The organism is Shewanella holmiensis (assembly GCF_025370255.1).
GTDB lineage: Bacteria > Pseudomonadota > Gammaproteobacteria > Enterobacterales > Shewanellaceae > Shewanella > Shewanella holmiensis.
The window spans coordinates 115,343-211,375 of sequence record NZ_JAMTCD010000005.1 but is presented as its reverse complement, the minus strand read 5'-3'; the positions used below and the strand labels follow the sequence as shown (position 1 = coordinate 211,375).

Genomic DNA, 96,033 nt, shown 5'->3' with positions numbered 1-96,033 from the left:
AAAGAGCACGTCTCCTAGCCATGACACGCTAGCGACGATAAAAGAATTTAGTATTTTGCGTAAGCAACTTACTAAAGGAGCGGTAGTTCAGTTGGTTAGAATACCGGCCTGTCACGCCGGGGGTCGCGGGTTCGAGTCCCGTCCGCTCCGCCAACTTAAGATGAAAGCCCTAGCAGCAATGCTAGGGCTTTTTTCGTTTTGCTGATTTAGCGAAATATAGATTCTTATTTAGTTTATTAGCATGCTAACGATCTGATCTTTTTCCCATCTTTACTCCACTACAATAAAGTCCATTATGTAGCGCTATATTCACTGTTTTTCAAAAAGGTTATTGGTTTAATGTGGAAAGCATTCTGATTAATCGAACTATTTTCTTGCTATTGCCATATTGGTTGCCATAACTTATGGGGCAATTACTGCATTAAAGGATTTAGCAATGAAGCTAGAGATGATTTGTACTGGTGAAGAAGTATTATCTGGCCAGATTATTGATACCAATGCCGCTTGGGTAGCTAACGAGCTGATGTCCCTTGGAATTGAAATGCAACAACGGACAACGGTAGGTGATCGTTTAGATGACCTAGTTACTGTTTTTCAGGAGCGAAGCAAACATGCAGATGTGATATTGGTTAATGGCGGTTTAGGACCCACTAGCGATGACATGTCTGCACTGGCTATGGCAGTCGCCAAAGGGGAAGCCTTAGTTGAAAACGTCCAATGGCGAGAACATTTAGTTGATTGGTTTACTAAAAGTGGCCGAGTGATGGCTAAGAGTAATTTGAAGCAGGCAATGTTACCCGAATCTGCAGTTATGGTTGATAACCCTGTTGGTACAGCTTGTGGCTTTAGAGTTAAGTTAAATAATGCGTGGTTGTTTTTTACCCCTGGTGTGCCTTTTGAACTAAAGCATATGTTTACAGAGCAGTTTGTGCCGTTTATTACACAAGAGTTCGGTTTGGCTGACAATACACAATTGCATAAGTTGCTCACTATAGGTTATGGCGAATCAGCATTAGCGGATATGTTAACAGAACTTTCACTACCTGATGGTGTTGAATTAGGTTACCGCTCTTCAATGCCACACATTGAAATTAAAATCTTTGCCAGAGGCGATAAAGCGATCCGAGCGCTTCCTGAGGTGACTAAAGCGGTTAAACAATGTTTAGGTACCGCGGTTGTTGCTGAAAATAAAGCAACGTTAGCCGAAGAGATCCATGGTCGTTTATTTCAATCGGGTTTTAGCCTCAGTGTTGCAGAGTCTTGCACTGGTGGCATGATCACTAGTCAGCTGATTGCTTTTGCTGGCAGTTCCTCATACTTACATCATGGATTAGTTACTTATAGTAATGAGTCTAAGGTGAAAGTGTTGGGCGTTAGCCCACAGATTTTGGACGATCATGGTGCCGTTTCCATTGCGACAGTTGAGGCGATGGCAGATGGTGCTCGTAAGATTTTGGATAGTGATTTTGCTTTGGCTACCAGTGGTATCGCAGGCCCTGATGGAGGCACTGATGATAAACCTGTCGGAACAGTCGCTATTGCATTGGCAACCAAGCAGGGCGTGTATAGCCAAATGGTTAAATTGCCTAGACGTTCTCGTCAGTTAGTGAGAAGTTTAAGTGCTGCTGTAGCTTATGACATGTTGCGCCGAGCATTGCTTGATGAAGCCGTGATTGTTGATTATCCTTCAATTGGTCGCTTTGATAAGTAACCGGAATTTATCTTCAGCGGCTATTTAACGCTAATTGCGTGGACAAGCTTGCTATAGACCTGCGATTGACGGGTAAACTAGTCTTGTTACCACTAACGATTTCTAGCTGCTGAGATAATGTTTTTATTTAAGATTATTAATGGATTGCTATATATCTTTAATCGGGTTTTGGTTAGTTCTCTGCAACTCTGATTAATATTAGAGAATAAAATAAAGCGCCTATAGCGCTTTATTTTTAAGAGATGTCTCAGCTAAAACTTTACTACTAACTTGCCTTTTTCTACCGCAAGTTCTTTGGTCATTTTAGCCATTAATGCTTGATTAGTGTCATTCATATCAAGCGTATACACTGGCTGATTTTCTAAAAAACCACGTAAAAAAGTCATCACTTGTGGCGTAATTGTTGAGAGTGTTTGTTCAATCTCGGCGGGTTCAGCACTGACATTGACTAAATTTAACTGACGTAAATAGACACTTTTAGTTTGGCTGTCGTACCAAGGTTGTGCTTCAAATGTTGTTTTAAGTTTAGCGCTGATTGGCATTAGCGGATTGCGGATACTGACTTTTGTCGTCGCCGTTAAACCCATAATGTTAGGTTTGTCGCCTAAGCTAACTTGCATATCATTTAACACCAAATTGATACCGATAATCTGGTTGCCTTGTTTAACCTCAAAATGCATCTCATTATTGAGGTAATTTTCTATTTCATTTTCAGTAATGCTGTACTGACTGGCGCAGCCAGTCAGTAGTAGCAATGCACTGACAAATATCAGTTGTAATGTTTTCATTAACCCGTGTTTCTCATACCAGCGGCAACGCCCGCGATAGTAAGCATTAGCGCCAGTTGTACGTGCTCAGAAGGTTCAGCTTCTTTACGTGTACGGGCTAATAGCTCGGTTTGCAGGAAGTTTAGCGGATCAATGTATGGATTGCGAAGTTTAACTGATTCACGGTTCCAAGGAGTATGTGACATTAACTGATCTGATTCAGTTAGTGATAACACAGTATCGATACCGAGTTGTAATCTTTGGCGTAGCTTTTCACCTAAATGATGTAATTCAGGTTTCACTAAGCAGTTTTCATAATAACGCGCTAAATTTGGCTCAGCTTTCATATAGACCATTTCTAGCATAGAAATTCGCGTTTCAAAAAATGGCCATTCAGCTTCCATTTCACGAAGTAATGTTAGCTCGTCACGTTGAATTGCAGCATTTAAAGCTTCACCAGCGCCTAACCAGGCAGGTAGCATTAAGCGGTTTTGTGACCAAGCAAAAATCCATGGAATAGCACGTAAACTTTCAATACCCCCATCGACTTTACGTTTTGCAGGTCGGCTACCCAACGGTAGTTTACCTAACTCGACTTCAGGTGTCGCTGAGCGGAAATAAGGCACGAAGTCTTTTTCTTCACGCACAATACCGCGGTAATGTGATACCGATTCTTCAGCAATACGTTGCATACAATCGCGCCAAGCCTTTTTAGGTTCTGGAGGCGGTAATAACGTCGCTTCCATCACGGCCGATGTATATAAAGCTAAGCTTTGTACGGCTAATTTAGGCAAGCCAAACTTGAAGCGGATCATCTCGCCTTGTTCCGTTACGCGGATACGGCCATCAACTGAACCAGGAGGTTGCGATAGAATTGCTTTATGAGCCGGTCCGCCCCCACGTCCGATAGAACCACCACGACCATGGAACAGCATCAATTTAACGTTAGCTTTATTACATACCGCAACCAATTGCTCTTGTGCACGATATTGCGCCCAAGCCGCTGCCATCACACCGGCATCTTTTGCTGAGTCGGAATAGCCAATCATGACTTCTTGCATACCCTTAGTATAGCCACGATACCAATCGATATTTAATAATGACTCAATGCAGCTTGCCGCGTTGGTTAAATCTTCTAATGTTTCAAATAATGGCACAACGCGCATTGGATGACTGCAACCGGTTTCTTTTAATAGCAGTAACACGGTTAATACATCAGACGGTTTACCCGCCATCGAAATCACGTATGAACCTAAAGATTCTTTAGGTTGTTTTGCGATAAGTGCACAGGTTTTAATGACTTCTGCCACATCATCGCTTGGTTGCCAGTTAGAAGGGATTAATGGGCGACGGCTAGTTAATTCGCGTAACAAGAAAGCTTGTTTCTCGTTTTCGTCCCAAGCGTTATAGTCGCCTAAACCTAAATAACGGGTTAGCTCAGCAATCACATCGCTATGGCGAGTTGAGTCTTGGCGGATATCCAGACGTAACATATGAATGCCAAAGCTTGCAAGACGACGTAAAATATCGAGTAATAAACCGTTTGCTATAAGCTTCATACCGCTATCGCACAGACTATTGTAAAGAAGCTCTAGTGGCTCCTGTAGGTCTGCTTGGTGCCAGACTATGTCACTGGTATCAATATCAGGGTGACGGCCTTCAAGGCGTTCGTTTAAATAGTCGATTGTTTTACGCAATTTGCAACGTAACTTGCGTAACACCACACGATATGGCTCGTTACTGTTTTCGGTAAGGGCCAATAATTCAGGTGTAGCTTGCTCCATTGATAATTCGCCAACCAATGCCACAATGTCTTTTAGATAAAGACGTGCAGCGGCATGACGGTTTCTATCTAATACTTCTTGGGTCACTTTGTGGGTAACAAATGGGTTACCATCACGATCGCCGCCCATCCAGCTAGAAAATCTCACTGGCGCGATATTAATAGGTAGCTCTTTACCGGTACGTTGCTCAACTTGATCATTTAGCTGACGTAGAAAATCAGGAATAGCTTGCCATAAAGAGGTTTCAATGGTGCTTAATCCCCAACGCGCTTCATCAACAGGCGTTGGACGTTCGCTACGTATTTCGTTGGTATGCCATATTTGGGCAATTAACTGGCGTAACCGTAAACTATTTTGGCTGCGTTCTCTATCAGATAACTGGCTATTTTCTTGGTCAGTTAAACAATCAACTACGGCAGAGTATTTTTGAATTAATGTGCGGCGAGAGATTTCAGTTGGATGCGCCGTTAACACTAAATCGATTTCCAGTTGCTTTAAGCAATTGATCACATCATTTTCGTCTAAATCGGTATTTAATATTCTGCCCAGAAGCTGTTCAACAGGATCGGGAACACATACTAACTCATCGCAGTTGCGACTAATGGTGTGGTATTGCTCAGCAATGTTGGCTAAGTTTAAAAATTGGTTAAAGGCTTTGGCAAATGGGACTAACTCTTCATCAGGCAAAGATGTTAGCAGGGCTAACATTTGCTCGCGTGAGCTTTCATCACCCTTACGAGCTTGTTTGGCGAGAATACGGATTTGTTCAACTTTCTCAAGAAATGCATCACCAAGATGGCTTTGCATAGTTTCACCTAAAATTTGGCCTAAATGTCCCACGTTTGATCTTAGTGAGGCATACATATCTGCCACTTGCTCTGCCATACATACTCCAAAGTCACTCGTTTAAATTGCCTGGCTATCACAATAACCATCGTACAGTATTCGGTCAATACACCAACACTGTGTTTTGTAATTTTATTTCGTTAAAAACTTTCACTCTGCGCAATTTGTAGCGCTTATTTAGTGATTTCTACTTAATACATGCGTGATAAATCATTTTTTTGATCAATTCTACCGTCGGTGTAAGGTATTCTAAACCGATAAATTCGTCAGGTTGATGCGCTTGATTAATGCTGCCAGGGCCTAAAACCAGAGTCTGACAGCCTAATTTATTAATGTATGGCGCCTCGGTTGAATAGTTAACCACTTCTGCTTCATGGCCGGATAACTCAGCAACGAGTTTGGTCCATGGGTTGTCGGCTTTTCCGGCAAATGATTCAGCGCCAGGATAGAGCGTGCTAACGCTAATACTGCCAGGATACTCTTTGCTAATATCACTTAAGTAATTCAATACCATTAATTCAAGCTCAGCCAGTTCCATGCCCGGAAGAGGGCGAATATCAAGGTGTAAATCGCAACAGCCGCAAATTCGGTTTGCCGCATCACCGCCATGAATATGGCCAAAGTTCATGGTTGGGTAAGGTACAGTAAAGGCATCTTCACGATAGTTTTCACTTAAATGCTGTTTCAGTTTCATTAGCTGGCTGATGACCTTATGCATCACTTCAATGGCATTTAATCCTCTTGCGGGATCTGAAGAGTGACCACTGCGACCGATTACCCGAATTCCCTGAGCTAAATGACCTTTATGCATATATACAGGTTTTAAGCTGGTCGGCTCGCCGATCACAGCATAATCAGGCGCAATGGCTTTTGAGTCGGCAAACGCTTTGGCACCGCTCATGGTAGTCTCTTCATCGGCGCTGGCAAAAATGGTTAATGGGCGTTTAAAGTCTTTAAGTGGCATATCTTTCAATGCTTCAAGGACTAACGCAAAAAAACCTTTCATGTCGCAGGTGCCTAGACCATACCAGCGATTATCTTTTTCAACGAGTTCGAATGGGCTTTGGCTCCAACGGCCTTCATCAAATGGCACAGTATCAGTGTGGCCTGCCAATAAAAGCCCGCCTTCACCTTGACCTAGGCGAGCGATTAAATTCTGCTTGTTACGTGAGTCGGTCACTATAGGAGTTTCGCAACTAAAACCTAACTCGCTAAACCAGTTTTGCAACAAGCCTATAACTGCATGATTACTCATATCGTGCTCAGGTTCGAGCGCGCTAATAGATGGTGTGCTAATTAACTGTGAAAACGCATCTTTAAGGTGAGGTAGTGTGCTCATTTATGATCCTAAGTAGAAAAATAATAAAATACTTATTCAGTAATATTGCATAAATAATATTGTGTGTTAGTCTAGCAAACAGATGACTAAGGCACTACAACTTGACTGTAAGAAATGAAAATAAATATGCGTAAATTTGCTGTGAAATCCAATATATCAATAATTAAAGCGAACTTCCTGCGACGATAGCGCCAAATGAGACGTCCTCCGTCTAAAATGCTTTATGCTAACACTTCCATTTATGACAAAAAAAGACAACAACACAATGAAAAATATCGCAATTATAGGTGCTAGTGGTTACACCGGCGCACAAATTACGTCTTTGATCAATGCTGATGCTAATTTATCAGTGCAGGGATTGTATGTCTCAGAAAACAGTTTAGATAAAGGTCGCAAACTGGCGGACTTGTATCCTACATACAGCCACATGCCTTATGTGCTGTCACCTTTAACGGCTGAAGCTAAAGCGCAAATTATCGCAGAAGCCGATGCGGTGGTATTAGCCACTGAGCATTCAATTAGTTTGGAACTAGCCGCTGAATTTTATAAAAAAGGTTTAGCCGTATTCGATTTAAGCGGCGCGTATCGTTTTGCTGATGTTGCCCAATATCCTAAATGGTATGGCTTTGAACATACGCATCCAGAAGTTTTAGCCGATGCGGTTTATGGATTAGCAGAATGGAATGCGGAACAAATTAAGCAAACTAAAATGATTGCCGTACCAGGATGTTACCCGACGGCATCATTAACAGCGTTAAAGCCGTTAAAACCCTTTTTAACATCAGCTTATCCGGTGATTAATGCCGTGAGTGGTGTTACGGGCGCGGGACGTAAAGCACAGCTGCACACCAGTTTTTGTGAGGTCAGCTTAACGCCATACGGTGTATTAGGTCACAGACATCAACCTGAAATAGCGACTCAGTTAGGTCAGGAAGTTATTTTTACCCCACATTTGGGCAATTTTAAACGAGGCATTCTCGCGACCATTACCGTGCAGCTAAAATCTGGCACGACAGAAGCCGATGTAGCAAAAGCATATAGTGTGTATGACAACTCGCCAATTGTGACGGTCAAGCATAATCAATTTCCAAAAGTCGACGATGTGGTATTAACCCCAAATTGTCATCTGGGTTGGAAATACGATGCCAATAGTGGCTACCTTGTTGTCGCAAGTGCTATCGATAATTTAATGAAAGGTGCAGCAAGCCAAGGTTTGCAATGTATCAAAATCCACTTCGGCGTGTAACGGCTAATAAAACAAGGATATAAAAGTGACAACTCATTCTGTTTTAGTGCTGAAAGTTGGCGGCGCGTTATTACAAACTGAAACCGGTATGGCTAATTTAATGTCTGCGATTAAAGACATGACGGCAGCGGGTCAGAAAATTGTATTGGTTCATGGTGGTGGTTGCTTAGTTGATGAGCAATTAACCGCTAATGGTAAAGAGATTATCAAGCTTGACGGTTTACGCGTTACCCCAGCCGATCAAATCGGTATTGTTGTCGGCGCATTAGCGGGCACCTCAAACAAAATCCTGCAAGCTGCGGCAGCAAAAGCAGGTGTCGTCAGTGTCGGCATGAGCTTGGGCGACGGTAATGTGGTTAACGCCAACATTAAAGATGAACGTTTAGGTCTAGTAGGTGAAGTCACCCCAAATGACGCCAGCTATTTGAACTTTATTTTACAACAAGGCTGGTTGCCCATTTGCAGTTCTATCGCGGTGTCTGATGCCGGTGAAATGTTAAATGTGAATGCAGATCAGGCCGCAACGGCATTAGCTAAGTTAGTTAATGGCACATTGGTGCTGTTATCTGATGTTGCGGGAGTGTGGGATGCTAACAAGCAAGTGATAAAAAGTTTGAACAAAAGCCAAATAGAAACTTTGGTTGCAGAGGGTGTAATTGAAAAAGGCATGAAAGTAAAAGTTGAAGCAGCTTTAGAAGTCGCACAATGGATGGGGAAACCCGTTTTAGTCGCTTCTTGGCTAGAAACCGAACAGTTAAAAACATTAGCACAAGGCGGGTCCATCGGGACTCAAATACAGCCTTAATGGAGTAGTTTATGAAGCACCTGTTGTCGATAAAAGAGTTATCTCAAACTCAGTTACTGGATATTTTAGCATTAGCTAAAAAAATTAAAGCAAACCCAGCTGAGTACCGTCGCGCCTTAGATGGAAAAAGCGTTGTGATGCTTTTTGAAAAGCCGTCACTGCGCACTCGAGTGAGCTTCGATATCGGCATCAATAAATTAGGTGGTCATTGTTTATACCTTGATCAACAAAATGGTGCTTTAGGTAAGCGTGAATCGGTAGAAGATTTTGCTACCAACATTTCATGCTGGGCAGATGCAATTGTTGCAAGAACCTATTCACATACCACCATTGAAAAATTAGCTAAGCATGGCAGTGTACCTGTGATTAATGCCTTATCTGATTTGTATCACCCATGCCAAGCACTTGCTGACTTTTTATCATTGTCTGAGCAGTTTGATGATGTCAGCAAAGCAAAATTAGCTTATGTTGGTGATGGTAATAATGTGACACATTCACTTATTTATGGCGCAGCCATTTTAGGTTTAACCATGACAGTGATTTGTCCTGAAGGGTATTTCCCTGATGCCTTAGTGGTAACAGAGGCACAAGCTTTAGCAAAACAAAATGGCGGCAAGCTGACATTATCAGCTGATATTAATCAAATAGCAGGCCACGATGCTATCTATACCGACACTTGGATTTCAATGGGTGATGACACCTCTTTAACCGAAATTAAAGAACGTTTCAGCCCATACCAAGTGAATGCTGAGTTAATGGCAAAAGCGGGGGCAAAATACTTTATGCATTGTTTACCCGCCCACCGTGGCGTAGAAGTCACAGATGAAGTGATGGACGGCAAAGGATCGTTAATTTTAGATCAAGCTGAAAATCGTATGCATGCTCAAAATGCCGTATTAGTCACCTTATTAAGTTAATACTGTCAGCAGTATTAATCGTTAAATTGAACAGCGTTTAGTCGCAGATTGTAGGAAGAAAACATGTCTAGTGCAGTGAAAAAAACCGGCGTTAAAAAAGTCGTCTTAGCTTACTCTGGTGGGTTAGACACCTCAGCGATCATCCCATGGTTAAAAGAAACCTATGATGATTGTGAAATCGTGGCATTTTGTGCTGACGTAGGTCAGGGCGAAGAAGAGTTAATTGGTTTACATGAAAAAGCCATCGCTTCAGGTGCTTCTGAATGTCACATCGTTGATCTAAAAGAAGAGTTTGTTGCAGATTATATTTACCCCACTATCGCTACCGGTGCCATTTACGAAGGTACTTACTTGTTAGGTACGTCTATGGCGCGTCCTATTATTGCTAAAGCGCAAGTAGAAGTGGCACGTAAAGTGGGTGCAGATGCGGTATGTCATGGTTGTACAGGTAAAGGCAATGATCAGGTGCGTTTTGAAGGTTGTTTTGCTGCGCTAGCACCAGATTTAAAAGTGATTGCGCCATGGCGTGAATGGGAAATGCGTAGTCGCGAAGACTTGCTTGCCTATTTGGCAGAGCGTGACATCAAAACCAGCGCCTCAGCGACTAAAATTTATAGCCGTGATGCTAACGCATGGCACATTTCCCATGAAGGCGGCGAGTTAGAAGATCCGTGGAACGAGCCTTCAAAAGGTGTGTGGACGTTAACTGTTGCGCCAGAAGATGCACCGAATGAGCCAGAATATGTGTCACTGGCCATTAAAAATGGTCGTGTGACCCATGTCAATGATGAAGCTTTGTCACCTTATGCAGCATTAATGAAGCTAAATGATATTGCTGGTAAACATGGTGTAGGCCGTATCGATATTACCGAAAACCGTTTAGTTGGCATGAAGTCTCGTGGTTGTTATGAAACACCAGGCGGCACAGTAATGTTTGCTGGCTTACGTGCCATTGAAGAGTTAGTGTTAGATAAAACTAGCCGTACTTGGCGTGAACAAATTGCCGGCCAAATGTCGCATTTAGTATACGACGGTCGTTGGTTTACGCCTTTATGTAAGTCGCTTATTGCGGCATCAGAGTCTTTAGCTGAATCAGTCAATGGTGATGTGGTGATCAAGCTTTATAAAGGTCAGGCAACCCCAGTTAAAAAGCGCTCGCCAAACAGCTTATATTCAGAATCATTTGCCACCTTTGGTGAAGATGATGTGTATGACCAAAAGCACGCTGAAGGCTTTATCCGCTTATATTCTTTAGCTAGCCGTATTCGCGCGCTAAATAGCAAATAAGCATAAAGCTCATGATATTAGGGCGCTGATTAGGCGCCCTTCTTGTAATCACTTTTGTTTTGCAAAGAGTGCTTACCAGAAGTAAATACTCATAGAATCGACTTAATTGAATAGCTACAGCTAAAAAGAGGATACCGACATGGCATTATGGGGCGGAAGATTTCAGGGCGAGACCAGTGCACTTTTCAAATTATTTAATGACTCGCTACCCGTTGATTATCGCTTATTTGAACAGGATGTTGTTGGTTCAATTGCCTGGGCTGATGCCATCGCAAGTGTCGGTATTATTACCGCGCAAGAGTGCACAGATTTGAAAGCGGCATTAAATGAATTGTTAGTTGAAGTTGGTAATGATCCACAAGCCATTATCAGCAATGGCGCCGAAGATATTCACAGTTTTGTAGAACAAAAGCTGATTGCCAAAGTAGGCGATTTAGGTAAAAAGCTGCATACAGGACGTTCACGTAACGACCAAGTCGCAACTGACTTAAAATTATGGTGTAAAAAAGAAGGTGCGACTTTACTGGCTAAATTGGGCACCTTACACGCTGAATTAATCGCGGTAGCCGAGCGAGAAGTCGACGCGGTTATGCCGGGTTATACCCATTTACAACGTGCGCAACCTGTTACCTTTGGTCACTGGGCATTAGCTTATGTTGAAATGTTTGAGCGTGATATTAGCCGCTTACAAGATGCCCTTAACCGTGCGGACTCTTGTCCATTAGGTTCAGGTGCATTAGCTGGCACGGCTTACCCGATTGACCGTCATGCGTTAGCTACCGCACTTAACTTTGCTCGGCCGACACTTAACAGCCTAGATACCGTATCAGATCGCGATCACGTGGTTGAGCTTTGTAGTTCAGCGTCTATTAGCATGATGCATTTAAGCCGCATGGCTGAAGATTTAATTTTCTTCAACTCAGGCGAAGCTAACTTTATTTCATTAGCGGATGAAGTGACCTCTGGATCATCACTGATGCCACAAAAGAAAAACCCAGACGCATTAGAGTTAATCCGCGGTAAAACCGGTCGTGTTTATGGCAGTTTAGTGGGTATTTTAACCACCATGAAAGCCTTACCTTTGGCCTACAACAAAGACATGCAAGAAGACAAAGAAGGCTTATTTGATGTGGTTGACAGCTGGGCAATTTGTTTAGACATGGCAGCATTAGTGTTGTCAGGCTTAAAAGTGAATCGTCCACAGGCTTTACTTGCCGCTCAGCAAGGTTACGCAAATGCGACAGAATTAGCCGATTACTTAGTTGCTAAAGGCATGCCTTTTCGTGAAGCGCACCATGTGGTAGGTGAAGTAGTAGTGTTTGCCATTGGTGAGCTAAAACCAATTGAAGAGTTAACTGTTGCGCAACTCCAGCAGTTTGCAAAGGTGATTAGCGACGATGTTTACCCTAACTTAACCATTGAAGCCTGTTTAGAAAAACGTGATGTATTGGGTGGCACAGCATTGAATCAAGTTAAGGCTGCTATCGCCGCTAAAAAGGCGTAAAACTAGCGTTATTTATCAACAAGCCCTGCTGGTGGACATCAGCAGGGCTTGTTTCATTTTGGGATATTCTTACCGTAACACTGTCGAGGCAGTTGTCATCTTTTTGTCATAAAATCTTAATATTATGAGGTAAATCATTTTTCTCTATTAGAACCCTGCCATGAAAATTTCGACGCTTTCATTAACCGCATCGGCCATTTTATTGTTATTAGCCGGTTTACTTGCTACAGCAGTGTTATGGAGTACAGATAAACGCAGTGAAGTCGACTCCCAAGCCAAAGCATTACTGGATATTCAGCAAGATTTTCTACTAGAGGTGCGTCCCAATATTAGTGCCTATTTGCAGTCGGGAGACAGTCATAACCTGACCCAAGCTCGTCAATATTTAGCCGAGATTGCTGAACGCATTACCCAGTTAAACTTGGCTACAGCGCAGGTTGAAATTGCTGCAGCCACGCAGTTTTTGAATGAATTGGTTAATAACCTAGATAATCGCTATCGCGCGGCCGGAAAACTGGCTGGCAATCCACGCCAATTACTTGCCTATGCCGAATCTGAAATGTTGGATAATAATAAACGCTTGGCCGATTATGCCGAGCAAGGCGCGACAATCAATCCCTCATTAGCCCAACAGTATTTATCCCTTACTCGAGAATTACCCCTAGTGGTTTATCGGCTGTCACAACAATCAGAAGGGTATTTGATAGGGAAAGACAATCGGCTTGAGTCTGGTTTGAAAGCCAGCATTGCAGAGCTTAGTACTTGGCATGAGCAGTTAAATTTATTGCCATTAATTGGCATGTATCAACAGCAAGAGGTTGATGAATTTGCTTTGGGGGATGATGAGCCTGAACAAGTCGAAATGGGTGAGCTGTACCGCGACGAACTGCTGAGTTTAAGTGCGCGTTATGAAAAAGAAATTGCCAATACCTATCAAATGCTAACAGATAATGTAGCCGTGCAGGCACAGCTTGCGGATGATACTCAACAAGTGGAAGCCAAGCTGTTTGCACTGGGCAGTATTCAAGCGGAGTTTGATCAGCAGTTAAAGCAGTGGCTGCAAACGATTTTGTACGCCATAGTGACAACAATCAGTTTATTTGCCATTGGCTATTTGTGGCTGCAACATCGCAGCGTAGTCATGCCGTTAACCCGATTAAATAGCGCATTTATGCAATTAAGTGAGTCTAATAGTCGTGAGCCGCTAGTGATTGCCAGTCGCAATGAAACCGGCCAAATAGCAGACCATTTTAACCAACTGCTGTTACGATTTGAACAAGAAGATAATCAGCAGCGTCAACAAGTGACAGCGGTGTCAAACTCATTGGGCTTACTGATTGACCGAATAAAGTGTATTGCAACCAATACCGAACAAACCCAGGCCGTAGTTGATGTGGCCCAAACCCAAACGTCTCAGATTATGTCCCTTGCAGATGAAGTAAAACAGTCTTCAATGAAGGTGGAATACAGTGCCACCATCACCATGCAGCATATGCAAGAAAGCCAGCAACAAGCGGTTGAAGTGTTGACAGCAACTCAAGTATCACAACAGGCGGTTGATCATTGTCAGGCATCGTTAGCGGAATTATCGACCTCGGTGACGAGTGTGACGCAAATTGTTGATGTGATCGGTAATATTGCAGAGCAAACTAACTTGCTGGCGTTAAATGCCGCCATTGAAGCGGCGCGTGCAGGTGAGCAAGGCCGGGGCTTTGCCGTGGTGGCCGATGAAGTGCGCAATTTGTCGCATCGCACCCAATCTTCTTTAAAAGACATTATGCGTATTTTAAATCAGTTAAGCCTATCAAATACCAGTTTAACTGACAGCGTAAACGGAATAGGGCAAGCAACACAAAGCCAGCAGCAGCGGGTAAACCTATTACTTGAAGTCGCCCAAACGGTTCAGCATCAAGCCAGTGAAATGGTGGAAACCGCTAAACAGGGTTCGGGGTATGCTAGCCAGCAGGTAAACTATTTAAATGAATTTGCCCAGGCAATGGATACTTTAAAAGGCCATGCACAAACCGCGACAGAGCAAAGTCATCAAATTGCCCAAGAAGTGGCTGATGGCGTTAACACCATTGAGCAAACCTTAGGTATCGCTACAGGTTAATATCAGCCCTATATTTGTGGCGTTTATCGTTTATCGTTAATCGTATATCGTTTCAAGTGAATAGCTAAAAAACTGACGTCTTTCAGGCCCAGAAGCATTGGCGCTCACTTTATTGGGGTGTTTATATTCATCCCAACTCGCCACATTACGGCCAATATTCAGCTGCGGAAAATCAAGTTTTTTAGCCGAAGCTAATGGGTTATTCAATCCGATAAATTCCAACAACTGAGTTAGCGCACCTGTTTGACTAATATCGAGTGAGATAAAATTATCTCGACCAGCAAAATACTCACTAACCTGTTGCTGGTGGGTCAAATAACATCTGCGTAAATGATCTGCATCAGCTGGTTCTGCCATATCCCAAATTTTAAAACTGTGTTGAAAACTCCGCTTCATAATGGGGTGAAAGCGCCCAGATTTTTTATCTAAATGCACCAACATGCGCCCAAGCAACATTTGCATCGACGGGATCCACTTATCCAACGGCCTATCTAAATAAACAAACTTAGCAGCAGGAAACAGCTTATCCAACTGTTGATAATCACTAAAGCAGGGCGCATCCGACACTGCATCAGCCAACATAAACGCCTGCTTAGTAAAGGCCTGGTGAGCAACCGTTAAGCCTTGCTCAAGCAACGCCACACTCACGCTAGTCGTACCTGTTCGTGGCAGGCCAATAATAAACACTTTATTTGCCACAGCGGCTTTAGGCTTAGCGGCTTGTGGTGATGTCGATACTTCAGTCAGCTTGGATGTCATTAATTACCGTCGCATTGGGTTATTGAAAGGTAAACTTATTGATTAATCAGTCAGTCATATAAATTACCGGTTACACCATTTATGATTAGTCACCTAACGCTACCATTTTGTCGGTAAATATTGAGTGTAATATAGCGGCATGACGATATGTTCTTTCTCTAGTGCTGATGATCCTTGTGTGCCGGTAAGCTTGAATGTTTTGCTTGGATCGCACTTTTCGATATATGACGCAAGAGATTTAGCACGCGTACGTTTACCACTTTTGACTTCGATAGGGAAAATGTTGCCAGCATCATTAGTCACAATAAACTCTATTTCTGCTCGAGCATCATTCCAAGAGTAGCTAGGGTCAACACCCATAGCAGCCAGTTCTTGCTGGACAAAGTTTTCGGCAATATACCCTTTGTACTCATAACTTTGCTGTTTTATTTCTTTATAACTACAGCCAAGCATATGGCTGAGTAGCCCTATATCGAACATGAATAGCTTAACCATATTGTCTTTTTTGTAAGCGGCAAGTGGTGATTTAGGCGCCCCTTCAATCGGATAGTTAGCCAGTGCCAAGCGACAACGAAGTAACCAGTGGATCGCGTTTTCAAAATCGCTATAACGTGACTTACGTTGGTGGACATTTTTGAATTTAAAGCGCTTAACCGACTCATCCATCACGATAGAGAGTTGTGCAGGTATGCTGCTAAACACTGACTCAATCAAGGTCGCATCAACTTTACCCGCGTATTTACCAAAATCTCGTCGGTAACCTTCTACCAAGTCAGCATGTATTTTCGAGACCTTTGCAACACGTTCTAATATGCTGGCATCTTTATATTGATACCAAACTGCCACCGCCTCTGGCATACCACCGGTAAAGAAATAATCAGTGAGTTTGTCCGTTAGTATGTGGTGTGCGGTCGTCGAACTTGCTTGGGTGTCAAATGCCTTAATTAGCGCAGTTTCTTCGGAGGCATAAATAAATTCTTTGAACGTTAACGGCCGTAAATAGTACTGTTCAACTTTCCCAACAGGGAAAGTATTTAATAATCCAATGTTGGATCCGCTTGCAGCGACAAAGTAAGTCGGGGTTTTTTCAGCGAAATATTTGAGTGATGTGACAGCGCGCTCGCACTCGCCGATTTCGTCAAGAATAAGCAAGTCTGTTTTTGGGTTAAAGCTCTGGCCAGTGATCAGTTCAATGTTTGTTAATAACTCGTCTGGTGCGAGTGAACTATCAAAAGCCTCTTTAAAAGCAGGGTTTTCTAGAAAGTCGATACGCAGCGTATTGGCGAATGTTTTACCAAACAGTAATTGCAGGAGAAACGTTTTACCGGTTTGGCGAGCACCATCAATCAGTAATGGCTTACGCATAGGCTGATTTTTCCACGTCATTAACGAATTGAGTAAGGTACGTTTCATAAAGCCTCTAACCGACGGTAATTAATGTTAGTGACCATTATAAGCATAAAAACACGCATAAGTTACACATTTATGCGCGTAAAAGTGCGCTTAGGTTACACTTTTATGCGCATAAAAGTGTGCTATAGCTACTCAGGGGAGGGGCTTTACGTGACGCAATCAGTTGTCGGCAATTTCAGAACGTGGCCAAAGTCAGCCGCAATAATCTAACCCGACATTTGGCCCAGCTTGTAGAGTAACAATGTTTGGCCAAAACCGACGCGGGCGGCAGAAGTACAAGGTATGTGTTGGTGCTGTGATTGTTGTATACGCTTCTGTATTCAATTGATAAATATTAAAATTTAGATTACTCATACATGAGTGTTGTTATAGTATATTTTTATCTTCTGTACTTTCAAAAGGCATATCCGACATGGATCAAGTTGGTATTTATGAAAAGCTCATTACTCAACTTATTGATAAAAACATAGATCGTGATGTTTTCTATTTAGGAGAAAGGCCGCTTGATAGTGCTGAAGCCAGTATTTGGTTATCCAGATTTTTAACAAACATCATTAAGTATGCGATAGAAGCCGTTCCAAAAGGCGATGACCAGTTAGCGAATCAAATTAGTCTTGCTAACAAATTGGTTTTTTGGCTAAAAGATCATGTCAGTGATGATCAGTTGATATCTGAAAACTTGCTTGATAGTAAAGGCCGTATTTTGACGGCGTTGTTTGAAAAGCAAAACCCAATATCAACCGATTTCCCAGAGTTTACGAAGGCCATTTATCCTCTAACAGGTTTAAGTCAAAGTGAATTGTTTTGTGGCAGCAATGCGGGTATTTCACTTGAAACAGAGCTTAAACGTGAGATCCGCTCAGCAGACAAAATTTATTGGTTAGTGTCTTTTATTAAGTGGGCCGGTATTCGGATTTTTAAGAATGAACTTGAAGAGTTCACTCGCAGCGGCAAAACGCTGCGGATCATCACGACATCTTATATGGGGGCGACAGATGCTAAAGCGGTCGAGTTTTTAGCAAGCCTGCCAAATACAGAAGTTAAATTGAGTTACAACACTAAGCGTGAACGCTTGCACGCTAAATCCTACTTGTTTTTGCGTAATACAGGGTTCCACACTGGATATATCGGCTCATCTAACTTGTCGCATTCTGCACTGACCAGTGGCCTTGAATGGAATTTAAAAATAACCAGCCAAGAAATCCCCCACATCATAGACAAATCTCTCAACACCTTTGAATCCTATTGGCAATCGAGTGAATTTGAATTGTTTAAGGGTGATATTGAATCTAAAAACAAACTTCACGAGGCGTTGCGGGAGGCTAAGGGCGGTTACAGTGACGACAGTGCATTTCATTTTGATATAAAGCCCTTTGCACATCAGCGAGAAATCCTTGAGCAGCTGGATGTTGAGCGCACAGTTCATCAGCGGTATAAAAATCTAGTCGTTGCGGCAACGGGCACCGGTAAAACACTTATTTCAGCGTTTGATTTTGCCCGTTTTTATAAACAGCATCCAGAAGCTAATTTTTTATTTGTGGCTCATCGACAAGAGATCCTTAAGCAAGCTTTGTCTGCCTATCGTGGAGTATTGAAGAATAATCAGTTTGGTGAATTGTGGGTTGCTGAGCACAAGCCTAATAGCTACCGGCATTTGTTTGCTTCAGTACAAAGCTTAAACCTGCAATTAGAAAGCTTGCCACTCACCGCTGATTTTTATGATTATATTGTGATCGATGAAGTACATCACATTGCAGCAAGTAGTTATCGAGGATTACTAGCGCATTTCTCACCCAAGATTTTATTGGGGTTAACCGCCACGCCGGAGCGTCATGATGGGCAAAATATCCTTGATGACTTTTGTGGGGTAATCGCTGCAGAAATTCGTTTGCCTGAAGCCATCAATCAGCGCTATTTATGTCCTTTTCAGTATTTTGCAATTGATGATGATACCGACCTTCGCAAAATTAAATGGCATCAAGGGCGATATGATATCGCAGAGCTAAGCCATCTTTATACTCATAATGAACAACGAGTTACTCGCATTATTAGAAGCCTAAAGGAAACAGTCACTGACATTCGTCAGATAAAAGCCTTGGCGTTCTGTGTCAGTAAGGAACATGCAGAATATATGGCAAAGAAGTTTAACTTAGCCGGTATTAGTGCAGATGTTCTTACTAGTGATAATAGTCATGAACGGCAACAAAAGCGCCAAAGTCTAGTCAGTGGTCATGTGCACATTTTATGCGTGGTGGATATTTTCAATGAAGGCGTCGATATTCCAGACGTTGATACATTATTGTTTTTACGTCCAACCGAAAGCTTAACCATCTTTTTGCAGCAGTTAGGGCGAGGATTGCGATTAACTGATGATAAACAGTGCTGCACGGTATTGGACTTTGTGGGTAATTCTCGTGATGAATATGACTTTTCACAAAAGTTTCGCGCGTTGGTTGGTAAAACGAATCAATCGATTAAAGATGAGATAACCAATGATTTTCCTCACTTGCCATTAGGCTGTCGGATCGAGCTAGAAGAACAGACTCAGGCAATGATTTTACGGAATATTAGTCGTGCAACCATGAATGCTAGCAGGCTGCGCCAGCTCATTAATAATTTCGAGCACCAAAGTACGCTTACCTTAAGCTTGGTTAATTTTTTACGCTTTAACCCTAACGTTCAGCTAGAAGATATTTATAAGCTAAAAATGAGTTGGTTAGAACTCGTTGAGAGCGCACATAAAAACCAAATAAATGAGCCAAATTTAGATGGAAGTCTGGCGAAAGCCTACTATCGCGCGATAAATAATCATTTGTTTGCCTGCAGTTCTATCTCATATTTACAGTTTTTAAAGCAGCTAATTATCGATAATTTCAGCTTCGACGATATGGATGCAACCCAGTGTCAATTTGCATTAATGTGCCATTATAATTTTTGGGATAAGTCGGGCGCCGAGCTAGGTTTTACCAGCCTTAAGCAAAGTGTTGCGGCGTTGAGACATGCTCAGTTACAAGCTGAACTCCTTGATGTCATATCGTTACTTATTGAGCGTATACATCATAATGAATTTGAAATGCTTATCCCTGGAATCCCATCTTTGAAAGTGCATTCAAGGTATACCAGAGAGCAAATACTCGCAGCCACTGGCGCAAGTTCTTTTAGCAAAAAATCGACTGCCCGTGAAGGCGTTTTAGTCCTTAAAGCACTTAATGTTGAGCTGTTGTTTGTGACCTTGAAAAAGTCAGTCAAACAATTTTCGCCGACGACCATGTACCATGACTACGCAATCAATGAATCGTTATTCCATTGGCAATCTCAAAATAGTGCAAGACCCGAACATGGCCGAGGTCTGGGTTACATTGAGCATGAAAAAGAGGGCCGTAAATTGATTTTGTTTGTGCGTGAGCAAGCTAAAGATGAAAACGGCCGCACCATGGGTTTTGTCAATTTTGGCGAAGTAGTTTACATGGCGCACTCGGGGATACAACCGATGAATATTACTTGGAAATTAATGACGCCTATGCCAGACATTATGTGGCATGAAGCTGCAAAATTAGCAGTAGGGTAAGCCTACCAAATCGGCATATGCAACTGTTGAAAACAGGATGTTTTCGTCAAGCCCCCATGGATGGGTTTACGGCGTGTTGCAGAGGACGATATGGTGGGCGTGAGATCATTAAGGGCGTGACTTAATCATCACGGGTTAACACTTCAAGCAATTCAATGTCGAAAAACAAATCTGAATGAGGCGGGATTTTCTCGCCAATTTGACGTTCGCCGTAACCAAGGTTTGCTGGCACTGACAGCTGACGTTTACCCCCAACGCACATAGGATTGTCTCCAATAATGCCCATATACCAACCTTGAATAACCCGCTTAGCAGATATCACCACTTGAAATGTATCTGAACTATCAAACACAGTGCCGTCGGCTAGTTTGCCAGTATATTTACAGGTAATTAATGCGCCTTTTTCGGCGGCTTTGCCTGTACCGACTTGAGTGTCGTTGATGATTAAATCTGTCAATGTTGATGAGGTCATAGGGTGTCTTATTGATTGTTTTGTCGATTTTTGTGAATGTTCTTAATGAGTGTCTGATGCCAGCAGACTGGCTAAAAAGCCAAAAAATATGCCCGTATCATAGCAGTTGATACGGGCATATTTAAAGCTGTTAGCTTAAGTAACACTCTAATAGCGTGTGGTGTTTAATTAGTTCACCGGTAAATGCTTTTGTAAAAAGGCTTCAATAGCATAAAAGGTTTTAAGTCTGTCAGCATTGTCACTAAGGTAATGGTCGCCATCTTCAAGCTCAACAAATTGGACATTTTTATTGTACTTAGTTAATGCATCAAACATATCTTCACTGTGCTCAACGTCGACAACCCGATCTGTCTCGCCGTGAATTAATAGCACTGGCACATTAATGTCTTTGGCTTTACTGACAGGGGAGCGGGCATAAAGTGCATCATAATCGTCGCCAATTTGCTGCTTCACAATTTCAAAGTTGCGGTAACGGCGGTGTGACTTGACTAAGTCTTCCACATCCATCACACCACCAAAACTAATAGCACATTGAAATAAATCTTGGGTGGTTGCAACGGCCATTAATGCGGCGTAGCCTCCGTAACTTGCCCCAGCAATACAAATTCTTTTAGGGTCAGCAACGCCTTGTTCAATAAGCCAGCGTGTACCGTCTTCTACGTCGGTTTGCATTTCAAGCCCCCAGTTTTTGATACCTGCTTTCATAAAGTCGTAGCCGTATCCGTCTGACCCTCTAAAGTTCATACGCAATACCGCATAGCCGCGATTTGCAAAGTATTGGGTCCAATAGTCAAAACTATTGTTGTCGAAACTAATTGGTCCGCCATGGGGGAATACAATGGTGGGTAGTTTAGTTTTTAATGCGTTTTTTGGCTTTGTTAGAAAACCTTCAATATTTAAACCATCACGGGCTTTGTAGTTAATACTTTCGGTACTGGCCATTAATTCAGGGAATAAATTTTTGTAGCGATAAGCAATAGGGATCAATGTTTTGGCATCTCTGTTACCTAAATAATAAGTGCCTGAGTCGGTAGCGCTGGTAGAGAATACAATGTAACTGCGCTCGTCTTCACTGTATTGAGTAATAAAATTGCGGGTGTCGGGCAACACTTGATTCAAGCCATTAATGAGGGCGATATATTCTTCATCCCAAAAAGTGTATTCCGAGTCAGCACCATCACTTACACCAACGATTTGTTGTTTTACTTTGGAGTAAATTAACCCCCCAGTGACATCAAGATTATCTCGCTTAAACACCAGCTCTTTGGTGAGTTTAGGATCAGTGAGGTTCACTTTGAAAATAGCTTTATAGCCTTCATGGTAGGCTTGAATATATAAAATGTTAGGGTCTTCACCGAAGCCCATTGGCCAAACTTGATCTTCAGCAAACGCCTCAAATTCCCATAACGTACGATAGCTTTCATTGTTATCGGCTTGTTCAATGATTTTATAATGGGTGTCATCTTGAAAGATGCCGACACGTACTCGATGTTGTTTGTCCGTCGTCCAATCGATGACATTTTTTACCGCATATTGCACAGCACTTGAGCGGCCGTCGGTGAGGTTAATTTTCATTACTGTTTCATTTTCTGGTTTGCTACCTAATCCAGTAAATTGCATCAGAATGTGGTCATCATCGTCTTTGAGCATATCAATAATATCAGATTGAATTTGTGGCACCCATTTAAAGCGTTTTAAAACCATGGGTTTAATCACACTTGATAATTCATTTTCAGAGATAGAATATTTAAATAACCGCCATTCATTGGTTGGCGTGCCATATCGTATGGCTGGAAACTTGGCATAAATAAATAATATGTCATTACTTGCCCAGGATAAGCCGGTAATGGTGAATTTTTGGTTGTCAGTTTGTACTGGATAAACTGACTTACCAGAAGCAACATTATAAATATTAACTAATGAGCCTTTTTGAGTATCTAAATCCAACCGAACAACTGTTGCAATGTTTTTACCATCAGGTGAAAGGGTGACATTGGTTACGTCGGGAATGCTGGCAAAAGCTTCAACAGGCAGTAGTTGTGGTGTAGAGGGAGTGGCAAATGAAGGTTGTGCAACAAGCAAAGCGAGTAACAGTGCAAATGCACTGGAAAAAAGAGCTAAAGTCCGTTTCATTAAATATCCAAACTAAATTGTTATTTTGACATGTAACCAGGATGTTACCGTGTAATGCATCAAAGTTTAATGCTTTTTGAGTATTTACCCAAATTTTAGTTTAAGTCGGTAATGATAGTGCCACCCCAAACTCAAACTACGAAACAACATAAATGCACATAATGCGCCCCACAAAGCATGGTTTTCGTATGATTGAAGGCTCCACCAAAGCGGGAAATATACTCCAAAGGTTGCCAAAATCATGCTGTTACGCATTACCTGTCCTTGTGCAGCGCCAATATAAACCCCATCAAATAAGTAGCAACCAAAGGCTAAAATAGGCATGGCAATTAGCCAAAATAAGTAGGTGTTTGCGGTTTGTTGTACGCTGGGGATATTAGTCAGTAAATGTATTATTTGATTGCCAAACAGCCAAAAGCCGCCGCTAAATATGATGGCGATAATTGCCGACCAAGCAAACGCTAGACTGACGGAGTCAAATAGCAGAGTGGGGTTGCGTTGGCCGACCGCTCGGCCTACTTCGGCCTCTGCATAGTAAGCAATACCATCAAGCGCGTATGAAATTAACATCAATAAATTAAGCAACACCGCATTGGCTGCTAAGGTGGTATCACCTAATCCTGCACCGTAAAACGCCATAAAACTGAAGGCGGCTTGTAAACATAAACTGCGAATGAATATGTCACGGTTCAGAGTAAGTAGGCGTGATAACCCTGCAAATTTAAGGTGTTGCCGCAATTGTGACCAAGCAAAATGGTTCTGCTGTTGTTTAAGCTGGCGTGTGACCATGACTGCAGCAACTGTGAAGGCGCATATATCGGCAATGACAGAGGCTAACGCCGCCCCTTGTACGTTCCATTGAAAACCAATGACAAACACCACATCCAAAATAATGTTGGCGATATTAGCAATGATCAGCTGCCACATGGCTGCTTTGGGTTGTTGCCTGCCCAGTAGCCAGCCAAGTAAAACAAGGTTTGTGAGAGCAAAGGGCAGTGACCAAATACGGATTTCAACATATTGGCGACAATAATATTGTACCTGAGCGCTAGCTTCGGTTAAGTGTAGCGCCAAGGACAAGATGGGCTGTTGTAATGCCAAGGCGCCTGTGGCAAGTAAAAGTGCTAAACAAACACCTTGAACCAACAACTGCTGTTGAGTGTGATCGTCTTGTGCACCATAGGCTTGAGCAACAAGGCCTGTGGTCGACATACGTAAAAAGCCCAGCAACCACACCATTAAGGTGATTATGGTGCTGCCAAGAGCAACGCCGCCTAAATAATACGCTTCACCAAGATGGCCAATGACGGCGGTGTCGACCAACCCAAGCAGTGGAATGGTAATATTGGATAAAATCATCGGAATGGCTAATGCCATTAGCTGGCGATTTTTATCACCATTTGAGAGAGCGCTAAATAAGGACATATGCAAGGTACTGTACTTTAAAGTGGTTTTATTATCGGTTGGAACAATATTGCACCAAATCCATGAACTGGCTTCAAGCCATAACTTGCTAAGACGGCGTTAATTGATTGTCAGTAAGGTCAGTAATTTACTACTGATATCGGTAAGAGGTAAAACTTCATTTGCAGCATTAATTTCAACTGCTGAGCCAGGCATCCCCCAAACAACGGATGAGGCTTGATCTTGGGCGATGGTATATGCTCCTTTTTGTCTCATATTCAATAAGCCCTGACTGCCATCATTACCCATTCCGGTTAATATTATGCCAATTGAGGTTTTAGCGGCATGTTCAGCCACGCTGTTAAACAACACATCAACTGAAGGTTTGTGTCTATTAACGGGATCGCTATTCAATAATTTTGTTTTAAAATGGGCACCATCACGGATGATCACTAAATGCTTGTCGCCAGGGGCAATATACACATGGCCTGGGGTAAGTTTTTCACCCCCTTTAGCCTCAATCACATTAAGGTTGCAGTTTTTATTCAGCCTGACTGCAAACGAGGTACTGAAAACCGGTGGTATGTGCTGAGTAATCACTACTGGAGGCAGGTTAGCAGGTAAAGGCGTTAGCAGGGTTTGTATCGCTTCAATGCCTCCGGTTGAGGCACCAATAGCAATTAAGCGGTTTTTGAATTTATGACTAACGTCTGAATTCGGTTGTAGATTATGGCGAACAGGTGGTGGAGCATCAAAAGTGATTTGCCCAGCAGCTAAGACTTTATAAATTAAATTATTTTGAAATAATGCTAGGCTATTTTGATGATTGTTTTTAGGCTTAGCAACGTAATCTATTGCACCCAAAGATAACGCCTCTAGGGTAACATCAGCGCCTTTTTGGGTTAATGATGACACCATCACCACAGGCATGGGCCTTAAGCGCATTAAGTTGCGTAAAAAAGCTAAACCATCCATTTTAGGCATTTCGACATCAAGTGTTAGCACGTCGGGAGAAAGTTGTTTGATTAACTCTCTGGCCTCGTATGGGTCTTCCGCTTCACCTACAACAATAATGTTGTCGTCAGCATCTAACATATGGGTCAGCAACTGACGCATGAAGGCTGAATCATCTATGACGAGTACTTTAATCATTCAGCCTCCTGTTGTTGAAATAAAGGTGAAAATGGCACCTTACGCTTTCGGGCGCGGTAAATTGTGTGTCCTACAAATTCAAAATCAGCAGCAAAATCGTTGATAGTTTCAGCGTGACCTATGATTAAATAACCACCATCATTTAATAATGCTCTAAATTTTTTAATAATTCTCTGCTTTGTATCACTATCGAAGTAGATAAACACATTTCGGCAAAAAATGACATCGAAAGGCCCCGACATCGGCCAAGTTTGTAGTAGATTAAGCTGCTTAAAGTGTACTAAATCTTTGATACGCTGCTTGATGGAGAATTGTTCAGTATTGGGTAAGGTTTTTATGTATTTTGCGGAAAAATTAGCAGGTATTGTCGGTAATACTTCCGCAGAATAAATGCCTTTTTTTGCCGTTTCAAGTACCTGGGTGTTTAAATCAGTAGCCAAAATTTTTACATCAAATAGGTTTAAATCAATTCGGCCATACAGTGTCATCGCTATGCTGTAAGCCTCTTCTCCTGTCGAACACGCTGCTGACCAAATACGGATTCTTTTTTGTTTACCGGCCAGCCACTGCGGGCAAATCTGTTTATCTAAATGAACAAAATGATGCTTTTCTCTAAAAAAGGCCGTTAAATTTGTGGTGAGTGCATTAATAAATTCAGGGAGCTCTTGGGTGTTATTTTCTAGGTAGTGGCAATATTGGCTGAAGGTGCTCAGCCTCAAAGTGCGAACACGTCTGGATAACCGCGAATACACCATCTGCTTTTTGCGTTCTGGCAGCACAATACCTGTTTGCGAATAAGCTAAATTTCGTAAAAAATCGAAATCCGCTATGCTCATTGGGAATTCTTGTTGCTGCCACTTATCCACAAATGTAATCCCTTAAGCATTTCGAATGTGTCACGTAAACAATATTAACCTCAAGCATAACACTTGGGGTTAATCGCATGATTAAACTTAGGCCGTTAGAACTCTTGCCAATCTTCGTTACTTACCTGAATGGCCATATGTTTAATTTTCGATTTTTGTTTGCTTTGAGTTTCAAAGGCGACTTCAGCATTACCTGTGTTAAAGAAGCTCAGTTTGCGCTTCATTTGACGTGCTTGCTCGGTCATGGTGTCACCTGCTGCGGCAATTTCTTCCACCAAGGCCGCATTTTGTTGTGTCATTTGATCCATTTGAGAAATAGATTTGTTCACCTCAAAAATACCTGATGACTGCTCTTCTGCTGCAATCGATATATGGGCGATCATTTCTGCTACCTTGCTTACAGAAAGCATAATGTCTTTGAGTGTTTCACCAGACTGATTAACAAGTTGAGTACCGTCAGTGACTTTATTAACGCTGTCTCTGATTAATTCTTTAATTTCTTTTGCGGCACCAGCACTGCGCTGTGCCAAATTACGCACTTCACCCGCGACCACAGCAAATCCACGACCTTGCTCACCCGCTCTAGCGGCTTCTACTGCGGCATTTAGTGCTAATAAATTCGTTTGGAAAGCAATTTCATCAATCACGGTAATAATGTCAGCGATACGTTTACTTGACTCAGTAATGGCATCCATTGCCACTACCGCTTGTTTAACCACATTACCACCTTGTTCTGCTTTTTGATTGGCTTCAATGGCAAGGTTATTGGCAATTAAGGCGTTGTTTTCACTTTGCTTAACGGTAGCGGTCATTTGTTCCATACTGGCAGCGGTTTCTTCTAATGATGCCGCTTGCTCTTCGGTACGCTGGCTTAAATCAATGTTGCCTTGGGTTATTTCCTCTGCACTGGAGGTAACTGTATTGGCGGCATCACTAATTTCACTGAGCACCTCAGTAAGGCGATCAACTGTGGTGTTGGCGTCTTGCTGGAGTTTGTTAAACTGACCTGAGTAAGATCCTTCAAGCTGACGGCTTAAGTCGCCTTGAGCCAAAGCGTCAAACAGTTTTACTACGTCTGATAAAATATTGTCTGATACCGTGAGCAATTGGTTGAGGTCTTTAGATAGTGACAAGAAGAATCCGGCTTTACCTTCTAAGCTTAATCGTTGACTTAAGTCACCTTGGTTGGCAGCGCCAAGCAATTGGTGTAATTCTTTTTCAATCATGACTTCAGCGGTGCGGTCTTCCCACTCCACCACAGTACCAATACGGTTATCTTCCCCGTCCTGAATAGGGTTGGCGGTAAATTTGAATACTCGGCTTCCAACTGCAAATTCGGCTCGGTGGGTCGTTTTTAGCGCTGCAATCACATTATGCTGATGTGATGGATTTTTATGGAAAACGTCAATGTGTTCGCCCACAAGCTGTTTGGCATTAAAGTTAGGTAGGCCCGTTCTTACATCTTCTTCTGCATCTTCAAACATGGTTTGCAGTGCATCGTTAGTATAAATAATACGATTATCATTATCTGCCACCATGGTACAGGCACTGACACAGTCTAATGCTTGTTTTAGGCGGGTGTTTTCAGCGGCCAGCATGTGTTCTTTATGTGTTTTCGCTACTTGCTCGGTCATGTCTAACCACTCAACAACCGTACCGATACGTTGATCATCTTTAAATAAAGGCGTGGCGGTTAATCTAAAAGATAACCCTTCAATCACAAATCTGGTGCAGTAAGGCGTGGTGAGCTTATCCATCAGCTTACGTTGGTGTTCTGGGTGCTGATGGAAGATATCCATATTTGAACCCACCAATTTATCGACAGATAAACGAGTCAGGCTTTTTTGTAATACTTGTTCATTTGACTTGAACATTTTGTACAGCGACTCGTTACGATAAACGATGTCGTAATGTTCATCTGCCACCATGATATTACCTTGGCAGGCATCTAATGCTTGCATGTAAAAGCGGCTATTGATTGTATCTTGATGCCATTGATTTAGCGCGGACTGTAGTTGTGGCCAATGTGGCGCCTCAAACTCAGCTAAATTAACGGTGTGATCCGTGTCATAACTACTGGCAATATCTTGGGTGGCTTTTACAAGACGTTGATTTTTTTGCTGTAGTCGGAATATGACAAATAGGGTGCTCAACAAGGTTAATAGCATTAATGCGTTTACCCATAAAGCATCAAGTCCTGCCAAACTGCATGCTAATGCGAGTGCACACAATAGCGGCGCTGCATATGCAAGAGGATGAAGGCCACTGGTTGGCGATGATTGATTTTCTGGCATGTTTACGTCCTCTGTTTACTTATTCTTATCGTGGCCAAATGTTTTTAGGCTGCAGGTATTTCGAGTTGTTCTATGATGCTAGACAGCTGCTGAGCACTGGGTAACACCTCATTGCCTAATAGTTTGTGTACATCCAAAATAATCACCATTTTGTCGCTGAGACTAGTGAGTCCTTTGATAAATCTAACGTCAGTGTCGAGTCCAAAATCTGGTGTTGGTCTTAAATTTTTATCGTCGACAATAATCACATCGGAAACCGCATCAACCACAATGCCAATGACTTTACTGTTTTTTTCTATTTTAACTTTAACAACAATCACAACGGTTGTTGGACCGTAGGTAAGCTCACTAAGCCCAAAACGTTGGCGCAAATCAATGATAGGCACGACATTGCCGCGCAAGTTGATAACCCCTTTGACATATTCTGGTGCATTGGGAATAGCAGTGGTTTTTTGCCAACCGCGTATTTCTTGTACTGAGAGTATCTCTACTCCATATTCTTCAGGTCCCATAATGAATGTTAAGTATTGTTGATTAACATCACCCTGGGTTGCTTGCGATTGCTGATGCGAAACATCCACGTTAATTCGCTCCTTTATGCCGCATGTTCTTTGTGATGGCCGATGCCAGAAAGATGTGTCAGGCTGATAACATCTATGATCAGTGCCACTTCACCGTTACCGAGTATGGTTGCCCCTGATATGCCGGGTGTTTTGGTGTAGTTAACTTCTAAATTTTTAATCACCACCTGTTGTTGCGACAGGAGTTCATCAACCAGTAAACCGACTTTTTTGTTGTTACAGTCGACAATCATTACGATACCTTTTTCAATTTTTTGGGCATCGGCCTGATGATTGAATTGCTCAAATACTTTAACAATGGGAATGAATTCTTCTCGGAGATGAATAACCTCTTGGCGATGACCTTGTTGATCTTTGCCTAGGAAATTTATTTGGCGCTCTGAAACCTGCAATGACTCATGAATTGACATCAGTGGCACGACATAGACATGGTTACCTACTCGCACTAATTGGCCATCTAAAATGGCAAGGGTTAATGGCAGACGAATCGTTATATGGCTGCCTTTACCTGGTGTTGAAGCTAGGTTGATATCGCCATTCAGCTCGGTGATGTTTCGCTTAACGACATCCATGCCGACACCGCGGCCAGAAAGGCCTGAGACATTCTCAGCAGTTGAAAAGCCGGGTTTAAATATGAGCTGGTGGATCTCTTCTGTGTTCAGGTGTTCGTTGTCAGCAACCAAGCCTTTTTTACGCGCAATACTGAGAATCTTGTCTGTATTCAAACCACTGCCATCATCAATTATTTCAATAATAATATTACCGCCACGGTGAAATGCGTTCAGTTGGATTGTGCCTAATTCAGGTTTACCTTGTTCGCGTCTTTTTTCGGGAAGCTCTATACCGTGATCCAATGAATTGCGCACGAGATGTACCAGTGGGTCGACAATTTTTTCCATTACGGTTTTATCGAGCTCGGTTTCTTCACCGCTTAACACTAAATCAACTTTCTTGCCCAGTTGTAAACTAATGTCGTGCACCAACCGAGGGAAGCGATTGAAGGCAAATGAAATGGGCATCATTCTAATTTGCATTACATTTTCTTGTAATTCACGGGTGTGTGATGCCAACTGTTCTAAGCCTAATCGCAGCGTAATAAGGGTTTCTTGGTTGATAGTTTCTTGTTGGCCTATTTGACCTAACATGGCTTGAGTAATGACTAATTCACCGACCATATTGATCAGTTGATCGACTTTTTCTATGTTGACCCGTATTGAACTTTGATTGATATCGGTAGAGCGTGAACTAGGCTTGGTGACGACTGATTTATTGGATTGTTCACTTGTCGAGGTAAAGGTGGTTGTGTTGCTTATTTGGAGCTCGTTTACTTCAATCTGTGCCTGCACATCTGCAGTATTTACAGTGGTTTGTTCGATGGGTAATGCTTGAGCGCTAGGGTGATTTTGTTGTTCAAATGCTTCAGCCAAGGCACTTGTCATATCAAAACTATTGGCTGGCTCTGCGGCTGATTGTGGTTCTGTCAGGGTTGGCGCAGGGGCGTCTGTTATAACGAATGAGTCTTCTTTGACAGCATCTTGGTTATTGGCTTCTTCTGGTGCTTTTGCATCAAGTGGCGACAGAAACTGGGCATCGGTTTCGGGGGTTCGTTCAAGCTGATTAAATTGAATGTCACATTCACTTTCTACCCATTCAAACACTTCTTTAATGCGGGATATTGATGTGTCCGTCAGTAGCAATAATTGCCATTGCAGATAACAAATTTCAGCTTCGTATTCGTCAACATCTGGGTAAGCGACATCTTTTAAGGTGACTTTTAGTTGTCCCAGTTCTGCCAGTTCAGTAAACATGTAAATGGGATCGTTACCGCAACGTAAAATATCTTCACCGGCGCTAAAGTCGATTTGCCAAAGGGTTAAATCCGGATCCAGGCCTGTCTCTGACACAGTGGAACTAGGAGATGATTGTGGTTCATTTAACGTGTCTGTTTCTACGCTGATGTTGGCATTTGACGGTTGGGCGAGGGTTTGTTCAAATCGCTTCATCAATGGTGCAAATGCGGGATCATTGCAGGCTTGATCTTTCATTAAAGCATCAATCATATTGCGTATTACATCGACCGATGCCAGCAGCATTTCAACATGCTGTGGTTGCATTGGCCTGATGTGTTCGCGGATCTCGTCTAACAGCGTTTCAAGTAAATGCGTAAAATTAGCTACTTCGGTAAAACCAAAGGTCGCACTACCGCCCTTAATGGAGTGAGCAGCACGGAATATTGTATTGATACTTTCCTGATCAAAATTTTCTATATCAATCGCCAATAGCTCAGACTCCATTTTAGAGAGTCCTTCTAAGCTTTCCTCAAAAAAAACTTGGCTAAATTGACTGAGATCAATATCCATTTATTCTCTGCTTATCACTAAAAACGGAGTACTTTGGCTGCGGTTGCCAAAAGTTGTTCCGGATTAAAAGGTTTTACTATCCAGCCTGTGGCACCAGCGGCGCGCCCTTGTTGTTTTTTTTCTGGGCTAGATTCAGTGGTCAGCATCAATAACGGCGTAAAGCGGTACTGGTCAAGCGCCCGTAATTCTTTAATCAGCGTAATGCCATCCATCACGGGCATATTAATGTCAGAGATCACCAGATCAAACTGAGTTTGCTTGGCTAATGTCAAAGCTTCACTGCCATCAGCGGCGACATGCACTTCATATCCTGCTGTTTGCAAGGTAAAGCTGACCATCTGTCGCATGGAGGTGGAATCGTCGACTGCCAGAATTTTTTTCATTAAAACTGTCCTTTAAACTGAGCCAATTAGCGGTGGTATTGTAATCGCGAGTAACGCTAATTGCTTGCATATCTCTTTATCGGCTGGAAGCCAAGTAACATTAAGTGACCGTTTGATACAGGTTTGATGCAGTAAAAACAGTAACTGCGCTCCGGCAGTATCCACTTTGGTCAGTTTGCTGGCATCAATAATAAATGGTGTGGTTTGCTGTAAATGATTAGCAAGCTGAGAATATATTGGCTGTATATTACGAATTGTAATCGCCGCGCCTAAATCTAGAGTGGTTTCAGTCATGCAGTATTCCAACCGTTAACAGCAACTTATTAAAATATAGCCTTTATTACTATTTGAGCAATATTAATCATGGTTTTACGTAGATTATTATAAACCAAGTGTTGCAGTCGGGTTCACGGGCAGAGTTAGCGGATAGCGTATGGCTAATTGTAAGCGTGAATTCAAATAGTATTAAACACAAGATCACACGTTACTGATCAAATCGAGTAATGTAAACCGATCTTAAATCGGCTTATGCATTATTAACAATCTTTTTAAAATCAGCAATTAACTCTTCATTGAGTATTTGAGGTGGTAAACCGGGTTTCGGCTTAGCCCTAAACACTGCGGTTTTTTCGCCTGTGGGGGAGACCAGTACATAAGAAGCACTGTGATCGATTTGGTAATTTTCTCCCTCCCCAACCATCGCATAAACAAAGCCGAGATCACGGCTGAAAGGAAACAACTGGCTATGTTCTGCCGTTATGGCTTTAAAATCGCGGTTAAAAAAGTTGATGTAGTCTAAACGTTTAACTTGGGTATCGCGTTGGGGATCGGCGGACACAAAAACAACCTGTATATCGGCAGAGATTTCCTGCAGCTCAGGGTAGGCGGCAGCTAGCTTATTTAATGTGGTTGGGCAGACATCAGGGCAAGAGGTGAAGCCAATAAAAAAGAGGCTCCACTTACCTTGTAAATCTTGATTTGTGAAAGGGTTGCCGTGTTGATCGCTGAGGCTAAAAGTGGCTAGTTTTCTTGGGTTATCGTAAATAAAGCCAGTAGCTAGCTCGATATTTTTGTATTGAGAGTGATGCATTTGTGTGGATGAATTGGCCGGTGGCGTTTGCCATTGATAGGCCGTGAAACCGCCTATCGCCACCGCCATCAGTGCCACAATGATACTGCGTTTACGCATTTAGCACGCCCTTGGTTATGAGTGTCATTCTTATTAAAGAAGCTTTATTGCAACAGGATTTAGTTAACCCACAAATAGTGATCAACTAACAAAACGATGAATAACACCATCAAATGATAGATAGAAAATTTAAATACATTCATCGCTAAGCCTTGGTAGTCATGGTATTTAAGCTGCCAAGCTTTATAAATAAACCCACAACTGAGTAGCGTTGAGCCGACCAGATAAACCGGACCACACATGCCGACTAATACCGGCAGTAAACACGCGATAGCAAGAAGAATGGTATACAACAAAATACACGTTTTAGTAAATTCAACACCATGGGTAACTGGCAGCATGGGAATGTCGACTTTGGCATATTCTTTTCTGCGGTGAATCGCCAATGCCCAAAAGTGCGGCGGCGTCCAGGTGAAAATGATGATAACCAAGAGTAAAGCATGGCCGTGTAATTCGTTAGTGACTGCTGTCCAGCCTAATAATGGTGGCATTGCCCCAGCTAACCCGCCAATGACAATATTTTGCGAGGTAGCACGTTTCAAATAAGCGGTATAAACCAAGGCATAACCGATTAAACTGGCAAAGGTTAGCCAGGCCGTCAGTGGATTTACCCAGGCGTAAAGCATGACAAATCCTATCAACCCAATGGATACAGCAAATACCGCAGCCTTGGTGCCTGAGATTTTCCCTTTCGGTAAAGGGCGGTTATAAGTGCGGGCCATTAAGCCATCAATGCGACGGTCTATTAAGTGATTAAATGCTGCCGCAGCACCAGCCATTAGTCCAATGCCAACCATGCCGACAATAAGAGGCTGAAGTGGCACTACGCCGGGTACCGCTAAACACATGCCGACCAATACAGTGAGCAGCATTAACGCGACGACTTTAGGTTTGGTCATTTCAAAATAGGCACGCCATTGAAATGTAACAGCCTCATGGGGGGGGTTGAGGATGATTGGTTTTGTCATTGTTATGTCCTCTGGTTACGCTTTACGCCATAGGGCGTAGTTGATAAATACCATGGTTAGCAACAGTAATGCCGCGCCGCCATTGTGAGAAACTGCGATGCCTAATGGTAAGTGCATCACTACATTGCTGATCCCAAGTGCCACTTGCGCTATCACTAACAAAATTAGTAAAAAGGCGCTTTTTCGCATTGTGGATGATTGTGCTTTTAATAGTTTTATCGCAATCCACACTAAAATAATGGCGGTTAATACCCCCCAAATACGGTGGCTAATATGAATTGTCATTCTGGTCGCATAATCTAAAACACCAAATTCAAAACTGGGATGGTTGCCTTGAAAAGGTGAAAAAGCATCGGCAAAGCGTAAGTTATCAACCCAATTACCTTCGCAAATCGGCAATGTAGTGCAGGCTAAGGCCGCGTAGTTTGATGAGGTCCAGCCGCCTAAAATAATTTGTATCACCAACACTGCAAGCCCAAATGCGGCGATAGGGGCTAGCTTTCTGGCATATAAGTCGCCGCCCGGGATCCTTAAGGGCTTGGTACGTAAATAGAGAATGAATAATAATGAAAATAAACTAAACCCACCTATAAGATGTGACATTACCACAATCGGCATCAGCTTCATGGTGACCGTCCACATGCCAAGTGCCGCTTGAAAAATGATTAAAGCGGATATCAATATCGGGAGCTTTTTGGGCGCAGAAGGTTGCTTTAAACATAAAATCAAAATGACTAAAACGAGTAACCCCAAGGTGCCCGCAATATAACGGTGGATCATTTCAAGCCAGGCTTTTTCAGGTTCAACGGTATGTTCGGGAAAGTGCGCTTCCACTTTCGCTAATTCATGACTTTCATTCGGCACGGTTAAATGACCGTAACAGCCTGGCCAATCAGGGCAGCCTAAACCTGCATCAGATAATCGAGTGTAAGCCCCCATTAGAATCACCATTAAGGTGAACACTAGGGTAAATTTGATGAGATGAGGAATGCGCATTAGCCAACCCTCGACAACTTCAGCATTTTACGCAGGTCGGCAATCATTGATTTGCCTTGAGCTATGCTGGCCTCACGACCCGATACGCCATCGTATTGCATAACTAGACTGCCTAACGGATCGATAATGATCATCTGTTGTTGGGTTAATAATGCGGCTATTTGTGCATTGCTGGGGGCTGTTTCAAATTGAATATGGAGTTGCTTAAGTGCGTCTAGGTCGCTGTTATTTTGCAGTAATATAATTGGGCTAACGCGGTCTCGGTCTCGTCCTAGCGCTATATGACTTTGGTTAATCACATAGAGTCTATCCATACATTGCTCGCCACATTTTTCAGGCAGCAAGTACACCATTTGCCACAGATGTGGTTTCGGATTCACCATATTTAACGCGCTGTAGGTCAGCTCGGTATTTAACAATGCCCCTTTGTTGGTGGCGCCGCCATGGTAGAGATCTAAGCTTAATACCAATTTGGCTAAGGCAACGGGCAGTACAAAAACGACTAACAATATGATGAGTGTTTTATTACTTCTTTTGGGCTGGGAGTTCATTCTAGCTCCTCTTCTTACTGCTTAATGTTGATGAAAAATGCTTAATGAGCGCCAGCTTGCCACTTTTTGTGTGCCAGCCATGCCATTAACCCTAAAAATACCGCGGCCATAGTGAACCACTGTAAAGCATATCCTTGATGTTTTTGTGCTGATAACGGAATAGGTTGCCACGGTTGTGGCAAACTTAAATCAGGTACGTTATCTGGTTGCAACACCACAGGTAATAATGGATACCCCAGCAGCTGCGATAATTCATCTATATTTAAATTTTGGAAGCGCATTGGGTTACCTGTTTCAGCCATTAAATGATCGCTTAATGGATTGGTCTGTTTTTGATAAATGCGTCCAATCAGCTTGTATCTTCCCGTTGAAATCGAGCTGATGTCAGGCAAAATTCGGCGGTCTTTATCGGCGGGCACAAAACCGAGTTCAACTAATAAATGCGGTGACGAGGCGTTGACTTGAAACACCTGATAAGCCAAATAACCTACCTGACCCATGTATATTTGATTATCGAGCAGTAGTACCTGCTTCGATACCGGTGATACCGATACGGCAATGCGATATCCTGTTAAGGTTTGTTGTTCTGAATTAGCGTTTGATGTGTGCTCCGCAATGACTTGCAATAATGAATCAAAATTTATTGCTGCTTGGTTTTGCCGCTCGTTTAACGTGATATCCCATGCACGTTTGAATTCTGCACGTTCCAGTTGCCATAATCCTAACTTGACCAAAATGCTAAACACCGCCACAGTGATGACAATAAAAACAAACGCGGCCCAACCTAAACCCGCAAGAGGATTGCCTGTGACAGCCCCATTGTTAGTTAAGTTAGTTTTAGTGCTACTGCTTGTATTCATTATGTTTAATTTAGCCCGTGCATTATTTATTATGGTTAAAGGAGAAAACAAACAATCTATGAGTCCTTTTTTAGGTCGAAGAGTGATGTTTTCTGCCCTTGTTGTTATTTTACTGCTGTTGGCCATGGCATTAGGCATTATTCAACCTAACCCACGGCCTTATTAATCAGCGTGTTTACAGTACGTAAACGAACACAAATAAACATAACCACACCACATCAACAAAATGCCAATACCAGCTGCCTGCCTGGAAAGCAAAATGCTTGTCGGTTGTGAAGTGACCTTTTAACACCCGTAATAGCAATACAATTAAGAACACGGTTCCTAAAGTGACATGCATGCCATGAAAGCCGGTTAACAGAAAGAAGGTATTACCGTAGATCCCCGACTCAAGCGTTAAGCCCATTTCATGGTAAGCGTGGCTGTACTCTTCTACCTGTAAAACCAAGAAGGCGATACCTAATAAAATGGTCAGCGCTAACCAAATTTTTAATGGTGTGCGTTTGGCTTTTTCTAAACTGGTGTGAGCAAAATGCAGTGTGACAGAGGAGGTTAACAGTAAAATCGTATTGATTAATGGTAACCCGGTCCATGGCATAGCTTCTGTTTTGGTGCCATCAGGTGTGGTGACTAAAGGCCAAATGGCTTCAAATGCCGGCCATAAAACTTCATGGGTCATGGCATTATTTGACGCGCCACCTAACCAAGGTACCGCAACCATTCTGGCGTAGAATAACGCGCCAAAAAAAGCCCCGAAGAACATAATTTCCGAGAAAATAAACCAACTCATTCCTTGACGGAATGAACGGTCCATTTGGGCTGAGTATAAACCTGCCATTGATTCATCAATGACGGTTTTAAACCAACCAAAAATCATAAATAAAATTACAGCTATACCGGCAATAAGAATATAACCGCCATAACTTTCTTCTGTTGATAATTGTTGTACGTAACTGCCTGCGCCAAAGGCGATTAAGAAAAGGCCAATGGCACCAATGATAGGCCAGGCACTTTGTGCTGGCACATAATAGGCTTCATGCTTTGTGGTCATTTTGCTGCTCCTTGCTTTAAGCCACTACCGACTTTAGCGGTAATGTCGTAAAGGGTATAAGAGAGAGTCAAGGTGTTAATGGATTCCGGTAAATCGGGATCCACGTAAAAAATCAATGGGAGTTCAGCACTGGCTGATGCCGCTAGTGGTTGTTGATTAAAACAAAAGCACTCTGTTTTATTAAAATAGGCAGCACCTTGACCAGGCGATACTGAGGGTATTGCTTGGCCAATGGTGTTGTTTGCTGACAGGTTTTTGGCATGAAATTTAGCATGGGTTAGTTCACCTGGATGAACTTGAATGCGATTTACCGTGGGAGAAAACTCCCACGGCATGCCGGGCTGTATTTGGGCAACAAACTCTATAGTAACAGTGCGACTTTTATCAACAATGACAGCTTCGTATGTACTTGCAGTATTTTGGGTTTTTCCATTAATACCTAAAGTGTCACATAGCACATCGTAAAGAGGCACCAGCGCAAAACCAAAACCAAACATGCCCACAGCACCAAGTGTTAGCATGGTGAGTAACTTACGGTTTGATTTGGTTGGCTGACTCATCTCATTTCACCTCTGGTGGCGTTGTAAACGAGTGATAAGGCGCAGGACTTGGGATTGTCCACTCTAATCCTTCAGCGCCTTCCCATGGTTTATCTGGTGCTTTTTCTCCGCCTTTGATGCATTTAATGACCACGGCTAAGAAAATTAGCTGCGACAAGCCAAAGGCGAATCCACCAATGGATACAATTTGATTGATATCAGCAAATTGAATTGCATAATCAGGTATCCGACGCGGCATACCCGCAAGGCCTAAAAAGTGCATCGGGAAAAACAGCACGTTGACTGAAATAACCGAACACCAAAAGTGCCATTTTCCTAAGGTTTCGCTATACATATGCCCAGTCCATTTAGGCAGCCAATAATAAGCCGCTGCCATAATGGAGAATACCGCTCCAGTTACTAACACATAATGGAAATGCGCAACAACGAAGTAAGTATCGTGGTACTGAAAATCTGCTGGGGTGATTGCTAGCATCAATCCTGAAAAACCACCAATGGTAAACAGAATGATAAAGGCGAGGGCGAAAAGCATTGGCGTTTCAAACGTCATCGATCCCCGCCACATTGTGGCAACCCAGTTGAAGACTTTTACCCCTGTGGGAACCGCTATCAACATGGTGCAATACATAAAGAACAATTCAGCAAATACCGGCATACCTGTGGTGAACATATGGTGTGCCCACACTAAGAATGACAGAATCGCAATACTGGCCGTTGCGTATACCATGGATGAATAACCAAATAACTTTTTACGGCTGAACGCTGGAATGATGGCAGAGATGATACCGAACGACGGTAAAATCATAATGTACACTTCCGGATGCCCAAAGAACCAGAAGATATGCTGGAACATGACGGGATCACCACCACCCGCAGCATCAAAAAAGCTGGTGCCGAAAAACTTATCCGTCAGTACCATGGTGACTGCACCAGCAAGCACTGGCATCACAGCAATTAATAAGAAAGCTGTGATTAACCATGTCCAAACAAACAAGGGTAGCTTCATCCATGTCATGCCTGGGGCACGCATATTGACAATGGTTACAATCACATTGATTGCACCCATGATTGAGCTGATCCCCATAATATGCACCGAGAATACAAATAGCGCTGTACTATCAGGGCTATAGGTTGTCGATAGTGGCGCATAGAATGTCCAACCAAAGTTGGGGCCGCCGCCCTCCATAAATAGCGAGCTAAGCAAAATAGCAAACGCGAAAGGTAATATCCAAAAACTCCAGTTGTTCATTCGTGGTAGTGCCATATCTGGCGCACCAATCATCATAGGGATTAACCAGTTAGCTAAGCCAGTGAAGGCAGGCATAACGGCACCAAACACCATGATAAGTCCATGAACTGTGGTCATTTGATTAAAAAAGTTAGGTTCAACCAGTTGTAATCCAGGTTGGAATAACTCGGCGCGGATAACCATAGCCATGGCTCCGCCAGTTAAAAACATAATAAAACTGAACCATAAATATAACGATCCAATATCTTTATGGTTGGTGGTTAGCAGCCAGCGCATAATGCCTTTTGGGGCACCATGGTGATGATCGTCATGGACTGCAGCAGTATCGTGCGTAGTTGTACTCATTATTATCCCCTACTGTCCATGGCTATTAACATCATTTGCTTGCACTGTATCGCCAGTGTTATTACCCCATGCATTGCGCTCGTAAGTAATCACTGCAGCCATTTGGCGCGGTGATAATGAACTTGCAAAAGCTTGCATAGCGGTACCTGGCTTACCATTACGAACAATATTAATGTGCTGTTCTACAGGTCCCTTAATAACAGGGCTGCCGATTAATGATGGGAAAGCGCCTGGTAACCCCGCTCCGGTGGCTTGATGGCAAGCAGCACAGGTTGAGGTATACACTTGTAAGCCTTCAGTCATTAGTTCTTCGTGGGTCAGTTCGGTTAAATCAATGGGCATTACCGTTGCGACAACCTGTTGAACATCAGTTGGAACCGACTCCATTGGGCTATCAGAAGTCATAGGTTGAGGAGCTGAGGCACTGTTATCAGCGTTGCCACCATTAGCGGCATTACTCACATCCACTGCTTGAATGACATCACCAGAATCATTACCCCAAGCATTACGCTCATAGGTAACCACTGCGGCAATATCTTTCGCACTCAACTGTTTAGCAAACGACTGCATGGCTGTTCCAGGCTTACCATTAAGGACAATGTCAATATGGCCATTAATTGGTCCCTTGATGATTGGGCTGCCAATAAGCGATGGGAATACGCCCGGCAAACCTGCTCCGTTGGGTTGGTGACAAGCTGCACAGGTAGAGAGGTAAATTTGCTCACCCTTTGCCATTAACTCTTCTTTTGAAAGAGTCTCTGATAAGGCGGCTTTCGCAGCTTCAGCTGCGTTACTCGCTTGCTGTTTTTGGTCTAATAACCAAGCATCATATTCCGCTTCAGGTAATGCCTGCACAACAATCGGCATAAAGCCATGATCTTTACCGCATAGCTCAGCACACTGGCCGCGATAAGTTCCTGCCTTGTCGATACGCGTCCACGCCTCGTTAATAAACCCCGGATTCGCATCTTTTTTTACTGCAAATGCGGGTACCCACCACGAGTGAATAACATCATCAGAGGTCATTAAGAAACGAACTTTACGATTAAGAGGTAAAACTAAAGGCTTATCTACTTCTAATAAGTAAGTATCGCTTTTGGTTTCGTCTCCTTCAATTTGATCTCGTGGAGTGGATAGAATGCTATAAAATTCGACGTCTTCATTAAAATAGCTGTAATGCCATTTCCACTGCGAACCGGTAATTTTAATGGTTAAATCCGCATTTGACGGATCTTCCATCGCTATTAGGGTTTTAGTGGCTGGAATCGCCATTCCAATAAGAATGACAAATGGAATGACAGTCCAAGCAATTTCCACTTTAGTACTTTCATGAAAATTTGCCGCGACAGCGCCTTTGGATTTTCGGTGATAAATCATGGAATAAATCATGATCCCAAACACCACTAAACCAATAGCGCAACAGATATATAGAATAATCATGTGGAGGTCGTAAACCTGACCACTAATATTCGTTACACCTTTTGTCATGTTGAGGGGCATTTCGTTTGCCCCAAGGGGAGGTGCCAGTAACACCGCCATTACACAATACAACCATTGCTTCACAAGACTTCTCCTCTGCCAATTGCGAATAGCAACTACAAAGAAGAGTCACACAGTAAGTCTCTGCTCTATGCAAACTCTTCGGTTCCCAAAAAAGTTTGATGACTCCAAAGTACCCTGGTGGTTGTAAGCGTTTCGGCTTACTGGTTTTTATTAAATGTGCACCACGCTGGTACTTACAACTGAACTTATCAATTCTGATTTGACGCTTTTATCTGTCAGATAAAATCTAGACTGTAGCGTTTCAGTAAGGTTGAAAATGTTTCAACCTTGTTAAGTACATTACTTGTAGATTAAACATTGATCAAGATCACTTTTACAGCTAATTAGCTGAAAAATTGTACAAAAAAGCCCTGCACATGGGCAGGGCTCAGTAAATACGGCAATTATAATTAATGAAACGAGGTGAAATTAATTGTATTAACCGCATTATTTTGATTTGAAAGCATCGTTTTAGTACTTAAATCATGATTTAAGTCTGTGCTGGCATCTTCAATTACAATGCCTAAGGCGCGGGCACTTTTGGCGACTAACTCTAAACGGCGACTGTCGCGAGCGTCTAAAGGTTGTGTCCATGAAATCACAGCACTTGATGTGCCGCTAGTTAATGCTTTCTCCATTGCCCATAGGGTTTCAATCTCATCTTTGGTATGAACCAAAAGCACTCTATCCATCCTAACACCAGCGCTGGCTAGCATCTGTTTGTAACTGATGTTGGCTGGATTGATGAGCACTATCCAACGTCCTTGCTGACTTAATTGTGCTAACTGGCTAGCATATTGGCTTAGTTCTAGTTTGCCGTGGGTCTGAGTTTGAAGCGTAGTAATGGGTTGTGCCAGATTCATATCTGCTGATGGCATATCCATCCATAATCCAGGATGACGCGGGGCTGTGCCCATTAGTTTGTTCATAACCACTCTCCATTACGAATAACACCAACAGCAAGCCCTTCAATTGTTAGGCTTTGGTAACTTAAATCCACTTCAATTGGTGAATACGCTTCGTTTTCAGCATGCAAGTAAACCACATTGCCTTTTTTCTCGAACCGTTTCACTGTGACATCATCTTCAACACGCGCAACAACAACTTGACCATTTCGGGCTTGTTGCATTTTATGTACAGCCAATAAATCGCCTTCTAAAATGCCAATATCCTTCATGCTGTCACCACGCACTCTTAATAAAAAGTCAGCAGCAGGTTTAAACATATTTGGATCGACTTGATAGTATTGTTCAACATGTTCTTGGGCTAAAATGGGTTCGCCAGCAGCCACTTGACCAATTAACGGTAAGCCATTTTCTTCTGGCTCATCCTCTTGGGTCAGGCGAATACCACGAGACGTACCGGGCATAATTTCAATAAACCCCTTTTTAGCCAAAGCTTTTAAATGCTCTTCAGCCGCATTGGCGCTTTTAAAACCTAAGCGTGTGGCAATTTCAGCACGAGTAGGTGGCATCCCAGTTTCAGAGATGTTGTTTTTAATCAGCTCTAAAATTTCAGCTTGGCGTGGTGTTAAGGGTCTCATGTTGCTTCCTGTCTTTCTATACAGTAACTGTCATTATATACAGTGTTTTGTTTTGCGCAAGTATTCACCAATTATTTTTTAATTTTATAATTAAATGTGATTTTTTTGTTATATATTTCATAGGCATGGAGTGTTAAAAATGTTTTATGCTTGCAAAGCTGAGTTTGGTTTGTACAGCAGTTAGTGAAAGGTAACCAGTTTCTGGTATTCTATGCGCCCATATTAAAAGGGCTTTATTGCGAATATTACTATGTCAAAACCAGATTCAATCATACTTAGGCTATTGCGTTGGGTTCAACAATTGATGGTAAACACCATCGTGGTACCCCAAGATCCGTTTGCGGATTTAAATTTTGATCCAGCAAAACCTATTGTTTATGTGATGAAAACAGAGTCGATTAGTGACACTGCAGCATTAAGTGAGATGACTGAGGGTCTAGGATTACCTAGCCCATACTATCCATTACAGCTTGATGGACTGAAAGTGCCTCGAGTGGTTTGCTTAGAAGGTCGTAAGCCGATAATCGGTAAACGTGAAGGCGGTGAAAAGTTTTTAAGCTGTTTTACCAGTTTATTAGCCCTTCATCGTCAACAACCTGAACTCGATATTCAGCTAGTGCCGGTTAGTCTTTATTGGGGGCGCACCCCAGGTAAAGAAGATGACACCATGAAAGCTGCAGTGCTTGAGCGTGAAAGCCCAACTTGGCTTCGTAAATGGTTAATGATTCTCTTTTTAGGTCGCCATAGCTTTGTGCAGTTTTCTAATGCCATGTCTTTACGTTACATGGCGGATGAGCATGGCACTGATAAAGCCATTGCGCACAAATTAATTCGTGTTGCGCGTGTGCATTTTCGTCGACAACGCAAAGTGATGACAGGACCGCAATTGCCTAATCGTCAGGCCATGTTTGCTTCGTTATTAGCGTCTGAATCCATTATTAAAGCAATTGAAGAAGAAGCTACCAATAAAAAGGTATCTAAAGAAAAAGCACGTGAAACCGCGATTGAATATTTGGATGAAATTGCTGCTGATTATTCTGACAGTTTAGTGCGCATTGCAGAGCGGTTCCTTACTTGGCTTTGGAACAAACTATACAGCGGTATTAACATTAAAGGCGCCGAACAAGTACGTCAGTTACACCATGATGGCCATGAAATTGTCTATGTGCCTTGTCATCGAAGCCATATGGATTATTTGCTACTGTCTTATATTTTATATTATCAAGGTATGGTACCACCGCATATTGCAGCGGGTATTAACCTTAATTTTTGGCCTGCGGGGCCAATGTTCCGCCGTGGTGGCGCATTCTTTATTCGCCGCAGCTTTAATGGCAATAAGTTATATACCGCAATTTTCCGTGAATACTTAGATCAACTTTTCGCAAAAGGTTATTCAGTCGAATACTTTACTGAGGGGGGACGATCTCGAACTGGACGATTACTCGCGCCTAAAACGGGTATGCTGGCGATGACAATCAATAGTGTATTACGTGGTATTGAACGTCCTGTTACTTTAGTGCCAGTTTATTTGGGCTATGACCATGTGATGGAAGTGGCTACTTACCATAAAGAATTAAGCGGTAAGAAAAAAGAAAAAGAATCTGTTTGGCAAGTGTTTGGGGCAATCAGAAAATTACGTAATTTTGGTCAAGGTTATGTCAACTTTGGTGAGCCAATAAATTTACAAAACTTTTTAAAGCAACAAGCGCCAGATTGGCGTGAAGAAGTGGCTAAAGACCCTGAACAAAAGCCTTCATGGGTAACGCCTGCGGTAAACCTTTTAGCTAATCAGGTGATGACTAAAATTAATGGCGCGGCAGCGGCAAGTTCTGTGACGTTAACCAGCCTAGTGTTATTGGCTTCTGAACAAAATGCATTAGAACGTCATCAATTAGAGCGTCAGTTAGATTTTTATCTCAAACTGCTCAAAAATGCCCCGTATTCTAATTACACTTCGGTTGCAGAAGGCAATGGTGCCTCGATTGTGGAGCATTGTTTATCTTTAAATAAATTCACCCTTGAGACCGATCCTTTAGGTGACATTGTTGCACTTGATGCAAAACATGCCATCACCTTAAGCTATTACCGTAATAACATTATCCATTTAATGATTATTCCTTCGCTGATCGCCAGTTGCTTGGTGCGCTATGAAGAATGTAATCGTGAGCAAATATTGGCGGTAGTGGAAGATTTTTATCCATTGCTGAAAGCCGAATTATTTATGGGTATCGAAAATCTTCCAATTTATGTCGATCAAGTGTTGGCACAGATGGTGGCGGAGAACCTGCTGACTTGCGGTGACAGTTGTATTGTCGTTGATGCCAACATTACTCAATTAGAGCTTCTCGCTGAAACCGTCAGTGAAACAATGCAGCGTTATGCCATCATCTTCAACCTTTTGGCGATAAAACCTCATCTAGAACGCTCAGAGCTTGAGTGTGAGAGTCATGTATTGGCGCAACGTTTAGGTGCTTTACACGGTATTACTGCGCCAGAGTTTTATGACAAAAAATTATACAACACCTTAAGTGTTAAATTGAAAGAGCTAGGTTATTTAAGCAGTAATGAGCATTTAGACGAGGTCTCTCGTATTCGTGATCATGCTAATAGCTTATTACGCTCATCTGTTAAACAAACCATCCAAGATAGCGTCAATGCGGAGCATTTAAGTTAATGGCCAACCATATGAATGCGGCAAAAAATGGCCCCAAAAGTAAATCGCTTATTGGCGGTGCGATGATTATTGCAGGAACAACCGTTGGTGCAGGGATGTTCTCTTTGCCGGTTGTTGGTGCCGGAATGTGGTTTAGTTATTCAATGATGATGTTGGTCGGCATTTGGTTTTGTATGCTGATGTCAGGATTATTACTGTTAGAGGCTAATCTTCATTTCGAGCCTGGCGCCAGTTTTGACACATTAACCCGCGATACGCTAGGCCAGTTCTGGCGTATTGTGAACGGCTTATCAATTGCGTTTGTATTGTATATTTTAACTTATGCGTACATTAGTGGTGGTGGCTCAATTGTTAACCATAGCTTGCAGGCCGTTGGTATTGTGCTGCCGCAAAGTATTGCCGGTTTGGTGTTTGCTGCAGTGTTAGCCTTGATTGTGTTAACCAGTACCAAAGCGGTTGATAGAATTACCACTATTATGCTGGGAGGTATGGTCATTACCTTCTTTCTGGCGACGGGTAATTTACTGATTGAAATCGAGCCCAGTCGTTTGTTTGAGCCTGATGGCGAAACCCGCTATTTACCTTACATGTTAGCTGCGCTGCCTTTTGGTTTAGCCAGCTTTGGTTATCACGGTAATGTACCTAGTTTGGTGAAGTATTACGGCAAAGATGCTAAGACCATTGTAAAAGCGTTAGTGTTAGGCACGTCAATCGCGTTGGTGATTTATGCCTGTTGGTTAGTGGTCACTATGGGTAATATTTCTCGTGGAATGTTCTCGGATATTATTGCCCAAGGCGGTAATATGGGGGTGTTAGTCGGTGCATTATCTGAATCGATTTCAAGTGAAAACTTATCCCGCGTGTTAACCCTGTTTGCAAATTTGGCCGTAGCGTCTTCATTTTTAGGGGTAACCTTAGGTTTATTTGATTATCTTGCCGATCTTTTCGGTTTTGATGACACACGTATAGGTCGTTTAAAAACCGCTGCAGTAACGTTTATCCCCCCTACGGTATTGGGAATATTGTTCCCTAATGGTTTTTTGATGGCGATTGGTTTTGCTGCGTTAGCTGCGACCATTTGGGCAGTGATTGTACCGGCATTATTGGCGTATAAAACGCGTCAGTTATATCCAGACAGTCAAGGGTTTAAAGTACCTGGCGGAAATGCATTGATCGTTATCGTGGTGATGTTTGGTGCTGTGACGGCAATATGTCACTTGCTTGCCATGGCGGATATTTTGCCTGTTTATAAATAAGCGCTTCAAAAGTAAAAAAGTCTTCTACGGAAGACTTTTTTATTTTATAGCGAATGAAAAGGCATTTGCTTGATCAAATGAACCAAAGTTGAATCAATTGATATTGACTTGCGCTGTTATTATTAAGGGAACCTGCATCAATAGCCCTACGGTGGAAATAAACTGCTTAGAACCTGAACGCTACTGTTGTGTCTGCGTTGAATTTGCTATGTTGTTTTTTTGATCATGGATGAGGTTTATATGACAGATAATAAGCTACAAAAAATGAAACAAATTGAAAGAAAAATGCTGTTGGTTGGCATTATCGATTTTCCTGGTAGTTTACTGTTCGGTTTAGGTTTGTACGGTATCTTCGTCGGTTTTGGCAACGATTTTTTACCTATGTTAGCCGACCAAACTATTGTTTACAGCATGCTGGTAGTCGGTGGAGTAATCATGGCCTGGGGCGCGGTGAATATGTTTAAGCTCGGCATGGAGAAAAAGAGCCTCCTCGCTACAGATGTATAAATTATTGCAAGAATAATGACCTATTTGAGATCTGCGTTGCAATTATGCCGTTGATTTTTTGTGTTTTGTTGTTAAATCGCCTTTTATGTATTAAGTTTAATTTAAGTTTGGAGTGAATAAACTCAGTCGATTATTGATCGACTTCAAAGTTTAAGTTATTTGTACAACCCAATACACTTAAACCTAGAGTCATATCTGCTTTTTTGGCGCCAAAACACTCTACACTTGCCGAAAATTAAAAACGTAAAATTCTGTAAAACGGAGATGTGTGATGAACTGGCGTGCACTATTTAAACCAAGCGCGAAATATTCCATTATTGTACTGATTGTTGTCGGTGTGATTTTGGGTGTCGTTGGCTACTTTGCGACTCAGCAAACTTTACATGCAACAAGTACAGACGAATTCTGTATGTCTTGTCATAGCAATCATTCATTAAAAGATGAAGTATTGGCTTCTGCCCATGGTGGCGGTAAAGCAGGTATTACTGTTCAATGTCAAGATTGTCATTTACCTCATGGTCCAGTTGATTACTTGATCAAAAAAATCATCGTATCAAAAGACTTATATGGTTTCATAATGATCGATGACTTTAACACTCAGGCTTGGTTAGATGAGAATCGTAAAGAGCAAGCTGATATCGCGTTAAAGTATTTTAAGGCTAATGACTCAGCTAACTGTCGTCACTGTCATACTCGTATTTATGAGAATCAGCCTGAAGACATGAAGAAAATGGCCAAGAAGATGCATGAAAACAACTTCAAGAAAGCGCCTGAAGATAGAAAAACTTGTGTAGATTGTCACAAAGGTGTCGCACATCCTTACCCTAAAAAGTAAGTAGATTTAACCGATAACATAAAAAACCTCGTTTAATTAAACGAGGTTTTTTTATGCTTAATATTCCGCAGAGCAATCATAGATTATTGTTGTAATACTTTTTGCCGATAAGCTAACAATCCAAACAGCCCAAAAAAACACACCACTAAATAGTCTTTAAGTTTTAAAGTGAGCGTATCTTTAAACATCATGTGAAATATGACTATTTGTAAAGCATGCATTATTACGGTTAGCAGCAACAATATCGTAAAGGCGAAACCAATCGAGCCTTCAAACGGGTGCACCAGATTATAAACCATAACTAACCAAGCTATGGCCGTGGTGGCATAACCACACTTAATCAGTTGTGCCATCAATTAACGCTCAGCTTGATAAGTAAATAAGCGATAACTGACCTGGCCGGCCTTTTTTTTCTTTAATGGCTGCCAGCTAGCAGGCAACACAATATCAGCAACATCATTTTCGGTTTCAAGATAGATGAGTGCATCATTATTTAGCCAACCATGGGCCATCAACAGTTCAATCGTGTGTTTAGCTAAACCTTTACGAAAAGGAGGATCGATAAACACCACATCAAAACCTGTGTCTGTTCCTTTGGCTAATAATTGTAAGCTATCTCCGTTAACCACTTTTGCATTGGTGCAATTTAATGTTTGGAGATTTTTAGTTAATTGATTAGCCGCGCTTTTTTGCAATTCAAACATTAAGGCAAATTCAGCATAACGCGATAAAGACTCTAGGCTTAATGCTCCACTTCCCGCAAAGCAATCTAATACTCTAGCACCACGAATATCAGTTGATAACCAGTTAAAAAGAGTTTCTCGCACACGGTCAGTGGTTGGGCGTAAACCTTCTAAATCATGGATGGGAAGCTTACGAGAGCGCCACTGTCCTGAAATAATTCTGACTTGCCCGCTACTGGTATTTTGTCGCGCCATGTGTTCCTCGTGATTTTGCCTGAACAAAGAAAAAGAAAGTGGTAGACTATGCTCACCTTAAACAGCTGATATTTTATATTAAACTCAGCAAAATTACTGAGTATTCTCCAATACCTTATATTGGCGAGCAAAATTAGCTGTTATTGATCCTATTTTATATTTAGCACTGGTAGCAAACATGGCAAAGAAAGGTTTTTTCTCTTGGTTCCGTAAAGATAAGAGTGAGCAAGAAGTTGAACAGGTTTCGAAAGAAACAACTCAAGATGTAACCCATGAGGCGCCATCTGATACGAGTGCAGAAGATGCCCGTATTGCTGCTGAGGCACAGGCTGCAGAAGATGCCCGTATTGCTGCAGAGGCGCAAGCCGCAGAAGATACGCGTATTGCTGCTGAGGCACAGGCCGCAGAAGATACGCGTATTGCTGCTGAGGCACAGGCCGCAGAAGCTGCTCGTATTGCTGCAGAGGCACAGGCCGCAGAAGCTGCTCGTATTGCTGCAGAGGCGCAAGCCGCAGAAGATGCTCGTATTGCAGCAGAGGCACAAGCCGCGGAAGCTGCCCGTATTGCTGCTGAAGCACAAGCCGCAGAAGCTGCTCGTATTGCTGCTGAGGCACAGGCTGCAGAAGATGCCCGTATTGCTGCTGAGGCACAGGCTGCAGAAGATGCCCGTATTGCTGCTGAGGCGCAAGCCGCAGAAGATGCTCGTATTGCTGCTGAGGCACAAACCGCAGAAGATGCTCGTATTGCTGCTGAGGCACAGGCCGCGGAAGCTGCTCGTGTTGCAGCAGAGGCACAGGTCGCGGAAGCTGCCCGTATTGCTGCAGAAGCGCAAGCCGCAGAAGATAACGCTCAAGGCGTGGTTAGTCAGATTGAACCTGAGCCGCAGGAAAAGCCGAAAAAAGAAGGCATGTTCGCTCGTTTAAAGCGCGGTTTAATGCGTACAAGCGAAAACATTGGTTCAGGCTTTATCGGATTATTCCGTGGCAAGAAAATCGATGATGACTTATTTGAAGAGCTTGAAGAACAATTGTTAATCGCTGACGTAGGTGTTGAAACCACGACTAAATTAATTAATAGCCTAACGGAACAAGCATCACGCAAACAGCTGAAAAATGCTGAAGCACTTTATGAGCTTATGCGCGATGAAATGCACAAGATGTTAGAGCCTGTAGCTATCCCCTTGGTCCCAGATAATGCCGATGGCCCTTTTGTAATATTAATGGTGGGCGTTAATGGTGTTGGTAAAACCACCACCATAGGAAAATTAGCAAAACAGTACCAAAATCAAGGTAGATCTGTCATGTTAGCCGCGGGTGATACTTTCCGTGCTGCAGCAGTTGAGCAGTTACAAGTGTGGGGGCAACGAAATAATATTCCCGTAGTGGCTCAGCATACTGGTGCAGATAGCGCATCGGTGCTTTTTGATGCTTTGCAAGCCGCTAAAGCGCGTAAGGTTGATGTATTAATCGCCGATACCGCGGGGCGCTTACAGAACAAAGGCCATTTAATGGAAGAGTTGAAGAAAGTGGTTCGAGTGATGAAAAAACTCGACATTAATACACCACATGAAGTCATGCTCACCCTTGATGCCAGCACCGGCCAAAATGCCATTAGCCAAGCGCAACTTTTCCAGGAAGCGGTTGGTGTAACCGGCATAACATTAAGTAAGCTTGATGGTACTGCTAAAGGCGGTATTATTTTCGCGATTGCAGATAAATTTAATATTCCAATTCGTCATATTGGTGTTGGCGAACAAATTGATGATTTACGTACTTTTAATGCCAATGATTTTATCGAGGCATTATTTAGTCAAGAAAAGGCAGAAAAATAACACATGATCCAATTTGAGCAGGTAAGTAAAGTCTATCCAGGCGGGCAAAAAGCCTTGCTGGATGTTAATTTTCACCTACGACAAGGTGAGATGGCTTTTTTAACCGGTCATTCAGGCGCAGGTAAAAGTACGCTGCTTAAGTTGATCACTGTTATTGAGCGAGCATCCGCAGGCAGAGTATCAATCAACGGGCATGATATCGCCAATGTTAGTCCTAAACATGTCCCTTATTTACGCCGTAATATTGGAATGATTTTCCAAAACCATCATTTGTTACTGGAAAAAACCGTATTTGATAATGTGGCGTTACCTCTAGTTATTGAAGGTTTCTCCCATGGTGAAATTAAAAAAAGGGTTGCTGGTGCTTTAGATATGGTCGGGCTATACGGCAAAGAGCGCCATAATCCTATAATGTTGTCCGGTGGTGAGCAGCAACGTGTGGGTATTGCCAGAGCGATTGTGAATAAGCCGCCTATTTTGCTAGCGGATGAACCGACGGGTAACTTGGACCCTAAACTTTCTATGGATATTTTACGGTTATTCGAAACTTTTCACGATGCGGGTACCAGTGTACTAATCGCCACCCATGACCTAGGCTTAATCGCACGGATGAAATACCGCACATTTACGTTAAAACAAGGACAAATGATTGGTGGTGAGCAGCACACGAGTCGAGTGGGTGGTGCTTAATGGCCAAGCAAAATGATATAACCCAAAGTAAGCTGCCAATTTCAGGTCGAATTGTGATGTTTTTTATTCGCCACGTGCAGCAAGGTATGTCTAGTATTGGTGAATTATGGCGCAACCCAGTCTCATCGATTATGACCATGGCTGTGTTAGGGGTAAGCTTAAGCTTACCTGCTGCACTACAAGTGCTGGTTAAAAATGCTGAAAATATCACTCAATCTTGGAACAGTGCTGCCGAAATATCGTTATTCATTAATGAAGGACGAAGCGAGCAGTCGATTCAAAGTTTAATTTCACGGATAAAATCATTCCGTGAAGTCGCCTCAGTTGATTACATTAGTCGAGAACAAGCACTGGAAGAGTTTCAGCGCTTATCAGGATTTGGTGAAGCATTATCTTATTTAGATGAAAACCCGCTGCCAGCAGTCGTCAGCGTGACCCCCTCGTTAAAGTATTCAAGTCCCACAGGTGCACGTGAGCTCCTTCGTAAATTGGAACGCGAACCTGAAGTGAGCTTTGGTCGTTTAGACATAGAATGGCTTGAGCGTTTACAGGCGCTGGTTCGCTTGCTAGAAAAAACTGTCCTAGCCATCGCGGCTTTATTGGTTCTAGCCGTGGTCTTGGTCATTGGTAATACGATTCGCTTGGCTATTATGAATCGTAGAACAGAAATTGAAATCATGAAATTAGTGGGGGCGACCGAAGCCTTCATTCAACGACCTTTTCTTTATACTGGTATTTGGTATGGCGTTATCGGCGGTTTATTGGCTTGGCTGATTATCAATTTACTTGTGTGGTATTTAGATGGCGCGTTGGCTGATTTGATGGGTTTATATGGCAGCCAGCTAAGTTTAGAGTCGTTGACCTTTGCAGAGTTGGGGCAGCTCGTCTTACTCGCGTCATTTTTAGGCTGGTTAGGGTCGTATCTGTCTGTACGTCAACACTTGCGTAAAATCGAGCCTTCATAACATGCTAAATGTGTTTTGAACAAACTCAAACGTTTAGATATCTCAATAGGAATAACCGATAGCGTTAATCGGGCTATAATAAGCATATGAAACTTTGTTTACTTGCAAAGTACTGCATTAACGGGTTAAATAACGTCTCGAATGAACTATTTTTGACATAAGATGTCTTAGATACCATAGGTTCATTAGCTAGTATCTTGTAAGTTTTTTAACTTATTTCATTGAATTACAAGATTTTATAGCATGTTTTATCCAAAGAATAAGTAGTAGGAGAGCGAATGACTTATCAAACGCAATCAATGGCGCTAGCGTTACCACAAAGCAGTGGCAGCATAGAAGCTTATATTCGGTCAGTATCTAAAATTGAAATGTTAGATGCTAAGACTGAGTTTGATCTTGCCAAGCGTTTACAAGAAACCGGCGATCTTCAAGCGGCTAAACAACTTATTATGTCGCATTTACGCTTTGTAGCTCACATAGCCAAAGGCTATTCAGGTTATGGGCTACCACAAGCGGATTTAATTCAAGAAGGCAATGTTGGTTTGATGAAAGCGGTAAAACGTTTTGATCCCGATGTTGGCGTTCGTCTTGTGTCATTTGCTGTTCATTGGATTAAAGCTGAAATTCATGAATATGTCTTAAAAAACTGGCGTATCGTGAAAGTCGCCACTACCAAAGCGCAAAGAAAACTATTCTTTAATATTCGTAAATCTAAAAATCGTTTAGGCTGGTTTAGCGAAGAAGAAGTAGCAATGGTAGCTGAAAACTTAGGTGTGTCTAAGTCCGATGTGACCGAAATGGAGTCACGCATGGCGGCTCAAGATCCTGCATTTGATTTAACCAATGACAGTGATGATGACGCAACCGATTTTGCCCCAGCTTTGTATTTGGAAGATCATTCATCAGACGTCGCTCAAAACATTGAAGATGACAACTGGGAGTCGGATTCACAGAATCGATTATTATCAGCCATTAAAACCTTAGATGAACGCAGCCAGCACATTTTGCGCTCGCGTTGGTTAGACGATGATAAAGTGACGCTACAAGAGCTTGCCGATACTTACCAGGTTTCAGCAGAGCGCATTAGACAGTTAGAAAAAAATGCCATGAATAAGCTTAAAAGCTGCATGGATATCTAACATTTATAATGTTCAACAAAAAACCTGCCACGGCAGGTTTTTTTGTATTTATTGTTTTAAAACTCAAATCTTATTCCACGTTCTGGATCTGAATATTTTCATTTGTAATAAAATTATTATTTAACAATAGCTAACATATTTTACTTTGTGGTAATTCGCATTGATACCCACCGATATACCCACCAGTTGGAATTCTATAGAGGACACTTCAACAGAATGTGTCAGTTTGTTCAGGTAAGGCCTTTTAGTTGCTCTTTAGGCGCTCTTCGAAGTGATGGTGCAAAAGTGGCTTAAAGTAGTCCAACATTACAAATGGAGCCCCCCAGCGTTCTATCTCGGTAAATATGTTTTCGTAAAGTCGAGTGGTTAAGCTTTGTGCGGACTCATTTTTGTTAAACTCACTCGTATTTTTGATGAGTTTTTTCATTAGTGCAACTGCATTCATTGTGTAAATAGTTTCACGTATAGCTACAGGATACGTGAAGTATTTAGCAAAATATTCCCATTCTTTGTACCAAGAATTTATCACATCGGGATATTTGTCTCCCCAAATAACCCCAACTTCAGATAACACTAATTCTGCTTCAGTTATGCTCTGTGCCATCTGGATTTTTTGTAAATCATCATTAAAGTTTTTTTGGTCTTCGATTAGTACCGATTCAGTCGAGTTTCTAATTTTTCCTAAGATACATAGTTGTAGCTCTGTTTGTGGATATAGGGTTTTCAGCGCAGCTATAGAATCCTTATGGCTAGTATCTGAACAGATAGTTAGGATCTCTTTAACTCCACGTTTTTTAAAGTCGTTCAGTATGTGTGCCAAACTATGATTATTTTCAATATTATCAGATAGATATAAATCTACTAATTCAATGCTACCAGCCTCATTTAGCGCGCAAACTGTACTCACAATGAGATTTTTTTCTTGTGTTTCATGATGATTTTGAATGACCCAAATCACTGGATATATTGAGTTTAATTCGCGTTTTCGTCTATTTTTGATCTCAAGGGGTAATTTGCTATAAATAGCGTAAACGGTACCTGCCTTATTAACGGATTTAACTATTGGTACACTACGGTTAGCTCTGGGTTGGTCTTTAATGACTGATGAATGAGGTTCTTCCCCTTCAGGCATGTTGTTTGATATTGGGATTTGTTCCTTGACAGTAGCGGTATCAGTTATGTTGTTTGGATGGGCGACACGGTCATGTGCAGGCGAATTTTTAATCGTGTTACTTTGCTCACTATTGCCTATAAGCTTGTGGTCTTCAGCCGAAAGAGTCGTTTCACTTTGCTTCATCGATGGCAGAGATAATGCTCTGTCGCATTTAATAGTGTCTTTGTGCTCATTTAAGACTTCTGTTTCTATTAACTCACCTTGCTTGGTTTTGTTTGACAGCAACTCTTTGTTTATTTGACTAATTGTATTTATTGTAGCCGTTGGGTTAGCAGTGAGGTGTTCGTGATCTGTAGGAGTGCTTTCCTCTATTTTGTCTTTGGCTTGCTGATCTAAATCTTCGTGCCCGTCGATAATGTCTGAAGCAGAAAATTTATTTTTGATTCCATGGTCATTTTTTAAACCTTTCTCTCTCGATTTTTTTTCATGTTCGAAGTCAATGACATTCTCACCAGCTGGCTTGGCCCTGCTTTGTTGGGCTTGTTTCTTGATTGAGGCCTGCTTTTCTTGAGGAGCTAGATCTTTTGGAAAAAAAATGTCTTTATCCTCTATTGTTCTATTGGTTTTTTGCTTCTTACTACTTGTTTTGACTAATTCATTCTTAATAAATGACGGGTCCCATTTCTGTATCATTTCCGAGATTAATTCAGATTTTTTACTGTTTTTACTGATTTTTTCCAATTGATTAAAAGTAGCACTGTCGATTGTCACAGTGAAGGAGACTTTACCCTTCGAATTCTTTCTACATTTTTTTGTTCTCCAGGCCCCCCCCATCGTTTTTGCAATGACTGTTGTTGATTCTAATGTGTAGCCTCGCTGTACCATTTGATCTGCGAGTGAACGGACGATGGTATTGGTGTCGAGATATTTATATGGAATATAGAACCCTTTCGTATACAGATAATCTCTGATCCATTTGATACTGTCTGGAGTCTCAGAATTCAGAAAACTGAAAAGCTTTATTACATCACCGTGCATTAGAGTCATCTAATTTTCCGTTTCTGCATATTTAAAAATATTATAAATTTCTGTGTCATTACATTGTAACGTTACAAGTAACAACATTAATCGTTTATGACCAATTATACTAGGGTTTTCTTAGCAGGAATGTGTATTATTGGTAAACACTTATGGAGTATAAAGGACATTTAATAGTGAACGTACTTGAATCAATGACGGATGCACCACCTGAAACTAGATTGTTGCTGCTCCAATGGTCCACCTTACAAGGCGGTCTTTTCATTGGTGGTGACATACAGGATTTAAGTAAATTGTTCAAAATGCCAAAGAGAACCATCGCAGCTGGCTTGCACTATTTAGTGCAAGAAGGATATATGTCAAAATTCCCAAACCTTGATGTGAGCCCCTCACCCGATAAGCCGCGCCCACGTTTCCACTTTCAATTGACCATTGAAGGGTATCGCCGCAGCCAAGATACACTCGCGGCTTGTGGCTTCCATGAAGAGTTAAGATATGTGCTGTTTGGTACGAGTCTGAAGTTGCCTAGGCAAGGCATTCGCTTGCAATGGGCATGCTTAGTGTTATTGGCTAATAAGGCTGGCTATGCCATTGGATATTCCACTGAAACCTTAAAAAAATGGTCGGGTTTATCGGACAAGCAATTGGAACAAAATTGGAAATTTTTAGTGAAAGCTGGTGCTATCGCTTTAGTAGCCCAAGAAGTTAGAAGCAGTGATTTTTTTGTGGCTTTACCCACAATGTATAAGCTCGAACTCCGCAGTGCAGCCTTAAATTGCGTAAATTTTGGCGTGCCTGTACAGCAAGACCATTTGCAGGAATTTAACTTTTTAAGGGAGGTCATCAGCTTCAAAAGTAAGTTCCAGCAACAAAAGAAACAGCAGCAAGAAAAGAAACAGCAGCAGCAAGAAAAGGAACAGCAGCAAGAAAAGAAACAGCAGCAGCAAGAAAAGGAACAGCAGCAGATTCCATTGCAAATTAGTGTTCTTGATGACAAGTCGTATTTAGCAATGGCTGAAGGTTTTCTTGATCTCAGACTACGCGTTTACATTCACCATCTATGCGTATCTACGGTGCTGTTAGGGTTATCGCATGAGAAGGTGCTTGATACTTCTCAAGACATTTTGAAGAATGAAACACTACAACGGTTTATCAGATCGGCCTTGGAATATGGTTTGTGCATGCCCGAAAGTTTAGTCATTTCAGCCAAAGGCCTACATTCGAACGATGATAACGATACTGCTCATTTGATTGATTTTGCCCTCAAAGCTCTAACGGATGAGTTGATGTTTAAAATTGCTGAGTTTGCACCATTTCTAAGATTATTCGTTCGTGAATATAAGCTATTTCCAAATTTTGTTGGGTGGTTGCCTGGACATTTTATGCATTCAACCCGAACGATAAAGCTTGCAAAGGTTGAGAAGAAAAGTGAGCAAACTGAAGCTCTGGTAGGCGATGATGTAAGCAGTGAACAGCAGAGTAGAGAGGAGCGTGAGTTTACCACTTTTGTCTTGCAACTATGGTTACCTACCTCAGCTAAGGTCAAAGATAGCATGGCGCTGGGTGATCAGATCTTGGCTTACCAAGGATGGAATTTGGTGAATTCTCCAAATATTGTAAAGGTCAATGAAATCAAAGTTCACAAAATGCGCTTCGGTTGTGACTAAATGGTCGTTTAATTGTCGAGCGATGTGAGATCTTATCGCCCTTGTTTACCCGATCTACTGCTCAATGATTGACGGGGATTTCAGTTATTGCGATTGTCTGTTTGTTAATACTATTAGTCTGTAGTCATACCTACCACTCATTAGTATACCTTCAACCAGTATCTCTAACACTACCTTACCCATGAACATACAGGGTTAGCTACCACCATAGGCGAGCTAACCTTTGCAAGTGATATCAAGCCCTTTAGGGCTTTTGAGTTATAAATTACACAAACCCCATACGTTATGTAACTTAACCAATATGGGAACTCAAGATGTCAAAACGTCACATCTCTAACACTAACCTTACCGTCATCAGCAATGGGCAATACCAAGGCCTCAATGTTTATCCAAGACCACTCAGTGCTGAATACTTAAACGCTATTTTACAGACCTTACAGGCTGCTCTGAATGAGCACCCTCGTACCTTTATGGTGAGGTTTGATTTGCATCTTCCTAGCCTAGTCAATATCCCTGATTCGCCAATGGCCTTCGATTCCACGGTGATCAGCAAGTTCTTTAAATCTCTGGATGCCAAAATCCAGCATGATAGGTTAATCAAGGGCCGTGAGGGTAAACGGGTGCATCCTTGTACTCTGCGTTATATTTGGGCAAGGGAGCGAGCATGTGCAGATACAGACCATTACCATATCTCTATCTTCCTCAATAACGATGCTTATAACCATCTCGGTAATTACAATCGAAGTGGTCAAAACTTGAGTACTAAGATTGTTGAAGCCTGGGCCAGTGCTTTAGGGCTCGATGATTACAGTACTCGGCATTTAGTCCATTTCCCTGAGGATACGCCAGTTTACTATTTCAAACGTAATGCACCGAATTATCCGCAAACCTTTGCGAGTGCTTTCTTTCGCTTGAGTTATCTGGCCAAGTTAGAGACTAAGCATTATGGTGATAGAACACGTTCATTCGGCTGCAGTCGTATTGGAGTGTGATGTAGAGTGATTAACGTCTTAAGGTTTAAGCTAAAAAAATAAAGGTGCTTAGCTTTGGGACCTGTATTGGTCCTTAAGTATGTCAACGATAGCGGCTTGAGGGCCGCTTCGTTGTTAATAGAGATGACTCCAATAATTATGACCTTAGCCATTGCCATACATCGGATATCAGCTCTGCACCGGCCTTTACGCCATTGATGCCCACTTCTGCAGTAGTCAACATTGTGTTTAAGCCAGTTTCTAAACTGCCTGTAACAAACTTGATACCTGCATCGGCAATCTCACCTTGGCTTAAGCAATCATAACTCTCACTCAGGGTTTGCGTGGTGCCTTTTAGTAGGCATTCGGCAGGTTTAGCAACAAGATCTCCAGGTGTCCCTAGCAGTGTGTTGACGTTATCGGGTAGCCCAAGGTATTCACCGGTCATCTTAGCGGCGGTAGAGGCTAACACGACGTTTGCGACAGTCCCCGTGGCCAACTTCGACGCAGTGCTTCCCAGTAAGCCTACTCTGGCAGAGCCTTGCAGCGCAATGTGGGTGAGATTACTCACCTGATTGGAGGTGCGACTCCCTTCTAAGCATTCGTTGACGAACTGCTCACAATTGTTCGTAGCAACGCCGTATGGGCTGTGACCCAGTTGACTGCGCGCTAGCTCAATAGCTTGATGGGGAAACAAGCTGGACTTTTTCACTCTGATCTTATGGCCACCCGCAAATTGCTGCAGATCGATTTCTTCGATGATGCCCTGTTTAGATAAGTGAATCACATTGCCACGGCCGATATAGAGGCCATGGTGTTCGGTTAAGCCGAAAGCGTCGATATTGGTGACGAGATGATCGCCAAGTAGTAATACTTGCATAAATGTTTTCCTTAGATAGAACTCTATCTTGCTGTTGACAATTGTGACAAGCCATAACGCCATAAAGCCTTAGGTAAGGCTGCATGTGTTCGTGTTGATGGTGTCTAATGAGGATTGTAAAAATGAGGCGCTATTCTCTAAGCGATAAGCGAGGATTAGATTTCCAGCTCGACAAAATCCTTATCGATATCGTCCTGCTCAATTCCGATATAGCGTAGGGTGGTTTCTTCTGCGCTATGCCTGAGCATCTTCATTACTCGACCAATGTCTTTGGTTTGTTGATACAGCAGATAACCTCGTGTTTTGCGCATCGAGTGGGTGCCTAAGGCGATTTTGAGCTCTTCCCCAATCATCGCTAGGGCTCGACAGATATAGCGACGTGATAAGGGCGCGGCTTTGATGTGCTTCGCTCTTTGGTTTCGGTAGGATTGAAACAGGTAAATGTGGTTAGGATGCTCGCGCCGAATACGCTGTATCCGTTCTAGCGTTTTTGAGTTGAGTTTAATGTTGGCGATTTTGCCGGTTTTAGATTCCTTAATTATGAGCCTATCACCGTGAATATCATCAAACTTAATAGAAAGTAGGTCAGAGATCCTAAGGGCGAGATTAAGGCCGATATTCCAGACATCGGCGAGTTGTTGGCTAAACTGTCGCTCAAGTAAGAAGCTAATGAGTTTAACCGTATCATGATCTTTTACAGCTTGAACTTCAGACATGGGCAAGTTCCTTTTTTCTGCTATATCGATGTTTTGGGCACTTTGGTTTGGCAAAGGCCCATTGTGTAAGGGGTTGCTTGTTCCCGTTTTACCAATATGGGAACTTGGATTAGCAAGATGACTAATCCAGTGACACTTCGACTTGATAGGCATCCATGGCGTAATAACTGATAAAGTTTTTAATGAATAAGTCCACCAGCTCTTTACCGTGATGTGGATTGAGCCAACCACTGAAAGCGCTATAAACCTGATGAGAGTTAAAGCAGATATCAATCTCTTTAGCTAACTCGGGATAGGGTTGACCTTGAAAGGCAAAATCGGTCATGTAGATCATGCGCCAGATTTCATTCTGCTTTTCTAATCTAACTTCTACAGGGTGATAGCCACCCGATTCAGCACTGTAATCTGGATCTCTAAAATTCAACGTAATTGCATTAGCATTACTTGGGTTAGTATTTTTAAGCTCTTTGGCTAGAACGCCATAGAGGCGTGCGGGTACTGCTGGCCTTTGGTTCTTGTTAAATTGAATTGTCATAGCGTGTTTCCTTTTAGTAAAAATTACCGTCACTCTCCCTCTGACACATGCATGGCATGGTCAGGAGGAGGGGCGTTATGCTGTATTAATGACGAGATGATTTGAGAGTGATATCGATGTTCAAGCGGTGTGACTAATTGTTGAAGCTAATAAGCTTATCTTTGGCTGGTATGGGATAAATTGCGATATACAGGTATCAGTGACTGCCTAAGGTATCGGCTTCACAGATGAAGCCTGCATGTTGTAAATTTACGCAGCGTTGCTGACGAGCATCGAGTTTCCCAACAGACACCTGGTTTTCAAGTTGCTTGATAAATTCAGGGAATGCATCGTTGAGCCGTTGTCCTTGTTCTTCGCTAAAATTACCTATGAACCCAGAACGGTCCCACAGAAAATCTAAACGACTACCTTGTAATATTAACCTTGCACCAAAGCGCGGTGTAATACTGCGTTTTAAGCCCCACTGATGAGGCGTAGAAGCTTGTATCATTGTCATGATAGTAAGTCCTTGAAATTGTGATTTAAGTCCGTGTGATGCTGCTGGTGGACTTGTATGAAGTGATTGATATAAATCGTGAAATGATGAGGATGTATGTTGAAAAAAGATTTAAAGTCTAGGTGTGAACACACCAGTTAGGTTGTTGATTATCACCGTGGTTGTAATAGACCCCATTGATGGTACGTTGCCACACGTCAGTAGGCTGACCGTGTTCATTACAGTGACAAGTAAAGCGGCAAAAACCAATCTCTTTGGGTAAGTGGTCAATCAAATCTCTAGCTGCAACAAACAACACCGTTTTTTGCAAATAAGAGTTGGGTTTAACAATAGGCTTTCCTGCCTGATTACCAGCAGGATCAAGCGGCCTTGCAAACATCGGTAAAATCAGTTCAACCATTAAACGCTTTCTTAAGTCAGGGAAAGCGGCACAGGCTTCAGCCACACAAGCTTGAGAAAAGCTGTCAGTAAATTCAATCATGATGAGCTCCTTAATATCCAAATCTAAAATGTATACTAGTGGTATTGAGGTCTAGGCTATATTAACCCTCGTTCAGCGAAAGATACCGGCGATTGTCCTACGACAATGTGGTCTAAGACCCTGACATCTATTAACCCCAAAGCATCAATTAACTTCTTTGTGATCAGCTTATCTGCTTGAGAAGGCTCAGACTCACCGGAAGGGTGATTGTGGGAAAAGATCACTGCTGCGGCGTTTACTTCAAGTACCGCTTTTACTACTTCTCTTGGATAAACACTGGCAGCGTCAATGGTTCCAAAGAACAACTCACGAAATTCAATCAGTTGATGTTGGCTGTTGAGCATCATTACCCCAAATACCTCCCGTTCATAACCGCCTAGCTTATATGTCAGAAAGTCTTTAGTTGTCTGTGGATTGGTGTATGCGTCTTGATGGTTAAGTTTTTCGGCAATGATGTTGGCGGCACTTTGAAGAATTTCTAAAGAGGTTAATGGCCAAGCTTCACTCGAGTTTGTATTTGATTTTTTGTGCATAACGAGGTTCCTTTGATGAGTTAGTTTGCTTATGCACATAGGTGATATATACCTGAAATTCGTTCGAGAATGATGATCTGCAAAGTTAAAATTTACCAGTGTTCCCCATGTTGTGAATCAAACATGAGGTATTCACAATGAGACTAATTAAACTAAAAGAAGTGATGGATTGCACTGGGCTAGGACGCTCAACTATTTATAACTATATTGCCGATAAAACCTTTCCAAAGCCTGTAAGCCTCGGGGCAAGAGCTGTTGCCTGGGTAGAGAGTGAAGTGCAAGATTGGATTTTAGAAAGGATAGAAGAGCGGGATTTACAGACTCAAGTACTTAATACATGGAGGTAAGTGCAGACAGTTATAATTCTCTGTTATGGCCTTTAATTGATAATACCATTGCATGAATTGTTGCTGTTTAAGTACGATATAGAAGCGAAACTCAAAAAAAGATGATGCAAAATAAGAGGATTAGAAAACTACTTTAGGTGGTAAATAAAGGTAGTTAGGTTTATATTAATCACAGTTTAGTGATTTTTATAAACCAATCTGTTGTTTGAGAGGATACCATGTTTGCAGAACGCTTAGAACGAGCCCGTAAGGCTGCTGGGCTATCAATGAGTGCATTAGCTAGCGAAGTTGGCCTGTCCGCTAACGCTATTAAAAAGTACGAACATGGTACAACTATGCCCTCATCTTCAAACTTGCTTAAGCTTGCAAAAGCGCTAGATGTGCGCAGCGAGTACTTCTTTCGGCCGACCAAGGTGAAGTTAGAGGGTGTTGAGTACCGCAAGCGTGCGAGCACACCAAAGAAAGTGTTAGACCGAATCAATGGTGACGTATTAGACCAAGCTGAACGCTGGCAGGAGCTCTTAGAGCTTTATCCGGACTCGGTAAAACCGATCCCTGAGTTTGCTCTACCTGATGAACTTCCAGAACAAATCTTTAGCTTAGAACAAGCGGAAGACTTGGCTATTCAGATGCGCCATGCTTGGGAGCTAGGGCTAAACCCTATTCACGATATGATCGATACCCTCGAAGCTAAGGGCGTGATGATTATTACCACGGATGTGGAAACAGATAAGAAGTTTGACGGTTTAGCGGGCAAGATTGGTAGCACTCCTGTAGTGGTGATCTCTACCGCCCAAAGTGGTGACCGTCAGCGCTTCACCTTGGCCCATGAACTTGGGCACTTAGTCGTGCATGGTCGTTTAGCTGAAGGGATTGATGAGGAGAAGGCTTGTAATGCCTTTGCTGGTGCATTTCTTTTACCTACCCAATCACTTATTGAACACTTGGGTGAAAAGCGCCGTCATATTGAACCGCGTGAATTACTGATGCTAAAGCACGAATACGGTATTAGCATGCTAGCGGCACTGTTTCGAGCTGGCCAATGTGGAATAATTACGCCTGCGACTCAGAAAAACCTATTTATGCTGTTTAGCAAAAATGGCTGGCGAACGGAGGAGCCAGGAAAAGCATACCCTCATGAATCGACTTATCTACATAAGCAGTTGGTATATCGTGCTTTAGGTGAAGAATACATAGGGGAGTCAAAAGCTGCAGAGTTACTTGGCATGTCTGTTTCTAGCTTTCGTAAAGAACGAAAGTTGGAGGTGCCGACTCAAGCACAGTTAGCTCAGGAGGCTAGCCGTGCAGCAGCTGCTAATTAGTGATGCCAATATCCTCATTGACATGGAAGAAGGTGGTTTACTGGAAGCAATGTTTCAGTTGCCCTATGACTTTGCAACGCCAGATATTCTTTTTGTTGAAGAACTTGAAGAAGATCATCCCCACCTTCTGGATTTAGGGTTAGCGCTAAAAGAGGTTTCTGCAGAATCAATGATGTATGCCATGCAGCTAACGGGGACCTATACCCAAGCGAGCCGAAACGATTGTTTTGCCCTTGCTTTAGCAAAGCAAGAACAGTGTCCTTTACTGACTGGTGATATGGCACTGAGAAAAGCAGCAGAAAAAGAAGCTGCCATTGTTAAAGGCACAGTTTGGCTAGTAAGCCAACTGGTGGTTCATCAGCAAATCAATACCGAACAAGCGCGAGCAGCCTATAAGCAGATGCAAGCCAATGGCAGGCGTCTACCTTGGCATATCGCAGAACAAGCTTTAGTAGAACTAGAGCAAGTAAATTAATAATTAATAGGTTGCCCTCATAAAGTGCAATTTAGAACGATCAGGAATTCTAATAATGACAAGTTTACAACAACGTGCCGAACTTCAACGCCAAATATGGGCGATTGCCAACGATGTGCGAGGCTCAGTGGATGGCTGGGATTTTAAGCAGTATGTATTGGGTACGCTGTTCTACCGCTTTATCAGTGAGAACTTTGAGCTTTACATTACTGGCGGTGATGAAAGCGTTAATTATGCTGCCATGGACGACAGCGATGAAAATATCATAGCGGCAAAAGATGATGCCATTCGTACAAAAGGCTATTTTATTCTTCCTAGCCAGTTGTTTAGTAATGTTGCTGCCAATGCACACAAAAACGAAAACTTAAATACCGATTTAGCTACTATTTTTGCTGCCATTGAAAACTCAGCCAATGGCTATGATTCAGAAAAAGACATCAAAGGCTTGTTTGCGGATTTTGATACCACCAGTAATCGTCTGGGTAATACGGTAGAGGCAAAAAACAAACGCCTAGCCGCTGTGTTAAAAGGCGTGGCAGGTTTAACCTTCGGTAATTTTGAAGACAACCAAATTGATTTATTCGGTGACGCTTATGAGTTCCTTATCTCTAACTACGCGGCCAATGCCGGTAAATCCGGTGGCGAATTTTTCACGCCTCAGCACGTCTCAAAATTGATCGCGCAGCTCGCCATGCACGGCCAAACCAGTGTGAATAAAATCTATGACCCTGCGGCGGGTTCGGGCTCGTTGCTGTTACAAGCTAAAAAGCACTTCGATGCGCATATCATTGAAGATGGTTTTTTTGGTCAAGAGCTCAACCACACCACCTACAACTTGGCGCGTATGAATATGTTTTTGCACAACATTAACTACGACAAGTTTAATATTCAGTTGGGTGATACTTTAATTGAACCGCACTTTTTAGACGACAAACCCTTTGATGCGATTGTCTCTAACCCGCCTTATTCGGTGAAATGGATTGGTAGCGACGACCCAACCTTAATCAACGACGACCGCTTTGCGCCCGCTGGCGTGCTTGCGCCCAAATCAAAGGCCGACTTTGCCTTTGTGCTGCATGCGCTTAGTTACTTATCAAGCAAAGGCCGTGCGGCGATTGTTTGCTTCCCCGGTATTTTCTACCGTGGTGGTGCTGAACAAAAAATTCGCCAGTACTTGGTTGATAACAACTACGTTGAAACGGTAATTTCACTGGCACCTAACCTGTTCTTTGGCACCACCATTGCGGTAAATATTTTAGTGCTGTCTAAACACAAAACTGACACCACCACGCAGTTTATTGACGCCAGTGGCGAGGCTTACTTTAAAAAGGAAACCAATACCAACGTTATCACCAATCAGCACATCGAAGACATCATGAAAGTGTTTGCCAGCAAAGAGGACGTGGATCACTTTGCCAAATCCGTTGATTTAGATGTCATTGCAGCCAATAGCTATAACCTTTCGGTGAGCAGTTATGTAGAAGCGAAAGATAATCGCGTAGTCACAAACATTACTGAACTCAATCGAGCTCTAAAAACCACTGTTGCAAAAATCGATAAGCTTCGCATTGATATTGACGCCATTGTCTCGGAAATTGAAGGTGAGGAGGATGAGGCATGAGTCATTTAAGCTATATGGAAAAACTGTTGGATGGGATTGAGGTAGAGTGGAAGCTGTTAGAGCAATTGGTGGTAGATAAGTTTTGGATCATGCCCGCAACTCCAAAATTCAATGAAGGAGAGACAATTCCATACATCACATCAAAAAATATTAAGGGTGGCCATATAAGTTTCGATAAAACCAAGTTTATTTCTCGCGAAGATTATATTGAATTATCTCGTAATAGGCCGATTCTTGCTGGTGATTTTTTAATAAGCATGATTGGTACAATTGGTGAAGTAGCTGTTGTAAAGGAATCAGACTTAGCGTTTTATGGTCAAAATATGTACCTTATTCGGTTAGATGAAACTGTCATTATGAGTAGGTATTTTTGGCATTTCTTTGACTCACCTAGGATGAAAAGTCATTTTCAAGCAGTAAAAAACAACTCGGGTCAGGGGTATCTAAAGGCAAACAATATTGACAAACTAGAAATCCCCATCCCATGCCCAAATAACCCAGAAAAATCGCTGGCAATACAAGCTGAAATAGTGCGTATTCTGGACGCATTTACCGCCATGACCGCCGAGCTGACCGCCGAGCTGACCGCCGAGCTTAACATGCGTAAAAAACAATACAATTACTACCGCGACCAGTTGTTAAGTTTTGAAGAGGGTGACGTTGAGTGGAAGGCGTTAGGTAAAATCGCAGAAATAAAAACAGGTCAGAAGCCATCTGAGATTTTGGATACAGAGGCGGAGTTTGATTACATCAATGCTGGTACAACTAGGTCTGGATATTGTGCTCTGAGTAATTGTGAGGGCGATACTGTAACGACCCCATCAAGAGGGCAAGGTGGCATTGGCTTTGTTGGTTACCAAAATAAGCCATTTTGGTTAGGTCCTCTTTGTTACAAAATACGGTCTATAGATAACAAAGCGCTAATCAATAAGTACCTTTTTTACATTCTTCAGTCGAATAATCAGCTGTTATTAGGATTAAAAAAAGAAGGTGGTGTTCCAGCAGTGAATAAATCTGATTTGGCTAAGCTAGAGGTTCCAGTTCCTTCTATTAAAAAACAGGAACGCATTGTGGCTATCTTAGATAAATTTGATACTTTGACCTGTTCAATTAAAGAGGGTCTGCCCCGCGAAATAGAACTCCGCCAAAAGCAATACGAGTATTATCGTGACCTGTTGTTGAGCTTCCCTAAATCAGAAGAGGTGACAGCTTAATATGGGTAAGGAACTAAAGGACATAGCTAAAGACTTAATCAGCAAGAAGAAAAAGGTACAGTTGATCTATGCCTTTAATGGCACAGGTAAAACGCGTTTGTCACGAGCTTTTAAGGAGGAAATAGCTCCTTCTAAGCAAGACGATGATACTGTCGTAGACGCTGGACAATCGCGTGAAAAGTTCCTGTACTACAACGCATTTACGGAAGACCTGTTTTATTGGGATAATGATTTAAAAGAAGATTCAAACCCAAAGTTGAAGATACAACCAAATACTTTTACGGGTTGGTTGATAGATTTGTTAAAAGATTTAGGTGAAGACGGTAACATCGCTACAAACTTTCAACGTTATACGGGTAGTAAAGCTACCCCGATATTTAATGAAAAATACAAAACTAAAATTGATGAAAAGGAAGTAACGATACCTTCATTTTCTGAGGTCACTTTTCAAGTAGCCGCAAATGAGCCAGTTAACTACGAGGCTGCTGTTGCTGCGTCTGATGGTGTCGAAAACATAGTTCAGGGTAAATACGAAGTAATAAAAGTTTCAAAAGGTGAGGAAAGCAACTTTGTTTGGAGTGTTATGTACACCCTTTTACAACAAGTTATCTCCACCCTTAATGAACAAGATGCTACCAATAGAATTACTGATAAGTTTGATGCTTTAGAATACGTATTTATTGATGATCCAGTGAGTTCATTGGATGATACCCACCTTATTGAACTGGCCGTTGATTTAGCTGATTTAATCAAAAGAAGCTATTACTTTGAAGGGCGCGGTCTCAGATTCGTCATCACGACACATAGCCCATTGTTTTATAATGTTTTACACAATGAGTTAAATAACGATATTAAAAACCCAGCAGAAGGTAAAATTCCAGCGTGGTTATATAAACGCGATCAATCAGAAAAGCATAGGCTTGTTAAAAATGTTGACGAAACTTTCGAACTGAACAGTTCGAATGATCACCCCTTTTCGTATCATCTATTCTTATTATCTGAAATTCGTGAAGCTATTAAAAATAAACAAGTCAGAAAGTATCACTTTTCATTCATGAGAAATATTTTAGAAAAAACCGCTACTTTCCTTGGGTATCCGCGCTGGGAAGATCTTTTGATAAAAACCGCTGATGGCTCACCTGATCCATTTTCAAACAGAATTCTTAACTTGGCCAGCCACTCTGCACATGCTGGGGAAGAAATTACAGATATTGAAGAAAAAGATAAGGAAAATCTTGAAGCTTTAGTCAATCACTTGTTTAGAACATATGGCTTCAAGAAGCAGGAGTTACAATGACCAGCTATAAAAGTATTGCAGAATCGAATAACTTTATTGTTTTAGATAAATACACACGCCAAGACCAAATTGCTGAGGGCTACCAGAGCGAAGGTGATTTAGAGCGTGAACTGATCCAAGACTTAGTTAATCAGGGCTATGAATATTTACCAGCGCTAACCACGCCCGATGCCATGCTGGCGAATGTGCGCAAGCAGCTACAAGCCCTCAATAAGGTCCAGTTCACTGATGGCGAGTGGGCTCGCTTTTGCGAGCAATACCTGAACACACCCAGCGACAATATTCTCGACAAAACCCGCAAGGTGCACAGTGACTATATTTTCGATTTTGTCTTTGATGATGGCCATATAGAAAACATCTACCTGTTCGACAAGAAAACCATTGCTCGTAACAAATTGCAGGTCATTAAGCAGTTTGAACAAACGGGTAGTCACGCTAATCGTTATGACGTCACGATTTTGGTCAATGGTTTGCCTTTGGTGCAAATCGAACTTAAAAAGCGTGGTGTGGCAATCCGTGAGGCGTTTAACCAAATACATCGCTACAGCAAAGAAAGCTTTAATGCAGAGAACTCGTTGTACAAGTTCTTGCAGTTGTTTGTGATCTCTAATGGCACCGACACGCGCTATTTTGCCAATACCACTAAACGAGACAAAAACAGCTTCGACTTTACGATGAACTGGGCGAAGTCAGACAATACGCTGATCAAGGATTTAAAAGACTTTACCGCCACTTTTTTCCAGAAAGAGACGTTGCTTGAAGTGATCTTGCGTTACTCGGTGTTTGACGTCAGCAATACCTTACTTGTAATGCGCCCCTACCAGATTGCGGCCACTGAGCGCATTTTATGGAAGATAAAGAGCGCGTTTAACGCTAAAGATTGGGCTAAGCCTGAAAGCGGCGGCTATATTTGGCACACCACGGGTTCTGGCAAAACACTCACCAGCTTTAAAGCGGCACGTTTGGCCACCGATTTAGACTGTATCGATAAAGTCTTTTTTGTGGTGGACAGAAAAGACCTCGACTATCAGACCATGAAAGAGTATCAGCGCTTCTCGCCCGATAGTGTGAACGGTTCAGACAGTACCGCAGGGCTTAAAAGCAACCTGGATAAAGACGATAACAAAATTGTTGTTACCACAATCCAAAAGCTCAACAACTTAATCAAAAGCGAAAGCGATTTAGCTATCTACAACAAGCAAGTTGTCTTTATTTTTGACGAGTGTCATCGCAGCCAGTTTGGTGAGGCGCAGAAAAATCTGAAGAAGAAATTCAAAAAGTACTACCAGTTTGGCTTTACCGGTACGCCAATTTTCCCAGAAAACGCCTTGGGTGCAGAAACCACGGGCGACGTGTTTGGTCAGCAGTTGCACACTTATGTGATTACCGATGCTATCCGTGATGAAAAAGTACTCAAGTTCAAAGTGGACTATAATGACGTTCGCCCACAATTTAAGAGCATTGAGACTGAGCTGGATGATAAGAAGCTTAGTGCCGCTGAGAACAAACAAGCGTTCTTACATCCGATGCGCATTCGTGAAATCTCGCAGTATATTCTTAATCATTTTAATCAGAAAACCCATCGAGCCTATTCTGGCGCGAAAGGCTTTAACGCCATGTTTGCGGTAAGTAGTGTTGATGCTGCGAAAGCGTACTATGAAACCTTCAAAACATTGCATGCCGAGGCTGAGAATGGAACTACAAGTAAACCTCTGCGAATTGCGACTATCTTCTCATTTGCTGCCAATGAAGAGCAGGACGCTATTGGTGATATTTTAGATGAGAGCTTTGAAGTTAGTGCCATGAACAGCAGTGCGAAAGAGTTTTTGAGCGCCGCGATTACGGATTACAACGCCATGTTTAAATCTAACTATGGCGTGGACAGTAATGGCTTTCAGAATTATTACCGTGACCTTGCCCAGCGCGTGAAGAATCAAGAAATAGATCTGCTTATAGTGGTCGGTATGTTTTTAACCGGTTTTGATGCGCCCACGCTTAACACCTTGTTTGTTGATAAGAATTTGCGCTATCACGGATTGATGCAGGCGTTCTCTCGCACTAACCGCATTTATGATGCTACGAAGACCTTTGGCAATATTGTTACCTTTCGGGACTTGGAGCAGGCAACCATTGACGCCATCACCTTGTTTGGTGACAAAAACACCAAAAACGTGGTGTTGGAGAAGAGCTACAAAGAATACATGGAAGGCTTTAACGATATTGCTACTGGCCAAGCGCGTCGAGGTTTTGTTGATATCGTAAAAGAGCTGCAAGAACGCTTTCCAAACCCAGAAAATATTGAAAAAGAACAAGATAAAAAAGAGTTTGCCAAGCTGTTCGGTGAATACCTAAAAGCAGAAAATATTTTACAAAACTACGATGAGTTTGCTGGCTTGAAAGCACTGCAAAGCTTAGATACCAGTGATGAACAAGCTGTTGAAGAGTTCAAGTCAAAGTACTATCTGGACGATGCTGACATCGAGGCAATGCAAACCATCGATATGCCAAGCGAGCGTGCTATTCAAGATTATCGCTCAACTTACAATGATACCCGCGACTGGTTACGACGCGATAAAGAAGGCCAGGACAAAGATAAGTCAACGGTAGACTGGGACGATGTGGTCTTTGAAATTGATTTGCTTAAATCGCAAGAAATCAACCTCGATTACATTCTTGAACTGATTTTTGATCACAATAAGAAGAACAAGAGCAAAGAAGGCTTGATTGAAGAAGTCCGCCGTATGATTCGCGGTAGCCTTGGTAATAGAGCGAAAGAGAGCTTAGTGGTTGATTTTATTAACCAGACAAACCTGGATGAGATCAATGATAAAGCCAGCATTATCGACGCTTTCTTCAAATTCGCCCAGGCGGAGCAGAAGCGCGAAGCCGATGCCATTATTGCCTCTGAAAAGCTCAATATCGATGCTGCCAAACGTTATATTGCGTCATCACTCAAACGTGAGTACGCCTCTGAAAATGGCACTGCACTTAATGAGGCGCTGCCCAAACTTAGCCCATTGAACCCACAGTACCGAACCCAGAAGCAAACGGTTTTTCAGAAAATTGCTGCTTTTGTTGAAAAATTCAAAGGTGTGGGAGGACAGGTTTAGCTGTTTCACTATCAGTAAACAAAAAGTGGCCGCCAAACTAATGATCGCAGGCCACTCATTTCAAAACAGCGTCAAAATATACCAGTGGAAGCTCTGGCTAAGCCATCATGTAATAACATCATGAAGATAGTCAAATAATCAAATGATTGCTGCATGAAGTTATTAAATAATTCCCTTCGATAGTACGAAGTAAAGGACTACAAATGACTAACTTTAATATCAGCTCTAAGCCAAATACCTTTATCGTAGTTGATAAATATATTCAGGCCAGGCAGCCCAGTAATAACTATCAAAGCGAAGAAAAGCTTGAATGTGAGCTCGTTGAAGACCTTCAAAACCAAGGTTACGAATATTTACCGGGTTTAAATAGCCCAGAGAAGATGCTGGCTAATGTGAGAGATCAGATGCAAGCGCTTAATAATGTTAGATTTCTTGATGGGGAGTGGCAACGCTTTGTTGAGCTGTACCTAGATAACCCTAGTGACAACATTGTCGACAAAACCCGCAAAGTTCATGATGACTACATCTTCGACTTTGTGTTTGATGATGGCCATATAGAAAACATCTACCTGTTCGACAAGAAGACCATTGCTCGTAACAAAGTGCAGGTCATTAAGCAGTTTAAGCAAACCGGTACGGCAGCTAATCGCTACGATGTGACCATTTTGGTCAATGGCTTACCGCTGGTACATGCTGAACTAAAAAGGCGCGGTGTAGCCATTCGTGAGGCCTTTAATCAGCTACACCGTTACAGCAAAGAGAGTTTTAACGCAGAAAACTCTTTGTACAAGTTCTTACAGCTTTTTGTGATCTCTAATGGCACAGACACGCGCTATTTTGCCAATACTACTAAGCGCGACAAGAACAGCTTCGACTTCACCATGAACTGGGCGTATTTAAATAACACGCCGATTAAAGATCTTAGAAGCTTTACCGCTACATTTTTACAAAAAGACACCCTCCTTGAAGTGCTGTTTCACTACAGTGTATTTGATGTCAGCAATACGCTTCTGGTGATGCGTCCTTATCAAGTTGCCGCAACGGAACGCATTCTTGGGAGAATCAATAGTGCTTATCAGAGTAATAACTGGAGCAAGGTAGAAAGCGGAGGTTATATTTGGCATACCACTGGCTCAGGTAAAACACTTACTAGCTTTAAAGCTGCACAGCTAGCTACGAAGCTGGATTTCATCGCTAAAGTATTCTTTGTTGTCGACCGTAAAGACCTCGACTATCAGACCATGAAAGAGTATCAACGTTTTTCCCCTGATAGCGTAAATGGTTCTGATAGTACTGCTGGTTTAAAGCGCAACCTGGATAAAGACGATAACAAAATTATCGTTACGACCATCCAAAAGCTCAACAAACTAATCAAAAGAGAAAATAGCCTACCAATCTACGACAAGCAGGTTGTGTTTATCTTTGATGAATGTCATCGCAGTCAATTTGACGAATCACAGAAAAACCTGAAGGAAAAATTTAAACATTATTATCAATTTGGCTTTACCGGTACACCAATATTAAAAGGAAATGCCATCAGAGGAAAAACCACTGCCAGTGTGTTTGGCGACCTCATATCACATCCGTACAAAATATCCGATGCGATTCGCGATGAAAAAGTATTGAAGTTCAAGGTGGACTACATCAATGTTAGTCCGAAATTTGGTGATATTGAAACCGAAAGTAACGAAGAAAAGCTAAGTTTTCATGAGAAGAAAAAAGAGTTTTTACATCCAGAGCGAATTAAAAAAATATCAAAATACATTCTCAAGAGCTTCCGCAGAAAAACCAATCGTTTACAGGGTGTAGGCAAAGGGTTCAATGCTATGTTTGCCGTCAGCAGCGTTGATGCCGCGAAAGTCTACTACGAGTGCTTTAGTGCCCTACAAAACGAGAATAAAACTAAACACCCACTGAAAGTTGCAACCATCTTTTCGTTCGCCGCTAACGAAGAGCAAGCTGCCATTGGCGATATTCAGGATGAGAGCTTTGATGTATCTGCGATGAATAGCAGTGCTAAAGAGTTCTTGAGTAAGGCTATCGAAGACTACAACACTTGCTTCAAAACAAACTTTGGAGTGGATAGCAAAGGTTTCCAGAATTACTACCGCGATCTGGCGCAGCGAGTGAAAAAACAAGAGGTCGACCTGCTTATCGTGGTAGGCATGTTTCTCACTGGCTTTGATGCTCCAACTCTCAACACCCTGTTTGTTGACAAGAACCTACGTAATCATGGCTTAATGCAGGCCTATTCGCGCACTAATCGGATCTACAACGCTACCAAAACCTTCGGCAATATTGTTACTTTCCGTGACTTAGAAAAAGCGACCGATGATGCTATCATCCTCTTTGATACGGAAAATGCTAAGCACACAGTGTTAGAAATGAATTATCAAGAGTACATGAATGGCTTTGCAGGCAACACACTGAGCAAACCTCATCGCGGATATTCTGAAATAGTGGCCGAGCTTCAAAGTAAATTTGCTGAGCCAACTAGGATAATAAGAGAGATAGATAAAAAAGAATTCGTAAAATTGTTTGGGAAATACCTTCGCATTGAAAAAGCATTACAGAGCTTTGACGAATTTGCTGTTCTCAAAGCTTGGAAAAAAATCGATATCGGTGATGTAAAAGCGGTTGAAGAGTTCAAAGCAAAGCACCATGCCAATGATAATGACATCGCCCAAATGCAAAGCATCGAGGTGCCACCTGAGCGAGTGATTCAAGATTACCAATCAACTTACAATGATATTAGAGATTGGTTGCGCATTCAGAGAGAGGCTAATCAAAACAACAACTTGACCTTTGACTGGGATGATGTTGTTTTTGAAGTAGACCTAATCAAATCAAAGGAGATCAATCTAGATTACACCCTTGATTTAATTATCGAACACAACAAGAAGCGAAAAGGTAAAGATGAGCTAATCGGAGAAGTACGCCGTCTCATTCACGCCAGTCTTGGTAACCGTGCCAAAGAGAGCTTAATTGTAGATTTCATTAATCAAACTAACCTGGATGAGATTGGGGATAAAGCGAGCATCATTGATGCTTTCGCTAAGTTTGCCAGAGCTGAACAAAAGCGAGAAGCCGAAGAGTTGATAAGTGCAGAAAACCTTAATGAAGAAGCTACCAAGCGCTACATCGCAGCATCTCTCAAACGAGGGTATGCCAGCGATAATGGGACCGAGCTAAACGCTACGCTACCAGACGTGAGCCCCCTCGACCCACAGTACAAAGCAAAGAAAGACACTGTTTTTCAAAAGCTAGTCGAGTTAGTCGACAAATATAAAGAAATTGATGGGCAAGTTTAGCATTTGTATCGACCGGTAGTGTTCATAATTCTGTGTCATTTCAGTAAACTGTACAAAAACAGGAATGACACATGACTCAACCTTTTAACTTTGAACAAGCCCCTAAAGATCTTCAAGCAGGTAAAAACCTCACAGGCAAAGACAGTATTCTTGGCCCCTTGATTAAACAACTTACCGAAGCGGCGCTTCAAGCCGAACTTGAGCAGCACTTGGCTCATGATGAGCAACCTAACCGCAAGAATGGTAAAACGGCTAAAACGATTAAGCACCCGTCAGGCAACTTTGAGCTAGAAACGCCTCGTGATAGAAATGGCTCTTTTGAGCCTCAGCTCATCAAGAAGAACCAAACCAGGCTCACCGATGAAATCGACCGCAAAGTGCTGTCGATGTTCAGCATGGGCACAACACTTGGATAGTCTAGTAAAAAGGAAGAATTTGAGATTGTGGTTTAAGCAAACACTTCAACCAAATTAGTTGAAAGCAATTCTAAAACAATTACATAAAGCAGTTGCTCATTTGGTTTGTAGGGGGGATACATCAGGTTTCAGTGAAAACAAGGAATGGAATTGCCAGAATGATCAGCAGTCGGTCAGCTAAAGGAACTAACGATGAGCAGTTTGCCACTAATTGAGTCTATTTTGCTTGAAATCCGCCAAAGTGCGGGGATTCAAGGTTACCCAACAAACAAGAAAAATAAGTTTGCCAAGGGCCAGTTAAGCCTGGATATGCACAGGGTTATGGGCGTCGAAACGTTAGATGCTGTCTTTGACGCCTTTGACATGGATCCGCAAATGCAACTTGATGCAATGCATAACCTAATGGAGTTTGCTAATGCTTATAAGCAGATTGAGCTCAATACATGGACCTTTGCAGCAGACCTGCGGCAAATTGTCTGGGATATGTTGGGCTATTTTCTCGTGCCAGGTCTGGCACGTCGAGTTGCATTTTGGAACCTGCCTAAACCATTAGATGCGGGTATGCCGGACGGTAGATTTTGGTATCTTCCTGAAATTATTGAACATAGCGGAAATGCCACTTTATATATGCCAGTTGCTCAAGTGGTTAACTGGCTGCTTGACTTGCTTGGAATGCCACAAGAAGTCTTCTCTGATCAGCGCAGTGATTCTACTGATGGCCTGCATGAGGGGCTGAGACGCTCCCTATATAACTGGCGAGCTGCCACATCCATCAGCCCTGATTCTATCGAAAAGTATTTTGCAGATGATGCACAACTCAGTTTCGATGGTGCATTTCAATTTTACGATACTCAAACACCTGCCCAGCAGTTCGATACCGCATTAGCATTTGTTAAAGGTAAAAACCTTTCAGTTGAGCTGCTGAGTATGGAAATTCCGATGACTCAACCAGGGCTGTTGGACGCTATTTTAGCTGGCAGTGCCAGTGAGGAAGAGCAAGCCAGGTTTGTTATATACATAGCGCAACGATATGCTGTGCCGTCAATGAAAACCATACGCCAACGCTTTCTACTTGCGCGTACTGTGCAGGATGGATACTCGCGCTTATTGAAGTTTCTGTGTCCTGATATTGATCGCCAGTGCGTTGATGAACAGCAAAACAAAGTACTGCAACTATTTGGTATTTATAAATTTGTTTATAACACGACAATTGGAGCCTGGTGTAATTGTGCTGATAAAGGGGAGGCTGCAGAAAATCGTTGGTTTGAGGAGCAGCTTCCTGAGTGGGATAAGTTCGGTATTTTCCTGTCAATACTCCCGTCACGCTATACAACGGCCAATCAAGAACTAGCACAACTGCTGACTCGTCGTTTTTATGACATGCAACCTGGCGAGGGCTTGGAAGATCATATTGGTTTGAGTCCAGAGTCTGCGACGAAAATTATCCAAAGAAAGGTTGAGAGAGCTAAATCGTTTTATTCTGAAATGGAAAGATCTGGGCAACTGCTATCCAGGATGCAAGTTGCTTCTCCATGGAGAGCACTGCAGCATGAAAAGAGTTACTGGGTGGTGAGTCAGATTGCCGCGCATCCCCAGCTTTCTAGTAAGGCAAAAAAGCTTGCTCTAAATCGTTTGCGTGAGTTGGCAGCGTCACCTGAAGAAACTGTTCAAGCTAGTCTTTTGGAACTTGATGGGTATCTGAATGGCGAGCGTAAACAAAGATCAAAAGACACTCTAGTGAATGTTGCCGTTCTGCTTGCTGAGGCAGAAGAAAGCCAAGGATATGAACTTTGGAAAGCTCCCATTTTACAATACAAGGCGAAGCATTTGCTGGCTTGTAACAAATTTGATGATGCAGGGAAATATTTCAAGGAAGCATTGGATGCTCTTAATGATCGTAACTATGGTCCGATTCGTGGCGAAATTGCCCGAGATGCCTTTGCATTATCGGTCGCCAATCAAAAACTAATTCATAACAACCATGAAAAGTTCTATCGTGAGATGCTTGCTGGTGGGATGATGAGTGAGTGTGATCAAATACCTTCAATTGAAGATACAGCACGATGGGTATCTGATTATTTTTGGGAAACACTTTATAAACCTTATCCGGGCGTATCAGCTATTGCGAGAGGTAACAGCAAGCAGTTTGATCGGGCTTTCAAAGAACTGGTGAAACTGCTTGATGCGGGTACAGAAAGCGAGCTGTCTAAGTGGATTAAAGCTAACCGGCAACTGCTCAATTCAAACATACCGGAAGTGGATGGTAACTCAGTCTTGATGTTGCTTTTTAAAATGAGAAGTAGTTTTGTTGAGCGGTTACCAATTATTAAGCAAATGGCACCTTTTGAATACAAAGGCGAAGTGGACAGGTTTAACTTGTTCCTCAAAAAATGGCGCAACTGTATTGGGCAACTTGCAAATGAGCACCCTAAACAGCTGAATATTGTCGACATTAAGGGGCAAACACCTTTAATGCTGGCGGCTCAGGCCGGTGATGCCGAATTAGTCAAAATCATGCTTGAGGTGGGTGCCAATCCAGATTTACAAGACATAAAAGGTATGACAGCTCTGCATTCAGCAGCTAAATCACACAGTGTTGATTGTTTGAACTACCTATTAAACCTGCCATGTCGTTTAGATCTGGTCACAGTTGATGGGCGAACTCCGCTTCATACCGCTACCTGGATGGGTAACCTGCATGCTGTGCGGCAGCTAATTGCGATCGCACCTAAAATGGCATGGCATCGTGATGCCGGCAAACAGACGCCATTAGAGTTAGCAGAGCATTTGCTTGAAAATCCAGACGAGTTTGAGCGACTGTCAAAAGAGAGGGCGAAATTTGGCTCACGATGTGCAACGCCTGAAGAATTAGAGCAAGTAGCAAAGGCATTAGAAAATGTTGCCGCTGTCTGTTAAAGGGCCGAGCTATTTCATCCGAACATTAGGCTCTCACATAGCAATTGTTCAAACACTTAAATTTAAACTCCGAGGAAAACCATCATGAGCAGAACACCAAACGATGATCGTAGTGATAGCATGAATCCGAATAATGATGCTTACTGGGATAGCCTAGACAACCATGCTAACCAGTTAAATCCTAATCATGATGAATACCAGGGTCATGATGAGGAAGAGGATTAGATTAGAAGAAGGTCACTTACCATCACAAGCAATTCCTTAGCTGTATTAGCTTAGCTTGTGATGGTGACATCTCAGTGTTGAGTTGAGTTCAATTACTTTGAATAATGTTTTTTAGATGTGTCGCCAATTTATCCAGTGCCTCTTTTCGCTCTTCAAAATAATCATGTTGGTTATAAATCCCTTCTACACCTTTAAGCTTATGATTCAAGCAACGCTCTGCTACATGTCCAAGTGTGCCTTGCTTGGCTAATAAAGTACGACAAGTGCGGCGCAAGTCGTGGACGGTAAAGTGGGCCATATCGCCCATTAAGTTAGGTGGTTGTTTTTTCTTACCGGCTTCATGACCAAAAAGCTTAGTGATCGCTCTGTTTAATGTGTCTGAGCCCATGTGTGGGTTCTTGCTTGAACGTCTGCTAGGAAACAGATATTCAGAGCCACAAGCTCTAATCTTTAATTCTTGTATCCAGCCCATAACTATTTCAGGTAATGGGATTGCTATGCCAACACCTGATTTACTTCGCTCTTTCGATAAGTTCCAAACCTTCTGCTCAAGATCAAATTCCTTCCATGGCGCTTCAGCCAATTCAGACTTCCTAATCCCCAGAGTAACCAGTAACGCACAGGCTAGATAGTTGTCACGACTAAAGCTGTCGCTATTTTCGCGTGCAGTTTTAAAAAATTGAGTGAGCTCTTCGATGGTTAAGGCTCTGTCTTTACTCTTTTCTACTCCACCAGCATCAGAAACAGAAAATGCACTCGCTGGATTTGCGCTAAGCAGATCCAGTTTTATGCCGTGATTGAAAAGCTGTTTGCTGTACATCAGAGCATCGTTAGCGATTGCTGGGCGGTTAGTGGCTGCAATGGCCTGTAATACTGCTCTTATGTCTCTGGCAGTGACGCTATCGACGTTGAAGTTGCCTATATGGGGAGCAATGTCTTTACGGTAGATACGTTCGGGGATTTCGTGATGTTTGAGTCTTTTGATATTGCCTAAATGCCAATCGGCAAAGAGATCATCAACGGTTTTAATTTCGGCTTGTTCGGCACGTTTCTTGGCGACTAGAGGATCTAAGCCATCACGAAACTGCTTCATTTTAATTGCGGCTTCAGCGCGTGCATCTGCCAATGAAAGATCACTGTATTTAGCCAGTGTCATCTCTTTGCGTTTCTTGTTGGCGGTATAGCGTAGCATCCAAAATGGTTTGCCGGATTTGGGTACAACAAAATACAGGCCTTCACCATCGGCGAATCGACCAGGCTCTCCCTTGGATTTTGCTGCTACTTCCTTTGCGGTTAACTTTCCCATCAGCCCTTAGTCTCCAGTTAAATACAAGGGTGGGTGTTTTTACCCACCACTACGCATTGACTATATACTAAGTTACTCACCATATCACCCACCATTTAGCGTTGGTAAGTGGTGGGTATTAATGGACGTCTTTGGACTGATATTTAATTAAATCCTTTAAAATCAGCGGTTAAATGTTCTGTTTGGACGCTGTTGGATATCATTCAACGTTTTGGATCTGCTCGCGCATTTGTTCTATCAACACTTTTAATTCAACCGCAGCAGAAGTGATTTCTGCGCTGATAGATTTTGAGGCTAGGGTATTTGATTCGCGGTTAAACTCTTGCATCATAAAGTCTAAACGGCGACCTTCACTTCCGCCTTTTTTAAGGATTCTGCGTGCTTCAGTGACATGGGCTTCTAACCTGTCCATCTCTTCTGCAACATCTTGTTTTTGAGCCAGTAATACCATTTCTTGCTCAATGCGTGCAGGGTCTAACTCGCCTTGAATTTCTGCTAGGCGGTTGGTTAACTTTTCCCGTTGATATTGCATAACGGTTGGCATGTGCTCACGTACTATGTTGACTTGCTCCATTACGCCATCTAAGCGCGTAAGTAACATGTCTTTAATGGCGGAACCTTCACGGCCTCGCGCTTCAATAAATTGATCTATAGCGCTATCAAAGGCTTTCATCAACTCAGCGCCAATCGAATCCATGTCCTGTTCTGCCGATGCTAATACACCAGGCCAGCGTAGTACGTCGGTGAGGCTAAGTTCACCTTGGCCTGCTTCTTGTTTTAACCAGTTAGCGGCACTAAGTAATTGCTTGGCGAGATCTTGGTTTAGCTGTAATTCATTGCTGCTATTGTCGGCTAGTTCATAACGTAGGTTAACTTCTACTTTACCGCGGTTTAGGCGTTTTCGAAGGCGATCACGCAGTACAGGTTCAAAGCTGCGAAACTGTTCAGGCAAGCGTAGGTAGGTTTCTAAGTAACGCTGATTAACGGAACGGATTTCCCATGAGGCGGTACCCCATTGTGCTTTGTGCTCTATGCGAGCATACGCTGTCATGCTTTGGATCATGAAGTGTCCTGTGTGTGATTTATCAAATTGATTACCGATTATAGCGGCTTTATCACCAGGGGTTAAAGGATTCCTTCACAGAATGATGCCTTTGCATGGCATATGTAAGCTTATACGACTATAATATCGTCCCAAATTAAATACGAATTCGACTACAGGACTTTTCATGCGCCCAAGCAATCGTACACCCGCTCAAACTCGCCCTATTACTATTACCCGTAACTTTACTGCCCATGCAGAAGGTTCTGTATTGGTTGAGTTTGGTGATACTAAAGTACTTTGTACCGCCAGTTTTACTGAAGGTGTGCCGCGCTTTTTAAAAGGCCAGGGTCAAGGCTGGGTGACGGCTGAATACGGTATGTTACCGCGTTCAACCCATAGCCGTATGGATCGTGAAGCTGCTCGTGGTAAGCAATCGGGTCGTACGCAAGAAATTCAACGTCTTATCGGTCGTTCGTTACGTGCCGCGGTAGATATGAAGCTACTAGGCGAAAATACCATTGTTATCGATTGTGATGTTATTCAAGCTGATGGCGGCACACGTACCGCGGCGATTACTGGAGCCTGTGTTGCTTTAGTTGATGCGTTAAACTGGGCGCGCGGTAAAGGTATTATTAAAGCTAACCCACTTAAGTTTTTAATTGCTGCTGTGAGCGTTGGTATTTTTGAAGGTGAAGCGATCAGCGATTTAGAGTATATCGAAGATAGTGCCGCTGAAACTGACATGAATGTTGTGATGACTGAAACAGGCAAGATTATTGAAATTCAAGGTACTGCAGAAGGTGAGCCATTTAGCCATGAAGAGTTAATTGAGCTGCTTGGGCTAGCTAAAAACAGTATTCGTGAAATTGTCGATGTGCAAAAAGCCGCATTGAGCTAAAATCAATTCCAAAATTAGGGGGCCGTTTACGGTCCCTTTTTTTAAGTAAAAATAGTCAATAGAGGATTAAAAGTGAAAGCTTATCAACGCGAGTTTATTGAATTTGCCCTAGAACGCCAAGTATTACGTTTTGGTGAGTTCACCTTAAAATCTGGCCGTACTAGCCCGTATTTTTTTAATGCTGGATTGTTTAATACAGGCAAGGATTTAGCCCGCTTAGGACGCTTTTACGCCGCAGCATTAATGGATGCGGGTATTGAGTTTGATTTATTATTTGGTCCTGCTTACAAAGGCATTCCGATTGCCACTACAACGGCAGTGGCACTTTGTGATCACCATGATGTTGATGTGCCTTACTGTTTTAATCGTAAAGAGGCTAAAACCCATGGCGAAGGCGGCAGTCTTGTGGGAAGCGAGCTTAAAGGCAAGGTGATGTTGGTTGATGATGTGATTACTGCTGGCACCGCGATCCGTGAGTCAATGGAAATCATTAATGCCCATAATGCGCAGCTTGCGGGCGTGTTGATTGCGTTAGATCGCCAAGAGAAAGGTAAAGGTGAGCTATCGGCTATTCAGGAAGTTGAGCGTGATTTTGGTTGTGACATAGTATCAATTATCAAACTGGCTGATTTGATTAGTTACTTATCTGAAAAGTCTGGAATGGAAGCCGAATTAGCATCAGTTAGCGCGTATCGCCAACAATACGGAATTTAATTCATTTCATCACAATGTTGATTATTAAAAAAGCTGCTCAATAGCGATATTGATGCAGCTTTTTATTGTGGCATTAACGATGACAAATCGATAAAACGTTATTATCCGAGGCTAAAGTTATTTAACCTGATGCAAAAATTCAGCACGGGTGGCTGGGTTAGATTTGAAAATTCCGCCTAATGCTGTGGTTGTGGTTGAACTAGTCGAATCCATTACGCCACGAGATTTAACGCAATAATGCACCGCATCCATTTTAACAGCCACATCTTTGGTTTCTAACAAGGTTTGTAATGCCACTAACACTTGCTGGGTTAATCGTTCTTGCACTTGTGGTCGTTGAGCAAAAAATCGCACTATACGGTTAATTTTAGATAGACCGATAATCTTAGTGCGTGGCAAGTAGGCAACGGTAGCAAAGCCATCAATCGTCACTAAATGGTGTTCGCAGGTGCTAGTTAAGCTGATGTCTTGTACCCTGACCATTTCATCAACGCCCATTTTGTTTTCGATGACGGTGATTTTGGGGAAGTTTTCATAATCTAGACCAGAAAAAATCTCATCAACATACATTTTAGCAATACGGCGAGGCGTGTCAGCAAGGCTGTCATCGCTTAAGTCTAATGACATGAGTGTTAAAATTTCACGCATGTGGTGTTCAATTTTGACCTTACGTTCTTCTGGTGTTGACGTTTTTGGCAACATTGGGGTTTCTAGCCCACGGTCAGCTAAGGCGGCTTGAACTTTCTTTGCGGCTTCAGATAGTGCCATCACATTCTCCAACAACAAGTATCACATCAGTGTACGATAAAAATGAGGGTGCTGCTAACTGCAGCAGGGCGGGGATCATAACGCTATTTGCTTTAAAATAGTATTGTTGAAATAGAAAAGCCGACCTTTTTAGTCAAGTATCGGCTTTGGAGGGGGGATTTAAAACTCAAAAGGTTATTTTACATTTAAGTTTTCTTTTAAGAACTTAAGCATAATTTCATAATACTTAGCACGGTTTTCAGCATTGTAAAAACCATGTCCTTCTTTATCCCATACTTGTTTTTGGTATGGGTAATTTGCTTGTTTTAATGCGTTTTCCATCGCTTCAAATTGCTCTATTGGTGCTCGTTCATCTTCTTCGCCATGAATCAATAACACATTGGCTTTAAGCTTATCAACGTTATGAGTTGGTGACATCGCACGTAATTGTGCTACGTCACTGCCAAGCACTTCTTTTAAAAATGCTTTACCACCGTATGATTCTGGAACATCACCCGTTTCAAACATTTGCTCTAAATCATATACTCCAGCAACACCTATAGCGCACTTGAACATGTCGGGGGCGAGCATCGGACTCATTAAAGCAGAATACCCACCAAAACTCGCGCCAGAGATACACACTCTATTTTTATCGGCATAACCTTGGTCTATTGCATACTGTGTTGCATCAATAATGTCGTATTGAATTTTACTGCCCCATGCACGATAACCTGATTCCTCAAAATCAATTCCATATCCACCAGAGCCACGGAAGTTCACTTGTAATACAGCAATACCGTTTTGTGCTAATAATTGATTTTCGGGGTTAAATACCCATAAATCGCGAGGGCCGTGCGGTCCACCGTGGGGATTAACTACAAGCGGCATGTTTTTATGTTCAATACCACGGGGTAAAGTTAAATAACCATGAATGGTTACACCATCACGATTGACGAAGCTAATTGGGCGAACTTCTGACATCTCATTAGGGTCAAGTACGGCATTTCCTGCGAATAGAAACTTTAACTTGAGGTTTTGACGGTCAAATAAGTAATAGTCACCAGAATTTTTGTCATTCATCGCCATGACGATAAGTGTATTACCATTAATTGTTTCACTAACAATTCGGATTCTATGATCGGGAATAGCAGCCATGAGTTGCTGTAATACTTTAGCTTTGTTGCTTTCGGTGTTGATAAAACGATATTCAGGGTAACCATTTTCGAACTCAACCGCGTAAAGTGTATTTGTTTGATCGCTTATCCAGGTTTTCAATGGATCGACAACATCATGCTGAATAATTTTTTTATGTTTAGCGCTGGCAAGTTCAACTTCGTAAATCGCGCGAGTCGCCCCTTCGCTATTGGCTATTGCGTAAATTGATTTGTTGTCTTCGGTAAATGAAATTGGATAAAAATCAGTTAAATCGCCTTTAATTCTGCTGGCATCAATCCATTCGTTATTATCATAATAAAATAATTGGTCATTATTTTTGCTATCACGAGCAAAGCTAAAACGCACTTCTTCATTGTTATCTACTAAAAAACCAGCGTTAGCGACAGGGGCGGTGGTGATGCGCTTGCGTTTGCCCGAATAGACATTTACTTTGTAAACAAGGGTATATACATAGTTGAGACTACTCCAAGGATAAGCCATCACATAAATGTATTTATCGTCATCTTTTAAGGTATCTAACACAAATGCACTTGCCTGAATAGATTCATTGTCAGACATGTTCGCGCTTCCTGAACTTCCCCGACCATTGTAACCAAACAAGTATTTTGATTTACTGCCATCGTAGTTAACAGCTAAAAGCTCACCGTAATAAACAGATGACTCTTGACGAGGTTTCTTATAAAGTTTTTGTAAAACAATCCTTTCATCATTGACCCAGTAATAACTACCCACTTCTTCTTCGCCATCAAATTTTACAGCGTAGGTAGGTTGCATTTTTTCGAGGTTTAAAATTAGTAATGTGCGCTTTTCATCCTCGATAAGAATGACAGCTAGATGCTTACCATCGGGTGAAATTTTTACTTCTGAAAACTCCGCATCAGCGCTGAAATTTTTAATAGATGGGCTGGCAAAGGCCTGTACAGTGAATAATATAAGTAAGCAACAAGTAAGATATAAAATACGTAGCATGAAACAATCCGTGTAAAAAGTGTTAAATATGTTGCCGCATTGTATTTTACTCGGCATTTTAGGGCAACAGATCTTAGCTATTAGCGATGTTCTGAGCGGATTAATTCGATAGCAAGGGGGATTATTTATGCTGAGTGTTAAGTGTGTTATTTGGTTTTTGGGTAAAATTAAGTGTGGCCAGCTCTAGATAGATGGTAAGCCTTAATTAAGACTTACCATCTTGCTTAATACAGATTAAAACCACATTATCATTAGGAAGTCTTGAATTCTGTGTCGGTTCATTTGGGTTCCGCAAGAAATCAATTCATTACAATTTCTGCCGGCTATACGAGAGCCAGTTGAAACCGCAGCATCAGGCAGTGTGTTTTCTAAAAAAGCCACTTGATAATCAAATAATTCTTCTAGGGTTGGGGATGTTACCTGAATGGTTTCCATTTCATTTGTAGGAGCGGAAGTATTATCACTTACAATCTGACTTTGGGATAAAGTACTAAACTCTTTGATTGATTTATTTTGTGTAATAAATTTTTGAGTTTCGGGGTAATTGAGTTGGTATGAGTGTGAGAAATATTCACTCGCAGTTTGGGTATTCTGAGAGACTTTAATACCTTCAAAATACAGCAAACCTAATAAATGCGATGCTGCTGACATGTGATTTTTATCAGCTTGTTCCAGATATTGAATACCTTTAGGTGTATCTTGATAATCAACATCAGAAATATAAATTAATCCTGCACGATATTGAGCTAATGGAGAGTCAAACTTAGCTGCTTTTCGATACCATTTTAACGCCAAATTCGTGTTCTGAATTGTGCCATAGCCGCGATAATAAAATTCGCCTAACATAAACATTGCATCGGAATGTCCAGCTTTAGATAGGCGCTTATATTGTAAAAATCGGTTAGTACACTCTTGAGATTGACATTCAGTTATGTTGTTTTGCATTTTACTAGTTGGATTGCTTAGCGCGAGTGGCGGAAACAATAAAATAGCTAATGCCGATATTACCAATTGTATTTTCATTGATTTAAGTCCTTTTAAGTGAAATACAATCTAGAATTTATCAAAATAGCTTACAAATAGTCAATTTTTTAGCTGCGAAGCAGCTGCTGCTGAATAAAGGTCCATTGCTCATCAAAGTGTTGTGTTGGTTTTTGTTTAAACTCACTGCGGACAAATTGTGAAATTCTGCCTTCAGCAAAAGCTAATAGTAGGTTTGCCAAAATGGCTTCATCTAAGCTAAACCCATGGCCTTCACGTAAGGTTTTTTCACGTAAGATTTGCTTAATTTGGGTTTCAATTTTAGCAAACAATACGCTGATGCGACTGCGTAAACGTTCATTTTCACCCAGTAAGGCATCACCATTCAGCACTCTTGAAATGCCAGGGTTGCGTTCAGAGAACACTAATAAAAGATGTAATACTAACTGGCAGCGTTTCATGGTGTCTTTTTCTTCATCCATGATGATGTTTAAGCGTGATAAAAGTGCATCTTCGATAAACTCTATCAAACCTTCAAACATTCTGGCTTTGCTTGGAAAGTGGCGATAAAGCGCCGCTTCAGAGACGCCGACTTCAGCAGCTAATTTGGCTGTAGTAATACGTTGGCCAGGGCTGGTTTCTAGCATTTGGGCTAAACATTGTAGAATGTGTTCGCGACGATTTATTTTTGGGCTTTCCGCCATTCTTACTTTTCCTTAACTCAGTGACAACTTTAGAAGGTTACTTGGTTCCTGAGTGACCAAATCCGCCTTCACCACGATCTGAGCTATTAAATTCATCCACTAATGTAAAATGTGCTTGTACGACAGGCACAAAGACAAGCTGCGCTAAACGATCGCCGATTTCTAAGGTAAACGGTTCAGTACTTCTATTCCAGCAAGATACCATGAGGGGGCCTTGGTAATCTGAATCGATAAGGCCAACTAAATTACCTAACACTATACCGTGCTTATGGCCTAAACCTGAACGCGGTAAAATTACGGCGGCAAGACTAGGGTCGGCAACATGTACAGCAATACCCGTAGGGATTAATACTGTCTTGCCGGGCGCGATAACCATAGTGGTATCTATCATGGCGCGTAAATCCATTCCTGCACTGCCTGGGGTTGCATAGGCAGGAAGAGGAAACTCACTACCGATACGCGAGTCGAGTATTTTTAGTTCAATAGGTGTTTTCATTTTGTGGGTAACTGCTGATTAATTAAAGTAAGTAGTTGGCGTGCTAATGATAGCTTATCTGTTGTCGGTAAAGTCTGTTGACCATTTGGCCAAAATACTTGTAACGCATTATTATCGGCATTAAAACCTAAGCCTTGAACAGATACATCGTTCGCCGCAATCATATCAAGTTTTTTGCGCGTTAGTTTGCCTTTTGCGTATTGCTCGACATTATTGGTTTCTGCGGCAAACCCAACGGTAAAAGGTTTATCAGTTAATGATGCGACTGTCGCTAAAATATCTGGATTACGCACCAATGATAGCTGCATGTGCTCAGCGGATTTTTTCATTTTTTCGGTGGCGACATCAGCAAAGCGATAATCTGCTACCGCTGCGCAGCCAATGAAAATATCTTGTGATTGAATATTCTCCATGACGCTTGTCAACATTTGTTGTGCAGAATCTACATTAATACGTACTACCCTCGCCGGCGTAGTTAAACTTACCGGACCAGATACTAAGGTCACTTCAGCGCCCATTTCTGCCGCGGCTTGTGCGAGTGCAAAGCCCATTTTCCCTGAGCTATGATTAGAAATGTATCTGACAGGGTCAATGGCTTCGCGGGTAGGACCTGCAGTTAATAACAGCTTTTTACCTGCGAGTAATTTGGGAGCAAAAAATTGACCTAATTGCTCTGCTATAACCAAAGGCTCTAACATTCGGCCTGGGCCTACTTCACCGCAAGCTTGGCTGCCAGTGGCAGGGCCCCATATGGTGAACCCTTTTCTGTTTAAGTTGGCCAGATTTTCTTGGGTGGCGATATTCTGATACATCTGTTGATTCATCGCTGGGCACACAACGACGGGCGCGCTTGTTGCTAAACAGGTGGTTGTCAGTAAATCATCTGCCATACCTGCATTGATGCGGGCGATTAAATTGGCTGTGGCTGGGGCAAGGATAACTACATCAGCCCAGCGCGCTAGCTCAATGTGTCCCATTGCGGCTTCGGCTGCTGGGTCAAGTAAATCTGCCGCCACGGGGTGGCCTGACAGGGCCTGAATGGTTAACGGGGTAATAAACTCCATCGCGCTTTGAGTCATTATTACGCGTACATCTGCACCGCGCTCTTTTAAGCGACGGATCAAGTCGGCACTTTTATATGCGGCTATGCCACCACCAATACCTAATAATACTTTCTTATCTGTCAGCATGGGTAAAATTCGCTTCAAATCTTAATGCGGCTAACGATACCACAAAGCAATCGAAAGTGGGTGAAGATCCATTATCAAAATATTCGACCATACTATTTAGTGGGAGTTATTGAATTTAGATGGCAACAGGTAAATAAAACAAGGAACGTTTATGGCGATTAAAGATTGGCCTCAGGGTGAAGGGCCGCGAGAGAAGTTGTTACTCAACGGAGCAGGACAATTATCCGATGCAGAATTACTGGCGGTAATATTAAGAAATGGCCTTGCGGGCAAAAATGCGCTTGAATTATCGCGTCAGCTGATTATGCAGTTTGGTGGTTTACGTAAATTACTCTCAGCTTCTAAGCAGCAAGTTTGTAAAATTAACGGTGTTGGACCGGTAAAATTTGCTCAATTACAGGCTGCAGCCGAAATTTCTAAGCGAATTGCGCGAGAAAATCTACAAAGAGGTCAAATTTTGACAAATCCTGATTTAACTCGGGACTATTTAATGAGACAATTAGCAGACCGATCCTATGAAGTGTTCGCCTTACTATTGTTGGACAACCAACATAGAGTCATTCAATTTGTAGAATTATTCCGCGGCACTATAAATGCGGCTTCGGTTTATCCACGTGAAGTGGTAAGCCTTGTGCTTGAAAAAGGTGCTGCGGCAGTAATAGTCTGTCACAACCATCCCTCTGGCATTGCAGAGCCCAGTCAAGCTGATCGGCGAATAACTGAGCGAATAAAAAATGCATTAGAAACTATAGATGTTTCTTTGCTAGATCATATGGTTGTGGGTGATAAAGAGATAGTGTCCTTCGCCGAGCGAGGATGGTTAATATAAACAATACTTGATCTTGTGTAGCCAATCGTGTATAAAATGCGCCCTCTTTGTGCCTCGGGCGACGGCCATACGAGGCACATTAATGCTCGAGCGTTAAAAATTTGTTTTGGAGAAGATTGACATGTCAAGAGTATGCCAAGTAACTGGCAAAAAGCCTATGGTTGGTAACAACCGTTCGCATGCTAAAAACGCGACTCGTCGTCGTTTTTTACCTAACCTACAAAACCACCGTTTTTGGTTAGAAGAAGAAAAGCGTTTCGTACAATTACGTGTATCTACTAAAGGTATCCGTATTATCGACAAGAAAGGTATTGAAGTTGTTGTTGCTGAACTTCGTGCCCGTGGCGAGAAGGTATAATAGAAAATGGCTAAATCTAAAGGTAATCGTGAGAAGATCAAATTAGTATCAACTGCTAAAACTGGTCACTTCTACACTACTGAAAAGAACAAGCGTAACATGCCTGAGAAAATGGAAATCAAGAAATTTGATCCAGTTATTCGTCAGCACGTTATCTACAAAGAAGCTAAAATCAAGTAATTGATTTTGACTCTTAAAAAAGCCCCTTTATTGGGGCTTTTTTTATGCTTGAAAAAAGTAAGCTATACTTGGATATCATTCATGGTAACTTTTTGGCTGTCATGAAGTTTTTACAGTCTTTATGCGTTTTTTATTTCACCGATAGTGAGAATAAATGCTTTAATAGTGAATTAAAATGCAATAGCATATGTGGGATGTGGTGGTTAACTCGACTTAATCATCGAAATTGAATGATTAAATGTTAAGAGAGGTGATTTTGTCCGTGAGAACTACAGAGCTGGTTGATGGATTTCGTCATTCTGCACCTTATGTTAATGCCCATCGTGGTAAAACATTTGTTGTAATGTTAGGCGGCGAGGCACTTGCGAATAATCATTTTCGCGGCATTTTAAATGATGTGGCTTTGTTGCATTCTCTTGGGATTAAAATCGTTCTTGTCTATGGTGCCAGGCCGCAGATTGATGCGGGCTTGAAAGCTGCTGGGATTGAGCCTGCATACCATAATGGTATTCGTATTACCGATGAAGACACATTAAAAGTCATTAAGCAGGTAGCTGGTGCAACCCAATTTGATATTACCGCGCGTTTATCTATGAGCCTTGGTAATACCCCCATGCAAAATGCACAAATTAACCTTGTCTGCGGTAACTTTGTTATCGCACAGCCTTTAGGGGTTGATGATGGTGTCGATTTTTGCTTAAGCGGTAAAGTCCGCCGTATTGATAGTCAGGGTTTACGGCGTCAGCTAGACAATAATTGTATTGTGTTAATGGGGCCGATAGGGGCATCTGTTACTGGTGAAAGCTTTAACCTTACCGCTGAAGAAGTGGCGACTCAGGTAGCGGTTAAATTAAAAGCTGATAAAATCATTGGTTTTAGTAAAACCAATGGCCTGTCGGATGAAAACGGTAATGCGATTGCTGAGCTGATGCCAAATCAAGCGCTAGAGCATTTAGCTATCATGGAGCAGAATGGCTCAGCTTGTACTGGCACAACAGCGTTCGTAAAAGCCAGTATTGATGCTTGTCGTAATGGGGTGCCGCGTTGTCATTTAGTCAGTTATTTGGATGATGGTGCACTACTACAAGAATTATTCTCTCGAGAAGGTATTGGTACTCAGATTGTTACCGAAAGCGCTGAGCGATTACGCCGTGCGACTATCAGTGATATCGGTGGAGTATTAAACCTTATTCGCCCATTAGAAGAACAAGGTATTCTGGTAAGACGTTCTCGTGAGCAATTAGAGATGGAAATTGAACAGTTTATGCTGATCGAACGTGACAACCTAGTGATTGGTTGCGCTGCGTTATACCCATTTGAAGAGGATAACGCCGGTGAATTTGCCTGTTTAGTGGTTCATCCTGATTACCGTGATGCTGACCGCGGTAGCGTGTTATTAAATAACATCATTGGCCAGGCAAGAGTACGCGGCTACTCACGCTTGTTTGCCCTCACTACGCGCAGTATTCACTGGTTTTTAGAGCACGGCTTTAATATTGTCGAAGTGGAAGCATTACCGAATAAGAAAAAGCAGTTATATAACTATCAGCGCCGTTCAAAAATTCTCGCGCTTGATTTGTAGTGTTTTGATTGTAAGAAAATGTCGGCCAGTCCGGCATTTTTTATGCCTGTAATTCACCTTTTGCAGCGTGTGATTAAAGAAAGAGTCACTATTTCATCTCAGTCTAGATAATACGATGATCTTCATGTGAAACTCATGCTTGAGGTCAATCGCGTACTGTCATTTTAAAACCTAGTGCTTGGCTTATATTATGTGGTTTGATAGCCTTTATTAGCCTAGTTAAGGTTTACCCATTAGAATCAACGGAATGTTCAGCATGCATACTATTGCCTTAAGCGCCATCGATACCTCAGCACTTTATAGTTTAATCGGCCTACTTGTTGGTTTAGTGGTCATTGCGGGCATCATATTGATGAAGCCGATGCCAAACACTGCAAAATATGCCGCAATGGGGATATTGCTGGCGGTATTCAGTATATTTAGCGTGGCATTATATCAATCTTATACAAGCCAACTGATATGGGATGATAAAAGCGTTTCTTTAAACGTGCCACTTTATGCCCAAACCTTAGATGCTGAAGATATTGATTGGCAAGGAGCCTATATCGCAGACTTAACGACCCAAACAGATCTGAAGCCTAAATGGCGCACCAATGGATTAGGTTTACCGGGTTACAGTTTAGGGTGGTTTACATTACAGAATAAGCGTAGGGCGTTATTGTCAGTCGTTGGGGCTAAAGACGGCTCGCAGTGGGTAATGATCATACCCACGCACAAAAATTACTTGATGATGATCAGTGTGGAGCAACCAGAGCGCGCATTGGCTTTACTGCACTCAAAAAATCACTCATAAAACTCACTCATAAAACTCGGTTATCCGTTGCTCACTTGGCGACGTTTTTGGCGCTGAGTTAGCATATCGCCGACGAAGACGAGCAGTGCCAGCCAGATAAATCCGAAGGTAATGCCTTTTTCCATATCAAAGGGCTCATTAAACAGCTTTACCGCCAAAATAAACATAATACTTGGGCCTATGTATTGGAAGAAGCCCAAAATTGAAAAGGGAATTCGTACCGCTGCGCCAGCAAAACACAATAATGGAATGGTCGTGACAATACCGGCAGCGATAAGGGTTAAATTCAAATTGAGGCTATTTACTAACATGCTGGTTGCGGATGAGTCTAATGTCAGCAGTAAATATCCTAACGCGACAGGTAAGAGCAAGGCGGTTTCAATCAGTAATCCTGTTTTAGCATCCACATTGACCTTTTTACGTAATAAGCCATAAAAGCCAAAACTGGCTGCGAGGGCTAATGATACTAGTGGGATTGAGCCGAATGAGATCAGCTGCAACAAGACCCCTATAAAAGCCAAACTGACAGCTACCCATTGCATTTTTCGTAATCTTTCACCCAGAAATATCATCCCCAGAAGCACATTAAACAAGGGGTTGATAAAGTATCCTAAACTGGCGTCCAGCATATGATCGTTATTAATCGCCCAAATAAAGATCAGCCAATTAGCCGCGATTAATACCGATGTAACAATTAACACGCCTACCTGTTTGGGGTGTTTCAGTACTAGACGTAAGCGCCCAAATCCGCCAATAAATTGCATTAAAACAATCATAAAGATAAATGACCAAATAACGCGATGCATTAAAATTTCGAGCGGCGAAACTTGGGTGAGCAGTTTGAAATAAAGTGGTGCAATACCCCAAATAACATAGGCGCACACAGCAAGGAGAACGCCTTTACGGTATTCTAAATCAGGCATAAAGGATCACAGGAGTTGTCAGGCAAATGGACTGAGGATTGTAGGCCTCATCGATGAACGACTCAAGTAAACTTAGGTAACTTGTTTCATTATCCGTGTAAACAATTGTGCTGATATCATCCCACCATGTATGTGCCAGTGCCAAATGCGATATGAGTGCCTTCCTCATTGTGTAATTCCATACGGCAAACTGAGACGCGATTTCCTGAACGTATAACACTTCCTGTGCCAGTAAAGATTTTTCCTCTCCCTGGGCGAAGATAATCAATACGCATATCGATAGTGCCTAAGGTTGTTAATCGCTGCTGAAGCTCTTCAATATTCCAATCTTCTCGACTGGCGACCAATCCGGCAAAAACCGTTAAGCCGCCTACAACATCCAATATGGTTGCAGCGACACCGCCATGAAGAATATTTTGGTGTATATTACCAATCAGCTCTGGCTTCATATTGACGACAACTTCAACTCCATCAATGTCATAGCGTGTTATCGATAATCCTAATAGATTATGAAAAGGCACATGTTTATCAAAAACCTCTGCAACTTGCGCTAAAACTTGAGCTTGAATAGATGATGTCATGTTCTTCCTTGGTATATCTGACAAACGTAGAGTATTTAATCTAGCGCTAATTTACAGATGATTCAATCACTAATACTGAATACGGTTTATGCCAAGACATATGGCTTGCACTGCTTTAGAATAGCCTGCGATTTTGCCCCTTATTACCATGGATATATAGTTTTACGCTAATGACATCACAACCGCTTGAGTCCACCCAGAATGATTTATTAGCTGCGCAACTGCAGCAAGTTTTTGGCTATCGCGATTTTCGCGATGGGCAGCGCGAGGTGATTGAACAAGCCCTATCGGGTAATGACACCTTAGTGATTATGCCTACAGGTGGCGGTAAAAGCATGTGTTATCAGTTGCCTGCGCTCGTCTTGCCTGGAGTGACCATCGTAGTGTCGCCGCTGATTTCACTGATGAAAGATCAAGTGGACAGTTTAAGACAAAGTGGTGTGAGTGCAGCGTATTTAAATTCATCGTTACCGCGTGAGCAAAGTGCTGCGATTTTACGTCAGTTGCATCAAGGTGAAATAAAGCTGCTGTACGTATCACCCGAGCGGTTATTAAGACCCGATTTCATTGAGCGGATGCATGAGCTGACGATTTCATTATTTGCCGTCGATGAAGCCCATTGTATTAGTCAGTGGGGACATGATTTTCGACCCGAGTATGCTGCCTTAGGCGCACTTAAACAGCATTTTCCTCACATTCCATTAATGGCATTAACGGCAACGGCTGATCAAGCGACTCGGCTCAGTATTTGTGAGCGTCTTCATATTCAACCATATGTGCTGCTGGCTAGTTTCGATCGACCTAATATTCGTTATACCGTGGCTGAAAAATTAAATGCAGCCAATCAACTGCGTCAATATTTACAATCTCAAAATGGGGCCAGTGGGATTATCTATTGCAGTAGTCGGCGTCGTGTCGATGAGGTAGCTGAACGTCTTCGCCTACAAGGCTTTAACGCACAGGGTTATCATGCGGGAATGAGCCAGGAAGACCGAGTTGATATCCAGGATAAGTTTTTAAAAGATCAAGTTGATATTGTCGTCGCCACAGTTGCCTTTGGTATGGGGATAAACAAGTCGAATGTGCGTTTTGTCGTGCATTATGACATTCCTAAAAGTATCGAGTCATACTACCAAGAAACGGGCCGAGCGGGTCGAGATGGCCTAGATGCCGAAGCATACATGTTGTTTGACCCTGCCGATATTGGCCGGGTTCGCCATTTAATAGAACAATCTGAGCCAGGTCCACAGCAACAAGTAGAGTTTCATAAGCTGCATACCATGGCAGCTTTTGCGGAAGCACAAACCTGTCGACGCCAAGTGTTACTGCATTATTTTGACGAAAGCGCATCTGAACCCTGTGGTAACTGTGATATTTGCTTAGACCCACCTAAACGGTATAACGGCACCGAAGACGCGCAAAAAGTATTATCTTGCGTATTTCGCCTACAGCAGCGTTTTGGCATGCACCATGTGATTGATGTGCTTCGTGGCTCTAAGGCGGCTAATGTGATCGACAGAGGGCACGATAAACTGACCACATGGGGCATAGGTGCGGATAAATCAGCAGAGCACTGGTTAAGCGTGTTGAGGCAGTTGATTCATTTAGGCTTGGCGAGCCAAGATATTACCCGAGGTTCAAGTATTCGATTAAATCCTGCCGCAAGACCTATTTTAAAAGCTGAAATGGCCTTGATGTTGGCGGAGCCGCGTATTCAATTATTGGACGTTAAGCGTAAAACGAACACTCGTACGGTTCAGCAATATGATCGTAAATTGTTTGCGCGTTTAAAACTGTTGCGCCGTGAGCTGGCCGAACAACACGACATTCCCCCTTATCTGGTATTTAATGATGCCACCTTGGCGGAAATGTCAGCGATGCTGCCTACCAGTCCCGGTGAGATGTTGGCAGTGAATGGTGTCGGTCAAATTAAGTTAGATCGTTTTGGTGGTGAGTTCTTAGATGAAATAGGTGATTATTTAGCTAACGGATAAAAGCGAGGCATCATCATTACTGCGTTTATTTGACACCTTGTTGCTGCTTTTGAAGTTTACCTAATTTATTGAGTTCTGCTCGTTTTAATAAGCTTTCTAGAGTATCTAACTGCTGTAAACTCGCGCTGCCAAAATTCAGTTTGACAGACAAGTAAGGCTGAATAATTGGCGTGAGTTGGCTAATCACTTTCTGTGCCCCTTCTTCAGAAGCAAAAGGTAATAAAATCGCCATTCGATCATCTTCTATACGTAAAATCTTGTCCTGTTCACGTAGTGTGTGTTGTATTTTTTGCTGAACTATTGCGATATCCACAGCACGCATTTGTCTTGTATCCAATAGCAATAATGTTAGAGGATAATGACTTTGTTTCGCTTTACTTAAAATTGCATCAACCTGCTGTAATGGGTCATTAACGCTTTCCGACGGTGTATTGGATTTAGGCTTTCGATAAATAAAAGCGACAAATGATGCCAGTAAAATGAAAATAC

At 42.3% G+C, this 96,033-nt stretch carries 83 protein-coding genes, 1 tRNA gene and 1 pseudogene (1 of these 85 running past the window's edge); 39 read left to right on the top strand and 46 right to left on the bottom strand.

All coding sequences use genetic code 11. The annotated features are described in order from the left end of the window. Window positions 1–76: 76 nt before the first annotated feature. A tRNA-Asp gene (locus NE535_RS06170) sits at window positions 77–153 on the top strand. 283 nt (window positions 154–436) lie between these two features. After that, window positions 437–1,711 carry a CinA family nicotinamide mononucleotide deamidase-related protein gene (locus tag NE535_RS06165; protein WP_261297790.1) on the top strand — a complete coding sequence of 425 codons (1,275 nt, stop codon included), beginning with the start codon at window positions 437–439 and terminating at the stop codon, window positions 1,709–1,711. A gap of 251 nt (window positions 1,712–1,962) precedes the next feature. Here the strand turns inward: NE535_RS06165 and NE535_RS06160 are convergent, their stop codons facing one another. The 3 genes from NE535_RS06160 to argE all read right to left on the bottom strand — a co-directional run bounded on the left by NE535_RS06160 (window position 1,963) and on the right by argE (window position 6,447). Next, a complete protein-coding gene (locus NE535_RS06160; RefSeq protein WP_261297789.1) occupies window positions 1,963–2,499 on the bottom strand; it encodes a YceB family lipoprotein in 537 nt (178 codons plus the stop codon). Next, the gene (gene ppc, locus NE535_RS06155) at window positions 2,499–5,147 is read right to left on the bottom strand and encodes a phosphoenolpyruvate carboxylase (protein ID WP_261297788.1); all 2,649 of its coding nucleotides are present in this window, start codon (window positions 5,145–5,147) and stop codon (window positions 2,499–2,501) included. The genes NE535_RS06160 and ppc overlap by 1 nt, the downstream gene beginning before the upstream one ends. A gap of 148 nt (window positions 5,148–5,295) precedes the next feature. Further along, complete coding sequence (gene argE, locus NE535_RS06150) at window positions 5,296–6,447, bottom strand: acetylornithine deacetylase (protein ID WP_261297787.1); 1,152 nt, start codon at window positions 6,445–6,447, stop codon at window positions 5,296–5,298. Between the two features lie 265 nt (window positions 6,448–6,712). Between argE and argC the strand changes: the two genes are divergently transcribed. The 6 genes from argC to NE535_RS06120 all read left to right on the top strand — a co-directional run bounded on the left by argC (window position 6,713) and on the right by NE535_RS06120 (window position 14,319). Continuing rightward, window positions 6,713–7,693, top strand: coding sequence for an N-acetyl-gamma-glutamyl-phosphate reductase (gene argC, locus NE535_RS06145; protein ID WP_261297786.1), 981 nt, complete (start codon window positions 6,713–6,715; stop codon window positions 7,691–7,693). A 25-nt stretch (window positions 7,694–7,718) separates the two neighbouring features. Next, window positions 7,719–8,498 carry an acetylglutamate kinase gene (gene argB / locus NE535_RS06140; RefSeq protein ID WP_261297785.1) on the top strand — a complete coding sequence of 260 codons (780 nt, stop codon included), beginning with the start codon at window positions 7,719–7,721 and terminating at the stop codon, window positions 8,496–8,498. Window positions 8,499–8,509: 11 nt separating this feature from the next. Then, window positions 8,510–9,415, top strand: coding sequence for an ornithine carbamoyltransferase (locus NE535_RS06135; RefSeq protein ID WP_261297784.1), 906 nt, complete (start codon window positions 8,510–8,512; stop codon window positions 9,413–9,415). A gap of 63 nt (window positions 9,416–9,478) precedes the next feature. Continuing rightward, a complete protein-coding gene (locus NE535_RS06130; RefSeq protein ID WP_188842082.1) occupies window positions 9,479–10,702 on the top strand; it encodes an argininosuccinate synthase in 1,224 nt (407 codons plus the stop codon). A 139-nt stretch (window positions 10,703–10,841) separates the two neighbouring features. Further along, entirely contained in the window at window positions 10,842–12,206 is a 1,365-nt protein-coding gene (gene argH / locus NE535_RS06125; RefSeq protein WP_261297783.1) for an argininosuccinate lyase, read from the top strand. A 160-nt stretch (window positions 12,207–12,366) separates the two neighbouring features. Further along, window positions 12,367–14,319: a methyl-accepting chemotaxis protein gene (locus NE535_RS06120; RefSeq protein WP_261297782.1), complete on the top strand. Its 1,953-nt coding sequence runs from the start codon at window positions 12,367–12,369 to the stop codon at window positions 14,317–14,319. Window positions 14,320–14,355: 36 nt separating this feature from the next. Here the strand turns inward: NE535_RS06120 and NE535_RS06115 are convergent, their stop codons facing one another. Further along, complete coding sequence (locus tag NE535_RS06115) at window positions 14,356–15,078, bottom strand: sulfotransferase family protein (protein ID WP_261297781.1); 723 nt, start codon at window positions 15,076–15,078, stop codon at window positions 14,356–14,358. A gap of 99 nt (window positions 15,079–15,177) precedes the next feature. Beyond that, complete coding sequence (locus tag NE535_RS06110) at window positions 15,178–16,491, bottom strand: ATP-binding protein (RefSeq protein WP_261297780.1); 1,314 nt, start codon at window positions 16,489–16,491, stop codon at window positions 15,178–15,180. A gap of 412 nt (window positions 16,492–16,903) precedes the next feature. Between NE535_RS06110 and NE535_RS06105 the strand changes: the two genes are divergently transcribed. Next, window positions 16,904–20,059 (top strand): DUF3427 domain-containing protein, encoded by a 3,156-nt coding sequence (locus NE535_RS06105; protein WP_261297779.1) that lies wholly within the window; start codon window positions 16,904–16,906, stop codon window positions 20,057–20,059. A gap of 121 nt (window positions 20,060–20,180) precedes the next feature. On the opposite strand, the gene NE535_RS06100 is transcribed toward NE535_RS06105, so the two are convergent. The 15 genes from NE535_RS06100 to NE535_RS06030 all read right to left on the bottom strand — a co-directional run bounded on the left by NE535_RS06100 (window position 20,181) and on the right by NE535_RS06030 (window position 36,268). Beyond that, entirely contained in the window at window positions 20,181–20,516 is a 336-nt protein-coding gene (locus NE535_RS06100; protein ID WP_425347443.1) for an FKBP-type peptidyl-prolyl cis-trans isomerase, read from the bottom strand. A 183-nt stretch (window positions 20,517–20,699) separates the two neighbouring features. Further along, window positions 20,700–22,664 carry an alpha/beta hydrolase family protein gene (locus tag NE535_RS06095; RefSeq protein WP_261297777.1) on the bottom strand — a complete coding sequence of 655 codons (1,965 nt, stop codon included), beginning with the start codon at window positions 22,662–22,664 and terminating at the stop codon, window positions 20,700–20,702. Window positions 22,665–22,748: 84 nt separating this feature from the next. Further along, window positions 22,749–24,089 carry an MATE family efflux transporter gene (locus NE535_RS06090; RefSeq protein ID WP_261297776.1) on the bottom strand — a complete coding sequence of 447 codons (1,341 nt, stop codon included), beginning with the start codon at window positions 24,087–24,089 and terminating at the stop codon, window positions 22,749–22,751. 99 nt (window positions 24,090–24,188) lie between these two features. Continuing rightward, window positions 24,189–25,220 carry a protein-glutamate methylesterase/protein-glutamine glutaminase gene (locus NE535_RS06085; RefSeq protein WP_261297775.1) on the bottom strand — a complete coding sequence of 344 codons (1,032 nt, stop codon included), beginning with the start codon at window positions 25,218–25,220 and terminating at the stop codon, window positions 24,189–24,191. Next, a complete protein-coding gene (locus NE535_RS06080) occupies window positions 25,217–26,086 on the bottom strand; it encodes a CheR family methyltransferase (RefSeq protein ID WP_342454493.1) in 870 nt (289 codons plus the stop codon). The genes NE535_RS06085 and NE535_RS06080 overlap by 4 nt, the downstream gene beginning before the upstream one ends. 95 nt (window positions 26,087–26,181) lie before the next feature. After that, window positions 26,182–28,380 carry a methyl-accepting chemotaxis protein gene (locus tag NE535_RS06075; RefSeq protein WP_261297774.1) on the bottom strand — a complete coding sequence of 733 codons (2,199 nt, stop codon included), beginning with the start codon at window positions 28,378–28,380 and terminating at the stop codon, window positions 26,182–26,184. A gap of 44 nt (window positions 28,381–28,424) precedes the next feature. Next, window positions 28,425–28,961: a chemotaxis protein CheW gene (locus NE535_RS06070; protein WP_261297773.1), complete on the bottom strand. Its 537-nt coding sequence runs from the start codon at window positions 28,959–28,961 to the stop codon at window positions 28,425–28,427. Between the two features lie 14 nt (window positions 28,962–28,975). Next, window positions 28,976–31,321, bottom strand: coding sequence for a chemotaxis protein CheA (locus NE535_RS06065; RefSeq protein ID WP_261297772.1), 2,346 nt, complete (start codon window positions 31,319–31,321; stop codon window positions 28,976–28,978). Between the two features lie 17 nt (window positions 31,322–31,338). Then, window positions 31,339–31,704: a response regulator gene (locus tag NE535_RS06060; protein WP_261297771.1), complete on the bottom strand. Its 366-nt coding sequence runs from the start codon at window positions 31,702–31,704 to the stop codon at window positions 31,339–31,341. A 12-nt stretch (window positions 31,705–31,716) separates the two neighbouring features. Next, complete coding sequence (locus tag NE535_RS06055) at window positions 31,717–31,998, bottom strand: STAS domain-containing protein (RefSeq protein WP_261297770.1); 282 nt, start codon at window positions 31,996–31,998, stop codon at window positions 31,717–31,719. A 232-nt stretch (window positions 31,999–32,230) separates the two neighbouring features. Beyond that, window positions 32,231–32,893 carry an SCO family protein gene (locus tag NE535_RS06050; RefSeq protein WP_261297769.1) on the bottom strand — a complete coding sequence of 221 codons (663 nt, stop codon included), beginning with the start codon at window positions 32,891–32,893 and terminating at the stop codon, window positions 32,231–32,233. Between the two features lie 59 nt (window positions 32,894–32,952). Then, window positions 32,953–33,861, bottom strand: coding sequence for a heme o synthase (gene cyoE, locus NE535_RS06045; protein WP_261297768.1), 909 nt, complete (start codon window positions 33,859–33,861; stop codon window positions 32,953–32,955). A 15-nt stretch (window positions 33,862–33,876) separates the two neighbouring features. Then, a complete protein-coding gene (locus tag NE535_RS06040) occupies window positions 33,877–34,857 on the bottom strand; it encodes a COX15/CtaA family protein (protein WP_261297767.1) in 981 nt (326 codons plus the stop codon). Further along, window positions 34,857–35,408 carry a hypothetical protein gene (locus NE535_RS06035; protein WP_261297766.1) on the bottom strand — a complete coding sequence of 184 codons (552 nt, stop codon included), beginning with the start codon at window positions 35,406–35,408 and terminating at the stop codon, window positions 34,857–34,859. Before NE535_RS06035 ends, NE535_RS06040 begins: the two co-directional genes overlap by 1 nt. 41 nt (window positions 35,409–35,449) lie before the next feature. Then, entirely contained in the window at window positions 35,450–36,268 is an 819-nt protein-coding gene (locus NE535_RS06030) for an SURF1 family protein (RefSeq protein ID WP_280925379.1), read from the bottom strand. Between the two features lies 1 nt (window position 36,269). On the opposite strand from NE535_RS06030, the gene NE535_RS06025 reads away from it, so the two are divergent. Continuing rightward, complete coding sequence (locus NE535_RS06025; protein WP_261297765.1) at window positions 36,270–36,434, top strand: DUF2909 domain-containing protein; 165 nt, start codon at window positions 36,270–36,272, stop codon at window positions 36,432–36,434. A 9-nt stretch (window positions 36,435–36,443) separates the two neighbouring features. On the opposite strand, the gene NE535_RS06020 is transcribed toward NE535_RS06025, so the two are convergent. The 6 genes from NE535_RS06020 to lexA all read right to left on the bottom strand — a co-directional run bounded on the left by NE535_RS06020 (window position 36,444) and on the right by lexA (window position 42,558). Next, window positions 36,444–37,319: a cytochrome c oxidase subunit 3 gene (locus NE535_RS06020; RefSeq protein WP_261297764.1), complete on the bottom strand. Its 876-nt coding sequence runs from the start codon at window positions 37,317–37,319 to the stop codon at window positions 36,444–36,446. After that, entirely contained in the window at window positions 37,316–37,879 is a 564-nt protein-coding gene (locus NE535_RS06015) for a cytochrome c oxidase assembly protein (protein ID WP_261297763.1), read from the bottom strand. Before NE535_RS06015 ends, NE535_RS06020 begins: the two co-directional genes overlap by 4 nt. 1 nt (window position 37,880) lies before the next feature. Further along, complete coding sequence (gene ctaD, locus NE535_RS06010; protein WP_261297762.1) at window positions 37,881–39,473, bottom strand: cytochrome c oxidase subunit I; 1,593 nt, start codon at window positions 39,471–39,473, stop codon at window positions 37,881–37,883. 9 nt (window positions 39,474–39,482) lie between these two features. Then, on the bottom strand, window positions 39,483–41,036 hold the full coding sequence (gene coxB, locus NE535_RS06005) for a cytochrome c oxidase subunit II (RefSeq protein ID WP_261297761.1): 1,554 nt from the start codon (window positions 41,034–41,036) through the stop codon (window positions 39,483–39,485). Window positions 41,037–41,425: 389 nt separating this feature from the next. After that, window positions 41,426–41,944, bottom strand: a complete 519-nt coding sequence (locus tag NE535_RS06000) for a cell division inhibitor SulA (protein WP_261297760.1) — start codon at window positions 41,942–41,944, stop codon at window positions 41,426–41,428. Beyond that, complete coding sequence (gene lexA / locus NE535_RS05995; RefSeq protein ID WP_188842126.1) at window positions 41,941–42,558, bottom strand: transcriptional repressor LexA; 618 nt, start codon at window positions 42,556–42,558, stop codon at window positions 41,941–41,943. The genes NE535_RS06000 and lexA overlap by 4 nt, the downstream gene beginning before the upstream one ends. A gap of 250 nt (window positions 42,559–42,808) precedes the next feature. Here lexA and plsB point away from each other — a divergent pair, with 250 nt between their 5' ends. The 4 genes from plsB to NE535_RS05975 all read left to right on the top strand — a co-directional run bounded on the left by plsB (window position 42,809) and on the right by NE535_RS05975 (window position 47,830). After that, entirely contained in the window at window positions 42,809–45,232 is a 2,424-nt protein-coding gene (plsB, locus tag NE535_RS05990; protein ID WP_261297759.1) for a glycerol-3-phosphate 1-O-acyltransferase PlsB, read from the top strand. Further along, the gene (gene mtr / locus NE535_RS05985; protein WP_261297758.1) at window positions 45,232–46,488 is read left to right on the top strand and encodes a tryptophan permease; all 1,257 of its coding nucleotides are present in this window, start codon (window positions 45,232–45,234) and stop codon (window positions 46,486–46,488) included. The genes plsB and mtr overlap by 1 nt, the downstream gene beginning before the upstream one ends. Window positions 46,489–46,728: 240 nt before the next feature. Then, window positions 46,729–46,995, top strand: a complete 267-nt coding sequence (locus NE535_RS05980; protein WP_261297757.1) for a hypothetical protein — start codon at window positions 46,729–46,731, stop codon at window positions 46,993–46,995. Window positions 46,996–47,266: 271 nt separating this feature from the next. After that, window positions 47,267–47,830, top strand: a complete 564-nt coding sequence (locus NE535_RS05975) for a NapC/NirT family cytochrome c (RefSeq protein ID WP_261297756.1) — start codon at window positions 47,267–47,269, stop codon at window positions 47,828–47,830. An 83-nt stretch (window positions 47,831–47,913) separates the two neighbouring features. On the opposite strand, the gene NE535_RS05970 is transcribed toward NE535_RS05975, so the two are convergent. Together NE535_RS05970 and rsmD are read right to left on the bottom strand one after the other, a co-directional pair. After that, window positions 47,914–48,183, bottom strand: a complete 270-nt coding sequence (locus NE535_RS05970) for a DUF1145 domain-containing protein (RefSeq protein WP_261297755.1) — start codon at window positions 48,181–48,183, stop codon at window positions 47,914–47,916. 3 nt (window positions 48,184–48,186) lie between these two features. After that, window positions 48,187–48,768: a 16S rRNA (guanine(966)-N(2))-methyltransferase RsmD gene (rsmD, locus tag NE535_RS05965; RefSeq protein ID WP_261297754.1), complete on the bottom strand. Its 582-nt coding sequence runs from the start codon at window positions 48,766–48,768 to the stop codon at window positions 48,187–48,189. 178 nt (window positions 48,769–48,946) lie between these two features. Here rsmD and ftsY point away from each other — a divergent pair, with 178 nt between their 5' ends. From ftsY to rpoH, 4 genes are all read left to right on the top strand, one after another. Beyond that, a complete protein-coding gene (gene ftsY, locus NE535_RS05960) occupies window positions 48,947–50,599 on the top strand; it encodes a signal recognition particle-docking protein FtsY (RefSeq protein ID WP_261297753.1) in 1,653 nt (550 codons plus the stop codon). Between the two features lie 3 nt (window positions 50,600–50,602). Next, window positions 50,603–51,289, top strand: coding sequence for a cell division ATP-binding protein FtsE (gene ftsE, locus NE535_RS05955; protein ID WP_261297752.1), 687 nt, complete (start codon window positions 50,603–50,605; stop codon window positions 51,287–51,289). After that, a complete protein-coding gene (gene ftsX, locus NE535_RS05950) occupies window positions 51,289–52,254 on the top strand; it encodes a permease-like cell division protein FtsX (RefSeq protein WP_261297751.1) in 966 nt (321 codons plus the stop codon). Before ftsE ends, ftsX begins: the two co-directional genes overlap by 1 nt. 278 nt (window positions 52,255–52,532) lie before the next feature. After that, entirely contained in the window at window positions 52,533–53,393 is an 861-nt protein-coding gene (gene rpoH / locus NE535_RS05945) for an RNA polymerase sigma factor RpoH (RefSeq protein ID WP_261297750.1), read from the top strand. 244 nt (window positions 53,394–53,637) lie between these two features. On the opposite strand, the gene NE535_RS05940 is transcribed toward rpoH, so the two are convergent. Next, entirely contained in the window at window positions 53,638–55,554 is a 1,917-nt protein-coding gene (locus NE535_RS05940; protein ID WP_261297749.1) for a transposase, read from the bottom strand. A 167-nt stretch (window positions 55,555–55,721) separates the two neighbouring features. On the opposite strand from NE535_RS05940, the gene NE535_RS05935 reads away from it, so the two are divergent. Beyond that, window positions 55,722–57,212, top strand: coding sequence for a hypothetical protein (locus tag NE535_RS05935; protein WP_261297748.1), 1,491 nt, complete (start codon window positions 55,722–55,724; stop codon window positions 57,210–57,212). 314 nt (window positions 57,213–57,526) lie between these two features. Beyond that, entirely contained in the window at window positions 57,527–58,204 is a 678-nt protein-coding gene (locus NE535_RS05930; protein WP_261297747.1) for an inovirus Gp2 family protein, read from the top strand. A gap of 136 nt (window positions 58,205–58,340) precedes the next feature. Here NE535_RS05930 and NE535_RS05925 read toward each other — a convergent pair whose 3' ends face one another. The 6 genes from NE535_RS05925 to radC (NE535_RS05900) all read right to left on the bottom strand — a co-directional run bounded on the left by NE535_RS05925 (window position 58,341) and on the right by radC (NE535_RS05900) (window position 61,824). Further along, a complete protein-coding gene (locus tag NE535_RS05925) occupies window positions 58,341–59,063 on the bottom strand; it encodes a lecithin retinol acyltransferase family protein (RefSeq protein WP_261297746.1) in 723 nt (240 codons plus the stop codon). 155 nt (window positions 59,064–59,218) lie between these two features. Further along, window positions 59,219–59,779, bottom strand: coding sequence for a tyrosine-type recombinase/integrase (locus NE535_RS05920; RefSeq protein WP_261297745.1), 561 nt, complete (start codon window positions 59,777–59,779; stop codon window positions 59,219–59,221). 121 nt (window positions 59,780–59,900) lie between these two features. Then, the gene (locus NE535_RS05915) at window positions 59,901–60,314 is read right to left on the bottom strand and encodes a DUF2787 domain-containing protein (RefSeq protein WP_261297744.1); all 414 of its coding nucleotides are present in this window, start codon (window positions 60,312–60,314) and stop codon (window positions 59,901–59,903) included. A 196-nt stretch (window positions 60,315–60,510) separates the two neighbouring features. Further along, complete coding sequence (locus NE535_RS05910) at window positions 60,511–60,810, bottom strand: type IV toxin-antitoxin system YeeU family antitoxin (protein ID WP_261297743.1); 300 nt, start codon at window positions 60,808–60,810, stop codon at window positions 60,511–60,513. 118 nt (window positions 60,811–60,928) lie between these two features. Further along, window positions 60,929–61,291 carry a hypothetical protein gene (locus NE535_RS05905; RefSeq protein ID WP_261297742.1) on the bottom strand — a complete coding sequence of 121 codons (363 nt, stop codon included), beginning with the start codon at window positions 61,289–61,291 and terminating at the stop codon, window positions 60,929–60,931. A gap of 56 nt (window positions 61,292–61,347) precedes the next feature. Further along, window positions 61,348–61,824, bottom strand: coding sequence for a RadC family protein (gene radC, locus NE535_RS05900; protein ID WP_261297741.1), 477 nt, complete (start codon window positions 61,822–61,824; stop codon window positions 61,348–61,350). A 137-nt stretch (window positions 61,825–61,961) separates the two neighbouring features. On the opposite strand from radC (NE535_RS05900), the gene NE535_RS05895 reads away from it, so the two are divergent. The 11 genes and pseudogenes from NE535_RS05895 (at window position 61,962) to NE535_RS05845 (ending at window position 78,078) form a co-directional block, all read left to right on the top strand. Further along, entirely contained in the window at window positions 61,962–62,171 is a 210-nt protein-coding gene (locus NE535_RS05895) for a helix-turn-helix transcriptional regulator (protein WP_261297740.1), read from the top strand. Between the two features lie 218 nt (window positions 62,172–62,389). Further along, on the top strand, window positions 62,390–63,493 hold the full coding sequence (locus NE535_RS05890; protein ID WP_261297739.1) for a helix-turn-helix domain-containing protein: 1,104 nt from the start codon (window positions 62,390–62,392) through the stop codon (window positions 63,491–63,493). Beyond that, window positions 63,474–63,968, top strand: coding sequence for a PIN domain-containing protein (locus NE535_RS05885; protein ID WP_011637413.1), 495 nt, complete (start codon window positions 63,474–63,476; stop codon window positions 63,966–63,968). Before NE535_RS05890 ends, NE535_RS05885 begins: the two co-directional genes overlap by 20 nt. Before the next feature lie 55 nt (window positions 63,969–64,023). Continuing rightward, window positions 64,024–65,589, top strand: a complete 1,566-nt coding sequence (locus tag NE535_RS05880; RefSeq protein WP_261297738.1) for a type I restriction-modification system subunit M — start codon at window positions 64,024–64,026, stop codon at window positions 65,587–65,589. Then, the gene (locus NE535_RS05875; protein ID WP_261297737.1) at window positions 65,586–66,803 is read left to right on the top strand and encodes a restriction endonuclease subunit S; all 1,218 of its coding nucleotides are present in this window, start codon (window positions 65,586–65,588) and stop codon (window positions 66,801–66,803) included. The genes NE535_RS05880 and NE535_RS05875 overlap by 4 nt, the downstream gene beginning before the upstream one ends. A 1-nt stretch (window position 66,804) precedes the next feature. Beyond that, window positions 66,805–68,100: an AAA family ATPase gene (locus NE535_RS05870; protein WP_261297736.1), complete on the top strand. Its 1,296-nt coding sequence runs from the start codon at window positions 66,805–66,807 to the stop codon at window positions 68,098–68,100. Then, window positions 68,097–71,210 carry an HsdR family type I site-specific deoxyribonuclease gene (locus NE535_RS05865; protein ID WP_261297735.1) on the top strand — a complete coding sequence of 1,038 codons (3,114 nt, stop codon included), beginning with the start codon at window positions 68,097–68,099 and terminating at the stop codon, window positions 71,208–71,210. Before NE535_RS05870 ends, NE535_RS05865 begins: the two co-directional genes overlap by 4 nt. Before the next feature lie 203 nt (window positions 71,211–71,413). Then, a complete protein-coding gene (locus NE535_RS05860) occupies window positions 71,414–74,521 on the top strand; it encodes a type I restriction endonuclease subunit R (RefSeq protein WP_261297734.1) in 3,108 nt (1,035 codons plus the stop codon). 71 nt (window positions 74,522–74,592) lie between these two features. Continuing rightward, a pseudogene (locus NE535_RS05855) lies at window positions 74,593–74,922 on the top strand (transposase); the annotation flags it as partial. 207 nt (window positions 74,923–75,129) lie between these two features. Next, on the top strand, window positions 75,130–77,853 hold the full coding sequence (locus tag NE535_RS05850; RefSeq protein ID WP_261297733.1) for an ankyrin repeat domain-containing protein: 2,724 nt from the start codon (window positions 75,130–75,132) through the stop codon (window positions 77,851–77,853). 84 nt (window positions 77,854–77,937) lie between these two features. Beyond that, a complete protein-coding gene (locus NE535_RS05845; protein ID WP_261297732.1) occupies window positions 77,938–78,078 on the top strand; it encodes a hypothetical protein in 141 nt (46 codons plus the stop codon). 88 nt (window positions 78,079–78,166) lie between these two features. Here NE535_RS05845 and NE535_RS05840 read toward each other — a convergent pair whose 3' ends face one another. Both NE535_RS05840 and NE535_RS05835 read right to left on the bottom strand, forming a co-directional pair. Then, entirely contained in the window at window positions 78,167–79,384 is a 1,218-nt protein-coding gene (locus tag NE535_RS05840; RefSeq protein ID WP_261297731.1) for a tyrosine-type recombinase/integrase, read from the bottom strand. A 199-nt stretch (window positions 79,385–79,583) separates the two neighbouring features. Beyond that, entirely contained in the window at window positions 79,584–80,447 is an 864-nt protein-coding gene (locus NE535_RS05835; RefSeq protein ID WP_261297730.1) for a YicC/YloC family endoribonuclease, read from the bottom strand. 166 nt (window positions 80,448–80,613) lie between these two features. Between NE535_RS05835 and rph the strand changes: the two genes are divergently transcribed. Next, window positions 80,614–81,327, top strand: a complete 714-nt coding sequence (gene rph / locus NE535_RS05830) for a ribonuclease PH (RefSeq protein ID WP_188842163.1) — start codon at window positions 80,614–80,616, stop codon at window positions 81,325–81,327. A 72-nt stretch (window positions 81,328–81,399) separates the two neighbouring features. Next, window positions 81,400–82,041, top strand: a complete 642-nt coding sequence (gene pyrE, locus NE535_RS05825) for an orotate phosphoribosyltransferase (protein WP_261297729.1) — start codon at window positions 81,400–81,402, stop codon at window positions 82,039–82,041. Between the two features lie 117 nt (window positions 82,042–82,158). Here pyrE and folE read toward each other — a convergent pair whose 3' ends face one another. The 6 genes from folE to coaBC form a co-directional block, all read right to left on the bottom strand. Then, entirely contained in the window at window positions 82,159–82,809 is a 651-nt protein-coding gene (gene folE, locus NE535_RS05820) for a GTP cyclohydrolase I FolE (RefSeq protein ID WP_261297728.1), read from the bottom strand. A gap of 174 nt (window positions 82,810–82,983) precedes the next feature. After that, entirely contained in the window at window positions 82,984–84,933 is a 1,950-nt protein-coding gene (locus NE535_RS05815; protein WP_261297727.1) for an alpha/beta hydrolase family protein, read from the bottom strand. Window positions 84,934–85,167: 234 nt separating this feature from the next. Then, window positions 85,168–85,956, bottom strand: a complete 789-nt coding sequence (locus NE535_RS05810) for a tetratricopeptide repeat protein (protein WP_261297726.1) — start codon at window positions 85,954–85,956, stop codon at window positions 85,168–85,170. Between the two features lie 68 nt (window positions 85,957–86,024). After that, complete coding sequence (gene slmA / locus NE535_RS05805) at window positions 86,025–86,618, bottom strand: nucleoid occlusion factor SlmA (protein WP_261297725.1); 594 nt, start codon at window positions 86,616–86,618, stop codon at window positions 86,025–86,027. 37 nt (window positions 86,619–86,655) lie between these two features. Beyond that, entirely contained in the window at window positions 86,656–87,114 is a 459-nt protein-coding gene (gene dut, locus NE535_RS05800; RefSeq protein ID WP_261297724.1) for a dUTP diphosphatase, read from the bottom strand. Beyond that, window positions 87,111–88,304, bottom strand: coding sequence for a bifunctional phosphopantothenoylcysteine decarboxylase/phosphopantothenate--cysteine ligase CoaBC (gene coaBC / locus NE535_RS05795; RefSeq protein ID WP_261297723.1), 1,194 nt, complete (start codon window positions 88,302–88,304; stop codon window positions 87,111–87,113). Before coaBC ends, dut begins: the two co-directional genes overlap by 4 nt. Before the next feature lie 151 nt (window positions 88,305–88,455). On the opposite strand from coaBC, the gene radC (NE535_RS05790) reads away from it, so the two are divergent. The 5 genes from radC (NE535_RS05790) (at window position 88,456) to NE535_RS05770 (ending at window position 92,046) form a co-directional block, all read left to right on the top strand. Continuing rightward, window positions 88,456–89,133 carry a RadC family protein gene (gene radC, locus NE535_RS05790; RefSeq protein WP_261297722.1) on the top strand — a complete coding sequence of 226 codons (678 nt, stop codon included), beginning with the start codon at window positions 88,456–88,458 and terminating at the stop codon, window positions 89,131–89,133. Between the two features lie 121 nt (window positions 89,134–89,254). Then, complete coding sequence (gene rpmB / locus NE535_RS05785) at window positions 89,255–89,491, top strand: 50S ribosomal protein L28 (RefSeq protein ID WP_160054466.1); 237 nt, start codon at window positions 89,255–89,257, stop codon at window positions 89,489–89,491. A gap of 6 nt (window positions 89,492–89,497) precedes the next feature. Beyond that, complete coding sequence (gene rpmG / locus NE535_RS05780; protein WP_160054468.1) at window positions 89,498–89,671, top strand: 50S ribosomal protein L33; 174 nt, start codon at window positions 89,498–89,500, stop codon at window positions 89,669–89,671. Between the two features lie 262 nt (window positions 89,672–89,933). Next, the gene (argA, locus tag NE535_RS05775; RefSeq protein WP_261297721.1) at window positions 89,934–91,253 is read left to right on the top strand and encodes an amino-acid N-acetyltransferase; all 1,320 of its coding nucleotides are present in this window, start codon (window positions 89,934–89,936) and stop codon (window positions 91,251–91,253) included. 256 nt (window positions 91,254–91,509) lie between these two features. Continuing rightward, complete coding sequence (locus NE535_RS05770; protein ID WP_261297720.1) at window positions 91,510–92,046, top strand: PH domain-containing protein; 537 nt, start codon at window positions 91,510–91,512, stop codon at window positions 92,044–92,046. A gap of 20 nt (window positions 92,047–92,066) precedes the next feature. On the opposite strand, the gene rarD is transcribed toward NE535_RS05770, so the two are convergent. Then, the gene (gene rarD, locus NE535_RS05765) at window positions 92,067–92,969 is read right to left on the bottom strand and encodes an EamA family transporter RarD (protein WP_261297719.1); all 903 of its coding nucleotides are present in this window, start codon (window positions 92,967–92,969) and stop codon (window positions 92,067–92,069) included. A 116-nt stretch (window positions 92,970–93,085) separates the two neighbouring features. Beyond that, entirely contained in the window at window positions 93,086–93,550 is a 465-nt protein-coding gene (locus NE535_RS05760) for a thioesterase family protein (protein ID WP_261297718.1), read from the bottom strand. Between the two features lie 170 nt (window positions 93,551–93,720). Between NE535_RS05760 and recQ the strand changes: the two genes are divergently transcribed. Further along, window positions 93,721–95,544: a DNA helicase RecQ gene (recQ, locus tag NE535_RS05755; protein ID WP_261297717.1), complete on the top strand. Its 1,824-nt coding sequence runs from the start codon at window positions 93,721–93,723 to the stop codon at window positions 95,542–95,544. Window positions 95,545–95,569: 25 nt separating this feature from the next. On the opposite strand, the gene NE535_RS05750 is transcribed toward recQ, so the two are convergent. Next, window positions 95,570–96,033, bottom strand: partial view of a hypothetical protein gene (locus tag NE535_RS05750; protein ID WP_261297716.1) — the end only. 1,354 nt of this gene lie beyond the right edge of the window; the window shows 464 of its 1,818 coding nt (coding positions 1,355–1,818); the start codon falls outside the window, past its right edge; the stop codon is at window positions 95,570–95,572.

Bases quoted from the DNA above. Each gene is read 5' to 3' on its own strand.
- NE535_RS06165 (WP_261297790.1), top strand. From the start codon at position 437: ATGAAGCTAGAGATGATTTGTACTGGTGAAGAAGTATTATCTGGCCAG.
- NE535_RS06160 (WP_261297789.1), bottom strand. From the start codon at position 2,499: ATGAAAACATTACAACTGATATTTGTCAGTGCATTGCTACTACTGACT.
- ppc (WP_261297788.1), bottom strand. From the start codon at position 5,147: ATGGCAGAGCAAGTGGCAGATATGTATGCCTCACTAAGATCAAACGTG.
- argE (WP_261297787.1), bottom strand. From the start codon at position 6,447: ATGAGCACACTACCTCACCTTAAAGATGCGTTTTCACAGTTAATTAGC.
- argC (WP_261297786.1), top strand. From the start codon at position 6,713: ATGAAAAATATCGCAATTATAGGTGCTAGTGGTTACACCGGCGCACAA.
- NE535_RS06135 (WP_261297784.1), top strand. From the start codon at position 8,510: ATGAAGCACCTGTTGTCGATAAAAGAGTTATCTCAAACTCAGTTACTG.
- NE535_RS06130 (WP_188842082.1), top strand. From the start codon at position 9,479: ATGTCTAGTGCAGTGAAAAAAACCGGCGTTAAAAAAGTCGTCTTAGCT.
- argH (WP_261297783.1), top strand. From the start codon at position 10,842: ATGGCATTATGGGGCGGAAGATTTCAGGGCGAGACCAGTGCACTTTTC.
- NE535_RS06120 (WP_261297782.1), top strand. From the start codon at position 12,367: ATGAAAATTTCGACGCTTTCATTAACCGCATCGGCCATTTTATTGTTA.
- NE535_RS06115 (WP_261297781.1), bottom strand. From the start codon at position 15,078: ATGACATCCAAGCTGACTGAAGTATCGACATCACCACAAGCCGCTAAG.
- NE535_RS06110 (WP_261297780.1), bottom strand. From the start codon at position 16,491: ATGAAACGTACCTTACTCAATTCGTTAATGACGTGGAAAAATCAGCCT.
- NE535_RS06105 (WP_261297779.1), top strand. From the start codon at position 16,904: ATGGATCAAGTTGGTATTTATGAAAAGCTCATTACTCAACTTATTGAT.
- NE535_RS06095 (WP_261297777.1), bottom strand. From the start codon at position 22,664: ATGAAACGGACTTTAGCTCTTTTTTCCAGTGCATTTGCACTGTTACTC.
- NE535_RS06090 (WP_261297776.1), bottom strand. From the start codon at position 24,089: ATGTCCTTATTTAGCGCTCTCTCAAATGGTGATAAAAATCGCCAGCTA.
- NE535_RS06085 (WP_261297775.1), bottom strand. From the start codon at position 25,220: ATGATTAAAGTACTCGTCATAGATGATTCAGCCTTCATGCGTCAGTTG.
- NE535_RS06075 (WP_261297774.1), bottom strand. From the start codon at position 28,380: ATGCCAGAAAATCAATCATCGCCAACCAGTGGCCTTCATCCTCTTGCA.
- NE535_RS06065 (WP_261297772.1), bottom strand. From the start codon at position 31,321: ATGGATATTGATCTCAGTCAATTTAGCCAAGTTTTTTTTGAGGAAAGC.
- NE535_RS06060 (WP_261297771.1), bottom strand. From the start codon at position 31,704: ATGAAAAAAATTCTGGCAGTCGACGATTCCACCTCCATGCGACAGATG.
- NE535_RS06055 (WP_261297770.1), bottom strand. From the start codon at position 31,998: ATGACTGAAACCACTCTAGATTTAGGCGCGGCGATTACAATTCGTAAT.
- NE535_RS06050 (WP_261297769.1), bottom strand. From the start codon at position 32,893: ATGCGTAAACGCAGTATCATTGTGGCACTGATGGCGGTGGCGATAGGC.
- cyoE (WP_261297768.1), bottom strand. From the start codon at position 33,861: ATGACAAAACCAATCATCCTCAACCCCCCCCATGAGGCTGTTACATTT.
- NE535_RS06040 (WP_261297767.1), bottom strand. From the start codon at position 34,857: ATGCGCATTCCTCATCTCATCAAATTTACCCTAGTGTTCACCTTAATG.
- NE535_RS06035 (WP_261297766.1), bottom strand. From the start codon at position 35,408: ATGAACTCCCAGCCCAAAAGAAGTAATAAAACACTCATCATATTGTTA.
- NE535_RS06030 (WP_280925379.1), bottom strand. From the start codon at position 36,268: ATGAATACAAGCAGTAGCACTAAAACTAACTTAACTAACAATGGGGCT.
- NE535_RS06025 (WP_261297765.1), top strand. From the start codon at position 36,270: ATGTTTAATTTAGCCCGTGCATTATTTATTATGGTTAAAGGAGAAAAC.
- NE535_RS06020 (WP_261297764.1), bottom strand. From the start codon at position 37,319: ATGACCACAAAGCATGAAGCCTATTATGTGCCAGCACAAAGTGCCTGG.
- NE535_RS06015 (WP_261297763.1), bottom strand. From the start codon at position 37,879: ATGAGTCAGCCAACCAAATCAAACCGTAAGTTACTCACCATGCTAACA.
- ctaD (WP_261297762.1), bottom strand. From the start codon at position 39,473: ATGAGTACAACTACGCACGATACTGCTGCAGTCCATGACGATCATCAC.
- NE535_RS06000 (WP_261297760.1), bottom strand. From the start codon at position 41,944: ATGAACAAACTAATGGGCACAGCCCCGCGTCATCCTGGATTATGGATG.
- lexA (WP_188842126.1), bottom strand. From the start codon at position 42,558: ATGAGACCCTTAACACCACGCCAAGCTGAAATTTTAGAGCTGATTAAA.
- plsB (WP_261297759.1), top strand. From the start codon at position 42,809: ATGTCAAAACCAGATTCAATCATACTTAGGCTATTGCGTTGGGTTCAA.
- mtr (WP_261297758.1), top strand. From the start codon at position 45,232: ATGGCCAACCATATGAATGCGGCAAAAAATGGCCCCAAAAGTAAATCG.
- NE535_RS05980 (WP_261297757.1), top strand. From the start codon at position 46,729: ATGACAGATAATAAGCTACAAAAAATGAAACAAATTGAAAGAAAAATG.
- NE535_RS05975 (WP_261297756.1), top strand. From the start codon at position 47,267: ATGAACTGGCGTGCACTATTTAAACCAAGCGCGAAATATTCCATTATT.
- NE535_RS05970 (WP_261297755.1), bottom strand. From the start codon at position 48,183: ATGGCACAACTGATTAAGTGTGGTTATGCCACCACGGCCATAGCTTGG.
- rsmD (WP_261297754.1), bottom strand. From the start codon at position 48,768: ATGGCGCGACAAAATACCAGTAGCGGGCAAGTCAGAATTATTTCAGGA.
- ftsY (WP_261297753.1), top strand. From the start codon at position 48,947: ATGGCAAAGAAAGGTTTTTTCTCTTGGTTCCGTAAAGATAAGAGTGAG.
- ftsE (WP_261297752.1), top strand. From the start codon at position 50,603: ATGATCCAATTTGAGCAGGTAAGTAAAGTCTATCCAGGCGGGCAAAAA.
- ftsX (WP_261297751.1), top strand. From the start codon at position 51,289: ATGGCCAAGCAAAATGATATAACCCAAAGTAAGCTGCCAATTTCAGGT.
- rpoH (WP_261297750.1), top strand. From the start codon at position 52,533: ATGACTTATCAAACGCAATCAATGGCGCTAGCGTTACCACAAAGCAGT.
- NE535_RS05940 (WP_261297749.1), bottom strand. From the start codon at position 55,554: ATGACTCTAATGCACGGTGATGTAATAAAGCTTTTCAGTTTTCTGAAT.
- NE535_RS05930 (WP_261297747.1), top strand. From the start codon at position 57,527: ATGTCAAAACGTCACATCTCTAACACTAACCTTACCGTCATCAGCAAT.
- NE535_RS05925 (WP_261297746.1), bottom strand. From the start codon at position 59,063: ATGCAAGTATTACTACTTGGCGATCATCTCGTCACCAATATCGACGCT.
- NE535_RS05920 (WP_261297745.1), bottom strand. From the start codon at position 59,779: ATGTCTGAAGTTCAAGCTGTAAAAGATCATGATACGGTTAAACTCATT.
- NE535_RS05915 (WP_261297744.1), bottom strand. From the start codon at position 60,314: ATGACAATTCAATTTAACAAGAACCAAAGGCCAGCAGTACCCGCACGC.
- NE535_RS05910 (WP_261297743.1), bottom strand. From the start codon at position 60,810: ATGACAATGATACAAGCTTCTACGCCTCATCAGTGGGGCTTAAAACGC.
- NE535_RS05905 (WP_261297742.1), bottom strand. From the start codon at position 61,291: ATGATTGAATTTACTGACAGCTTTTCTCAAGCTTGTGTGGCTGAAGCC.
- radC (WP_261297741.1), bottom strand. From the start codon at position 61,824: ATGCACAAAAAATCAAATACAAACTCGAGTGAAGCTTGGCCATTAACC.
- NE535_RS05895 (WP_261297740.1), top strand. From the start codon at position 61,962: ATGAGACTAATTAAACTAAAAGAAGTGATGGATTGCACTGGGCTAGGA.
- NE535_RS05890 (WP_261297739.1), top strand. From the start codon at position 62,390: ATGTTTGCAGAACGCTTAGAACGAGCCCGTAAGGCTGCTGGGCTATCA.
- NE535_RS05880 (WP_261297738.1), top strand. From the start codon at position 64,024: ATGACAAGTTTACAACAACGTGCCGAACTTCAACGCCAAATATGGGCG.
- NE535_RS05875 (WP_261297737.1), top strand. From the start codon at position 65,586: ATGAGTCATTTAAGCTATATGGAAAAACTGTTGGATGGGATTGAGGTA.
- NE535_RS05870 (WP_261297736.1), top strand. From the start codon at position 66,805: ATGGGTAAGGAACTAAAGGACATAGCTAAAGACTTAATCAGCAAGAAG.
- NE535_RS05865 (WP_261297735.1), top strand. From the start codon at position 68,097: ATGACCAGCTATAAAAGTATTGCAGAATCGAATAACTTTATTGTTTTA.
- NE535_RS05860 (WP_261297734.1), top strand. From the start codon at position 71,414: ATGACTAACTTTAATATCAGCTCTAAGCCAAATACCTTTATCGTAGTT.
- NE535_RS05850 (WP_261297733.1), top strand. From the start codon at position 75,130: ATGAGCAGTTTGCCACTAATTGAGTCTATTTTGCTTGAAATCCGCCAA.
- NE535_RS05845 (WP_261297732.1), top strand. From the start codon at position 77,938: ATGAGCAGAACACCAAACGATGATCGTAGTGATAGCATGAATCCGAAT.
- NE535_RS05840 (WP_261297731.1), bottom strand. From the start codon at position 79,384: ATGGGAAAGTTAACCGCAAAGGAAGTAGCAGCAAAATCCAAGGGAGAG.
- NE535_RS05835 (WP_261297730.1), bottom strand. From the start codon at position 80,447: ATGATCCAAAGCATGACAGCGTATGCTCGCATAGAGCACAAAGCACAA.
- rph (WP_188842163.1), top strand. From the start codon at position 80,614: ATGCGCCCAAGCAATCGTACACCCGCTCAAACTCGCCCTATTACTATT.
- folE (WP_261297728.1), bottom strand. From the start codon at position 82,809: ATGGCACTATCTGAAGCCGCAAAGAAAGTTCAAGCCGCCTTAGCTGAC.
- NE535_RS05815 (WP_261297727.1), bottom strand. From the start codon at position 84,933: ATGCTACGTATTTTATATCTTACTTGTTGCTTACTTATATTATTCACT.
- NE535_RS05810 (WP_261297726.1), bottom strand. From the start codon at position 85,956: ATGAAAATACAATTGGTAATATCGGCATTAGCTATTTTATTGTTTCCG.
- slmA (WP_261297725.1), bottom strand. From the start codon at position 86,618: ATGGCGGAAAGCCCAAAAATAAATCGTCGCGAACACATTCTACAATGT.
- dut (WP_261297724.1), bottom strand. From the start codon at position 87,114: ATGAAAACACCTATTGAACTAAAAATACTCGACTCGCGTATCGGTAGT.
- coaBC (WP_261297723.1), bottom strand. From the start codon at position 88,304: ATGCTGACAGATAAGAAAGTATTATTAGGTATTGGTGGTGGCATAGCC.
- radC (WP_261297722.1), top strand. From the start codon at position 88,456: ATGGCGATTAAAGATTGGCCTCAGGGTGAAGGGCCGCGAGAGAAGTTG.
- rpmB (WP_160054466.1), top strand. From the start codon at position 89,255: ATGTCAAGAGTATGCCAAGTAACTGGCAAAAAGCCTATGGTTGGTAAC.
- rpmG (WP_160054468.1), top strand. From the start codon at position 89,498: ATGGCTAAATCTAAAGGTAATCGTGAGAAGATCAAATTAGTATCAACT.
- NE535_RS05770 (WP_261297720.1), top strand. From the start codon at position 91,510: ATGCATACTATTGCCTTAAGCGCCATCGATACCTCAGCACTTTATAGT.
- rarD (WP_261297719.1), bottom strand. From the start codon at position 92,969: ATGCCTGATTTAGAATACCGTAAAGGCGTTCTCCTTGCTGTGTGCGCC.
- NE535_RS05760 (WP_261297718.1), bottom strand. From the start codon at position 93,550: ATGACATCATCTATTCAAGCTCAAGTTTTAGCGCAAGTTGCAGAGGTT.
- recQ (WP_261297717.1), top strand. From the start codon at position 93,721: ATGACATCACAACCGCTTGAGTCCACCCAGAATGATTTATTAGCTGCG.